The sequence below is a fragment of the Saccharothrix ecbatanensis genome (assembly GCF_014205015.1).
Lineage (GTDB): Bacteria > Actinomycetota > Actinomycetes > Mycobacteriales > Pseudonocardiaceae > Actinosynnema > Actinosynnema ecbatanense.
Window position 1 is genome coordinate 7,564,780 of the sequence record NZ_JACHMO010000001.1, and the last position, 115,343, is coordinate 7,680,122.

A 115,343-nucleotide genomic window follows, 5' to 3' on the forward strand; every position below is an offset into this window, starting at 1 on the left:
TGCTCGCGCGGCTTGTCGACGACGCCGCACTGTTCCCGCCGGGCAGCGCGGCAATGCCCGACGCGATCCGCGGCCACCTCGACGCACGCGCCGGGGAATGGGCCGGTGCGGTGGGGTTGTTCCTGTGCCCCGCGTCCCGACTTGCCGAGCTCATCACCGAGTTGATCAAGGTCAAACCGGTGAAGCCGATCGCCCTGTCACTGGTCATCGACACGGGCCTGGGCGGTGTGCCCAAGGCCGTGTCGATCGTCGAATCCCGCAGCGAGTTGCTGGCGCTGCGGATGGTCGAGATGCCCGCCCCGTCCGACGTGGACGAGGTGTGGCTGGAACGCGTCTCCGAGTTCGTGCCCGAGGACGTCATCAGGGTGGTCGAGCCGAGGCGGGGCGGCGCCGAGTGGCTGGACGGCGTCCGTCGCGTCATCGAGCACGGCAGCTGGCCCAAACTGAGGTGCGGAGGAGTCAGCAAGGAGAACTTCCCCAGCGTGGACGAGGTCGCCGACTTCCTGGCGGTGGTGAGCGGCGGCGGCGTGGCCTTCAAGGCGACGGCCGGGCTGCACCACGCCGTCCGGCGCACGGACGGCCAGACCGGTTTCACCCACCACGGGTTCCTCAACCTGTTGGTCGCCACCGCGCGCTCGCTGTCCGGCGGTGACGTGCGTGAGGCGTTGTCCAGCACGGACGCGGTCGCGTTGGGCGAAGAGGCCAACGCGTTGTCCGACCAGGCCGCGCACGCCGTCCGCGGTGTGTTCGCCTCCTACGGGTCGTGCTCGCTGGACGAGCCGATCGCCGACCTGGAGGAGCTGGGTCTGCTGTGAGCTGGATCGACGACCCTGAGTTCACCGCCGACGCGCCGTTCGGGCCGCAAACGCTGCCGTACGGCGTGCTGCCCGGCGGTGTCGCGGTGCGGGTGGGCGACCAAGCCCTGTTGCTGCGCGGACTGGCCCTGGGTGAGCGCCTGGAGCCCTTGGCGGCCACGGGGACGCTGGACGCCCTGCTGGCGGCCGGACGGCCCGCGTGGAGCGAACTGCGGGCGCGGCTGGTCGAGATCGTCTCGGCCACGTCCGCGCCGCGCGGGGCGGAGCTGGTGGCGTTGGACGGCGCCGTGCTGCCGTTCACCGTGGCCGACTACGTGGACTTCTACTCGTCGCGGCACCACGCGGAGAACGTCGGCCGGATCTTCCGACCCGACGGCGAGGCGCTGCTGCCGAACTGGACGCACCTGCCCATCGGCTACCACGGGCGGGCCGGGACGGTCGTCGTGTCCGGCACGCCGGTCGTCCGGCCGCACGGGCAGCGGCGGTCGTCGTCGGGCCCCGTGTTCGGTCCCACGGGCCGGTTGGACATCGAGGCCGAGGTCGGGTTCGTGTGCGGCGGGCCGGTCGCGTCCCGGCTGACCCCGTCGCAGGCCGCCGACCACGTGTTCGGCGTGGCGCTGGTCAACGACTGGTCCGCGCGGGACATCCAGGCGTGGGAGTACCAGCCGCTCGGGCCGTTCCTGGCGAAGTCGTTCGCCACGTCGGTCTCGGCCTGGATCACGCCGTTGGAGGCGTTCGCGGTGGCCCGCGTGTCGCCGCCCCCGATGGGCCACGACCTGCTGCCGTACCTGGTCGAGGAACGGTCCTGGGGTCTGGACATCGACCTGGAGGTCGAGTGGAACGGCACGGTCGTGTCCCGGCCGCCGTTCCGCGAGATGTCGTGGACGTTCGCGCAACAACTCGCGCACCTGTCGGTGAACGGGGCTACGGTTCGGCCGGGCGACCTGATCGCGTCGGGCACCGTGTCCGGTCCCGCCCGCGACCAGCGCGGCTCCTTCCTGGAGCTGAGCTGGGGCGGGCAGGAGCGGGTGGCGCTCGGCGACGGCGAGCGGACGTTCCTGGAGGACGGCGACACGGTGCGGATCACCGCGACGGCTCCGGGTGAGGGCGGTTCGGTCGTCGGGCTGGCCGAGGTGGTCGGCACGATCGCGCCCGCTCGGGAGAGGTAGAGCGCGTGGTCAGACCTGATCCCCGCGGCCGGCTGCCGGCGCCGGCTTCCAAGGAGAGCTCGCTGACCCTGGAGCGGGGCTTGGCGCTGCTCCAGGCGGTGGCGGACGCCGAGTCGGAGGCGCCGTCGATCAGCGAGTTGGCGGCGGCCATCGGCGCTTCGCGGGCCGCCGTGTACCGGCTGCTGGTGCCGTTGCAGTCGCGTGGGCTGGTGCGGCGCGAGGGGTCGAAGGTGCGGCTCGGGCTCGGGGTGCTGCGGCTGGCGGCGAACGTGCTGCCGCAGCTGCGGATGGGCGCGCAGCCCGCGTTGCGGACGTTGGCGGAGACGGTGGGCGCGACCTCGCACCTGACCGTGGCCGACGGGACCGAGGCGCAGGCGGTGGCGGTGGTCGAGCCGTCGTGGACGGCGTACCACGTGGCGTACCGGGTCGGGTCGCGCCATCCCGTGCACCGGGGTGCGGCGGGCAAGGCCATCGGGCTGCCGCCGGAGGGGCGGCAGTGGGTGCAGTCGACGGGCGAGTTGCAGCCGGGGGCGTACGGGGTCGCGGCGCCGGTGCGCGGGGTGCCCGGGTTGCGGGCCAGCGTGGGCGTGGTGGCCCTGGAGAAGCTGGAGGGTGACGTCGTCGGGCCGCACGTGGTGCGGGCGGCTCAGGAGGTCGCTGACGCGTTGCGTTGACGCACGGGCCGTTGGATGGCTCGAAACGCCTCGCTCGGGTGATCAAGCGCGGCGAATGCACGGGCCTGCGCCGGACCGGTGGTCAAGGGGTGCCGAGCACCCGGAGCAGGCTGGTGCGGAGGGCTTTCGTGGCGTCCTCGTAGGACATGCCGCCGGCCTCGACCTCTTCGCTCGCCGCGTGGCCGAGCTTCACCGTGACGGCGACCAGCCAGCCGGCCGACAGGCCCGCGTCGAACTCGCCCGTCCCCTGCCCCCGCCGGATCACCCGACCCACCCGGTCGGCGACGGGGGCGTGGCGCTCGTGGTCGGTTTCCGGGCTCACCGGCAACGAAGCGATCGCGCGCAGCAGCACCGGGTAGCGCCAGACGGTCCGCAGCCCGGCTTCGACCAGCCGCAGCAACGCGTCCGCGGCGGGACCGGTGTCGAGGTCGGCGGCGTCCATCGCCTCGATGGCCTCCTCGGTGACGTGGTCGACCACGGCCGCCAGCAGCCGCTCCCGTGACGGGAAGTGCGCGTACACCGTCTGCCGCGTCACGCCCGCCGCCGTGGCGATGGCCTCGACGCCCGCGTCGGGGTTGGCGTTGAGCAGCCGGACCGCCGCGTCCAGGATCGCGGCCCGGCTGCGTTGGGCGTCGGCTCGGCGGTTGCGTGCCGGAGAGGGAGGCATCCCTTACACCTTGTCAAAGTTGAGATTTGGTGTCATCTTACATCGTGTAAGAGATGCGAGGGGGAGCCGTGAACCAGACCGTCACCACCGACCCGAAGCAGTTCATCGCCGACTTCTTCAGCTCCTTCACGGACGACATCGTGAACAGCGAAGAGGACGCCGAACTCGTGGTGGACCGCTACCACACCCGCGACGTGATCCAGTTCGCCGACGGCAACCCGATCGACCGGGACAAGCTCGTCGCGCACGTCCGCCCGGTGCGCAAGAAGAAGCCCGCCACACGCGTGGAGGTGCACGACGCGCTGGCCGACGGTGACCGGATCGCCGCCCGGTACACCCTGCACGTGATCAGCGGGGGCAAGACCCTCGCCATCGACGTGCAGTTCTTCGGCCGGTTCACCCCGGACGGACGGATGCGCGAAGGGCACATGCTCACCCGCAGCCGGGACTAGCTCGCCCGCAGCCGGGACTAGGCCACGACCGCCTGCCACAGCGCGAACACGGCGAACGCGGCGAAGACGCAGCCGCTGACCCGCTGGATCAGGTGCGTGGGGATGCGGGTGGCGAGCTTGCGGCCCACCAGGACCGCGATGGCGGCGACGGTGGTCAGGGCCAGGAACGCGCCCAGACCCACGAACACCGGGCTCGCGTACCGGGCCGACAGGGCGGCCGTGGCCAGCTGGGACGCGTCGCCCCACTCGGCGGCGAAAAGGACGCCGAACGACGTCAGCGCGGCCCGCCAGAACGTGACCTGACCGGGTCCGGTGGACGCGCCGTCGACCTCGTCGGAGTCCTTGGCGAAGCCTTCCTTCAACAGCAGGAACGCGCCGACGCCGAACAGGACCGCCACGATGCCCGCGACCACGCGATCGGGCAGCAGGGTGAGCACGCCGCCGAACGTGGCGGCCACCACGCACTGGATCGCGAACGCCGCCGTGACGCCCGCGAACACCGGCCAGGCCCGGTACCGGGTGGTCAACACGAGGGTGGCCACCATGGTCTTGTCCGGCAGCTCGGCAAGGAAGACGATGGCGAAGGCCGTCGCCAATGCGATGAGTTCAGGTGCCACGGGAACCTCCGACGTCCGAAATGGAACCCGGACGGAGGCAGCACGACCCCGACCGGGCGTGGTGCGCTGCCCGGCCGGAGGTCTCGTTCGCCCGCTCGTGAAAGCGGGTGAGGGACCGGATCCGCGGTGAAGCGGATCAGTATGTCGATCCTCTCGCCCCGGTCGTGGTGACCCGGGGGAACTACTCCCCTCTGGCGCCTTCATCCTACCCCGTGCACCCGTTTGCGCTGGACGTGACGGTGCGCACGGGCGGGGCGGCACGGTGGGCGATCCGGGACCTTGGTCCTGGTCCAAGGGGGACCCTCGTACCTGAGGCAGGACCCCGCGGCGGACCTACGTTCGATCCGTGGACGTCCTAGACCTGGCGCGGTGGCAGTTCGGCATCACCACCGTCTACCACTTCCTGATGGTGCCGCTGACCATCGGGCTCTCCCTGCTCGTGGCCGGGATGCAGACGGCGTGGGTGCGCACGGGCGACCGCAAGTACCTGGCGATGACGAAGTTCTGGGGCAAGCTGCTGCTGATCAACTTCGCCATGGGCGTGGTCACCGGCATCGTCCAGGAGTTCCAGTTCGGCATGACGTGGAGCGCCTACTCGCGCTTCGTCGGCGACGTGTTCGGCGCGCCCCTGGCCATGGAGGGCCTGGTCGCGTTCTTCGTCGAGTCGACCTTCCTCGGCCTGTGGATCTTCGGCTGGGACCGGCTGCCGAAGAAGGCCCACCTGGCCTGCGTGTGGGCGTTCTCGCTGGCCACGATGGCGTCGGCGTACTTCATCCTGGCCGCGAACTCGTGGATGCAGCACCCCGTCGGCGTCGAACTGGTGGACGGGCGGGCGCGGCTCACGTCGATCTGGGAGGTGCTGGGCAACAACACCGTGCTGGCCGCGTTCCCGCACACGATCTTCGGCGCGTTCGCGGTCGCCGCGTCGTTCCTGGTGGGCATCGCGGCGTGGCACTTGTGGCGGCACACCGACGAGGGGCCGGTGTGGCGCGCTTCGGTGAAGGTGGGCACGTGGGTGGGCGTGGTGGCGTTCACCGGGCTCGCGATCAGCGGTGACCAGCAGGCGAAGCTGATGTTCGAGCAGCAGCCGATGAAGATGGCGGCGGCCGAGGCGTTGTGCCACACGGAGTCGCCGGCGGCGTTCTCGGTGTTCGCCATCGGCGACGTGACGCGGCCCGACTGCGAGAACGTCAAGAGCATCACGGTGCCGGCGCTGCTGTCGTTCCTGGCGCACAACGACTTCACCACCGAGGTCAAGGGCATCGAGGAGCTGATCCCGCAGTACCAGGAGAAGTACGGCGCGAACTACCCGGTGGACCCGCGGCTGGGGGAGCTGTCGGGGATGCCGATCGACTACGTGCCGAACCTGCCGGTGACGTACTGGGGCTTCCGGCTGATGATCGGGTTCGGGGCGATCGCGGTCGGCGCCGGGCTGGTGATCCAGTGGCTGGTCCGGGGCGGCCGGGTGCCGCGAGGGCGGTGGTTCAAGTGGTTGACGCTGGGGAGCGTCGCCACGCCGTTCTTGGGCAACAGCTTCGGCTGGATCTTCACCGAGATGGGTCGGCAGCCGTTCGTGGTCGTGCCGAACCCGGGTGGGGTGGACGGCGTGTGGATGTTCACCGCACGCGCTGTGTCGTCGTCGACACCGGGGGAGGTGTTGACGTCGCTGGTCGCCTTGACGCTGGTCTACGGGGTGTTGGCCTGCGTCGAGGTGTTCCTGATCCGGCGGTACGTCCGTGCGGGGATCGCGGGCGTACTGCCGGATGACAAGTCCGGTTCCGATGAGGACGCCCGGTCCGAGGCCGACGACGTCCTGTCGTTCGCTTACTGAGAGGGGGAGCCGTGGAGACGTTCTGGTTCTGCGTGATCGCCCTGCTGTGGCTGGGCTACCTGTTCCTGGAGGGCTTCGACTTCGGCGTCGGCATGCTGCTGCCCGTGCTCGGGCGGTCGGACGACGAACGGCGGGTGCTGATCAACACCATCGGGCCGGTGTGGGACGGCAACGAGGTGTGGCTGCTGGTCGCGGTCGGCGCCACGTTCGCCGCGTTCCCCGCCTGGTACGCCGCGCTGCTCAGCTCGGTGTACCTGCCGCTGGTGCTGTTCCTGCTGGCGCTGATCGGGCGCGGGGTGGCGTTCGAGTACCGGGGGAAGGTCGACTCGGCGCGGTGGCGGCGGGTGTGGGACGCGGTGATCGTCGCCGGGTCGTGGACGGCCGCGCTCGGGGTGGGGCTGCTGCTGTCGGCGACGGTGTTCGGGATGCCGCTCGACGCCGCCGGTGACCGGGTCGGCTCGCCGTTCGCGTCGATCCGGTGGGAGACGCTGCTCGGCGCGGTGGCGGTGGCCGGGTACGCGTTCGTGCACGGCGCGGTGTTCCTGTCGCTGAAGACGGAGGGCGAGGTGCGGGAACGGGCGCGGGCGCTGGCGTTGAGGGTCGCGCCGTTCGCGCTGCTGCCGTTGCTGGTGCTGCTGCTGACCGTGCAGCTGCGGTTCGGGTCGACGTGGACGTGGGGCGCGTCGATCGTGGTGGCGCTGGCCGCTTTCGGCGCTTACGGACGGCTGGTGCTGCGGCGCGAGGGGCAGGCGTTCGCGTTGATGGGCGTCACGGTGGCGGCGGCGGTGGCCGCGTTGTTCGGCGCGCTGTACCCGGACGTGCTGCCGTCCACTTTGGACCCGGCGTGGTCGTTGACGGTGGCGGGCGCGGCGTCGAGCCCTTACACGTTGACCGTGATGACGTGGGTGGCCGCGTTCGGCACGCCCGCGGTGCTCGTGTACCAGGGATGGACGTACTGGGTGTTCCGCAAGCGCGTCGGCACCCGGCACATTCCTCGGGTGCACGTGCCGTGAACTTCCCCGGAGCCCCTTCCGCCAAGAAGCCGGGGAATGGCCCGCTCGGCGCGCTGCCCGCGCTTTCGCGCTCGGCGCGCCGGGCGTTGGCCCTGTGTGCGGTGTTGGCGGCGCTGACGGCGGTCGCGTTGGTGTGGCAGGCCGTCGCGTTGGCGTCGGCGCTGGTGACCGGCGGGTCGTTGTGGGTGCTGGCGGGCGCGGTCGTGGTGCGGGCCGGGTTGGCCTGGGTGACCGAGTCGGTGGCGGCACGGGCGGCGGCAGGCGCGAAGGAGGAGTTGCGGGCGGCGGTGCTGGACCGGGCGTTGGGCCTGGGACCGGCGTGGATCGAGGCGCGCGGGCCGGCGTCGTTGGCGGTCGTCGCCACCAGAGGGCTGGACGCCCTGGACGCGTACTTCACCCGCTACCTGCCCGCTCTCGTGACGACGGCCGTGGTGCCGGTGGCGGTGGGTGGGTGGATCTTCGCCACCGATCCGACGTCGGCGGTGCTGATCGCGGTGACGCTGCCGTTGATCCCGGTGTTCGCGATCCTGATCGGCCGGTTCACGTCGACTCGGGTGGCCGCGGCGGCGTCGGCGTTGGAGCGGTTGTCGGAGCGGCTGGCGGAGTTGGTGCGGGCGCTGCCGGTGCTGACGGCGTTCGGGCGGGCGGCGGCTCAGGCGTCGGCGGTGCGCGAGGTCGGCGAGCGGTACCGGCGGGCGACGATGGGGACGTTGCGGGTGGCGTTCCTGTCCGCGTTGGTGCTGGAGATCGTGGCGTCGCTGTCGGTGGCGTTGATCGCGGTGGGGATCGGGCTGCGGCTGGTGTCGGGGGAGATGACGCTGGTCACGGGCCTGATCGTGCTGATCCTGGCGCCGGAGTGCTACTTGCCGCTGCGTGCCGCGGGGGCGGCTCACCACGCGTCGGAGGACGGTGTGGAGGCGGTGCGGCGGGTCGCGGAGATCCCGACCCCTGCCGCTCCCTCCCGTTGTGAGGCTTCGGAGGGGGTGGAGGTCCGGGATCTGCGGGTGCGGCGGCGGGGGCGGTTCGCGCCGGACGGGGTGAGCTTCCGGGTGCGGCCCGGTGAGGTGCACCGGCTGGACGGGCCGAGCGGTGCGGGCAAGTCGACGCTGTTCGGGGTGCTGCTGGGGTTCGTGCCGGCGGACGGCGGGTCGGTCGTGGTGGACCGGTCGGCGATCGCGTGGGCGCCGCAGCGGCCCGCGTTCGCCGGGCGGACGGTGGCCGACGAACTGGAGTTGACCACCGGCCGGGTCGATCACGACGTGCTGGCGTCGGTCGCCGCCGATCACCTGGTGGCACGGCCGATCGCCGAACTGTCGACCGGTGAACGGCAGCGGGTCGCGGTGGCGCGTGCGCTGACGCGGGTCCGTGACGGCGCTTCGGTGCTGCTGCTGGACGAGCCCACGGCGCACCTCGACCCGGCCACGGCCGCCAAGGTCATGGCCGCTGTCCAACAGGCGGCGGACGACGGTGCGGCGGTGGTGCTGGCGACTCATCGGCTGGTCGGTGAGTCGCCGGCGGAGGTGGCGGAAGGGCGTGCGGTCTCGCGGGTCGTCGACCGGCCCCGGTCGCCTCGGTCGCCTCGACCCACTCGTCGGGTGTTGGCGGGGGCGTTGCTGGGCACGGCGGCGTCGTTGAGCGGGGTGGCGTTGACCGCGTTCGCGGCGTACCTGATCGCCAAGGCCGCGACCCAGCCGCCGATCCTGACGTTGTCCGTGCTGGTGGTGGGCGTGCGGACGTTCGCGCTGGCCAAGGGGGTGCTGCGGTACCTGGAGCGGCTGGTGTCGCACGACGCCGCCTTCCGGTACGCCGAGTCGTTGCGGGTGCGGCTTTGGCGAAGCCTGCGGCCGGGGCGGGCGGAGCTGACCAAGCTGGTGGACGACGTCGACACCGTCCGCGACCTGGTCCCGCGCGTCCTCCAGCCGCCGTTGGTGGCGTTGGGGGTGTCGGCCGCCGCGGTGCTGTTGTTCACGATCATCGAACCGGTGGCCGGGTTGGCGCTGGCGGTGGCGCTGGTCGTCGGCGGGACGTTGGCGCCGGTGGTCGCGGTGCTGACCGAACGGCGTGCCACGGCGGTGCTCGCCAGGGGGCGGCGACAGGTGTCGGAGCAGGTGTTGACGCTGCTCACGGCCGCGCCGGACCTGATCGCGTTCGGGGCGGACGGCAAGGTGCGCGCCGAGTTGGCCCGGCAGGACGCCTCGCTCGCGCGGTCGGCCCGGCGGCAGGCGCTCGGTGCGGGTGCGGCGGTGTGCATCGTGCACCTGACGACCGGGTTGGCGTCGGCGGTGTGCATCGGCCTGGCCGGTGGCGTCGACCCGTTGTTGGTGCCGGTACTGGGTTTGGTGCCGCTCGCGTTGGCCGAGGTGCTGAGCGCCCTGCCCACGGCCGCCCAGCACCGGGCCGCGTTGCGCGAGTCGTACGGGCGGATCGTCGACCAGTCGCCGGGGGTGTCGTCCGGGGGTCGGGTCGAGCGGGTGGCGGTCGGCGGCGCGGTCGGGCTCGAAGGGGTGACGGTGCGGTGGCCGGAGAGCGCGGAACCGGTGCTGGAACGGGTGTGCGTCGACCTGCCGGCCGGCGCCAAGGTGGCCGTGGTGGGGCCGTCCGGCGTCGGCAAGTCGAGCTTGTTCGCGCTGCTGCTGGGTTTGCTGGAACCCGAGCGCGGGATGGTGTGGCGGCCGGACCGGGTGGCGTGGTGCCCGCAGGAGCCGATGCTGGTGACCACAACGGTCCGGGAGAACCTCCGACTGGGTGATCCTCGGGCGGACGACGCGCGGTTGCTGTGGGCGTTGGAGGTCGCGGGTTTGCGGATCGGCCTCGACACGGTGATCGGTCCCACGCTGCTGTCCGGTGGGGAGGCTCAGCGGGTCGCGTTGGCGCGGGCGCTGTTGTTCGACGCGGATCTGGTGTTGCTGGACGAGCCGACCGCGCACCTGGACGAGCCGGCCGCCCGCGCGTTGCTGACCCGGTTGGACGACGTGCTGCGGGACAAGACGGTCATCCACATCACCCACCGGCCGGCTGAGGCCGACCGCGCGGACCTGGTGCTGGACGTCGGCGAGGGGCGGATGCGGGCCAGGGCCTACCGTTGACCACCGTGGACCCCGCCCGCGTGCTCGCCGCGTCGACCGAGATCACCTCGGCGGCCCTGGCCGGTGACGACCCGGACGCCGTGCTGCCGATGGTGGTGCGCAGCGCCGTCGAACTCGCCGGCGCGGACCTCGGGTTGGCCATGGTCACGGCGGACGACGGCACGTTGACCGTCGAGGCGTCCTCGGGGGACGACGATCCGGTGGGCGTCGTGCTGTCCAGCCGTTCGTCGGCCGCACGGGCGGCGCGGACCGGTGTGCCGGTGGTCGCGGACGACTTCACCACCGACCCCCGCACGGCTCCGTTCGTGCCCAAGGCGTTGCGGGGCTACGGGCCGTTCGCCGTCGCGCCGTTCGGGACCGCGGAACGCAAGATCGGCGCGCTGGCCGTGTACCGGCGCAAGGGCGCGCGGCCGTTCAGCGCGGACACCGTCGAAGTCCTCGCCGCGTTCGCCGCGCAGGCCGGGCTGGCGGTGGTGCTGGCCGAGGGGTCGACGGCGCGTCAGCGGGTGGCGGTGTACCAGGAGCGGGAGCGGATCGCGCGCGACCTGCACGACGTGATCATCCAGCGGCTCTACGCGACGGGTGTGCAGCTGCACCTGCTCGACCGGCGGCTCAAGCTGGAGGGGCGGGAGGCGAAGCGGCTGGCGGACGCCGTGGACCAGCTCGACCAGACCATGGCGGAGGTCCGGGCGACGGTGCGGGCGTTGCGCAGTGCGGACCCCGGCAAGCCCGGTGACGTCGACCTCAAGGGTTCCGTGCTGGCGGAGGCGCGGACGGCCGGTGAGCTGCTGGGTTTCGAGCCGGAGGTGCGGACCGAGGGCGACGTGGCGGACGTGCCGACCGACCTTGCCGACCACGCCCGTGCGGCGTTGCGGGAGGCGTTGTCGAACGTGGTGCGGCACTCGGGGGCGCGGCACGTGGGCATCGCGTTGCGGCGGACACCCGATCGGCTGGACCTGGAAGTCACCGACGACGGCTGCGGCATCCCGCGCGGGGTCGCCAAGCGAGGGCTGCGGCACCTGGAGGAGCGGGCGTTCGCGGCGGGCGGCGGCTGCGAGATCACCTCGTCACCGCGCACCGGCACGACGATCACCTGGCACGTGCCGCTGAGCCGTTGATCGGTCAGGGCGACGACCTCTGCGACCGGGCCCTTAGAGCTGTGCGACCGTCCACAGGCGACCGGCTTGTCCACAGGCGACCGGCTTGTCCACAGGTGACCGGCTTGTCCACAGGCGCGCCCCACACCGCCGTGATCTGTCGGACCGAGCCGGCAGGATCAAAACAAGGGCTCCCCTTGGCGGGGGGACCTTTGCCCAAGCATGACCGCTCAGCGGAGCGTGCGCGGCTAGCGGGAGCATGACCGCTCAGCGGGGTGCGCGGCCGGCGGGAGCATGACGGCCGACGTCAGCGCGAGCGGCGGGCCAGCCACGCGGCGGCTTGGGTTCGGCGTTCCATGCCCAGTTTCGCGAGCACCGCCGTGACGTAGTTCTTCACCGTCTTCTCGGCCAGGAACAGGCGTTCGGCGATCTGGCGGTTGGTCAGGCCGTCCCCGATCAGGTCCAGCACCCGCCGTTCCTGCTCCGTCAACGCGTCCAGCACGTCCACCTCGACCGGCCGCCGCATGCGGTCGAGCACCCTGGCCGTGGTCTGCGGGTCCAGCAGCGACCGGCCGGCCGCCACCTCGCGGACCGCGGTCACCAGGTCCTGGCCCCGCACCTGCTTGAGCAGGTACCCCGACGCGCCGGCCATGATCGCGCCGACGAGAGCCTCCTCGTCGTCGAACGCGGTCAGCACCAGGCACTTCGGGCCGTCCGGCAGGGCGCGCAGCCCGCGGCACAGCTCGACCCCGCCGCCATCCGGCAGCCGCACGTCCACCACGGCCACGTCGGGACGCGTCGCCGCCGCCCGGACCAGCGCCTCGTCCACACCGCCCGCCTCGGCGACCACCGAGATGTCGTCCTCGTCCTCCAGCAGTTCGCGCAGTCCCCTGCGCACCACCTCATGGTCGTCGACGAGCAACACTCGCACCGGCACGAACCAACCATAGGTCGAATGCCGGTACCCACCGCGCGCGGTCGACAAGACAGTGCAGGAATGCTGATACGCGCGATCGAGGAAGCCGACCGGATCGTCGTCGGCAGGCTGGTGCTCGAACTGTGGGGCGCGCACACCGCGGTCGCCCACGGCGAGGTGTTCTTCCCTGCGAGCCTGCCCGGGTTCCTGGTCGAGCAGCAGGAGCAGGTCGTCGGGCTGCTGACCTACGCCGCCGCCGACGGACGCCTGGAGATCGTCACCATCGACGCCCTGCGAAGAGGCCGGGGCGTCGGCACCTCGCTGGTCGAAGCCGCCGTGCACCGCGCTCGGCAGATCGGCTGCTCGCGGGTCCGGCTGACCACCACCAACGACAACCTCGACGCCCTGCGCTTCTACCAACGGCGCGGCTTCCGGCTCATCGCACTGCGTCCGGACGCGGTGCGGGAGGCACGTCGCCTCAAGCCGGAAATCCCCAGCGTCGGCGACTACGGCATCCCCATGACCGACGAGCTGGACCTGGAACGTTGGGTCGGTCCGCGCTAGTTGTCCACAGGCGCCAGCCAGGCTGTCCACAAGTTGTGCACAACTACCGCTAGCGGCTGGGCAGCGGGCTGAACACCTCGTCCCACGCCGCCGCGACCTGGCGCGCGCACGTGGCCGGCGCGACCCCGCCGACCCCCGTGCCGAGCCCCGGCATGGCGATCGTGCGGATCACGTCACGCAGCGGGCGGCCGTCGTCCAGCCGCCCGCCCAGCCACAGCCGCAGCACGGCCCGTGCGGCCAGGTACGGGTGCACGGTGTCCTCGGGCAGGTGCTCGCCGGGCAGGCGCATGGTCGGCGCGCTGATCAGCCACTCCGGCTCCGGCTCGCCGGTCGGCACGACCAGCGCCTCGCCCACCGGCACCTCACCGCCGTGCAGCCCGAGCACGGCACTACGCACGTTCCCCTCGACCTGGGGGAACGCCCGCGCGTAGACCGCGTCGATGCCTCCGCGCATCCAGCCGGAGGAGTTCGCCGGGCTCACCACGGCCTCGGCGACGATGTCGAGCACCGAGCCCCGGTGCACCTCGACGCCGGTCCGACCCCCGGCCACCGCGAGCCAGGCTCGGGCGAGCGGTTCGTCGACGGCACACAACACCAGACGGGGAACTGCTGCCGGAGCGTTGATCTCACCCTCCGTATCGGCGGACACGGACACCAGCATTCCAGGAGAACCGGTTGCTGCGGAACGGGGGAAGCCACCCGCCAGGCGGGTGATCCTCGCCTCAACGACGATCACCGGACGTGTTCCTCGTATCGTTGCGGCCGTGCTCGCCTACTTCGGACCGCCGGGAACCTTCACCGAGCAGGCCGCACGCGGCTTCGCCACTCCGCAGCAGGAGCTGGTGCCGTTCGACACGGTGCCCGCCGCCCTCACGGCCACCCGCCGCGGTGAGACGCAGTCGGCGTGCGTGCCGGTGGAGAGCTCGGTCGAGGGCGCGGTGCCCGCCACGATGGACGCGCTGACCGAGGGCGAGCCCCTGGTCGCGGTGGCCGAGGCGGTGCTGCCGGTGCGGTTCAGCGTGTTGGTGCGGCACGGCGGCGGTCCGGTGCGCACGGTGGCCAGCCACCCCCACGCGTTGGCGCAGGTCCGGCACTGGCTTGCCGAGCACCTGCCGGGCGCCACCGTGGTCGCCACGACGTCCACGTCCGCCGCAGCGCGCGCTGTGCTGAACGGCGAGTTCGACGCGGCCGTGAGCGCGCCGGTGGCCGTGCGGCACTACCCGCTCGAGGTGCTGGCCGCAGACGTGGCCGACGTGCGGGACGCCAAGACCCGGTTCCTGCTGGTCCGCCGACCGGGCACGCTGCCCGAGCCGACCGGCCACGACCGGACGTCCGTGGTCTGCACGGTGCCCGACCGGGTCGGCGTGCTGTCGGACCTGCTGAGCGAGCTGGCGCTGCGCCGCATCAACCTGACCCGGATCGAGTCGCGGCCCACCAAGGGCCGGCTCGGCGAGTACCGGTTCTACATCGACATGGACGGGCACGTGGCCGAGCCGCGGGTGGGCGACGCGCTGGCCGCGCTGCACCGGCACTGCCCGCAGACCCGGTTCCTCGGCTCGTACCCGAAGGCGGAGCCGGGCGGCCCGGTGGCGGGCAACGAGGAGTTCGTGGCGGCGGTCGAATGGGTGGACAAGGTCCGGAGGGGGCAGGGCGCGTGAGGTTGATCCTGATCAGACACGGCGAGACGGCGGCGAACCTGAAGATGGCGCTGGACTCGCTGCCACCGGGCCCACCGCTGACCGAGGCCGGGGTCGCGCAGGCCGCCGCGTTGGCCGAGGCGTTGGCGGGCGAGCCCTTGGCGGCCGTCTACGCCAGCACGGCGGTGCGCGCGCAGCAGACCGCGGCGCCGGTGGCGGCGGCGCACGGCCTGGAGGTCGAGGTCGTGGAGGGCGTGCAGGAGATCTTCTGCGGCGACCTCGAAGGACGGCACGACCGCGAGGCGTTCGAGATCTTCATCGCCACCATCAAGAAGTGGGCCGAGGGCGACCTGGACGTGCCGCTGCCCGGTGGTGAGAGCGGGCGCCAGACGCTGGACCGCTACCTGGCCGCGGTGGACAAGATCTCCGCGAAGCACGCGGACGGCGACACGGTGGTGCTGGTCAGCCACGGCGCGTCGCTGCGGATGGCCGCGCTGGCACTCGCCGTCAACGTGCGGCCCGCGCTGGCCGAAGCCGGCCTGCTCCCCAACACCGGCCGCGTGGTGCTCGAACGTGAGGCGGACGGCTGGCGCTGCACGTCGTGGACCGGCGTGGACGTCGACGCGGGCTAGCCGACCCGGTGAGCGGCCCGACGGGAAGGTCGGGCCGCGCTGGTCGGCGCGAGCCGGCCGACCCGGTCAGGGCCCGACGGGAACTGGCCGCAGAAGTCGTGGACTACCGCTCCGACAACCGCCGGGCCTGCTCGCCGCCGGCCCCGGCGGTGCGCCGCAGGTAGCGCTCGACCACCGCGAGCTCGTCGGCGTCGAAGCCCGCGCGGCCCGCCCGGCCCTGGTCCGCCTAGCCCCAGCCCAGCTCGTGCAGCTTGGCGTCGTCGATGCCGAAGTGGTGGGCGATCTCGTGGACCACGGTCACCACGATCTCCTCCACCACTTCGTCCTCGTCGTGGCAGATGTCCAGGATCGCCTCGCGGTAGATGTCGATCCGGTCCGGCAGGACGCCGCCGTAGTCGGTGGTCCGGCTGGTCAGCGCGATGCCCTGGTAGAGCCCGAGCAGGCTCGGCTCCTCCGGGTTGCGGTCCTCGACCAGGACGACCACGTTGTTCATCGCCGCCGCGAACTCCGGCGGGATGAGGTCCAGGGCCTCGCCGACCAGTTCCTCGAACCGCTGTCGGGTCATCTCCACCGGCATGCCGTCACCTCGACGTCGTCGTAGCGGTCGTCGTGGTCGACGGCTCGTCGTCGCCCGACTTCGGCGGCTTCGACTCGGACGACGGCGGGGCGGAGGAGCTGGTGTTGGACTCCGAGTGCAGCGGCGCGCCGGTCGCGTCCGCCTGCTGGACGGCCGTCGTCTGCGGCGGGTTCGACGTGGTCAGCGGCGGCGCGTTGGGGTTGCGCACGCTGCCCTCCCACGCGGTCAGGACGTTGTCCGCGGGCTTCGCGCCGATCTTGCAGTTCGCCAGCCGCGAGCCGGCGGCCCAGCTCTCCGGCGCCCTGGTGTCCCAGCTGACGATGAGGCCGCGCGCCTTGAGGTCGGCGGCGCCGGTGTACTCGACGGTGATCCGGCCGCACTCTTCGGCCATGAACTTGTCCTGCTGGTCCTGCGGCGGGAAGTCGCCCGGCGGCATCGTCACCACACCGGTGATCTCGAACGTGTGCGGCTTCGCGCAGTCCACCGGGTCCGCCACCGACCCGGTCTCGGTGATGCCCAGGCACACGCCCGGGTCGTACACGTCCGACTGGTCCTTGGTCCGCGCGGTGCCGTAGGCGGGGAGCAGGCCACCCGCCGGGCCGGCCACCTGGAGGCCGCAGCGCAGCGTGCGCTCGCCCGCGCCCCACAGCCGCTCACCCGGGTTCAGCGGGCCGACGGTGTACTTGCCGAACGGGTCGAACTTGCCGCCCAGGTAGTCCAGCGTCAGCTTCGCGCACTGCTCCAAGCTGATCTGCTGCCACTGCGCGTCGTCCGGGAACGGCGCGTCCGGGCCGTGCGCGGCCGAGATGTCCGCCACGCCGGTCACCTCGAACAGGTGCTGCTGCTCGCAGTCGACCTTCACGACGTCCGTCAGGTCCGTCTTCGCCCAGTTCAGGCAGTCACCCGCCTGCGAGGCGAGGACCGGGTTCACCGGCGTCTCGCTCGTGCTGCCCGCGCCGGTCGCGCCCATCGGCCACGATGTGAAGGTGCTGAGCAGGAGCAGCAGGAACGCACCAGCCGACGCGCCGAGCATGACCATGTGGTCACTACGACGAAACCAACGCGCGCTCGTGGACATCTACACCATGATGCCTGTGTCGACCGCCGGATCGTTCGTGCGGGTGGCGTGTGTTGCTTTTGGGACACTCGTCACCCATTCGGCGGCCGATCTCTGTACCGTCCCCGCCGGGAGTGGCTGATGACTGAGAACGACAACACCGGGAACTCCGCGACGCCCGGGCAGGGTGGGCCGAGCGGACCGAACGGACCGGGTGGACCGGGACAGCAGGGTGGTGGCGCGTCGCCGCCGCCCTACGTGCCGCAGTCGCCGCAGGGCCCACCGCACGGTCAACCGCAAGGCCCACCGCAGGGCCGCGGCCAGATCCGTCGGCAGGAGCCGGGCGCGACCAAGCCCCGGCCGCCGACACTGGCCGAGCAGCGGGCGCGCGCCACGGCGATCGAGCAGCAGCGCGAACAGCAGCTGGCGCTCGAAGCCGAGGAGGCGCGCAAGAAGAAGCTGCGCAAACGCCTGCTCATCGGCGGTGGCGTGGCCGTCGGCGTGGCAGGCGTGGTGGCCATCTGGTACGCCGCGTCCAGCCCGGACGACGTCGAGGCGCAGTGCACGCGTGACGACGTCGTGGTCGAGGACCAGTACTGCGACGAGTCCTACGCGCGCTCGCACGGCGGGACCGTCGGCGGCGGCTTCATCTACATCGGCGGCAGCTCGTACCGCTACCACTACGGCGGCGCCAGCACGCCGGTCGGCCAGAAGGTCAGCGGCGGCAGCTACACCATGCCGAAGGGCGCGAACATCAGCACGAAGTCCGGCACCGTCGTCCAGCGCGGCGGGTTCGGCGTGTCCGGCGGAAGCAAGAGCGGGGGCAGCTGAGTGCGTCGGGAGTCCTCCACGCCCCGGCCGGACTGGCAGCGCACGGTCTCCGAGCAGGGGCTCGTGTTCGGCGCGCCGGCCAAGGCCGCGGACGGCAGCCCTCGCCCGTACTGGGACGAGTCGGCGCACTACGTCTTCGACATGAGCGACGTGCTGTCGCTGGAGGCGGACGTCGAGCTGCTGCACAACATGTGCCTGGAGGCCGTCGACAACGTCGTGCTGACCGAGCGCTACCGGGACTTCGGCATCAACGAGTGGCTGTGGCCCGCCATCGCCGAGTCGTGGAAGCGCCGCGACCCGCACGTCTACGGGCGGTTCGACCTGCGCTACGACGCCCGCGGACCGGCCAAGCTGCTGGAGTACAACGCCGACACGCCCACGTCGCTGCTGGAGGCCTCGGTCGTCCAGTGGAACTGGAAGACCGACGTGTACCCCGACGACGACCAGTGGAACTCGATCCACGAGAAGCTGGTCGAGCGCTGGGCCGAGATCGGCGAGCGGCTGCCGTCCAACGAGCTGCACTTCACCTGGTCCGGCGCGGACCCCTCCGGTGAGGACCACGTCACCGTGGCCTACCTCCAGGAGACCGCGGCCGAGGCGGGCATGAACACCGTCGGACTGGCCATCGAGGAGATCGGCTGGGACCCGCTGCTGAAGCGGTTCGTCGACCTCGAAGAAGCCCCGATTGCCACCGTGGTGAAGCTCTACCCGTGGGAATGGGTGGTGGACGAGCAGTTCGGCCGGTTCGCGGTGGAGAGCCTGCCCGGCACCCTCTGGGTCGAGCCGCTGTGGAAGATGCTGCTGTCCAACAAGGCGCTGCTGGCCGTGCTGTGGGAGATGTACCCCGGCCACCCCAACCTGCTGCCCGCGTTCCTGGACGAACCCGGCCTGCTCACCGAGTACGTGCGCAAGCCGAGGCTCGGCCGTGAAGGCGCGAACATCCAGATCGTGGCCCCCGGCTACGAGACCCAGACCGGCGGGGTCTACGGCAAGGAAGGCTTCGTCTACCAGCTGTTCGACCCGCTGCCCGAGTTCGACGGCTACCGGCCGGCGCTCGGCGCGTGGGTCGTCGGCGACGCCGCGGCGGGTCTCGGCATCCGCGAGACCGTAGGCCTGGTCACCGACGACGGCGCGGCGTTCGTGCCGCACAGGATCGTCGAATGAGCTCCCCAACCCCCGAGAACGCACCGCACCCGTCGTCACCGGCTCCTTCACCGGCGGCACAACCGATCACATTGCACACCATGGAGGGTCAGTGATCTCCCAACTCGCGTTGGACCCCGGCTTCGGCTCCGCGATCGGCAGCGGCGTCGGCGCGATCGCGCTCTACGCCATCGTCGGCCTCGTGCTGATGGTCGTCGGCTTCTACGCCATCGACTGGACCACCCCCGGCAAGCTGAGCGCGCTCGTCCGCAGCGGCGCCCCGAACGCGGTCATCGTGACCTCGGCGGGCCTGGTCAGCATGGCGCTGATCATCGTCGTGGCGATCTGGAGCTCCGCGGGCAAGCTGGACGAGGGTCTGCTGTCGGCCCTGATCTTCGGCTTCGTCGGCATCATCGTCCAGGTCCTCGCGGTCCGGCTGCTGGAGTGGGTGACCAGGCTCGACATCGGCTCGCTGATCGAGTCCGACCGCTTCGCCCCGGCCAGCGCCGTCGTCGCCGCCGCGCACGTCGCGCTCGGCCTCGTGGTCGCCGTCGCCATCTCCTGACCGCGGCTCCGCACCGGGCAGCCGGCGGGCCGGATCACTCCGTCCCGCCGGCGCCACCCGGGCCACGGGTATGGTTGGCCGCCAGGTCGGCTGGAGCTTCCGTGGGCGTTCGCGACGCGGCGCCGCCCCCGGTTTTTGGCGTGCACAACGGAACTGGACTACAGATGGGGGTCGCCGCGATGACCGAGGCCGAGGGCAAGCGCACTCACGCGCTGCTGGAGGACGTCCACCGGATAGTGGCGGACCGGTCGTGCGCGGTGCTGTCGTTCGACGTCTTCGACACCATCCTGTGGCGCAGGGTTCCCCGTCCGGCGGACGTGTTCGGCATCCTCGGCTCCAGACTCAGGGCTGCCGGGCTGGCGCCGTCCTGGATGACCGACGCCACGTTCCGGCGGATGCGGATCGAGGCCGAGGTGACGGCCCGCAAGGACCGCGGCGACCTCGGTCCCGAGGTGTCGCTGTTCGACATCTGGCGTGCCATGCCGTCCGCCACGTTCGACCGCGGCCTGCTGGACAAGCTGGTCGAGGCCGAGGTCGAGGTGGAGCGCGAGTTCACCGTGGTCGACCTGGACATGGCCGAGGTGATCCGCGAGGCGGACCGCAACGACGTGCGGATCGTGCTGGTCTCGGACACGTACTTCACCGAGGAGCAGCTGGCGTACCTGCTCGACCGGCCGGAGCTGGACGGGCTGCGCAAGGCGACCGTGTTCCGCTCGCACCAGCACGGCACGGACAAGACGAACGGTCTCTTCGAGATCGTGTTCAACGAGCTGAACCTCGCCCCCGAGCAGATCGTCCACATCGGGGACAACGAGGTGGCCGACATCGAGGTGCCGGCCGAGCTGGGCGTGCGGGTGGTGCACTACCGCCGCGTCGACCAGCCGCTGGCCGTGGTGCTGGAGCGCGAAGGCGAGCCGGCCGACCCGTTCGGCCCGTACGCGCCGCACCTGGACGAGCAGAACGGCGACTTCGGCATCACCAGCCTGCGCGCCAAGGTGCTCCAGGCGCACGGCGCGGACACCGAGTCCGGCCGCGACACCGCCTGGCGGTTCGGCGCGGCCGTCCTCGGCCCGGTGATGACCGGCTTCGCCGAGTGGGTCGCGTGGCGGGCGCACGAGTCCGGCACGCGCGTGCTGTGGTGCCCGATGCGCGAGGGCGAGCTGCTGTCCACGCTCGTCAACAACGCCGCCCGGGAACGCGGGTGGAACGTCGAGGCGAAGCCGGTCTGGCTGTCCCGCCACGTCACCTCCGTCGCCGCTCTGGACCGCTTCGACGCCGACTCGGTGCACGAGTTCATCCGCCGCAGCTACAAGCTGTCCATCCGCGAGCTGCTGTCCGTGCTGCACCTGCGCGCGGGCGAGGTGCCGAGCCTGGCCAACGAGCTGGACACGGTGGTGGACAACGGCGACATCGCCGAGCGAGTCGGCATCGCGCTGACCGAGTCCCCGCACCTCCAGAACCGGCTCAAGGCCACCGTCACGGCGGCCCGCGAGCGGCTGATCCGGCACCTGCGCGACGTGGGCGCGCTGGACAGCGCCGACCTGACCCTGGTCGACCTCGGCTGGGGCGGCACCATCCAGCGCCAGCTCGCCCAGGTGCTGAAGGTCGCCGACATCGACATCAAGCCGGCCGGCCTCTACCTGGCCACCGACGACCGGTCCTCGCGCGCCTACCTGGCCGGTCTGCGCGCCGAGGGCTACCTGGCCCAGGCGGGCCACCCGATCGACATCGCCGCCACCATCGTGCGCAGCCCCGAGGTGCTGGAGCAGTGCGTCAACGCGCTGTGCGGCTCGCTGGTCGGCTTCGCCGAGGACGGTTCGCCGGTGCTGGGCCGCGTCACCGAGTCGATCACGCAGAACGCCGAGCGGCTGGCGGCCCAAGAGGGCATGTTGGCGTTCCAGAGCATGTGGAACAGCTACGTCCGGGCGTCCGGCGGCACGTGGGCCGACCTGGCCCGCCCGCAGGCGGCGAAGGACCGGCTGGCGAACATCGTGGTGTCCGCGCTGAAGGCGCCCACGCCCGGTGAAGCCGCCGTGTTCGGCAACTGGGCGCACGAGGACAACTTCGGCTCCACCATGGTCACCAAGGTGGTCCCGGACGACCTGGTGGCGGCTCTGCCGTACCTGTCCCCGCTCGACCTGGACGACCTGGGCATGCGCGACTCGTTCTGGCCCGCGCTGCTCGCCTCCTCCGACACCGGCCTGGCCGCCGCGAGCAAGGCGCTGACCGCCGGGCAGCTCGACCGGAGCGTGTTCGAGCCGTCCGGTGAGCCGTTCGAGACGGCCCTGCACTACCGCACCGGCGCCGACGAGTGGGAGAGCGGTGGCAGCCGGCGCGTCCGGATCAACCGCAACGGCCTGTCGTTCGCCCGGCTCGACTTCGAGCACCACGACATCATCGACCTGTCCCTGTCGATCCCCGGCCGGCCCGCGATCGTGCGGGTCGACTGGATCGAGGTCAAGGGCAACGCAGGTCGCCGCCCGCTGGCCGAGCCGCTGCGCTGGGAGACGCCGGAGGACTTCGCCGGCCTCACCTACTCGGGCTGCCGCTGGCTCGGCGGGAACATGGTCGAGTTCGGCGGGCCGGACTCGGTGATGGTGCTGCGGGTCGCCGGACGCGCCGGCGCGCCCATGTCGTCCGGGCAGGTCACGGTCGCGTTCGCGTTGTTGCCGCAGTCGCTGTCGAACCTGTCGGCCCGACCGCCTTCGGCGGCTTCCCGGGTGGCCCGGATCAGCGGCAGACTGCGCGAGGAGTACCGGGCCCGCGGGGCCACGGGTGTGGCAGCGGGCGCCGCACGGGTGGCGATCCGCAGGCTGGGAGGAACTTCGTGAACCAAGGTGTAGACGTCGTCGGCAGCCGGGACGACCCGCACGCCCAGATCAGGGCGGCCCGCACACTGCCGACGATGTTGCACTCCCTGTCGGCGCTGCGCGAGCAGTTCGCGATCGTCTTCGCCAACCGGAAGATCGACACGGTGGTGGAGGTCGGCGTCGAATCCGGCCAGGTCAGCTCCATCTACACCGAGCTGGGCGCGTCGGCCGTGCACTGCGTCGACCCGTTCCCCTCGGACGAGCTGCGCGCCACGTTGGCGAAGAACCCGGCGCTGCACCTGGTCGAGGGGCACTCTCCGGCCGTGCTGGCCGAGCTGCCGATCGCGGACCTGTACGTGCTCGACGGCGACCACAACTACGCGGTGGTGCACGCCGAGGTCACGTGGATCATGGAGAACGCGCCGGACGCCGTCGTCGTGTTCAACGACGTGCTGTGGCCGTGCGCGCGGCGGGACCTGTACTACGAGCCCTCGCCGTTGACCGGTGACGACAAGCACGAGTCGTCGGCCGACGGGCCCACCGTGTGGCACGACGAGCTGACCCCGGCCGGACTGGTCGGGCTCGGGGCGTTCACCTGGGCCGTCAAGGCCGGTGGCGAGCGCAACGGCGTGCTGACGGCGGTCGAGGACGCGGTGACCGAGCACAGCTCCGCCGGGTGGCTGCTCGAAATCGTGCCGGCCGTGTTCGGCATCGGGTTCTTGCTGCGCAAGACGTCGCCGGGCGCGAAGAAGATCATGGACCAGCTGCGTCCGTTCACGTCGTCGAAGCTGATCGCGACGCTGGAGGGCAACCGGATCGCGCTGTACACGCGGGTGCTCCAGATGCAGTTCGAGGCCGTCGCGCACGCCGACGACGCGGACCGGCTGGCCGAGCAGATCACCGCGCAGCGGCACGAGATCGAGCGCCTGCGGGCCGACCTGGACCGCCGGGTGACCGAGGTCGGCGAGCTGAGACGGTCCAACCAGCTGCTGGAGCAGCAGCTGCGCGACCCGCTCTCGGTGGCCCCGCCGGACCTGGGCTCCGCCGTGAACCACCTCGGCCGAGCCGCCGCCGCCCGAATCCGCAAGGCCCGCCGCTAGCCCTCGGCCAGGAGGCCCGGCCCACCACCCGGGCCTCCCACCACCCGCGAGTCGAACACTCAGACCCCGCGTGTCGAACCTTCAGGACCCGTGAGTCCTACGTTCAGAACACGCGTGTCCTACGTTCAGGACCCCCGAATTCAACGCTCAGGACCGGCCGACACCCGCCGGAACCGGCTCATCCGTCACCTGTGCCGGAAACCCGGCCTCAGCCTCCGGCTCGTCCTCAGGCGCCTTCGGCAGCCGCGACGCCGTCCAGTACATGGCCATCAGCACCACCACGGCCACCCCGCCGAGCACGAGCGGCAGCACCGACCCGTACGGCGGCTCCCAGCTGCCCTTCAACGGGTTGAGGATGGTCAGACCCGACTGCCACCGGGTCATCGTGTACGCCAGGCACAGCAGGTGGATCGGCACCAGCAGGAACGCCAGCAGCCGCGTCATCGACCGGAAGTGCTCGGCCGTCAACGCCCGGTGCGCCAGGATGTGCGCGGCCAGCAGCGGGATGCCCACGGCGCCGGGCAGGAAGTACCGGCCCTGGTTGAACCAGCTCGTCTGGTTGATCAGCAGGATCTCCATGCTGATGTACGGGACGAACGTGCCGATGAACAACGCCGTCATCCGCCACCGCTGCGACCGCTTGCCGACCACCAGCGCCCCGAGCACCAGCAGCCCGAGCGCGGAGAACCAGACGACGTAGACCAGCCGCGGCATGAGCGTCTCGGCCCAGCCCATCACGCCGACCATCTGGTTGGCGACGTTCGGCCACACGTCCAGGAAGGCCGCCTTGAGCACGTCCTTCATCTGGTACCCGTAGTCGAGCTTCGCCACCTCCGCCGCGTTGGTGTACAGCGTCCAGGCCGCCGAGGCGATCGTGGCCAGCACCACCACCCCGGTCCAGACGCGCACCACCCGCTGCTTGGCCAGGTACTTCAGCCGCTGCCACGACACCGGCACCAGCATCACGCCGAGGATCACGAACAGCCACATGACGCCGCTGAACCTGGGCGTCACCAGCACGCTCGCCGACACGCCCGCCAACGCCACGGCGGCCCGGTTCACGTCCTCGCGCTTCTCGTGCAGCAGGGCGATCAACGCGACCGCCAACGCGACGCCGGACGTGATCTCGATGCCGTTCGGGTTGATCGCGCCACCCAGGTGCGCGGTCATCGGCGTCACGGCCGCGACCAGGCCCGCCAGGACCGCACGGTGCCTCGTCCAGCGGACCGCCCCCACCACCGCGAACGCCAGCATCGCGGCCATCAGCGCGCCGTTGATCAGGCGCGCGAGCATGATGCCCTTCCACTCCGGCCAGATGCCGATCGGCCAGCCGACCGTCGCGTAGTAGACCGGGTTGTACAGGGCCGCGGTGACGTACCGCCGCATCGTCGAGGAGTCGCCGCCCGGCTCCTCCGCGCAGCTCGCGGGCACCGTGACCTGCATCGGGAAGCAGCTGCGGTTCGCACCGGCCGCGTCGTTGTTCTTGTCCAGGCTCCGGGGCACGGTGTGGCCCCGGTTCTCGGCCACGATCTCGCCGTACATGACTCCCGCGGCACGCAGCGAGTGCTGCTCCTCGTCCGGGGGGCCGTCGAAGGGCGCGGCGAACGCCCAGGCCGCGTGCAACAGGCAAAAGCCGATGAAGGCGACCAGCCAAAGCCGTGCACCCGAACGTCGGTTCGTCACGGCCGCGTATCTTATGCGACTGTGGTGGACCCTCTTGCGCCAGTCCGGTCTCGACCTCGACGGAGCGCAGGACTGAGCCCCCGTTCCCCCTGTGAACGCCCTGTCCCGACCCTACGGCCGAAAGTCGGTTGAACGTTTCGATGGGTTACCACGAGTGGCACGCCAAGCCCGGCACCTACAACGATGTCGTCCGGCACTTCAAGCCGGGCTCCCGCATCCTCGACGTCGGCTGCGGCACGGCCTGGGTCTCCGAGTTCTTCCCCGACTACGTCGGGCTGGACAACTTCGAGTCCACCGTGAGCAAGGCCAAGGAGCAGGGCATCGACGTCCGCCTGGCCGACCTCGAGCAGGAACTACCGCTCGGTGACGCCGAGTTCGACGGGGTGGTGCTGAAGGACGTCCTGGAGCACCTGCTCGACCCGGTCACCCTGGTGCGGGAGGTGCGCCGCGTGCTCAAGCCCGGCGGCCGGGTGTTCGCCTCCTCGCCGGACGCGCAGCGATGGGTGTGGAACGACTACACGCACCGCCGCCCGTGGACCCGCGCGTCGATGCGCCGGCTGTTCGAGGACCAGGGCTTCGACGTCCGGACGGTGTCCTACGAGTCCGTCATGCCCGGCACCGGCATCGTGTCCGGCATGCTGCCCGGCAAGCGCCGTCCCGCGCTGCTCCAGGCAGCCGCGTGGCTGCCCGGCTGGCGACGCAACGTGTACGCGCTGGCGCTGCGGCCGAAGGACTGACCCGATCGCACGCCGGCGAGAACGGCATGGTCCGCTGACCGGTGCCCCCGCCACACGCTGAACGGCGGGGGCAGCGGATCAGCCGACCACGGCCTTCCGGGACTTGGCGACGCGCAGGAGCATCCGGACCGACCCGGACCGCGAGCCGGACTCCACGACCACCAGGGCCACGCCGACCGCGATGCCCGAGGCCGCGATGATCTCCCACGGCGAGTCGTGGAACAGGGCCAGCAGCACCCAGTGCCCGACCGCCACGCCGACCAGGCCGACGATCATCCGCATGCTCTTGCGGGCGATGGCGAACGTCAGGTGCACCCACAGCACCGCCGCGGCCGTCATGACCAGGGCGAGCGCCGGCAGCAACGGCTTGGACGGGGCGTACTCCGGGCCGAACGTCACCGTCAGCACCCACGTCGGCATGAGCCACAGGACCAGCGCCACGGCGAGCCCGGCGGCACCGGTGAGGGCCAGCGTCTTGAGCACCGCCTGCTCGGCCGACTCACCCCGTTCCAACGCGGCGGCGGCCCTCGGCAGGAGCACCATGGCCAAGGCGGCGGGCGCGAACAGCGCCACCTTGCCGAGCAGCACGGCGCTCGCGTACACGGCCCGGTCGGCTTCCGCCAGCATCGCCTGCCCGACCAGCAGGTCCACGTTCGTCAGCGACGAGAACGCGAGCAGCCCGATCATCGTGGCCAGGGTGTTCGTCGAGGCTGGTGGCGTCGTCGGCGTCGGCTTCGCGGCCTTGACCACCGGCGGGAACATCACCGCGAGACCGATGACGGTCGCGAACATCATCGCCCACATGCTGCCCGACATGCCCGCGACCAGCATGCACAGCGGCAGCAGGATGGGCCGCAGCGCGCCCAGCGGCCCCGCCAGCGCGAACGCCACGTAACCGAACCGCTCCAGGCCCTGGGTGGCGCCGGTGAGGACGAGCAGCATGCACGTCATGCCGATCCACAGCGCCGCCAGGACCACCGGCTGCGGCGAGCCGAGGTGCAGCCGATCGGCCAGCACCGGGCTCAAGCCCGCGATCACCGCGGCGATGACCAGGCACGCGATGCCCATCCGGCGGCCCTGCTGACGCAGGTAGGCGGACAGCTCGCCGGGGGTGCCTGAGGTGCGCAGGACCGCCACGTTCCGCGTCACGGACATCTGCACGCCGTTCACCGGCATCCAGGTGATCGTGCCGACCGCGATCAGCGCCGTGATCGCGGCGAAATCCGCCGGCGTCGACACCAGGCGGGCGGCGAGCACGTAGAACAGGTAGTTGCCGCCGTGCCCGGCGAAGCTCGCGATCAGCACCAACAGCCCGGCGCGTTTACCGCTGTCACTCATCGCGGACACGCACCCGCACGCGAGCGCACGTCCGTGCCGGCGTCCGGGTCCGGCGACGGCCAGGCTCGTCGGCGCGTCAGGGACAGCAGGTCGAGAGCATCGCGGGTGGGCACGCCGCTCATCGTAGGGCGGAGGCCTGGACCAGCCTTTCGAGGATCTGCCTGGCCGAGGCGCGCACCGTGTTGGTCTTGCTCACCCGGGCGTACCAGTCGTGGGTCGACTTGCGCAGCGCCTCGCCCTGCTTGACGACGTCCACGATCGCCGCGCCGATGCCCGCGGTCGACTTGGCCACCTGCCCGTTGACGCCCGGCTCGACCAGTTCGACGGCCGCGTTGTCGTCGCCCTCGACCAGGACGACCGGCGTGCCCACCGCGCACGACTCGACCACGACCAGGCCGTAGCCCTCCCGCTGTGACGGGTTGACCAGCACCGCGGCCGTGCGGATGCCCTCGTCCAGCTCCTGCTGGCTGACGAAACCGGGGGTGCGGACGACGTCGCGCAGGCCGAGGCGGTCGATCTCGGCGAGCACGGCGGCGCGGCTGGTGCCCTCGCCGAAGATCGTCGCTTCGAGGTCGGGGATGGACTTGCGGGCCTCCGCGATGGCCGCCGGCAGCGTCTCGACCCGCTTGTCCGCGATGTGCCTGCCGACGTAGACGACCCGCGGCGGCGACGTGACGGTCGGGTTCGGCTCCACGTCCTCCCGCGGGTCGATCAGACCGTGGCTGACGATCGCCCTGCCGCGCAGGCCACCGGCCTCCAGCCGACGGGCGTGCAGCTGCGAGTGGCAGGAGGCGATCGGGCTGAGCTTCGCGGCGACCCACTGGAGCAGGCCGGCGACCCGGCCGATGACCGGGCCCGAGTAGGCGCGCCACTGGTCGGGGCGCCACACCTCCAGCCAGTCGACGTCGACGGCGACCTTCGAGCCGATCAGCGCGGCGCGCACGGCCAGCACGTTCGTGCTCGGCACGGCGGAGACCAGCACGGCGTCGTAGTTGCGGCGGTTCGCGCGCAGGTGCTTCGCCAAGCCGTAGGCGTACCGCAGGGCGGGGCCGATGGTGCGCACGCCGTTCGCGTCGTACAGGTTGCGGTCCTGGCTCACCGCGACGATCTTGATGCCCTCGATCACCGGCTCCTCGTCCCACTGGAGCCGGGTCAGGTACGTGACCTCGTGCCCGGCGGCGACGAATTCCTCGGCGAACTGTCGGTACAGCCGCTCACCACCGCCTTTGGTCCACGGGAACAGGCAGTCGAAGGCAATGGCGATGCGCACTAGCGCTCCTCTGTCTGACACTCGGAGTGGTGGTAATCGTATCGGCCAGCCGTTCGACGGTCAGGCCGGGCAATCACCCGGTTGCGGCACCCTACACAGCCGCTGTAACGCCGGTGAGGCACTGTTACGCGGCTGGGTCGGGCAGTTATCCACAGGCGGATCCCGGCTGCCAGAGACTGTCGGTCCCGGCCGGCAGAATCAAATCAAGGGATCCCCTTGGCGGGGACCTCTGCGGCAGCGTGTCCGGGGTGTGGCCTGAGCGGGATCGGCGCGCGACCTCTGCGACAGCTTATGCGTGCGCCTGTGTGCGACCTGCGCGGCAGGCAGTCCGGGAAAGCTTGTGCGCGACCTCTGCGGCAGGTTGTCCGCGAGCTGGTGGGCGGCCTCTTCGGGAGCTTGTGCGGGAGCTTCAGCGTGACCTGCGCGGCAGCTTGTCCGGGTGCTTGAGCGCGACCTGTCCGGGAGCTTGTGCGGGAGCCTCTGAGGGAGCCTCTGCTGAGCCTCTGGGGGAGCGCGGGGTTGCGGAGGGCATCGGCGCCCCACGTGCGAAGGCGTCGGTCGAGGGGTGTGGCGGGCGGTCGGCGTGGGCGCGTACCACCACGAAAACCGCTGGGTGCGGGGTACTACCCTCTGACCTTGTGATTGACCTCAAGGCACTGCGTGAAAACCCGGAAGCCGTCCGTGCGTCACAACGCGCCCGTGGCGAGGACGAGACCGTGGTCGACGCGCTGCTGTCCGCCGACGAGCGCCGCCGGGCCGCCATCGCCCGCGCCGACACGCTCCGCGGCGAGCAGAAGACGTTCGGCAAGCAGGTCGGCCGGGCCAAGGGCGAGGAGCGCGACGCGCTGCTGGCCAAGGGCAAGGAGCTGGCCGCCGAGGTCAAGGCCGCCGAGGCCGAGCAGTCCGCCGCCGAGGCCGAGATGACCGAGCTGCACCGCGCCGTCCCGAACGTCGTCCACAGCGACGCCCCCGCGGGAGGCGAGGACGACTACGTCGTGCTCAAGCACGTTGGCGAGAAGCGCGAGTTCGACTTCGAGCCGGTAGACCACCTCGACCTGGGCACGAAGCTCGGCGCGATCGACATGGAACGCGGCGCGAAGGTGTCCGGCTCGCGCTTCTACTTCCTCACCGGCGTGGGCGCCCAGCTGGAGCTGGCCCTGCTGAACATGGCCGTCGCCCAGGCCACCGCGGCCGGTTTCAAGCTGATGATCACGCCGACCCTGGTCCGGCCGGAGATCATGGCGGGCACCGGCTTCCTCGGCGCGCACGCGAGCGAGATCTACCGCCTCGAAGCCGACGACCTGTACCTGGTCGGCACGTCGGAGGTGCCGCTCGCGGGCTACCACGCGGACGAGATCCTGGACGGGCCGAAGCGCTACGCGGGCTGGTCGTCGTGCTACCGCCGTGAAGCCGGCTCGTACGGCAAGGACACCCGCGGCATCATCCGGGTGCACCAGTTCAACAAGGTCGAGATGTTCTCCTACGTGAAGCCGGCGGATGCCGAGGCCGAGCACGCCCGCCTGCTCGCCTGGGAAGAGGAGATGCTGGCCAAGATCGAGGTCCCGTACCGGGTCATCGACACGGCCGCGGGCGACCTCGGCACGTCCGCCGCCCGCAAGTTCGACTGCGAGGCGTGGATCCCGAGCCAGCAGGCGTACCGGGAGCTGACGTCCACCTCGAACTGCACCACGTTCCAGGCCCGCCGGCTGAACGTGCGCTACCGCGACGAGAACGGCAAGCCGCAGATCGCCGCCACGCTCAACGGCACCCTGGCCACCACCCGCTGGATCGTGGCCATCCTGGAGAACCACCAGCAGGCTGACGGCTCGGTCGTCGTCCCGCAGGCGCTGCGGCCGTTCCTCGGCATGGACGTGCTCAAGGCCGGCTGATCAAGCCGCAGCTGAATCAGACCCGGCTGATCAGGCCCACCAGACCCGGCTGAATCAGGCCCAGCTGAGCTCGACCTCGCCGGCCACGTGCCGGCCGATCTCCAACGCCGACGTCGCGGCGGGTGAAGGCGCGTTGAGCACGTGCACCTGCCGCGGCGCGGTGTCGATCAGGAAGTCGTCCACGAGCGACCCGTCGGCACGCATCGCCTGGGCCCGCACGCCCGCCGACGCACGCACCAGGTCGTCCTCCCGCACCGCCGGCACCAGCCGGGCCAGGCTCGCCGCGAACCGCCGGCGGGACAGCGACCGCAGCACCTCCTCCGCACCGGTCCGCGCGAACCGCCGGGCCAGCCGCCACGTGCCGGGGAACCGCGCCACGTCGAACACGTCCGTCGCCGAGATGTCACGCCACCGGTAGCCCTCGCGGCGCAGCGCGAGCACCGCGTTCGGCCCCGCGTGCACGCTCCCGTCCAGCATCCGGGTCAGGTGCACGCCCAGGAACGGCAGCTCCGGGTCCGGCACCGGGTAGATCAGCCCTCGAACGAGGTGCCGCCGCTCCCGCCGCAGCTCGAAGTACTCGCCCCGGAACGGCAGGATCGCCGCCGACGGCGTCACGCCAGCCAGCCGCGCGATCCGGTCGCTGTGCAGGCCCGCGCAGTTCACCAGCGCGTCCGCCCGCACCACACCGCTCGGCGTCGCCACCTCCACGCCACCACCGCTGAGCGCACGCCGGATCGCCAACGCGGGCGTGTGCAACCGCAGGTCATGGCCGTTCAGCTCACGCACCATGGCCGCGCAAACGGCCGGGAAGTCGATGATCCCGGTGCTCTCCACCCGCAACGCGGCCACCGCCGCCACCTCGGGCTCGTACTCCCGCGCCTCGTCCACGCCGATCCGCCGCGCCTTCACGCCGTTCGCCGCGGCCCGCTCCGCCAACGCGTCCAGCCTGGGCAGCTCGTCCGGGGAAGTCGCCACGACGAGCTTGCCGCACACGTCCACCGGCACGCCGTGCTCACGCGCGTAGGCGATGATCGAGGCGTTGCCCGCCACCGACATCCGCGCCTTCAGCGACCCCGGCTTGTAGTACAGACCGGCGTGCACCACGTTGCTGTTGTGGCCGCTCTGGTGCGCCGCCCACTGCGGCTCCTTCTCCAGCACCACCACGTCGTGCCCGCGCCGCGCCAACTCCCGCGCGGTCGCCAGCCCGACGATCCCGCCACCGATAACCACGACTCGTCGCACAGCCGCAGACACTAGTGCGGCGTCACGCCGAGTACATCCACTCCAGGGTCTCCGCGAACGGGATCACCGGATCGTCACCGAGGGTGTCGACGAGCCGCTGCCGGCTGCCGACCAGCCGGACCACCTCGTTCGCCCGGACGAACGCCGGGTTCACCTCGACCTCGATCTCGTACCCGGCGATCGACGCCATCATGTCCAGCACCTCGGCCAGCGAGTGCGCGACGCCCGAGCACAGGTTGAGCGTGCTGCCCGCCGGGGCGGCCTCGACCAGCCTGCGGTAGTAGCGGGCCACGTTCCGGACGTCGCCGAAGTCGCGCCAGACCTTCGTGTTGCCCAGCTCGATCTTCCGCTCGCCCCGGCGGAAGTGGTCGACGATCTTCGGGATCAGGAACTTCGGGTCCTGCCCCGCGCCCGTGTAGTTGAACGGCCGGGTGATCGCGATCGGCAGCTTGTCCGCCCACAGCTTCGCCATGTGCTCCATGGCCAGCTTGCTCACCGCGTAGTCGTTCACCGGAGCGGGCGGGACGTCCTCGTGGATGGGTTCGACGGTCGTGTTGCCGTAGATGTTCGCGCTGCTCGCCAGCGCCACGATGCGCGGCTGCCGTTCCGCCTCGCTCACCGCTTCGAGCAGGTTGCGGGTGCCGACCACGTTCGACCGGTACAGGTCGTCCGCGTCGCCGTGCGCGACGAACGCGACGGCCGCGAGGTGCACCACGGCGTCCGGCTGGACCTGCGTGACCACCGACCGCAGGCCGTCGCGGTCGAGCAGGTCGGCCCGGTGGACGACGACACCGGGCACCGGGGCGCCCGAGCCGGCGACGTGCGCCAGGCCGACGACCTCGTGGCCGGCGGCGATCAACTCGGCGGCGACGTGCCGCCCGGTGAAGCCGGAGACGCCGGTGACCAGGACCCGCGTCGGCTCAGAAGGAGAACCCACGCTCGTTCCTCTCGATGTCGGCCTCCACCATCATCCTGGACAGTTCCTCGATGGTGGTCTTCGCTTCCCAGCCGAGCACGTCCTTGGCCTTCGACGCGTCACCGATCAGCAGGTCGACCTCGGCCGGGCGGTAGAACTTGGGGTTGACCCGGACCAGCTCGCGGCCGGTCTCCGCGTCCAGGCCGCGCTCGGACTCGCCGGAGCCCTCCCAGCGCAGCTCGATGCCGGCGGCGGCGAACGACAGCGAGACGAAGTCGCGGACCGTCACGGTGCGGTTGGTGGACAGCACGAACGTGTCCGGCTCGTCGGCCTGGAGCATCCGCCACATGCCGTCCACGTACTCCTTGGCGTAACCCCAGTCGCGCTTGGCGTCGAGGTTGCCGAGCTCCAGCACGTCCAGCTTGCCGAGCTTGATCTTCGCCACCGAGTCGGTGACCTTGCGGGTCACGAACTCCTGGCCGCGCAACGGCGACTCGTGGTTGAACAGGATGCCGCTGGAGCCGAACAGGTTGTACGACTCGCGGTAGTTCACCGTCGTCCAGTGCGCGAACAGCTTCGCCACGCCGTACGGGCTGCGCGGGTAGAAGGACGTCGACTCGGTCTGCGGCACCGCCTGCACCTTGCCGAACATCTCGGACGTCGACGCCTGGTAGAACCGCGCGTCCGGGCGGACCGTGCGCATCGCCTCCAGCAGGTTCAGCGCGCCGATGCCGGTGATCTGCGCGGTCGTCGTCGGCTGGTCGAAGGAGACGCTGACGAAGCTCTGCGCGGCCAGGTTGTAGATCTCGTCGGCGCCGGTGGTGTCCAGCAGCCGGATGCTGTTGCCCAGGTCGGTGAGGTCGTACTCGACCAGGTGCAGGTTCGGGTGCTGTTCGATGCCGAGCTCGGCGATCCGCCAGAAGTTGATGGAGCTCGTGCGCCGGTACGCGCCGTAGACCTGGTAGTCCTTCTCCAGCAGCAGCTGGGCGAGATAGGCGCCGTCCTGACCGGAAATGCCGGTGACGAGTGCGGTCCGCATGACGGTGGTTGGCTCCTTGCTCTCGAATGCATCAGGCGACGCACAAATGTTGTCCGAACATCGCGTTCGCGGGAGTCTAGTGCGGGCCTGCCAAGGCCTGCGGTCAGGCGTGGGCTGCCACCTCGACCTGGCGCGTCATCTCGTCCGGGCCGTCGTTCGGGCCATCGACCGGTAGACCTCGGCGGTCGCGTCCGCGGTGCGCTGCCAGGTGAACGTCTCGGCGCGCTTGCGCCCGGCGGCGGCCATCGCGGCCTGCGCGTCGGGATCACCCACGACCTTGCGGACGGCGGTCGCGATCGCGGCCGGGTCGCGCGGGTCGAAGTAGGCCATGTCGTCGCCGCCGACCTCGTGCAGCACCGGGATGTCCGAGCCGATCACCGGGCAGCCGCGCGCCATCGCTTCGAGCACCGGCAGCCCGAAACCCTCGAACAGGGTCGGGAACGCGTACGCGCTCGCACCGTCGTAGAGGGCGGCCAGCTCGTCGGCGCTCACCCACTCGCGCAGCTCGACGTCGCCGCCCAGCCCGAGGCGTTCCACCACCGGGCGCAGCGGGTCGTCGCCGTGGCTGCCGGTGATGACGAGCTTCGGGCGTTCAGCGGCCGGGATGAGCGCCCACGCCTCGAGCAGCCCGTCGAAGTTCTTGTGCCGCATGCGGTTGCCACCCGCCAGCACGTACGGCCGCCCGGCCCGTTCACCGGAGCGCGCCAGCACGTCGACCGGCTTGACCCCGAGGTGGATGACGTCGATGTCGGCCATCGGACGGCCGAGCAGCTCGTGCACGTCGTCCGCGGAGGCCTGGCTGTCGGTGATGATCCGGTCGGCCGCGCGCACGGTCGCCTTGGTCAACGCCTGCACGCCGCGCGCCAGCCGGCCCTGCACCCACTCGGGGTGCCGGGTGCCCAGGATGTCGTGCACCGTCACCACGGTCGGCAGCAGTCGGACGGCAGGCCCGAAGTTCGACGGGCAGTGCAGGAGGTCCGCGCCGAGGGAACGGGCCCGCGGCCCGACGGCGAGCGCCACCGCCGCCGCCCACGCCGCGCGGTTCTCCCCGGACACCGGCAGCGGCACGATCTCGCCGGGGAACCACTCCGGCGGCTGCTCGGCCAGCTCGCGGTTGCCGATGCCGACGAACCTGAAGTCGTCGTGCGCGGCGGCGAGGACGGGGAACAGCCCGCGTGCGTAACTCTCGGTGCCGCCCTTGCGCCCCGTGTAAAAGACCAGGTCGACCGCGATGCGAAGAGGCACGGCGTTCATCGTAGGCCGGCGGCCGGACGCGTCTCCCACGGGCGTTATCGGGTGTCGCCGGCGACCAACTCGGGCAGCACGTCGGTCACCACCTGCTCCAGCACCGCCTCACTGCCCGCGTACACGCCGTCCGCGCGCGGCCAGTGCGTGATCAGATCCGTGAAGCCGAGCGACCGCGCCTTGCCCGCCACGTCCCGGAAGTGCTCCACGCTGGTCAGCGAGTACACCGGGCACGAGTCGGCGTTCAGGTGGAAGTCGATCGACTCCTTGGCCCGGCCGATCCCGGCCAGCACCTCCCGGAACGTCTCCGTCATCCGGGCCACGCCCCGCCACCACTCGGCCTCGTCGTCGGTCTCCGGCCCGGTGGTGACCCAGCCCGTGCCGTACCGCGCGGCGACCGCCATCGACTTCGGCCCGTTCGCCGCCACCACGAACGGCAGCCGTGGCCGCTGCACGCAGCCCGGGGCGCTCCGGGCGTTCCGGATCTCGTAGTACTCGCCGCTGAACGTGGTGCGCTCCTGGGCCAACAGCATGTCCAGCGAGCCGACGAACTCCTCGAACCGCCGTTGCCGGCTGCGCGGGCCCTGCCTGATGTCCAGCGCCGTGTCGCCCATCACCTCCGTGTCGTACCCCACACCTCCGGCGCCGACGCCGAGCGTGAACCGGCCGTCGGTGAGGTCGTCCAGGGCCAGCAGGTCTCGCGCGAACGGCACCGGGTGGCGGAAGTTCGGGGAGGCGACGAGCGTGCCGAGCCGGATCTTCCTGGTCACCGACGCCGCTGCTGCCAGCGTCGGAACGGCTCCGAACCACGGTCCGTCGACCAGCGAACGCCACCCCATGTGGTCGTAGGTCCACGCGTAGTGGAAGCCGTACTCCTCGGCGGCCTTCCACTTGTGTTCGGCCATCCACCAGCGGTGTTCGGGCAGGATCACAATGCCAGTGCGCACCCGGCGACGTTATCCGACGGGGCACCATGGGGGAGTGCAGAGACCTTCCCTTGTGGCATCCGACGTCGACGGCACCCTGCTCACCACCCTGGGTCGGGTCAGCCCGCGCACGGCGGACACGGTTCGCCGGGTGTTGGCGGCGGACGTGCCGTTCGTGCTGGCCACCGGCCGTCCGCCCCGCTGGGTGCCGGAAGTCGCCGACGCGGCCGGCCTCACCGGGTACGCGGTGTGCTCCAACGGGGCGGTGGTCTACGACATCGGCGCGGACCGCGTGCTGTCGGCCGAGCTGCTGACCCCCGTGCAGCTCAACGACCTGGCCTCGGTGCTCGACGAGGTGCTGCCGGGCTGCTCGATGGCCTCCGAGAGCGTGGCGGAGACGGCCCGTGACGGCGGTCCGATGAACTCCGACTTCGTCGCCGACGAGCTCTACAACCACCCGTGGGACGAGGGCGCCCAGCCGCTGCCGGGCCACAAGCGGGCACACGTGCTCGGGCGGCCGGCAGTGAAACTGCTGGTCAGGCACGCGCACATGGCGTCGGCCGACATGGCGGCGGCGGTCGGGCCGCTGATCGACGGCCAGGTGGCGATGACGTACTCGACCAACGCGGGCCTGCTGGAGTTCGCCGCGCCCGGTGTGACCAAGGCGACCGGCCTGGCCACCGTCGCGGAACGCCTCGGCGTGCCCGCGAGCGGTGTGCTCGCGTTCGGGGACATGCCCAACGACGTGCCGATGCTGCGGTGGGCCGGTCACGGGGTGGCCATGGGGAACGCGCACGCGGACGCGCTCGAGGCGGCCGACGAGGTGACCGCGGCCAACTCGGAGGACGGGGTGGCGTTGGTCCTGGAGCGCTGGTTCTAGGCTGCCCGTGACCCGCTTGCCTTGTTGAGAGGAACGCTCTCGTGCGCGCACTAGTGACCGGCGGCGCCGGTTTCATCGGCTCCACCCTGGTCGACCGGCTGCTGAGGGACGGGCACGAGGTGCACGTCGTGGACGACCTGAGCCGCGGCAAGCGCAACGCGCCGGTCGACCCGGCCACCGCGGACCGGCACACGTTCTCGCAGGTGGACATCACGTCGCCGGAGCTGGCCGACGTGGTCGCCGGTTTCGGGCCCGAGGTGGTGTTCCACCTGGCCGCGCAGATCGACGTGCGGGTGTCCGTGGCCGAGCCGCTGCTCGACGCCACCAAGAACGTGCTGGGCACGGTGAACCTCGCCGAGGCCGCCCGCAAGGCCGGGGTGCGGAAGATCCTGTTCGCGTCGTCCGGCGGGTCGATCTACGGGACGCCCGAGGTGCTGCCGGTGACGGAGACGGTGCCGATCAACCCCAAGTCGCCGTACGCCGCGTCGAAGGTGTCCGGCGAGGTGTACCTGAACACGTACCGGCAGCTGTACGGGCTGGAGTGCACGCACTTGGCGCTGGCGAACGTGTACGGGCCGCGGCAGGACCCGCACGGCGAGGCGGGCGTGGTGGCCATTTTCGCGTCGGCGCTGCTGGCGGGGCGTCCGACGAAGGTGTTCGGCGACGGTGGCAACACGCGTGACTACGTGTTCGTGGAGGACGTCGTGGCAGCGTTCGTGGCCGCGTCCGGTGAGGCGGGCGGTGGCCGCCGGTACAACATCGGCACCGCGCACCAGGTCTCGGACCGCGAACTGCACACCCTCGTCGCCCAGGCCGCCGGCGTGCCGGACGAGCCGGAATTCGCCCCGGCCCGGCTGGGTGACCTGCGTGCGTCGGCGATCGACCCGTCCCTGGCGCAGGCCGAGCTGGGCTGGAAGCCGGAGGTGGACATCGCCACCGGCGTCCGCCTGACCGTCGACTACTTCCGGTCGCTCCAGGCCTGACCCCACGTCGTCTCGGCGCTGCCGGCCAGGCCTCGAGCCACCCGCAGCCCTGCCGAACCGCTCCTTGAATCAGGGGTCCCCCGCCCAGGGGACCCCTGATTTTGATACTTCCAGAAGGGACCGACAGTCCGCTGCGGTCGGAGGGCCGCCTGTGGACAACTGCGGCGGCTGTGGACAACCGGGTCGTCGGTCACCGACGGGCCACTGGAGCGGGCGGTCGAGCGGGGCGGTTGGTCACCGAAGTCGGCGGTCACGGACGCAGGCGGTCGCCGGAGCGGGTGATCACTGGCGTGGGTGGTCGAGTGGTAGCCGTCGAGCACTGCGGTCGGGCGGCAGCCGCTGTGGCCTGCGGTTGACCGGTAGCCGCCGAAGTCTGCGGTTGGCCGGTCGGACACTCAAGGGCGGCCGATCGACCCTCCCCGCGGTGGCCGACCCGCAGTGGCCGAACCCGCAGTGACCCAATACCGGCAGTGGCCGGGAAGGTCAGGCGCTGCGGGCCTGGTCCTTCGCGTCGGCGTCCGCAGTGGCGTCCACGGTGGCCTCCGCGTTGGCCGCCACGTTGCCATCCACATTGCCGTCCACGGCCGCGACAGCGTCGTCGTGCTTCGGCGGCTCGGCGTTGCGCAGCGCGATCGCCCGCGCGAGCCGCGCGTACCGCAGCTCCAACTCCTTGAACCGCAGGTACGTGTTGATCGTGGCGAACCCGAACGCCACCACGAGCGCGTACACCACCAGGTCGGTACCACGCCCGACGCCGACGAACTCGGCCAGCATCGACACGTCCGCCGGCCGCAGCACGGCCACCGCCGCCAGCACCATGAAGAGGGCGAAACCGATCTTCACCCCGGCCGCCGTCTTGGTGGTGCCGTGGTGGCGCAGGAAGAACACCAGCAGGACGATGACCCCGCCGATGAGCAGGAACTGGATCAGCATGTCAGCGCTTGGACCCCGTCTTGAGAGCCGTGTCGAACAGGATGTTCACGCCGTTGATGAGCGACTGGCCCTTGGCCATCGAGTACTCCGTGTACAGGATCTCGACCTGTTCCTCGGTGACCCGCCAACCCCGGTGCGAGATCATGTCGACGATCTGCGACGCGTGGCCCATGCCGTTCAGCGTGATGTGGAGCTCCTCGGCCACCTTCTTGTTGAACACCCGGAGCCCGTTGTGCGCGTCCGACAGCTTCAACTTCCGCAGCCGAGGGCTGATGGCGACCACGGTCTTCAGCACCACGCGCTTGATCAGCGGGATGTGCGAGTCGTCGCCCTTGAACCGGGTGCCGACGATGATGTCGACCGGCTCGGCGCGCAGCCGCTCCAACATCCGCAGCACGTCCGCGACCTGGTGCTGGCCGTCGGCGTCGAACGTGACGAAATACTCCGCGCCGGGCTGCGACCGGGCGTACTCGACGCCGGTCTGGATGGCCGCGCCCTGACCCAGGTTGACCGGGTGCTGCACCAGGTGCGCCCCGGACCCGCGGATCGCGTCGGCCGAGCCGTCCCGGCTACCGTCGTCGACGCACACGATGTTCGGGAACGTCTCCAGCGCGTTGCGCACGACGTCGGCGATCACCTGTGCCTCGTTGTAGACGGGCACGACCAGCCACACGTCAGACTGGTCCGCCACAGCGGCCTCCTCGCCGAACTTGCCGAAGAAAATGGGGGTGTCTGCCGGACAAGGCTAGCGTGCCTGCCGGTCCGGGTCGTGGCCGACCAGCATCGCGGCGAACGCGGCGATGCTGCGGTCCCACGAGAAGCGTTCCCGGGTCACCTCGCCGAGCTTGTCCGCCCGCGCCTCGCGTTCGGGATCGGTGACCGCCGCTTCGAGGGCAGCGGCGAGCGCGTCCGGGTCACGGGCGGGCACGAGGCTGCCGGTGACGCCGTCGTCGATGATCTCCGCGGTGCCGCCGACGTCGGTCGCCACGATCGCACGGCCGATGGCCGCCGCCTCCAGCACCGTCGTGGGCAGGCCTTCCGTCCAACTGGGGTTCACGAACACCGTGCACGCGGCGATCTCGCGCAACGCCGTGTCGTGGTCCACCGCGCCCAGGAACTCGACGTGGTCGGCCAGCCCCAGCTTGGTCGCCTGCGCCCGCAGGTCGGAGGCCGCCGGCCCGTCGCCGCACAAACGCAGCCGCAGCGGCACACCGCGCCGGCGCAGGTCCGCCGTGGCGGTGAGCAGGTCGCCCACGCCCTTGCCGTTGATCAGCCGGCCGACGTAGCAGGCCACCGGCTCGCCCACGGGCGTCGACGCCACCACGTCGGACGGCAGTTCGATCCCCCGGTAAAGCACCCGCGCCTCACGTCCGGCCAGGTCGCGGACGAACCGCGCGGCCGACCGGGACACCGCCACCACGTCGTCCGCCCAGCGCAGCACCGGCTGGCTGGTGATGCGGTCCACGACGTCGGCGACGAACCGGATGAACCGGTTGCCGCTCTGCACCGGGCTCGACCCGTGCTCCACGTGCACCCGGCGCAGCCGCGCCCGCTTGGCGAACAGCGACGCCCACAGGTGCGGCCAGTAGAACCGGGTGTGCGTCATCAGCACCGTGTCCGGGCCGCACAGCGCGCGCAGCTTCCGGGTGAAACCGGGGTACGGCACGGGGTAGTGCGAGACCACCTCGCGGCCGGGCCACCGCACCACGGTCCACCGCTCGCCCAGTCGTTGCACACCCGCCGGCGCGCCGACCGCCGACGTGAACACGGTGATCCGCAGGTTCGGATCGGCTTCCAGCAAACGCCGGTGCAGTTCGTGCGCGTACGCCTCGACCCCGCCCTTGTGCGGCGGGTAGTAGACGGGCATGTCGACCAGGTGCACGGCCACGAATCTAGGCCCTGGCCCGCTGTCCCAGCAGGCCACCCCAGGCGAGCGCGGCGGCGGTGAGCCAGGCCACGGCCATCCCCAGGGCTACCCCGATCACTCCGAGCCAAACACCGAGCAGCGCCACGAGAGCGACTTCTGTGACGAATTGCACGGTGCGCACCCGCGGTCCGAGCCACGCCCGGCCGCTCGCCTTGCCCGCGACCAACGCGGTCTGAGCGGTGGCCAGGAGGAACGCGTAGGCCAGCAGCACGAGCACGATCGGCCGCAGGCCGTCCCACGGCGTGCCCAGTGCGGCCGTGATCAGGTCGTCCGGCGCGATCAGGGTCAGGCCCGCGAACACCAGGCTGACCACCGCCGCCAACCCGGACACCAGCATGGGCGCCCGCACCACCTCGCGCGCCGACCGACCGGCCAGGTGCGCCAGCAGCGCGTTGCTGATGCCGATGAACAGCACGGTCAGCGCGGTCACCGGAACCAGCGCCTTGCGCAGCAGGCCGAGCCCGTCGAGGCCGACGACCCACGCCGTCACGCCGAACGTGGCCCACGTGCCCGCGGTCAGGTAGACGGCGTCGATCAGGAACCCGGGCAGCAGCGACCGCCGGTCACGCAGCCAGCCGCGCACCGCGCCGAACCCGAACGGCCCGCCGGTCAGCCACGCGCAGGCCGCCGCCACCGGCACCGCGCTCAACGCCCACACCAAGTAGACGGACGACGCGTCCAGCTCACCCACCAGCAGGGTCACCCCGACCGCGCCGAGGAACAGCACCAGCCAGGCCCCGTCCAACGCCAGCGCCCGCAACGGCCGCTGCCGCGCGTACGACACGTACCGGCCGTGGTCCAGCACCGCGGTGAACGGCGAGGCCAACGCCTGGATCAGCAGCAACGTGCGCGCAGGCCCGTCCAGCATCAGCCCGACCACCAGGCACACCAGGCCGATCGCCACGCCCAGCAGCAACGACGTCGCCGCCGCGCCGCGCACACCGCGCGCGTCGCCGTTCGCCACCGCCTTCGACACCAGCAAGGGCTCCGCAGCGATCGCCCGGCCCAGGTACCACTGGCCGATCTGCACGATCGCGACCAGTGAGAACACCCCGAACTCGGCGTCCGTCGACACCGGCGCCGCGACCAGCTGCACGGCGAAGGTGATGGCGCTGAAAACCAGCTGGTCGATGGTGACCGCGGACTGCCGCACGGCCGTGCCGGCCAATGCGCGCAGACCGTCGAGCCGTGATCCGTTCGCCGCCGACACGGGTGTCCTCTGCTAAGGGGAGCGTGAGCGGGCCTTACTGTACGGCGTCGGCCGATCCCTCCCGCAGCAGGAGAACCCCATGCCATCGCCGGTGTCCGTGGTGATCCCGTGCGCGCCCAAGGCGGACTTCCTCGCCGAGACCCTGCGCTCGGTCGCCGAGCAGACCCACCAGGACTGGGAGGTCGTGCTGGTCCTCGACGGCGAGTGCGAGCAGAACCGGGCCGCCGCCCGCACCCTCCCCGACGACCGCGTGCAGGTGCACCTGACGCCCGAGCCGCGCAGCGGACCCGCCGTTGGCCGCAACATCGGGCTGGACGCGGCGAAGCACGACCTGGTCGCGTTCCTCGACGCGGACGACCTCTGCATGCCGAACCGCCTGGAGCGCCAGGTCGCCGTGCTGGAACAGCGGCCCGGTCTCGGCCTGGTCGGCTCGTGGGCGAACAAGATCGACCCGTCCGGGCAGCTCGTCGGCGAGATGCACTCCGCGATCGGCCCCGAGGTCGCGCGCACGATGTTGCTGTTCAACTGCCTGATCACGTCGACCGTGGTGGTGCGCAAGGAGTTGGCGGCCGAGGTGGGCGGGTTCGACCCGCGCTGCGTGCGGCTGGAGGACTACGACCTGTGGCTGCGGATCATGGCCCGCGCCGACGGCGACGTGGTGCCCGAGGACCTGGTCGGCTACCGGGTGCACCCCGACCAGTACAGCCGGGGCGCGTTGATGGGGCCGCAGACGAAGTTGCTGCGCCGCAGCAAGCAGGCGCTGGCCAAGCGCATCGGCGTCAGCGGGCTGGGCGTGGCGGCCCGGCACGCGGCGTGGCTGGGCGTGCAGGTCGTGAACCGGCGCTGGTGACACCGACGCTCGTGACGCCGTGCTGGTGACACCGGCGCTGGTGACACCCACGCCCATGACACCCAAGGGGTCGGGCGCCGGAGGCGCGGGCCACGAGTAGTCTCGCCGTCGCTGCGGCAGGAGAACCGCTCTCTCGAAGCCAAGTGACGGGTTGCTATCGCGATGACTGCTGCTCTGCTGGTGCTGGTGCTGCTCTGGGTCCCGGGCCTGCTCGCCGGCGCGGCGATCCGGCTGCGCGGCTGGACCCTCGCCGCCGCCGCGCCCGCGCTCACCTACGGCCTGGTCTCGATCGGCGGGCTGCTGCTCGGCAAGCTCGGCTTCTCGTGGACGCTCGTCACGTTCGGCGCCTGGACGCTGCTCGCCTCGGCACTGTTGCTGCTGGTCACGACCCTGGTCCAGCGCCGGTGGCCCGCGCACGTCGAGGACGACCACAAGGTCTCCCGCAACGGCCACCTGGTCGTCGGGGCCGGCCTGGCCATCGGCCTCGCGGTCGGCGCGGTCACGTTCATGCGCGGCATCGGCACGATGAACCGGCTGGCCCAGGACTGGGACGCGCCGCACCACGGCAACCTGGTCCGCTGGTTCGCCGAGCACCAGGCGTCCCTCGTGTCGTCCGCCGGCGTCATCTCCAACCAGCCCGAGAACACCTCTTACTTCTACCCGGCCACGTACCACCAGTTGCTCTCGCTGCTGCTGGACAAGGTGGGCATCACGCTGCCGGAAGTCCTCAACGCCGGCGCGCTGAGCACGGTGCTGATCTGGCCGGTCGGCATCGCCGCGATGGGCCTGGCGTGGAAGCTGCCCGCCCGGGTGGTGGCGTTCGCCGCCGCCGTGTCCACCTGGTTCTCGCCGTTCCCGTACGACTCGCTGTGGCGCGGTCCGCTGTGGCCGTACGTCGCGGGCATCGCCCTGCTGCCCGCCATCCTCGCGCTGGTCGCCTACCTGGTCCGGCCGCGCGGCGTCACCGGTCCGCTGGCGTTCGCGCTGGCCGTCGCGGCGGTCGTCGGGCTGCAACCGAGCCTCGCGTTCATCGTCGCCGGCCTGGTCGGCATCGTGTTCCTGGCGTGCGTGTTCCGCCTGGAGCCGATCGACTGGAAGCGGGCGTGGCCGACGTTGGTCGGGACGGTCGTGCTGGGCGGGCTGGCCGCCGTGCCGCTCATGCTGCCGTCGATGGGCGCGGCGACCGGCGTGGCCGCCATGGTGTGGCCGTCTGAGGCGACGCCCGCCGGCGCGTTCGGGCAGATGCTGACGTTCTCCGGCGTGGCCGCCTTCCCGCAGTGGTGGATCGGCCTGCCCGCCCTGCTCGGCATGGTCGTGATGGTCAAGCGCGGGCAGATGCTGTGGATGGTCGGCGTCTGGCTGGCGTTCGGCGGCCTGTACGCGGCGACGGTGTCGCTGGAGGGCCGGGTGGTCCAGAAGCTGACCGGCGTCTTCTACAACGACCACTGGCGGCTGGCCGTGCTGCTGCCGCTGCCCGGCGCGATCGGGTTCGGCGTGGCCGTGGTCGCCGTCGGCACGTGGCTGGTCAACCGGTACCGCGACCGCCTGCCCGCCCTGGCCGGCAAGCCGTGGGCGTCGGTGGCCGTCAGCGTGGCGTTCTTCCTCCTGGTCACGCTGCTCAGCGGCGCGTACGTGGACCGCAACAGCGCGCGCCTCGCGCAGGCCTACAACGACGGGCCGGTGGTCAGCGAGGCCGAGCAGGCCGCGTACCGGTGGCTCGGCGAACGCGTGAAGCCCGGCGAGCGGGTGCTGAACGACGTGTTCGACGGCAGCGCCTGGCTGTACGCGGTGGCTGAGGTCGAGCCGGTCGAGTGGACGTTCTACGGCACCCCCGAGGGCACGCCGAACAACTACCTCGTGCGGAACCTCAACAAGATCAACACCGACCCCGAGGTGCGCGCGGACCTGAACGAGCTGAAGGTCCGCTACGTGATCATCGGCAAGGGGTACGTGCGGCTGGAGAAGTCGCTCACGCCGGGTCTGGCGAACCTCGACGCGATCCGCGGTTTCCGCCAGGTGTTCAAGAACGAAGGGGCCACGATCTATGAGATCGAAGGCCAGGAACACGTCGCGGAGAGTGCCGGAGCGGCCGGGAATCGGTGAGCCTATCCACCCGGTCGGGTCTTGTATGCACCCACAGGGTGTGGACGGTCACAGGTCGTCACTACCGTACCCTCAAGTGCTGTGAGCTTCGCTGGATTTGACCTGATCGTCGTCGGTTCCGGGTTCTTCGGTCTGACGGTCGCCGAACGCACCGCCTCCCAGCTCGGCAAGCGCGTGCTGGTCCTGGAACGGCGCGAGCACATCGGCGGCAACGCCTACTCCGAGCCGGAACCCGAGACGGGGATCGAGGTCCACCGCTACGGCGCGCACCTGTTCCACACGTCCAACAAGCGGGTGTGGGACTACGTCAACCAGTTCACCGACTTCACCGGCTACCAGCACCGCGTGTACGCGATGCACGCCGGCCAGGCCTACCAGTTCCCCATGGGCCTCGGCCTGATCTCGCAGTTCGTCGGCCGGTACCTCAGCCCCGAGGAAGCCAGGGCGTGGGTCGCCGAGCAGGCCGCCGAGATCGACTCCAAGGACGCGCAGAACCTGGAGGAGAAGGCGATCTCGCTGATCGGCCGCCCGCTGTACGAGGCGTTCGTCCGCGACTACACCGCCAAGCAGTGGCAGACCGACCCGAAGGAGCTGCCCGCGGCGGTCATCAGCCGCCTGCCGGTGCGCTACACCTTCGACAACCGGTACTTCAACGACACCTACGAGGGCCTGCCCGTCGACGGGTACACCGCGTGGCTGGAGAAGATGGCCGACCACCCGAACATCGAGATCCGCCTCGACACCGACTTCTTCGACGTCCGCGACGAGATCCCGGCGGGCACCCCGATCGTCTACACCGGACCGGTGGACCGCTACTTCGACTACAGCGAGGGCTGGCTCGGCTGGCGCACGCTGGACTTCGAGCGGGAAGTCCTGCCCGTGGGCGACTTCCAGGGCACCCCGGTGATGAACTACAACGACGCGGACGTGCCCTACACCCGCATCCACGAGTTCCGGCACTTCCACCCGGAGCGCGAGTACCCGTCGGACAAGACGGTCATCGTGCGCGAGTACTCCCGCGCGGCCGAGAAGGACGACGAGCCGTACTACCCGATCAACACCGCCGACGACCGGGCCAAGCTGGAGCGGTACCGCGAGCTGGCACGGCGGGAAGCGGCCGAGCACAACGTCCTCTTCGGCGGGCGCCTCGGCACCTACAAGTACCTGGACATGCACATGGCGATCGGTTCCGCGCTGAGCGTCTTCGACAACAAGATCGCCCCGCACCTGACCGCAGGTCAGGCGCTGGACGGTTCGCTGGAGGACTGAGTCGGAATGTCGGGCAACTCCCAGCTCGTCGAGCACGAGGCGCCGCAGGAACTGCTGACCCAGCGCGGCCTGTTCGCCGGGCCGTCGCCGATCGTGTCGGCGGACCTCTACGCGGAGGTCTCCCACGGCATCGCGGACCGCGAACGCGATCGCGTCGTCGTGCACCCGCACACGACCGTCACGATGAACACCTACTTCGGGCGCTTCCCCGCCACCTATTGGCAGCGGTGGTGCGTGAGCCCGGAGGTGGAGCTGAGCCTGGAGCTGACCGGCTCGGGCCAGGTGTCGATCGTCGCGTCGGACTCCGACGGCGAGACCCGCATGATCGCGGCGGAATCCGTCGACGGCGCGAAGTCGCGGGTCGTGCGCCTGTCCGCGAAGATCGACAAGTTCGCCGACGGCGGCGGCCTGTGGTTCGACGTGGTCACCGGTGAAGAGCGGCTGGTCGTCGAACGCGTCCGCTGGACCGTGGCGCCGCCGAAGCGCGTCCGGCCCACCGCCGTGGTCATCTGCACGTTCAACCGGGTCGAGGACTGCCTCAACACGCTGGACGGCCTTGCCTCCGACGCGGAGCCGCTGAGCCTGGTCGACACGATCTACGTGGTGGACCAGGGCAGCGACCCGGTCGAGTCGCGGCCCCGGTTCGCCGAGATCTCGGATCGGCTCGGCGCGAAGCTGCGCTACATCCGGCAGCCCAACCTCGGCGGCGCGGGCGGCTTCACCCGCGGCCTGTACGAGGTGACCGAACTCGGCGCGGCCGAGCACGCCAACGTCCTGTTCATGGACGACGACGTGCTGTGCGAGCCGGAGATCGTGATCCGGATGACCGCGTTCGCGAACCGCACCGCGCAGCCGGTCATCGTCGGCGGCCAGATGCTGTACCTGTTGCACCCCAACCACCTGCACGTGGGCGCGGAGTACGCGAACCTCGACACGCTCGCGCCCGGCCAGATCGTCCGCGGCGCCCTGCACGACGTCGACCTCACCGCGTACGACGAGGAGACCGGCAAGAAGAACATGCAGGAACGCCGGGTCGACGCGGGCTACAACGGCTGGTGGTCCTGCCTCATCCCGTCGGAGATCGTGAAGGCCGTCGGCTACCCGCTGCCGATGTTCTTCCAGTGGGACGACATCGAGTACGGCTACCGCGCGCGGGCCAACGGCTTCGCCACGGTGACCCTGCCCGGCGCCGGCGTCTGGCACGCCGACTTCCACTGGAAGGACTGGGACGACTGGCACCGGTACTTCAACCTGCGCAACGCCCTCATCACGTCGGCGCTGCACAGCCGGTTCGACCCCAGGCGCATCTGCCGGGCCATGGCCGCGCAGCTCGCCACCTACCTGGTCGGCATGCAGTACGGCCTGGCGGCGACCCAGCTGAAGGCCATCGAGGACTTCCTCAAGGGTCCCTCGGTGCTGCGTGACGGCGGTGTCGAGGCGGCGTCGGAGATCCGCAAGCTGCGCGCCGAGTTCCCCGAGACGATCAAGCACCCGGCGTCCGAGGTGCCCGGCATCTCGTCCGGCGACCTGCCGATGATCCCGTCGCCGGGCGTGCCCCGCAAGCACATCGCGGTGCTGGCCAAGCGGCTCGTCGGCCAGTACCTCGGCAAGTCCACGCACGACGTGGGCGCGATCCCCGCGGGTGACGCGGCCTGGTGGCACGTGTCGACGTTCAACACCGCCGTGGTGACCGACGCGTCCCAGGAGGGCGTGCGGGTGCGCCGCCGCGACCGCGAGCTGGCGATCCGGCTCGGCAAGCAGGGCGCCAAGCTGATCAGGGAGCTGTACCAGCGTGCTCCCGAGATGCGGCACACCTACCGCGAGGCGATGGACGACCTGACCAGCCGGGACAACTGGAAGCGGTTGTACGACCTGTGATCCCGCAGCGGGGCGTGGCCGAACCCCGGTCCGCCCCGCTTCTCACCGGAGGGACCCCTCGTGGACGCAGTGCACCGGATCATCCTGCCGAGAGACGACGACCCGCTCGACGTCCGGCCGATGTACCTGGAAGAGCCGGAGAACGTGCACTGCCAGGTCGGTTCCCGCCGGTGGCTGACCGTGCCCGAGCACGCCAAGGTGTCGTTCGGGACGTACTTCAACGCGTTCCCGGCCAGCTACTGGAAGCGCTGGACGGTCGTCGACGAGGTCGTGCTCCGGATGCGGGTCCGCGGCTCCGGCCGGGTCGACGTGTACCGCTCCAAGCCGAGCGGCGACATCGTGCACCTGGAGGGCTCGTTCGTCCGGGACGCGGTGGACTGGACGGCGCTGGAGTTCCCGGTCTCGCTGAAGCCGTTCGAGGACGGCGGGCTGATCTGGTTCGACGCGTTCACGCACGAGGCCGTGCTGGAGATCGACGACGCCGAGTGGGTGGTGCGCGAGCCGCTGCCCGCGAAGACCGTCGCGGTGAGCATGGCCAGCATGCGCCCGCACGACGCGGTCGAGGCGTTGCGCGCGCTGGGCAGCGACCCGGCCGTGCTGGACGTGCTGAGCAAGGTGTTCATCGCCGACCAGAGCACCGCGAAGATCCGTTCCGTGCCGGGTTTCGCGGAGGCGGCGGCCGGTCTCGGTGACCGGCTGGAGGTCATCGAGCAGGACAACCTGGGCGGCTCCGGCGGGTTCACCCGGGGCATGTTCGAGGCGGTCGAGAACACCGACGCCGACCAGATCATGCTGATGGACGACGACATCCGGTTGGAGCCGGAGGCGGTGCTGCGGTCCAACGCGTTCGCGCGCGCCGCCGCGTCACCGGTCATCGTCGGCAGCCACATGCTGAACCTCCAGGCCAGGACCAGGCTGCACAGCTCCGCGGAGATCGTGGACCTGGGCACGTGCTTCTGGCGGGCCGCGCCCGGCGCGGTCAACGACCACGATTTCAGCGTGTCGCCGCTGCGCGAGACGCCCGCCCTGCACCCGCGCGTCGACGCCACGTACAACGGCTGGTGGATGTGCCTGGTCCCGCGCGAGGTCGTGCAGCGGATCGGCTACCCGCTGCCGCTGTTCATCAAGTGGGACGACGCCGAGTACTCGCTGCGTGCGCTGGAGCACGGCTACCCGACGGTGTCGCTGCCGGGTTCGGCGGTGTGGCACATGCCGTGGACGGACAAGAACGACTCGACCGACTGGCAGGCGTACTTCCACACCCGCAACCGGCTCGTCCTGGCGGCGCTGCACAGCCCGTACGACGTGCGGTCGGGGATCGTCAAGCACGGGTTGAAGCTGTCGCTGCGGCACCTGCTGTCGATGGAGTACTCGACGGTGGCGTTGCAGCAGAAGGCCATCGAGGACTTCCTGGACGGGCCGGCGGGGCTGTTCGACTCGCTGCGGACGGCGTTGCCGATGGTGCGCGCCCTGCGGTCCGAGTACAGCGATGCCCAGCGGCTGGAATCGGCCCGCGAGTTCCCGCCGCCGACGTTCGACATGGTGCGCGCCGAGTCGCTGCTCCAGCCGTCGAAGAGCAAGGCGACCATCGCGGTGCGGGCGGCGAAGTCCGTGCTGCACAACCTCCGCCCCCCGCAGCCGTCCGCCGGCGTCCGGCCCCAGCTCAACGTGCCGGCGCTGAACGCCCGGTGGTTCCTGCTGGGCAACCTGGACAGCGCGACCGTCTCCACCGCCGACGGCACCGGCGTCGCGTTCTACAAGCGCGACCCGGAGCAGTTCCGCACGCTGATGGCCCGCGCGGTCCGCAACTACCGCAGGCTCGGCCGGGAGTGGCCGCGGCTGCGCCGGCTCTACCGGGACGCCCTGCCCGAACTCACGTCGGCCGAGCAGTGGCGCAAGGTCTTCGAGAACCAGAACCGCTGACCGCCGAAGGGGTGGCGTCCCGCGCCACCCCTTTACCCGGTGAACGCCGGAGGCTCATACTCCAGTCGGACCACCACGCGCTCGTGGTGTCGCGGGCGCGACTGCTCCTGCTCCGGAAGGAGCCGGCATGCGATCCTCGCGGTTCCCGGCCCTGGTGTGGGTCGTCCTCGCGGTCAACGCGCTGTTCCTGATCTGGGTCATCGCCGGTGGCGCGCCCCTGGCCGGCTTCCTCTGGGTCGCCGCGGACGTCGTGCTCGGCGTCCTCTGGCTGGTCGCCAGGCGCCGGACCCGTGAGTGCCCGTCCTGTGGCCGTGCGGTCAAGCACGACGAGACGGTGTGCACGGGTTGTGGGTACAACCTCGCGCTGGCCTCCGCGCACGACACCCGTGCGCACCACTACCCGACGAATCCGGGGATCAAGCCGTAATTCCGGCTCACTCGAAGTGCGCGGCCACCACGTGGCTGAAGTTCACCACGAATTCCTTGCCGTCGGCGGTCTCGATGGACTGGGTGTGGCCGTTGCGCACCACCTGGATCAACCGCGGGCCGAGATCGGCGACGGTCTCCGCGGACACCTTGATCGAAATGGGGTTGGGGTTCGCGGCCAGGTGCAGCACGAGGGCCGTCTTACGCGCTTCAGAAGTCATACCGCCATGCCACCAGCACGGGCGTGACCAGGCAAGAGAGGTTCGCCGTCAGCGATTCCGCGTCAAGCTGAACATCACCCGGACGAGCCGGTCACTTGCGGAAGAAGCGCTCCCGCCGGCCGAGCCGGACCAGCCTCAACCACTCCAGGAACGCCTTCGGGTCGCGCCGCACCCCGATGAAGTACAGCCCGAACCGGAACGCCTCCAGCAGGCCGAGCTTCCGCATTCCCGGCTGCGACAGCAGGTAACCCCGGTTGCGGTACGTGTAATACCGCTTGACGGCGTTCTCCGGGTCCTGCGCGTGGAACCGCCCGCCGAGCATCGGCTTGAACTCGTCCGACCCGTCGGGGTGCAGGTAGGCGACCTTCAACGACGTGCCGAACGGCAACCCGGTCCGCACCAGCCGACGGTGGATCTCCACCTCGTCGCCGCGGAAGAACAGCCGGTAGTCCGGCACGCCGACGACGTCGACCGTGGACGCCTTGAACAGCGCGCCGTTGAACAGCGACGCGATGCCCGGCAGGAAGTCGGTGCCCAGCTCGGACGTGTTCCGCTTCCAGGTCAGTCCGCGCCGCAGCGGGAACGCCAGCTTCTCCGGCCGGTCGATGTTCGCCACCACCGGCGAGATGGCGGCCAGCCCACGCCGGTTCGCCTCGTCCAGCAGCACGGCCAGCACGGTCTCGTCCGCCGGACGCCCGTCGTCGTCGGCCAGCCACAGCCAGTCCGCGCCCATCGACAGGGCGTGCAGCATCCCCAGCGCGAACCCGCCCGCGCCGCCGAGGTTGCGGTGCGAGGCGAGGTAGGTGGTCGGGATCGGGCACTGCGCGACCAGGTCGTCCACCGGCTGGTCGGGCCCGTTGTCCACGACGACCAGGTGGTCGAGCGCTCTGGTCTGCGACGCGAGGACCTTCAAGGAGTCGGTCAGCAGCTCCCGCCGATGTCGGGTCACCACCACCCCGACGACGGAGCCCTTCGGCAGTGCGCTCACCACGCTCACCTATTCGCCACCGTTTCCGCTCAGCACCCGCGGTTGACCGATCCGCTCCAACGTCGCCTCGCTCAGGTGCTCGTACGGGTCACGCCCCTTGTAGGAGGTGACCACGTCGCGCAGCGACCCGTGCATCTTGACCTGGCCCTCGTCCATCCAGATGGCCGTGCTGCACAGCTCGACCAGGAAGTCGTCCGAGTGCGAGGCGAACACCAGGATGCCGGACCGCCTCACCAGGTCGTTCAGCCGGTCGCGCGCCTTCTCCAGGAACGCCGCGTCGACCGCGCCGATGCCCTCGTCCAGGAGCAGGATCTCCGGGTCGATCGACGTGACCACGCCCAGCGCCAGCCGCACCCGCATGCCCGTGGAGTAGGTGCGCAGCGGCATCGAGAGGTAGTCGCCCAGTTCGGTGAACTCGGCGATGTCGTCGACCCGCTTCTCCATCTCCTTGCGGCTCATGCCGAGGAAGAGGCCGCGGATCATGATGTTCTCGAACCCGGAGATCTCCGGGTCCATGCCGACGCCGAGGTCGAACACCGGCGCGACCTTGCCGACGATGCGCGAACTGCCCCGCGTGGGCTCGTAGATGCCCGCGAGCAGCCGCAGCAGCGTGGACTTGCCCGCGCCGTTGTGCCCGACGAGGCCGACCCGGTCACCGTGCCGCAACGAGATGTTGATGTCGTGCAGCGCTTCGATGATCGGCACCCGGCCCTCGGAGCCGATCTTGCCGCCAACCTTGCCCAGTGCGAGCTTCTTCAGCGATCTCGACTTGGCGTCGAAGATCGGGAAGTCGACCGAGGCGTTCCAAACGTCGATGCCAACCATGTGTTGCGGCCTCACTCAGACCCAGTAGGAGACGCGGGCACGGTAGTTGCGCATGGCGATCAACGCCAGTGCCCAGCCCACGATGGTGAACCCGCCGACGACGACCCAGTGGTGCCATTCCTGCGTGTGCCCGAGCAAGGGCGCGCGGACGATCTCCACGAAGTGGTAGAGGGGGTTCAGTTCGGCGATCAGCACTTTCCAGCTGGCCTCGCCACCGTCGCCGGTGACCTTGTTGAGCACACCGACGTGCCAGACGATCGGCGTCATGAAGAAGATCAGGTTGATGAAGCTGTGGATCACCGGCGGGATGTCCCGGAAGCGGGTGCTGATGATGCCGAACAGCAGCGCCACCCACACCGCGTTGACCACGATCAGCGCGAACGCCGGGATGGCCAGGACCATCGTCCACGAGAGGCCGGGGTGGCTGTTCAGCTCGTCGCCGCCCATGGAGTACGGCTTCGAGAGCGCCGGGTAGTACACCGCGAGCACGATGAAGTAGACGACCAGGTTGTGCCCGAAGAACAGCACCTGGCGCCACACCATGCGCAGCACGTGCACCGTCACCGGCGCGGGAAGGTGCTTGATCAGCCCTTCGTTCGCGATGAACACGTCGGTGCCCTCGGAGACCACGCCGAGGATGAAGTTCCAGATGATGAAGCCGGCCGTGACGTACGGCAGGAACGTGTTCAGCTGCTGCCCGAACAGCTGCGAGTACAGCAGACCGAGCGCGAGCGCCGTGGTGCCCATCGAGATGGTGATCCACAGCGGGCCGATCACCGAGCGGCGGTAGCGCTGCTTGATGTCCTGCCAGCCCAGGTGGGCCCAGAGCTCGCGATGGTGCCAGGCGTCCCGCACATCGGCGAACGCGCGCGCGAAGGTTCGCGAGTTCGGCGCGAGGGGAGCCTCTGGTCGGTCGACCGTACTCGTGGGTTGCACGAGGATTGAGACTACCGGCGACGGGGTGGTGCGGCTGTCGCCGGGCTGTCACGGTGAGGTCACCCCCGCGCGCCCGCCGCCGGTCCTGGCCGTCCGTTCGGTCACCTGGCGGTGACTGCGCGCGCACGTTCAGTAGTCGTCGCTGGTCGGCTGCGTGTTGCACACCCGCCAGGCCGGTTATCCAGTGCATCGGCCGCCGATGGGACCGGCTGTCGATCGCGCCGGTGGACCCGGAGGAGCGGACTCAGAGGTACTGGCCGGTGCCCCGAACGTGCGGCGTCTCCGAACCGTGGTCCCCGCCACCCGTGCCGGCCGGCAGCGCCCGCCCGCGCATCTGCTCCAGCTGCACCCGCGCCGCCATCTGCTGCGCGAACAACGCGGTCTGGATGCCGTGGAACAGGCCCTCCAGCCAGCCGACCAGCTGGGCCTGCGCGATCCGCAGCTCGGCGTCCGAGGGCGTGCTCTCCTCGGTGAACGGCAGCGACAGCCGCTCCAGCTCGTCGCGCAGCTCCGGCGCCAGCCCGTCCTCCAGCTCGTCGATCGACCGCTTGTGGATCTCCTTGAGCCGGTTGCGGCTGGCCTCGTCGAGAGGAGCCGCGCGCACCTCCTCCAGCAACTGCTTGATCATCGTGCCGATGCGCATGACCTTCGCCGGCTGCTCGACCAGGTCCGTCACGTCCTGACCGCCCACGTCGTCACCCGACGGCACCCGCGCGGCGCCCACCGGCGTCCCGTCCGGGCCTACCACCACCACGTGCCGCTCGTTCTCCACCTGATCACCTCGGGCTGCCTCACTCATACCTCCCATCCTGGCCCGATCGGGTGGCGCACGCCGAACCGGGGCAGGGATCGGACCGCGAACCGCCCGCCCCTGCTGTCGCTCGCGCGGGACTCCTCCGTACGGTGTGCGGCATGGCGTTCGACGTCGCCCGGGTCCGTGGGCTCTTCCCCGCGCTCGGCGACGGCTGGGTTCATCTGGACGCTCCTGCGGGAATGCAAGTACCCGAACAGGTGGCCACGGCCGTCTCCACCGCGCTGCGCGCACCCGTCTCCGGGCCGGGTGGCATATTCCCCGCTTCACAACGCGCCGAGGCGATCGTCGACGCGGCCCGTCGGGCGGTGGCGGACCTGGTCGGCGCCGATCCCGCCGGTGTGGTGCTCGGCCCGAGTTCGGCGGTGCTGCTGCAACGGCTGGCCGACGCGTTGTCCGAAGGCTGGTTCCTCGGTGACGAGGTCGTGGTGTCCCGGCTCGACCACCCGGCCAACATCGCGCCGTGGCAACGGGCGGCGCAGCGCACCGGCAGCGTGGTCCGGTGGGCCGAGGTGGACATCGAGACCTGCGAGCTGCCCGCCTGGCAGTACGACGACCTGGTCACGTCCAAGTGCAAGCTGGTCGCCGTGACGGCCGCGTCCGGCTCCGTGGGCACCCGCCCCGATCTGCGCAAGATCGCCGACGCCGCCCGCCGCACGGACGCGCTGGTGGTCGTCGACGCCTCCTCCGCCGCGCCGTTCGTGCCGCTCGACATCACGTCGATGGGCGCCGACGTGGTGGCCGTCTCGGCGAACAACTGGGGTGGCCCGCCGGTCGGCGCGCTCGTGTTCCGCGACCCGTCCCTGCTCGACATGCTGCCGTCGGTGGCGGTCGAGCCCGGCGCGCGCGGCCCGGAGCGGCTGGAACTCGGCCCGCACGCCTACCCGCTGCTGGCCGGTCTGGTCGCTTCGGTGGAGTACCTGGCCGGGATGGACGACGCCGCGGTGGGCCCGCGGCGCGAGCGCGTGCTCACTTCGTTGGGTTCGGTGAAGGCCTATCAGGCCGGACTTCTGGCTAATCTCATCAACGAACTGCGATCGCTCCGTCACGTCATGGTGATCGGGGACGCCATGCGCCGCGTGCCGGCCCTGGCGTTCACGGTGGCCGGCGTGAAGGCGACCGACGGCGTCGAGCACCTGTCCGAACGCGGCGTCTGCGCGTTCGCCGACTCGGGGCAGCACGGCGTCTTCTCGGTGCTGGGAGTGGGCGAGGTCGGCGGCGCCATCCGCGTCGGCCTGGCGCACTACACGAACGCGGTGGAAGTGGACGAGCTCGTGCGGGCGGTCGCCGAGCTCGGCTGAGGGCGCTGAGACTGGGGGTTGGGTGGACGACCTGTTATCCCGGGAGCTGGCCGACCTCGCCGCACTGCACCGCCTGGCTCCCCTGATGTCGGAGTACCTGCCCAACACCGCGCACGAACTGCGGCCCGCCGCGCTCGCGGCCGTGGTGGACGAGGTGCTGCTCGGGTCGCGCACGGTGCTGGTGGAGTGCGGGTGCGGCGCGTCGTCGGTCGTATTGGCGCGGCTGCTGGCGCGGCGCGGGTTCGGCCACCTGCTGTCCGTCGAGCACGACGAGCGGACGGCGGCGTTCGTGGCCAGCCAGCTGCGCCGGGAGGGCCTTGGCCACGTGGCGCGCGTCGTCCACGCACCCCTGGCGCCGCACCCCGCCGCCCTCGGCAACGCCCACTGGTACCACCCGCAGCTCGTGCACGACGAGGTGTCGGCGTTCGTCGAGCGGTACGGGCTGGTCGACGCGCTGCTGGTCGACGGACCCCTGCTGGGCGACGCCCGCTACCCGGCGCTGCCCGTCCTGCGCGGCGTGCTCGCGCCCGGCGCGGCGGTGCTGGTGGACGACGCCGAACGGCCCGATGAGCAGACCGTGCTGGTGCGGTGGGCCGAAGAGTTCGCGCTGCGTTTCCGCACCACTCCCCGAACCTCCCTGGCCACCGCGAACGCGTTGGACTGACGCGTGCTGCCGCCCTGCTGGACGCCCAGCGCGAGGCCACCGAGGACCTGCCCTACGACTTGCTCGGCGTGCGCAAGCCCAAGCTGGTCCACGTCTACGTCCGCCAGGCGGTGCGTGCTCGTGCGGACCGAGGAGGATCAGGCCTTGGCCGCCGCCCGCAAGCTGGCCGGCTACGGGCAGCGGACGGCCGCGATCGGGTCGCTGCGCGCGGCGCTCGCGTCCTCGCCACCGCACCGCAACCGGCTGCGGGCGTTGCCGGGGTGGGTGGTGTTGATCAGTCCCGACGCCGACGCGCAGGAACTGCTCACGCACCTCAGACCGTGAGCACGAGCTTGCCGAACACGCCGCTGCCCTCCAGCGCGCGGTGGGCGTCGGCGGCCCGTTCGATCGGCATCACGTCGTGCACGACGGGCTTGACCCGGCCGGACGCGATCATCGGCCACACGTGCTCGCGCACCTCGGCCACCACGCGCCCCTTGCCGCTGGGCCCGTCCACGGGCCGGAACCGCAGGCCGGTCGCGCTCACGCTCGCCCGCTTCGCCAGCAGCTTGCCGATGTTCAGCTCGGCCTTCACCCCGCCCTGCATGCCGATGATCACCAGCCGGCCGTCCGGCGCGAGCACGTCCACGTTGCGGTCCAGGTACGCGGCGCCCATGTTGTCCAGCACCACGTCCGCCCGGCCGACCTCGGCCACGAAGTCCTGCTCGCGGTAGTTCACCAGCACGTCCGCGCCCAGTTCGGCGCACCGCGCGAGCCGTTCCGCCGAACCCGCCGTGACGGCGACCCGCGCGCCCAGCGCCTTGGCGACCTGGATGGCGTGCGTGCCGATCCCGCCCGCGCCACCGTGGACGAGGAACGTCTCACCGCTCGTCAGCCCCGCCAGCATCACCACGTTCGACCAGACCGTGCACGCGACCTCGGGCAGCGACGCGGCCGTCACCAGGTCCACGCCCTCGGGCAGCGGCAGGAGTTGGGCGGCCGGGACGACGACCCGTTCCGCGTACCCGCCGCCGGCGAGCAGCGCGCACACCTCGTCCCCGACCCGCCAGTCCGTGACGCCGTCACCGAGCACCGCGACCGTGCCCGAGCACTCCAGGCCCAGCACGTCCGACGTGCCCTTCGGCGGCGGGTAGTGGCCTTGGCGTTGCAGCAGGTCGGCCCGGTTCACCGCGGTCGCGGCCACGTCGAGCAGCACCTCGCCGGGGCCCGGTTCGGGATCCCGAACCTCCGTCCACGCCAACACGTCGGGCCCGCCGGGTTCACGAATGGTGATCGCGCGCATGGGTCGACGGTAATCCGGTCGCCCCGCGAACGCGTGCCCGCCACCATCGACGGGCATGGACCCCTGGCCGTTCCGACACTTGGTGCTCCGAACCCCGCGCCTCGAACTGCGACCCGACGACGACGAGGGCCTGGCCGAACTGGTGGACGTGGCGCTGGACGGCATCCACCCGCCCGACCGGATGCCGTTCGGCGTGGACTGGACCGACGCGCCGCGCGACAGGCTCGGCATCAACACGGTCCAGCACTACTGGGGCGTTCGTGCGTCCCTGACGCCGGATCGGTGGACGTTGAACTTCCTGGTGCGGCTGGACGGTCGGGTGATCGGCACGCAAGGGCTCGGCGCCGAGGAGTTCCCGATCCTCCGCGAGGTGACCAGCGGATCGTGGCTCGGGCTGCGGCACCAGGGGCGGGGGATCGGCACCGAGATGCGGGCGGCGGTGCTGCTGTTCGCGTTCGACCACCTCGGCGCGGTGTCGGCGCGGTCCAGCGCGTTCGACGACAACCACGCGTCGCACGCGGTGAGCCGCAAACTCGGCTACCGGCCGGACGGCACGTTCACGCAGGTCCGCCGGGGTGAACCGGCGCGGCAGACGCGGCTGCTGCTGACCCCGGCGACGTTCGTCCGGCCCGACTGGGCGCTGGCTGTGAGTGGAATCACACCGTGCCTGGCGCTGCTCGCCGGCGAAAGACCCTCCGACTGAAGGATTGCGTTTACCGCCGCGACTTGTGAAGGTGCGGAATCCGAGTGAAGGGGAAACTCGATCATGTCAGGTAGAACAGGGGTCCGACGCGCGACGATCCTCGCGGCGTCCGCATCCCTCGCGCTGGCCGTCGTTCCGGCCGCCAACGTCGCCTCCGCGGCGCCGCTGGACGGGCCGAAGCTGGCCCAGAACCTCACCAAGAAGGTCACGCTGGAAGGTGTCAACCGCCACCTGATCGCGTTCCAGCGCATCGCCGACCGCAACGACGGGAACCGTGCCGCCGGCACGTCCGGCTACGACGCCAGCGTCGAGTACGTCGCCGGCAAGCTGCGGGCCGCCGGGTTCGACGTGTCGACGCCGACGTTCATGTACCCGGTGCAGATCACCGACGCCGCGACCGCGAAGGTCGGCGCCACGACGTACGAGAACATCCCGCTGGAGTTCTCGCCGCAGACGCCGGTCGGCGGCGTCACCGGTCCGCTGCGCGTCGTCCCCGAGGACGGGACGCCGGGCTGCGAGGCGGAGGACTTCGCCGGGCAGGACTTCACCGGCTCGGTCGCCCTGATCCGCCGCGGGGCGTGCACGTTCGACATCAAGCACCGCAACGCGGCTGCCGCCGGCGCCATCGCGGTGATCATCGCGAACAACACCGAGGGTCCGCTGTCGGGCGTCACGCTGGGTGCGCCCGGCGTCGTCCCGACCGGTGGCGTCACCCGGGCCGACGGCACCGCGCTGGCCCAGCTCGGCGGCCAGCCGGCGACCGTGGACCTGCGGTACCACACGGAAGAGCGGCCGTCGCGCAACGTGATCGCGCAGACCAGGACCGGTCGCACGGACAACGTCGTGATGGCGGGCGCCCACCTCGACAGCGTCGAGAACGGCGCGGGCATCAACGACAACGGCACCGGCTCGGCCGGTCTGCTGGAGAGCGCGTTGCAGCTCGGTGCGGCGCCGAAGGTGAACAACGCGGTGCGGTTCGCCTGGTGGGGCGCCGAGGAGCTGGGGCTCGTCGGTTCGGAGAAGTACGTGCAGGGGCTGACGTTCGAGCAGCAGCTCGACATCGCGCTGTACCTGAACTTCGACATGATCGGCTCGCCGAACGCGGCGTACTTCGTCTACGACGGCGACAACTCCGACGGTGACGGCGCGGGTGCGGGTCCGTACGGCTCGGCGCAGATCGAGCAGGCGTTCGTCGACTACCTGACGACGCAGAAGGGCGTGCAGACCGAGGGCACCGACTTCTCCGGCCGTTCGGACTACGGCGAGTTCATCCTCAACGGAATCCCCGCCGGCGGCCTGTTCACCGGCGCCGAGGGCGTCAAGACCGAAGCCCAGGCCACCAAGTGGGGCGGCACCGCCGGCACCGCCTACGACCCGAACTACCACGGCCCGGGTGACAACCTCGGCAACATCGACCGCACCGCCCTCGACCGGAACTCCGACGCTCTGGCGTGGGTGACGGCGTCGTACGCGATCAGCACGGAGAGCGTGAACGGCGTCCCGTCGCGTACCCAGCGTGCCGAGGCGCGTGCCGCTTCGAAGCGTTCCCTGCACGTCGAGCAACACGACCACTCGCACGCCGACGTGGCGTAAGCACCTGTTTTGTTCGCAACCGGGGCCGGTCTCCCAACAAGGAGACCGGCCCCGGCCTGCTGTGGCGGCCAGGATCGGCTTGCCCGGCCACCTGTCACGGAGTCGTGTGAGCTGCCGGTTGCGGGGGCGGTCGTCACCACTGGCGGCGGACGGCGGCCTTGGTGCCGGTCACGAGGCTCGCCGGCGGCACGTCGTTGGCCACGATCGCTCCTGCGGCGATCACGGCGTCACGTCCGATGGTGACGCCGGGCAGGATCGTGGCGCCGGCGCCGATCCACACGTTCTCCGCCACGTCGATGGGCCCGCCGCTCAGCCACCCCCGCCGCTCCACCGGATCGACCGGGTGGCCCATGGTGATGAACGTGACCTTCGGCGCGATCATCACGCGCTCGCCGAGCCGGATACCGGCGTAGTCCAGGAACGTGCAGTTCTGGTTGATGAAAACCCGTTCCGCGATGTCCAGGTTGAGGCCGTGGTCCGTGTAGAAGGGCGGGTAGATCGTGACCCTCTTCGGCAGTGGCCGGCCGAGGATCAGCTCGAACAACTCCGCCTTGCCCGCTTCGTTCTCGAAGGGGAGGACGTTGAGGCGGGACGTGAGCTCGGTGGCCCGCAGAACCCTCTCGGACATGGCCTTGAACTCGGCGCTCTGGATGCGCATGAGGCGGTCGTCTGGCATGACCCGCACCTTCTCATGAACGCCTTGCCGCACCGTTGCTTCCCTTTGGCTCCGGTACGACCCCGTTGCCACACCAGTAGTGGAAGCGGCGGGCTGAGCACAAGGGAGACAAGCGGAAGCGCGCCAGACCCTAGAGCCACGACCCAGTAAGACCGCCGCAGGCGGCGACCGGATGCTCGGTCGCCGCCTGCGGCTCGTTCAGCCCTCTTCTTCGGTGTCCTTCGGTGCGCTGGTCAGCCACACCAGGTGCGTCCGCACGCCACGCGAGCCGGCGGAGATTTCGAAGAGTTGCCGTGCACGCTCCGGGCTCTGCGAGACCAGGTGGAAGTCACCTTCGACCGAGTTGACATCGGCATGGTCGGGATAGGCCAACCCGTAGGCCGCGACTCGGCCGTCTTCCTGCTCGCCGTACTCCTCCACGATGGCGAACAGTCGCGGAGCCTGCTCCTTGGCAATCAGGTGCAGGAGGTTGGTGAACTCCTCTTTGGTCCACAGCGGGCGTGTCACCGTGTCAGGGCTGCGCTCGTCCAGCTCGTTCACGCGCACTTCCTCTCGACGCTGTAGATCAGGTCGGCCAGTGCGTCACCGGGCATCAGGCGGTTGCCCGCCTGTTCGGGAGTGACCAGCCAGATCACCGGCATGGTGTCCAGAGCGCTTGGTGGCAGGGGCAGGGGCATCCCGGCCTCCATGACGTGTGCCTCACGGCTCAGCAGCACCGACGGCATGGGCGGCCGGACCAGGAAGTAGGCGATCGGCATGTCGGGGAAGGCCAATACCGGCGTCGGGAAGGCAGCGAACCAGGGGTTGTCGGCCAGCGTCATCGTCAACGACTCGGCCACCGCGAAGGCACCGACCTCAGTGCCGGTCACAGTGAAGATGTTCGGTGCGTGCAGGCCTGGCGTCGACCACCACTCCTGCACCAACGCGGCGTCGGTCGTCGCTTCCCCGATCGGCCGCAGGCACGGACTGGTGACCAACTGTTCGTCCACCGGATCGGCGAAGTGACCGTCACACCAGACGGCGCCAGGTACGACCGGCCACCCCAGCGCTGCGTAGCCCAGTGCTGTGGTCAGTTGTTCGGTCGGTGTTGTCGTGGTCGACATGGGGTGCCCTTCTCGTTGCGCTGGAACAGCAGGTCGGGGCAGGGAGACGCTGACCGGTCCCAACCTCGAATAAATCTTCAAATTGCATCGGTGCGAGGGCGATCAGCGCGCCAGCGCTCGCCCCAAGATGGTGGCGCGCAGCTTCACGGTGTATGGCATCGGCGGCATAATTTGTTCAGCACCCAGAGCGCTGCGGCTGGAATGTGCGCATGGTCGTTGACTCCTCGCTGTATGACCGTTGCGTGGAGGCAACCAGCGCCAGAAGTCGGGCGCGGTTGCTGCCCTGGAAGGAAGACAACGCTGGTCAGCGATCTTCGCTTGGTGATCTCCGGCGTTGGTGCCTGAGACAAGGGTGGGCGTTAGACCGTTTGGGCGGAGTCGCCCGGAAAGGGGGCCATATGGCGAGGAGTGGCCAGAAACAGGGGCCACAATGGTGGCTTCCCGCCTACTCGCCCGTCAGGATGATCCTATGCACGAGCCGATGAGCATCGGGGAGCTGCTGCGCCGGCTCCGCGCTGACGCTGGGCGCTCGCAGAGCGAGCAAGCCGATGCGCTGTCCGAACGTGCCGGTCGTGCGGTCACTCGCAATGAAGTGTCGCGCTGGGAGACTGAAAAGCGGATGCTGACGCCGTACTGGCAGCAGCATCATGCCGACAGCTTCGGTATTCCCGTGGCCATTGTGAAGCGAGCGGTTGCAACTGCCAAGGCCAAGCGTCGGCTTGAGCGGCAGGTCGCATCGCCAGAAGGGGGAAGTGTGGAGCGACGTGAGTTTATTGGCGCAATAGCAGGGCTGGCCGTCTCTCTACCTGGTATCGGCCTCGATCTGCCCTCTCTGGACGGTCCTGGTCGTGGCGCTGTAGACCCGCAGGTCATCGATCACTTCATCAGGTTGCGGGATGCACTGGTGTCCGCCGACAGCTTGCTCGGGCCGGGAAATCTGGTGCGGTCAGCGCGCGAGCAGGTCGGCAATATTGCCAAGCTATACGAGCGGATTGAATCCAGCTCGCGGGGACGACTGTTCGAGGTCGGCGCTCTGTTCGCGGAGTTCAGCGGTTGGCTTGCTGATGACCTCGGGAACTTCGAGGCTGGCAGGGCATGGTCGAGCAAGGCGCTGGAGTGGTCGCACTCGTCAGGTAACCCGGACATCGCAGCCTTCATCCTGATGCGCATGAGCCAGCAAGCCCAGTTCCTTGGCGAGCGCGCACCGGCCGTCACGCTGGCGCAGGCTTCGGTGCGCTACGACGGGCAGGTAGTCAGCTCACATGTTCGGGCAGCCATCCACCAACAGGCCGCCCACGCCAGTGCGCTCGACGGTCAAGAGCGCGCGGCTCTCGACTACATGGACCGGGCCCAAGCTTTGGCGGATGCAGCCCAACCGACTGACGACCCTTACATGCTGGGTAGCTACTGCACATCGAGCTACGTGGCTGTGCAGCGAGCGGCGATGTTCAGCACGCTGGGCAACGACCGGCGAGCGTTGGACGAGTACGACCACGTCATGCAGCAGTGGCCTCGGTCGTTCCACCGCGAGCGCGGCTTGCACCTAGCGCGCCGCACCATGGCCGCGGCACGAGCTGGTCTTCCGGAAGCTGCGCTGGAGAGCGGCACCGAGGCCCTGAAGATCGCCCGCGAGACCCAGTCACACCGGACGGTTCGAGAGTTGACGACCAGCACCAGGCTTATGCTCCGATGGCAGGCGCTCCCAGGCGTCGTTGAGTTCATCCGTGCGGTGACAAGCGAAGGGGACTCGGGTGGCAGCGCTCAGCGTTGACGAGCTGGTAGGCCGGGACGAGTGGGACCAAGTCATCGAGACGCAGCGGCGCCCCTTTCTGGTCTACAAGTTCGCCGCCACCCTCGACGGCCGGATCGCCGCCGAGGACGGCACCAGCCAGTGGATCACCAGCGCCGAGAGCCGGGCCGAAGTCCACTTGCTGCGCGCGGGCTGTGATGCCACGGTCGTCGGTTCCGGCACCCAGCAGGCAGACAACCCCAACCTCGCCGTGCGCGGCAACGACGATCCGCGGCTCGACCTGTCGATCGTGAACAACCCGGAGCGGCAGCCGCTGCGAGTGGTGATCGACAGCAACGCCAAGACACCGCGCGACGCCAACGTCTGCAACGATGCCGCACCAACGCTCATCGTGGTGGCCGAAGACGTCGACGCTTCACACCTCGACGGCGTGGTCGAAGTGCTACGAGTCAAGCGAGCTGGCCGCGGGCTCGACCTTCACGCTGTCTTGGCCGGCCTCCTAGAGCGTGGTGTGCGAGCCGTCTTCCTTGAGGGTGGGCCAACCTTGGCCGGCAGCTTCATCGCTCAGGGCTTGGTGGACCGAGTGGTGAACTACGTGGCACCTGCGCTGCTGGGGTCAGGCAAGAGCGGCTTGGAGGATGCGGGCATCCGCAGCATGTCCGGCATCCTGCGCTTGGAGTTGGTCGACGTGGCTCGGTCGGGGAGCGACGTGCGGTTGGTGTCGCGACCGGTGCGGTAGGTCAGTCGCTCCTACGCATTCTCAACGACGAATCTCGCTGACACCCGTTGCTACACAGAGGGGGTGTAACCATCCGGCGAAGGACGAAAGCGGAGGGATCTGAACCCCCCGGACGGTTGCCCGTCTCCCGCTTTCAAGGCTGCATCCGGCTGTCCAGGCTTGTTCGGGCTAGTCCCCAGTTGTCGGTGTTGCCTGGTCAGGAGTGCTGTCCCGTCCCAACCCGTCCCGGACCGTTGCTACACCCGTAGCTACACCTCGTCCTAGTGGCTGGCCTTATGGCTGTCCCGTCCCGCTGGTCCTAGGTGGGGCGGCTTTGGCATGTCCGGTGGCCGTCGGCGCGGAGCGGAGCGGGAGCCCGGCGTGCCGGGATGGACGGGGAGCCGGTGCCAACGCGACAGGCCCCGTGCGCCGCCGACGGCGGCGCGCCTTGATCCCGTAGAGCCAAGTTCGGCAGCAAAGTGTGTTCAGGTGACGTCCGAACCTAGCGATACTGATCAGCGTGTTGAGTCAAGCGCAGTCTGCCGCTCAGTTGCCAGCTGTGATTGCAGCTGCCGGTGCGGTGGTGGTGGCACTGGTCACGGCCAGCGCTGCCTTCTTCGCGTCGAAACGGGATCGCAGACGCCAACTATACGGTGAGGCCTATAAAGCCGCGTTGGCCTGGAAAGAGATGCTCTACCGAGTTAGGCGACGTCAAGCAGACAAAACATCGGATTTGATGGAAAGGTCCCACGATCTTCAAGAGGAGATCTACTACTACACAGGCTGGATCGGTAGTGAATCGAAAATCCTACAAAAATCATATGTAAGGTTTGTGCAGAAGATAAAGGAGGAGACAAGGGCGTCGCTCAAAGCTGCCTGGGAGTCTGATCCGCCAAGTTCTGTTCAATGGAAAAGCCTGGAAGCGGAGACGCATCCAGACATCGATTCAGCTGCAGAAGAGTTCCTGCGAGATGTTCGCGGTCATCTGTCGATGTGGCAAGTGCCGCGAATTCTCCTGCTGTGGCGAAATCGGTCCCGACGTAGGCGAGTTTGAACACTAATGTGCCTGTGCAACTTGACGGGAGATGTTTGATGGCAGAAGAAGCTAGGAAGACGCATGTAACCAGGAATTCAGTTGCTGAGAAGGTGAGGCTTGCGTTGTGGGCGCGCACCGCTGGACGTTGCACAATCTGTAATATCAGATTGCTTGGTGACGGAAAGACGTACTTTCACTCCGTAATGTCTGCTGAGCTGGCTCACAATGTTGGTGCTACCGATGGGGAAACGTCTCCACGTAGCGAATCTGCTACCCCTGAACTTGACAGGGAAAGCGAGGAGAACTTGTTGTTGGTTTGCCACGATTGCCATCGTGTCATCGACGACAAAGACCACATCAAGTTTTTTCCTGAGGAAAAGTTGCGTGACTTGAAAAAAACGCACGAGCGACGAATTGAAATGGCAACCGCTAGCGGAGGGTTGACGCGAACCGCAGTTGTCCGAGTAGGTGCAAATATTCGCGGAAACTACTCGATAGCTTCCCGGAAAGAAGTTGCAGAGACGCTCTTTGCGCTCAACTATCTAGGCCTAGTGGAAAGCCAGTGGAGCGGTGACTTCACGTGCCAGATCCAGGGTCATGTCGGCGGTAAGGGATATTGGGACTCTGCCGAACAGCGAATCGACGACACCCTAGGACGGGTTAGACAAGCCGTAGAACAAGGCGATGTCGAGCACATCTCCGTGTTTCCGTTTGCCCCGATCCCGTTGCTTGTCTATCTCGGCTCCGAGCTGGACGATAAGACCACGACGAAGATCTTTCAAAAACATCGTGGGCCGGACGCTGGCTGGTCGTGGAACGCCACTAGCTCCCCGGTGGATTTCCAGAGCGAGGTTCTTTTCGAGGACAGGGAGGCCAAGGAGGTCGTTCTTGTATGTGAGTTGAGTAGCCCGGTTGAGCCGGGCAATATCCCCTCTGAAATTTCGCGACTCCCTCGTCACGTATTGCGGCCGGTAGGTGAAACGCCGTCGCCAGTACTTATGGCGAGCGAGCAAACTTTCAACAACTTCGCCATACGGTGGAGAACCCTCTTGGCGGAGACGGAGAAGAAGCATCCCTTGGCTGAGCGGTGGCACCTTATATCTTCTGCGCCGCTCTCTGCTGCCGTCGAGATTGGCCGTTCTTTCATGCGAAATTCTCAGCCGCCGGTTGCAGTCTATGAGCGTATGGACACAGGCTATGAACTTGCTCTTGAAGTCAATCGCCGGGGAGCGCGCAAATAAGATTAGCTGAATGGTATGAAGTTATGTATAGGTCCAGTCGGCGAATGCGGAAGAGAAATTAGATGCGTTCCCGAGATGGGTTTATCTGCTTCGATGTGGCTACCGAGCAGACTCGTGAGTGATGCTGCTAGCGCGGCCATATCGGCCGCAGAACCGTGAAAGGTCGGTAGAGAGCAGCCGCGTGTGGGGATGAGTTCGTCCTGCTCCTGCACATCCGACCAGAAAGTGTGAAAAGGTTCAAGTCGACCTTCTTTCAACACGACTCTTCCCGTTTGTCGGTCGACCTCGTTCGCGCCGGCCGGTACTCCTGGTGCACTGATGCTGATGATACCAAGAGTTCCGGTCTTGACATCTGTGGCGACTTGCGCCACTAGAGGTCTACCTTCGACTGATGCCAGCCGGTCTAGTATTTGTCCAATCATCTGAGAGATCGTTGCATCGATCACCACGTCAACCTCGCTGAAATCGTTTATACCTAGTGGAACGTTGCCGCTGTGGGCCTCAACGTCAATGTCGTCACGAATTGATTTGATCCGCTCTTGAAGCGCCTGCGTTTTTCCACGTCCAACGTCCAACTCCTCGAAGTTCTGGCGAACAAGAAGTCCGCCTGTGATTACGCCAGGATCGCACAGAACCATTCGTCTTACTCCGGCCCGCGCGACAAACTCTGCAATCCAGGACCCAAGTCCACCGCAGCCCCAGACATGAACATTCTTTCCGTAAAACGCGTTAATTGGTCTTGTTGAATCGCGACGTATTGTAACACTGGCTCTTTCGTCGGACACAAGGCACCACTCCACGGGCGTGCTAGGTTCGAAAGTTTCTACCGTGACGCCGATTAGGTTGGTGTCACGTTCTCGAACTTGTTTCCGCAACATATCTGCTATGTCTGCACCAAGTATTCCAGCTAGAAGGTGTGGTGGGCCGCCTGCTGGATGAGGGACCGTAAGAACAAATAGTTGCGGGCTCCCGTCCTGCATCTTGCTCGCCACCGCGGCTAGCGCAGTGAGAAAAGCAGGTGTCTGCGGGTTAGTCCTAACTGATTTTCCGAGCCATGATTGCTCAAGGGGATCATTCAGGCGAGCAAGAACTTCTATAAAGGTGTCGCCAATGCCCAGAGGGAGTGGTGTTGAAAGCGCCAGTACGGGCACCTGTATTTGCTCGTATTCTGTGCGTTTGAACTGAAGATCCCAGCGACGACCGGATCGGAACGTGCAGAAGCCGGATTGGACGAAATTTCGCGGCGGATAGGCGTCTCGCACGACGATCATCGGCAGGCTGCTGGAACCGTAATTCAGGCTTCCTCCGACTGCGTGATACAGGGACGATTCAGGGTTGAATTTGTTCGCTGAAGCGTCTCTCAGCCAGTCGTGAAGCCGATCTACGGCTTGGCCGATCCCGAGGTTTGGATTCCATTCCCGAGCGACGTCCAGATAGATGCAAAGTATGCGGCCATTCATCACATGCGGGAATCCGACAAAGCGATTGTGTTCCACTTCGACAAACGGAGGCGAAGGGAATCTTCCGATCCATAGTATGAAGTCCTCTTCCGCGTTTAAGAGCAGCCCGCCGGCCTCGTGCGGAAGATGTCCTGTTTTGAGTCGCACTGGAACGCGCAGATATCCGGACTCGTGCAAGTTCGGACGCTGTCGGAGGGTGAACTCGCCATGAAAGGAGAAGGCGATTCTAAGAAGTTCTTCCTCGGCAGCGCGCTGCCAAGTCGTCCGTTTGTTTCTGCTCAACCTGCACGACCTGAACGACTCGATGACCAGGTTCCGTCATCGGAGTCGGCGCCGACCGCACCAGCAGCACCATATTTGCTGCTACTCGATGAAGTGGCTGGCGCTTGGAACTTGTCGCCGAACAGGCTTTGCCACTTCGCCACGCTCGTTTCGGCGTCCGTTTCGTTGTACGCGTCCTTGATTTCGGCAGCGTGGACATGGATACGGTCACGAAAATACCCGTAGGTCTCCGGGCTCCATCGATGATCGAATGTAGCGCCGGACCTTGAAGGGTCTTGAATGGAAGGCTTATACGGTTGATTTTGCAGCCACTCATCGAGATCTGAGACGATCTGCAGGAGCGCCGTGGGAAGATCTGAATAGTAGCCAGGGGTGACTATTTTTCGCCATTCTTCGACGCGTTCGCCCAGCAGTGTGGTGATTAGGATCGATTTCGTGCCGGTGAATGAGTTCTTGTGGTCCCTTAGGAATTTCAGAAGCCGAATGACCTTGCGGAGATTTCCGCCTGTGATCTTGTCCTTCTCCTGCATCCAGGTGGTGAATCCGCTTGGGTTCGTGGGCTCCCAGCGTTTGTTGTCCCGGTCGATGATATGTTGAGTTCCGTCTGACTTGATCACGTACGGGACAATGTCAACGTGCATGGCGTTGTTTGCGTACTGGACGTAGATGCAACGGCACTTTCGGCCGTGCTTCATGTTCTTGTAGTCCGAGTGGTTATGAAGGACGTTGTACACCGCATCGCCGTATCGTCGAAGATCACTCTGCCACTCGGGTTCCTCCTTCATTTGGAGCATGAAGTCTCCATCGAAGGCCTTACCGTTCTGGGGACTGATGATAGTCCTCTGGGGCCATGACCCTTGCGGGATCTTCTTGATGATCCGCGGTCCAAGTACAGGATCTGCCTTCAGGGCGTTATAGATCGACTCAACCCTACTCTCAAGCACATCAAGTCTAAACTGACTGAGGTTCACGACATTCTTCAGAAAGTTGTCGAAGTAGCTCGTGTGCTTCATGGATGGTCTCCCGTAGCGTCGAGTTATTCCATGTGATCGCTGGAGGTGACTGTCCGTGTTACATGCTTTGGTCAGGATGTCGTCAGCGAGCACGCCGAGTCTAGCTAGTGAAGAACCTTCAGGTAGGTACGACGCGTGCCTGCGAACTAATGCGCATAGCTAACGAAAAATGGTCTGTACCATATGTAGTCTGTCCACTACTTGGCCAATCTGGTCAAATCAGCGTATTTCCGCTGGATAAGCCTTAGTGGGCACAAGATCAGCTCCAGCGATTGCCAGTTGTCTGGACTCGCCGGCCTTGTTGGCGTACCCGACGGCAACCATGCCAGCTGCACGTACTGCAACCATGTCTGACTCAGAGTCACCGACGAAAGTGCACCTGTCGGCGGGAGTCGCGACCAGATCAAGGGTCGTCATCACTAGATGAGCGTCAGGCTTGAGCAAGGCGGGGTCACTCGACGAGCGGCCCACGACCGCCGTGACGTGATCCATCAAACGGTGTTGGTAGAGGTAGGTTTCGACGGCTGCGGCAGGTGACGATGATGATCTACGCGCCCGTCTCCCTTGAGGACAAGCGGGGAGGCTTTGAAGCGGCTCACGGACGAGCTGGGCTGAGATCGTTGCTACACCAGAGGGGGTGTGACCAGCCTCAACGGCCGGTCACTCCCCCTCTGAACTGCGGAAGCGGAGGGATTTGAACCCCCGGACGGTTGCCCGTCTCCCGCTTTCAAGGCGGGTGCATTCGGCCGCTCTGCCACGCTTCCCGGTGTGCCGGAGCAGGTTACCGGTCCAGTTGGCGCAGGTGTGTGATGACCCGGGTGAACACCGTGGCCAGCACCTCCTGCTCCTCCCGCGACAACAAGTCGATCATGTGCTCGCGCACCCCCTCGACGTGAGTCGGCGCCGACGCCTCCAGCAGCGCCATCCCCTTGTCCGTCAACTCCGCGAACACCCCGCGCCCGTCCTCCGGGCACTCCAGCCGCCGCAGCAGCCCTTCCCGCTCCATCCGCGCCACCTGGTGCGACACCCGGCTCTTGGACGACGCCACCTCGTCCGCCAACTGCGACATCCGCATCCGCCGCCCCCGGCGCTCGGACAGCCGCACGAGCACCTCGTAATCAGGCAACGACACCCCGTGCCCGTCCTGTAGTTCCCGGTGCAGCCGGTCGGCGAGCATCGACGCCCCGACCACGTAGTTGCGCCAGGCGCGCATCTCCTCATCGTCCAGCCACCGCGGCTCCTGCTCAGTCACCCCCCAAGGCTATGCCGCACATCTCCGTTAACTGACGATCCACGAGCATGTCTGGTGCCGGTCAGCTCCGGAAGGCAAACTCCTGCGCCGTACAGCGCCCTCCTACCGGGGCGCCGCAGGGAGGAACCACCCCATGACCTCGTTCAGACGCACCGCGCAGCGCTCCGCCGCGCTCGCGGTCACCGCGGCGGCGGCGCTGGCGGTCACGCTCGTGCAGAACCCCGCGCAAGCCGACAACGACAAGCCGGCCCGCACGGTCGACGTCCGACTGATCGGCATCAACGACCTCCACGGCAACATCGAGCCCCCGAGCGGCTCCTCGGGCCGCGTCACGCTGGCCGACGGCACCCAGGTCGAAGCGGGTGGCGCCGTCTACAACGCCACCCACATCAAGGACCTCCAGTCCCAGGTGCGCAACTCCGTGATCGTCGGCCAGGGCGACCTCATCGGCGCCTCGCCGATCGTCTCCGCCCTGTTCCACGACGAGCCGACGATCGAGGTGCTGAACCAGGTCGGCATGGACACCACGGCGGCCGGCAACCACGAGTTCGACGAGGGCTACCAAGAGCTGCTCCGCATGCAGTACGGCGGCTGCCACCCGGTCGACGGCTGCCAGTTCCGCGACACCTACGAGGGCGCGGAGTTCCCGATCCTCGGCGCCAACGTCACCCTGGCGAAGAACGACCGCCCCGCGCTGCCGCCGTTCTGGGTGGAGTTCCGCGACGGCGTCCCGATCGGCTTCATCGGCATGCCGCTGAAGGACGTGCCGATCCTGGTCGACCCGAACGGCATCAAGGAGCTCGAGTTCGGCGACGAGATCACCGCCGCGAACCGGTACGCGGACCTGCTGAACCGGCTCGGCGTGAAGTCGATCGTGCTGCTGATCCACCAGGGCGACAACACCGCGGGCGGCGGGCCGGACGAGTGCCGCACGGTCGCCGGCGGTCCCGGCCGCAAGATCGCCGAGCAGGTCAGCCCGAAGATCGACGCGGTGTTCTCCGGCCACAGCCACCAGCACTACAACTGCACGGTCACCGACCCGGCGGGCAACCCGCGCCCGTTCATCGAGGGCCTGGCGTTCGGCCGTGAGCTGTCCGTGGTCGACCTCAAGATCGACAAGCGCACCCGCGAGGTCATCCGGACCGCGACGGTCGCCCGCAACCACGTGGTGACCCGGAACGTCACCCCGGACCCGCAGATCCAGGCGATCATCGACCTGGCCAAGTCGAAGTCCGGCCCGATCGCGAACCGCCCGGTCGGCACCATCGCGCAGGACATCCTGCGGGCGCAGAACGCGGCCGGCGAGTCCCCGCTCGGCAACCTGATCGCCGACTCGCAGCTCGCCACCACCACCGACAACGGCGCGGTCCTCGCGCTGATGAACCCCGGCGGTGTGCGCTCCGACCTCACCTACGCCTCCTCGCCCGCGGGTGAGGGCGACGGTGTGGTGACGTACGGCGAGGCGTTCACCGTGCAGCCGTTCGGCAACATCCTCCAGACGGTGACGCTGACCGGCACGCAGATCAAGGCGGCGCTGGAGCAGCAGTGGCAGATCGTCAACGGCGCGCAGCGGCAGATCATCCTCCAGCCGTCGAAGGGCCTGACCTACACGTGGTCGGCGTCCGCGCCCATCGGCTCGAAGGTGTCGGCGATCGCGCTGAACGGGGTGCCGTTGGACCCGGCCGCGAACTACCGGGTCACGATCAACAGCTTCCTCCAGGGCGGCGGTGACGGGTTCAGCACGTTCACCGGCGGCACCGACATCACCGGTGGCGGCATCGACCTGGACGGGTTCAGCGCCTACCTGACGGCGAACCCGAACACCGCCCCGCCGGCGCTCGACCGCATCACCACGACGCCGTGAGCACCGCGCGGTGGGCGGGCGTCGAGGCGTCCGCCCACTGCGCGCGGTGACCGTCCGAATCGACCTGGTTAATTGCGTTTCACCAGTTCAGGGGACGTGTCCTCCGGTTGTGCATCGGGCCGATCAAGCGCATGCTCGACGTAGGACCTGCCACCGGCGGAACCCGAGCTGAACCCGCCGGCGGCACGCCCGGAAGGGGTAGGTGGTGCGGTGCAGGTAAGTCCTCGCGATGACGATTCGCGTTCGGACCGCGACCCCGCGGGCGGAGCGGTCATGAGACCGGCCCGGTCGCGAACGTGAGCGGTTGGACGAGGTTTTCGAGCGCACGGCGCCACCGGCGCCATCGCCGCGCTTGACGATGTTGACCCCGGAAGTCTGAGGGCGCCGTCTCCACCGTCGGCGCCGACCGCGGTCCACGCCGACCTCGCCACGAATGGTTTCGTCATCTCCACATGGAAATAACCCCCGGGTGCGGTGCCCCGACGTCGGGTCCCGCATCCGGGGCTTATCTTTGTCCGGTTTCTGTGTGGGCCCTGAGGTTGGAGGACGCGCGGTGCAGTTCAACGAGAACGCCGAACTCGACACGTCACAGGTCACCGACCAACGGGGTGTCGGCGGTCGGGTCGCCATGGGTGGTGGTGGGCTCGGCATCGTCGGCCTCATCCTCTACTTCGTGTTGTCGCAGATCGGCGGCGGTGCGCAGCTGCCGTCCGGCTCAGGGTTCGGCGACGTCGGCCAGGACCGGCAGGTGGGCTCCGAGTCCATCGAGGCGAAGTGCCGGACCGGCGCGGACGCGAACCGCGAGGCCGACTGCCGCGCGGTGGCGTTCATCAACTCGATCCAGGCCTACTGGACCGACCAGTTCGCCCGATCGGGCCGCACCTACCAGCCCGCGCAGACGAACTTCTTCTCCGGCGGCGTGCAGACCAGGTGCGGCAACGCGTCGTCCGCGGTGGGGCCGTTCTACTGCCCGGCGGACGCGCAGGTGTACATCGACCTCGGGTTCTTCCGGGAGATGCAGCAGAAGTTCGGCGCCACCGGCGGGCCGTTCGTGGAGGCGTACATCCTGGCGCACGAGTACGGGCACCACATCCAGAACCAGCTGGGCACGTCCGACCGGGTGAGCTCGCGGTCCGGGCCCAAGTCCGACTCGGTGCGGCTGGAGTTGCAGGCGGACTGCTACGCGGGCGCCTGGGCCAACCACGCGCAGACCGTGCCGACGGCGTCCGGGCAGCCCTTGATCACCGGCGTGACGCAGGACGACGTGAACGCGGCGCTGGACGCGGCGGCCCGGATCGGCGACGACTTCATCCAGGGCGAACTCGGCGGCGGTCGGATCGACACGACCCAGTTCACCCACGGCAGCTCGGCGCAGCGGCAGAAGTGGTATACGACCGGCCTCGAGACCGGCGACCCGGCGCGCTGCAACACGTTCGACACCAACGACCTGGGCTGAACACCGCTAGACGCCACTGACGCCCCTCACCGGCACATCGAGGCCGGTGAGGGGCGTCAGTGCTGTTCGGTCAGCACCTTCGAACACCTCGCCAGCAAGGCCCGGAGGGTCTCCCGCTCCGCCGCGCTGAACTCGTCCGCCAGCCGTCGTTCCACCGCGGACGCCCGCGCGTCGGCCACCTCGAACGCCGCGCGCCCCGCCTCGGTCAGCCGCGTCTCCAGCACGTTCCGGTGCACCTCGTGCGGCACTCGGGCGATCAGGTCGGCCGCTTCCAGGTTGCGCAGGATCGTGGTCATCGTCTGCGGCGTCACCCGGCAGCGGCGCGCGAGTTCGGCGGCCGACACACCGGGGTGCTCGTCCAGCACCAGCAGCGCCGCGTACTGCGGCACCGTCAGCCCCGCCGGCCGCACGGCCTGCTGCTTCACCAGCATCAACTCGTGCTCGACGCGCTTGATGTCGCCACCAAGGCGCTCCTCGACCGGCATGCCCATGGTCAGATCGTAAACTCGTTGACGACTATCAGAACTCTGATATAGCTTCGTGCACGTACTGAACGACGTGAACGGAGCACCATGCGTGTCCTGATGATTTTCGTGTTGCTGATCCTCACCGCCGCCCCGGCGTCGGCCCACACCCCACCGGAGACGATCACCGGCAGATCCACCGCGCTGCACCCCGAGGGCATCACCTGGGACCCGCTGCGGCGCACCTTCCTGCTCACCTCGATCCGCCACGGCACCGTGGAGGTCGTCCGACCGGGCGGCGCCACCAAGACCCTGATCAGCGATCCCCGGATGGTGTCCACGTTCGGCGTCCACGTGATCCGCGACCGCGTCTACGTCGCGTACGGCGACATGGGCGTGGGCAGCCGGTCCACCGCGGACACCACCTACAAGGCCTCCGGGCTCGGCGTCTTCGACCTCGCCACCGGACGTCCGCTGCACGTGGTCGACCTCGCGATCGGCCCCGGCCGGCACTCCGCGAACGACGTCGCGGTCGACCACGCCGGCAACGCGTACGTCACCGACCCGGCCACCGACGCGCTCTACCGGGTCGACCGCCGCGGCCACGCCACCGTGCTCGCCCGTGACCCCCGGCTCGGCAGCACCACCATCGGTCTGAACGGGATCGTCTGGCACCCCAACGGTTTCGTGCTCGCGGTCCGCTACGACACGGGCGCGCTGTTCAAGGTCACCCGTGGCGGACGGGTCTCCGAGATCACCCTCGACCGCCCGCTGGTCGGCGGCGACGGCATGGACCTGCGCCCGGACGGCTCGCTCGCCGTCGTCACCAATTCCCTTGGCGCACCAGGGGAAGCGGCCGTCAGCGTGCTGCGCTCGAACGACGACTGGCGCACCGCCCGCACCACCCACCGCGCCGCGCCGTGGGCCGACGACGAACCGACCACCATCGCCCGCTCACCGCACGGCAGCTACGTCGTGGACGGCAACCTCGGCCCGCTGGTCACCGGCGCGGGCATGTCCGATGTGTACACAGTGCGACGGTTCTCCGAGACCTCTGCGCACTGAGCTGCGGATCCCGCGTGCGACGGGGCGCGGTGTCGTGGGAACCACACCGCGCTCCGCCTGACGCAGTGTTAGCGTCGCTAACCAACTGCGAGAACCGGGGAGAGTGGCCGTGACGACGCTGGAGGCGATCGTCGTCGTCCTGGCCGGTGTGTTCGCCGGTGGGATCAACACGGTGGTCGGCTCCGGCACGCTGGTGACGTTCCCGGTGCTGCTGGCCGTCGGCTACCCGCCGGTGGTGGCGAACGTGTCCAACAGCCTCGGCCTGGTGCCGGGCTCGCTCAGCGGCGCGTGGGGCTACCGGCGTGAGCTGACCGGCCAGGCGAGCCGGGTGAAGCGGCTGCTGCCCGCGTCGGTGCTCGGCGCGGTGGTCGGGGCGATCCTGCTCGTGGTGCTGCCGGAGGACGCGTTCTCGGCGATCGTCCCCGTGCTGATCGCCATCGCGCTGGTGCTGGTGATCGCCCAGCCGTGGCTCAACCGCAAGCTCGCCGAACGGGAACGGCAGGAGCACGGCGGGCTCGCGCTGTGGGTCGGGGTGTTCCTCGCGGGCATCTACGGCGGCTACTTCGGCGCGGCGCAGGGCGTGCTGGTGATGGGGCTCATGGGCGTGCTGATGAGCGAGCACATCCAGCGGATGAACGCCCTGAAGAACGTGCTGACGGCGTTCGTGAACCTGGTCGCGGGCGTGCTGTTCATCTTCATCGCGGACGTGGCGTGGCTCGCAGTGCTGCTGCTGGCGGTCGGCTCGGTCGTCGGCGGTCAGCTGGGCGCGAAGGTCGGCCGCCGACTCCCACCCGCCGTGTTGCGCGCGGTGATCGTGCTGGTGGGAGTCGTGGCCATCACGCAGATGCTGACCCGGTGAACGCCTGGCCGGTGTGGCTCGGCAGGCTCAGCCGGCTCAGCCGGTGAACGAGGTCGCGGCGGCGAGGAACGCGTCGTTCTCCTCCGGATCGCCGATCGTCACGCGCGCGCCGTCACCGACGAACGCCCGCACGATCACCTTGTGCTCCAGGCAGTGCTCGTTGAACGCCGCAGTCCGCTCGCCCAGCGGCAGCCACACGAAGTTCGCCTGCGACTCCGGCACCTCGAAACCGGCGGCCAGCAGCGCGTCGCGCACCCGCGTCCGCTCGGCCACGATCGCCCGGCACCGCGCCATCAGCTCGTCCTCGGCGTCCAAGGACGCCAGCGCGGCCACCTGGGCCAGCGCGTTCACGCCGAACGGCACGTAGACCTTGCGCAGCGTCTCGGCCACGGCGGGCGACGCCACCGCGTACCCGACGCGCAGCCCGGCCAGCCCGTACGCCTTGGAGAACGTGCGCAGCACGGCCACGTTGTCCCGGCCCGCCGCCCACTGCGCCTTCGCCAGCTCGACGCCGTCCGGCACCTCCGGGTCGGCCACGAACTCCTTGTACGCCTCGTCGATCACCACGAGCACGTCCGACGGCACCCGGTCGATGAACCGCTCGATCTCCGCCGTCCGCAACGCCGTCCCGGTCGGGTTGTTCGGGTTGCACACGAACACCAGCCGGGTCCGCGGCGTGATCGCGGCGGCCATCGCGTCCAGGTCGTGCTCGTGACCCGCGGTCAGCGGCACCCTGGTCTGCCGCGCGCCGACCACGGCGGTGACGATCGGGTACGCCTCGAACGAGCGCCACGCGAACAGCACCTCGTCCTCGGCGGTGCAGGTCGACTGGACCAGCTGCTGGCACAGCGTCACCGAGCCGCAGCCGACGGCCAGCTGCTCGACGGGCACGCCCAGCTTGTCGCCCAGCCGCGCCACGAGCTCGGTGGCGGCGGTGTCCGGGTAGCGGTTCACCGCGGTCGCCGCTTCCGCGATCGCGCGCACCACGCTGGGCAGCGGTCCGGCCGACACCTCGTTGCTGGCCAGCTTGATCGCGCCGGGGATGGTTTTGCCGGGCACGTAAGCGGGCAGAGCTACCAGATCGGCGCGGGTTCGCACGGTCATCCAAGGACTCCCTTCGGGGTTCTGAGCTGGACGTTAGCCCGTGAAAGACCCGGATGGGGCATACCTGCCGTACCGATGCTCACGTTGACTGCCGTTTACCCCTACGTGGAAGGGTTGCCCCATGACTGCTACCCGCACCGAGACGCTCTCCCTCACCGACGGCCGTGAGCTGCGGCTGACGGTCGCCGAGCCGGAGAACGCCGTCCGCGGCGGCCTGGTCGTGCTCCACGAGGCACGCGGCGTGACCGACACCGTTCGCGGCCTGGTCAGCTCGCTCGCCGCCGAGGGGTGGCTGGCGGTGGCGCCGCACCTCTACGACGAGGTGTCCGGAGCCGAGGCGCCGGCCATGGTGAGCGCGCTGTCCGGTGAGGCCGTGCTGGAGGACACCGACGTCGCGTTCGTGTGGCTCGGGCAACAGGGCGTCAGCCAGGACCGGATGGGCGTCATGGGCTTCGACCTCGGCGGATCGGTCGCGATGGTGGTCGCGGGAAGCCGAACCATCGGCGCCGCGGTCACGGTCGGTGGCGGCGGCATCCTGGAGCCGCTGGCCGAAGGGCTGCCGTCGCTGGTGGAGGTGGCGGAGGAGCTGACGTGCCCGTGGCTCGGGCTGTACGGGGACGACGACGCCGAGATCCCGTTCAGCGACGTGGAGAAGCTGCGTGAAGCGGCGGCGGCTGCCCCGGTGGCGACCGACGTGGTCCGGTTCGCCGACACCAGCCACCGGTTCGACACGACGCCGGGCGCCAGCGCCGAGGCGTGGCAGCGCGCGTTGAACTGGTTCGACTCCCACCTTCGCTAGGCGACTCGTTCGCCGGGCAACCCGCCAAGCGACCAGTCAAGCGACCAGTCAAGCAACTGGTCGGCGGCTTGGAACCGAACGTGGTTACCGGTACATCTAAGGAAGGCGTCCGGAAGCGTGATTCGGTCGACGTCGGCTAACGCGCGGTGGGCCTGCGGCGAAGCGCAGTGCAGGGGGTAGTGATGAGCGACGGGAACACGGTCTCATTCACGGCGGGTGCACCCACGGTGCAGATACCGCCGGGCTTCACGCCGTCCGCGGTGGGGCAGCCGGCTTTCTCGGCCCAGGCGCCGGTGGCCGATCCGCCGGTGGCCGACGTGCCGGTAGTCGACGTGCCGGTGGCCGACGCGCCGGTAGTCGACGTGCCGGTAGGTGATGTGTCAGCAGGCGGCGCGCCTTTCGCCGGAGTGCCGGTGGCCGACGCGCCTTATGCCGGGGTGCCGGTAGGTGACGCGCCGTTCGCCGGGGTGCCGGTCGCCAACGTGCCGGCAGGTGACCTGCCGTTCGCCGGTGTGCCGGTTGGCGCCACGCCGATGGCCGATCCGAGCCCCACGGTCACCATCCCGGCCGGGTTCACCGCCCAGCCGATGACCAGCCAGCCGATGGCCGGCCAGCCGGTGGCAGCCGAACCAGTGGTTGTGGCACCAGTGGCTGCCGCACCGCCTGCCGCTGCGCCGCCTGCCGCCGCACCGCCTGCCGCCGCACCGGCTGCCGCGGAGCCGGTCGCCGCCGTGCCGGTCGTTGCCGCACCGGCGGCTGCCGAGCCGGACGTGGCGTCACCCATCCGGGACAGCTTCGCGACGGCCGCGAAGACCGACCTGGCCAAGGCGACCACGGCGCTGGACGCGGTGGACAAGCAGTCCGTCCGGCTCGACCTGGACAAGCAGGGCGTCGCGGACCTGCTCAAGCTGGTCTCCCAGGCCCGGAGCCTGGTCGACAACGTGCACGGCCGGGCGGTCAACAACCTCGACGTCGAGCTGAAGTTCGGCAACAACTGGGTGAGCGACGCGATCAGCCGCCGGCTGCGCGAGGTCGCGGTGGGCAACGAGGAATCCGCGGTCAAGGTGATCGGCGACTTCATGAAGGTGCTCTTCGAGGTCGAGGAGACCATCCGCGAAGCGGCGCGGAACCTGGAGCTCGCCGACGACGAAGCGGCGGACGCGTTCGGGGCGGCTGGGGAGGCCAAGGGCTGATGGGCGACAACAAGCACGGCAACCAGGGCGGTCAAGGCAGCCAAGGTGGCCAGGGTCACGGCGGCAACGGCGGCCAGGGCAACGGTGGCCAGGGTCACGGCCACCAAGGCGGCGGTCAAGGTCACGGCCACGGTGGTGGTCAGGGCGGCGGTCAGGGCCACGAGAAGCACACCGACCTCGGCCAGAAGGTCGACTGGATGACCTACAGCCACCAGCAGCTGTGGGAGATGGTCAACACCGGCGTCGACCTCAAGGCCGCGGGCAGCGCCCAGACCGACTGGGCGACCGTCGGCAAGGCGCTCGGCGAGGTGCAGGAGCTGCTGGCCAAGGCGATCAGCCGGTCCACCCAGGCGTGGGAGGGCGAGTCGGCCCAACGCGCCCGCGAGGCGCTGGAGTCGGTCGAGAAGTGGGCGCTGCACACCAGCGAGCACGCCGACAACGTGGCCAAGTGCATCGCCACCGAGATCGACCACGTCCAGACCGCACGCGAGATGATGCCGCCGCCCGCACCCGCGCCGCCGGTCGTCACGCCCGTCGCCGACGTGCCGTCGACGCCGACCCCGATCGCCACGCCCAGGTCGCCGCTGATCGCGCGCCGGACGGAGGACTTCGGCTACCGGACGCTGTCCCCGATCGCCGAGGAGAGCCTGATCGCGAGCACGCGGCTGCCGCGGACGACGCCCGGCGCGTTCACCGGCATCGACACCGTCGCCGCGCCCGCGGTCGACTCGGTGCTGGCCGCCGACGCGACGCACCGCCAGGCCGCCGAGGTCATGGCGATGTTCCAGCTGAACTCGTACGAGGTCGACCGGACCGTGCCGTCGTTCAGCCCGCCGACCAACCCGGTCGCGCCGACCCCTCCGCCGCAGCCGCCCGTGCTGCCGACGACCCCGACCGTGCCCGACGGCAGCGGTGGCGGCGCCGGCAACCCGGTCGTGGCGAACCCCGGCGGCCAGAACCCCGGCCAGCGTCCCGGCGGCACGTCCCCGCAGTCGGGTCGCCCCGGCTCCGGCGGCGGTCGCAGCGGCTTCACCGGTTTCGGCGGCGGCGGTCGCGGAGCCGTGTCCATGCCCACGCCCGTCGGCTCGGCCGGTGGTGGTGGTGCTTCCGGTCCGCTGGCTGGTCCAGGCTCGGCCACGGGTGCCCTCGGCGACCGCGGCGGCTCGGCCAACCCGGGCAGCGTGACCAGCTCGTTCCAGGCGCCGAAGTCGGTGACGCCGCAGGCGGGCATGATCGGCGCCGCGCCGATGGCCGCCCCGCCTCCCGTCGCCGGCAGCGGCAGCGAAGACCGGGACCGCAGCCGTCCCAACTACCTGGAGGACGACGACAACGTCTTCGGCGTCGACCGCAAGGCCGCACCCCCGGTGATCGGCCTGTGACCGAGCGCGTCTTCCGGCTCTCCGAAGTGGAGTTCTTCCTGCTGTGGCAGGCCGTCCACCGCGACGCCCACCCGGTGCCGCTCGGCACCAGGCACTTCGGTCACACCCAGCAGGAACGGGCCAGGCTGGTCGAGACCGCGTCCCGCGACCTGGCGGCACGCGGTCTCGGCACGGTCGAGCGGCCGGACGAGGAGCTGTACGGGCTGCTGCGCGGCCTGGCCGAGTTCGAGATCGGCCTGGAGGTGTTCTTCACGCTGCGCGGTGAACAGGCACGCGGCCTGGCCACCGCCGCCTGGCACGGCGCGTTCGCGGGCCGGCTCGGCGGCCAGGTGCAGGTCACCGGCTTCCGGCCGACCGCGCTGGCCGCCACCACGGTCAACACCCTGCCGCCCGCGCGACCCGGCGGCGGCCGTTCGGTGAACGTGCGCTGGGACGACTACCTGGCGGCGGGGAAGGCGGGGGAGAACGAGGGCAGCGAGGGCTTCCTCGACGTGCTGCGCGGCGTCGGCCTGCGCGAGCCGGAGGCCAACACCCTGATGCGTGCCGTGACGACCCGCAGCGGCGGCGGCCAGGTCGGCGTGATCGCCCGCAACCGGGCGGGGTACCTGCACCCGACTGGCACCGTGGTGTCGTGGCTGGACACCGCCGAGGGCCGCTACCTGGTCCGGCGGGACGACGGGTGGCTCGTGATGGCGCCCGCGGACGCGCAGCGGTTGATCTCTGCGGTCGAGGGACTGGTGGCAGCCGCCGGTCGGAACTGATCCGGTGTGTGGATGACTGCTGTGGTTCCGGGCCGTCCGATCGGCTAGGAACTCAGGTATGACCGAGATGCGTGCCGGCGCCGCCGCCGGCGAGGCGGAAGTCCTGTGGCGTCCGGACCCCGATCGGGTCCAGGACAGCCGGATGACCGCGTTCCGCTCCTGGCTGGCCACCGCCAAGGGGCTGGACTTCCCCGACTACGAGTCGCTGTGGGACTGGTCCACGTCCGACCTGGAGGCGTTCTGGGGGGCGATCGCGGAGTTCTTCGAGGTGGTGTTCCACAGCCCGCCCACGCGCGTGCTGGAGGCTCCGGTGATGCCGGGGGCGTCCTGGTTCCCGGGTGCCACGCTGAACTACGCCGAGCACGCTCTGAGGGGCGCGGACGGTGACTTGGCGGTGGTCTTCCACCGTGAGGACGGCTTGTCGTCGCAGTTGACGTACGGCTCGTTGCGTAGCCGTGTGGCCGCGGTGCGCGCCGGGTTCGTGGAGATCGGCGTGCGCCCGGGCGACCGGGTGGTGGCGCTGGTGCCGAACTCGCCGGAGGCGCTGATCGCGTTCCTGGCGGCGGCGTCGCTCGGCGCGACCTGGTCGTCGTGCTCGCCGGACTTCGGCGCGCGGGCGATCGCGGACCGGTTCACCCAGATCTCGCCGACGGTGCTGGTGACGGTGGACGGGTACCGGTACAACGGGCGGGCGTTCGACGTGCGGCCGACGGTGGAGAAGCTGCGGTCGGAGATCCCGTCCCTGCGCGCCACCGTGATGATCGACTACGTCGGCGGCACCCCGCTTCCCGGCGTGGTCACGTGGGACTCCCTGCTGGCGGCGCACGACGGCGCCGAGTTGGCGTTCGAGCCCGTGCCGTTCGACCACCCGTTGTGGGTCCTGTACTCGTCCGGGACCACGGGGCTGCCCAAGGGGATCGTTCAGGGGCACGGCGGCATCGTCGTGGAACACCTGAAGATGCTGGCGCTGCACAGTGATCTCGGTCCGGGGGACAGGTTCTTCTGGTTCACCACCACCGGCTGGATGATGTGGAACTTCCTCGTCTCCGGGCTGCTGGTCGGGTCGACGATCGTGCTGTACGACGGCAGTCCGGCCCACCCCGACCTGAACGTCCTCTGGCACCTCGCGGAACAGCACCGCGTGACGTACTTCGGCACGTCCGCGCCGTACATCCAGTCGTGCCTGAAGGAAGACCTCCACCCGGCGTCCCGCTACGACCTCACCGCGCTGCGCGTCGTCGGCTCCACAGGTGCGCCCCTGACCCCCGAAGGCTTCCGCTGGATCGCGTCGGCCGTCGGGTCTGACGTCCAGATCGCCTCGGTGTCCGGCGGAACAGACCTCTGCACCGCTTTCGTGGCGGCGGCTCCCGATCTGCCGGTCTGGCTGGGCGAACTCTCCTGCCGGGCGCTGGGGGCGGCGGTCGAGTCCTACGACGAGTCCGGCAAGCCCGCGATCGAGGAGGTGGGCGAGCTGGTGATCACCAAGCCCATGCCGTCGATGCCGGTGTTCTTCTGGGGTGACGAGGACGGCTCGAAACTCCACGACGCGTACTTCGCCACGTTCGAGGGCGTCTGGCGGCACGGAGACTGGATCCGCATCACCCGAAGGGGTTCGGCGATCATCTACGGCCGCAGCGATTCCACCCTGAACCGGGGTGGGGTCCGGATGGGCACGAGCGAGTTCTACCGAGTGGTCGAAGGATTGCCCGGCGTGGCCGACTCACTGGTGATCGACACGTCCGGCGCGGGCCAGACCGACGGCGAACTCCTGTGCTTCCTGGTGTTGGAGCCGGACGTGACGCTGGACACCCTGGAGCCGAGGTTGCGAGCGGAACTACGAACCAACCTGTCCCCGCGGCACGTGCCGGACAGGTTCGTGGCCGTGGAGGAGATCCCGAGGACCCTCAACGGCAAGAAGTGCGAGGTGCCCGTGAAGAAGATCCTCGCCGGCACCCCGCCGGAGCGCGCGGTCAGCCTCGACGCCCTCCGGAACCCGGCCGCCCTGCGCCCATTCCTCGATCTGGCGCGAGACCTACCTCACCCCACCACCCCCTGACCACCCCTCCCAGCCTTGCCGCATGCGTCCTGACCAGGGCGGATGCGGCAAGGAGGGGGGCGTTTTGCCAGTGCGGCGGGGTCATGTGTAATCTATGCGTCGTAGCCGAGGGCTCCGGGAGGCTTCGCCTAGTCTGGTCTATGGCGCCGCACTGCTAATGCGGTTTGGGTTTATCGCCCATCCCGGGTTCAAATCCCGGAGCCTCCGCAACACCCGTCTTCGGCCGGGTGACAACTGAATACGATGCGCTCGTAGCTCAACGGATAGAGCATCTGACTACGGATCAGAAGGTTGCAGGTTCGAATCCTGCCGAGCGCACCACCTCAAACCCGCTCTCACCAGCGGGTTTGTTCTTTTTCCGCTGCTTAGTTCTTGACCGTTTCGCGGTGAGACGGCCGTTGTGTGCCCGATGTGTGCCCATCGGTTCCGGTCCGACGAGCCACTAGACCGGCGATCGCCTCTGCGGCATTCCGAGCGACTTCGGGAAGCACCGTCGAATAGGTGTCACTCGTCACGGTGATCGAGCTGTGGCCCAGCATCTCCTGAACCGTCTTCATCTCGACGCCAGCCGCCAGGGCGAGCGTCGCCGCTCCGTGGCGGAGGTCGTGCAGCCGGATCGGCGGGAGACCAGCCTGGGCGGTCAACCCGGCGAACCGGTCGGTGACCCACGACGGACGAAGCTGCTCGCCGTTCCGCTGCGTGAACACCCGCCCGGACTCCACCCACGCCGGACCTGCGGTGAGGCGTTCCGAGGCGCGTTGCGCGCGGTGCGCTCTCATCACCTTCACCGTGGCAGCGTCGAGGACAACGGTCCGCTTTCCAGCCTCCGTCTTCGGGTCGCTCTCCTCGACCTCGTAATCCACCTCGGTGAGCTGCTTCGCCACCTGGAGGGTGCCCGCGTCCAAGTCCTCGTCTTCGGTCCGCAGCCCACACACCTCCCCTCGGCGCAGCCCTCGGAAGGTGAGCACGTGCCACATCGCGTAGAGCCGGTGGTACTTGGCGTGGTCGAGGAACTGGTTCGTCTGCTCCGGAGTCCAGACCATCACGGGCGACGGTCGCACTCCCGTTGCCTGCCACTGCTCGACGCGCTCGGCGGTCCACACCAGCGGCTTGGGCCGCTTGGAAGGGATCTTGAAGTGCGCGGCGGCGTTGAAGGTGATCAACTGCTGCGCGGTGGCGTCGTTCAGCGCCGCGCGCAGGGTCGCCCTGATCCGCTGACGGCTCGACGGCCCGACCATCCGCCGGTATGGCGGCAGGCTCGCCAACTGCTCGCGCAGCTTGCGCTTCTCGCTGCGGATGCTCGTCCGCTTGATCTGCACCTCCAGTTCCTTGCGGTCGAGGTTGTTCGCCCGGATGACTTCGTTCTGGTCCTCGATCGCCTGGAACATCCTGGCGACGTGGGCGACTTGCAGGCGGTCGATCCGGACGTCGCCGATGTTGGGCTTGATGTAGAGGCGGACGTGGCTTTCGTAGCTGACGGTCGTGGCGCGGCGGTGCTGCTCCGACGCCATCCACTGATCGAGCCATTCGCCGATCGTGATCCGGTTGACCAGGTTCTGCCCGGTACGCAGCCGACGCTTGGTCTCGTCGTAGTCCGGGATCGGCTCCTTGTTGGCCGCGACATGCACCAGCAGTGCGGCGATGGCTTCGCGACCCTCCTCGTCGTCTTTGTCCGGGATCGCCAGGAGTGCGCGCACCTTGTCGAGGTCGGCCTGTGCCGCTTCGACCGTGGCGTAGCCCATGCGGCGGAAGACACGGCGTTCGTCGTCTGCGGTTGGGGGGAGTCCTGGCGGGCGGCGAGGGTGCCGTGGCCCTTCTTCCGGGCGTTCGGGCACGCCTTGTCGTATTGCTTGCCGGTCTCGGGATTTCGGCAGGCACAGCGTCGGGTGATGCTTCCCGCTTTCACCGGTTGGTGTCCTTCCTGTCGAGTTGGTCAAGTTCGAAGTTGGTCGGTGGGGTGAGACCGGCCCTGCGCATCGCGCGGCGGACGTTGATCAGGTCGCGTTCGATGACCTGGGCGCGGTAGAGGTCTTCGGCGTCGGCTTCGATCTCGCGTGCCTTGCGGGTCTCGGGTGACTGGGCGAGTTCGGCGAAGCGGTGGGCGTGCGCGTGCGGGTCAACCTGGCGAACGCCCGGTGGATCGACCTGGCGACGTTGGAACACCTCTCCCGACTGACCTGGGGGGCGGCACGTGTGCAGGTGGTCGGTGGAGTAGGTGGCGCAATAGCCGAGGTCGTGCGGTACGTGGACAGCACGCATGAGCGCTTTGCCCTCGCCGAGGTCGAGCACGTGCGTCTCATGGAGCAGTGGGGCCATGGTGGTGCCGCGTGACGCTGGCCTACGGCACCGATCCGCCGGGCACCGAGACGCCGCCGGGTAGGCACATCAGGCTCACCCCGGCCTCCGGTATCCGGATGCGCGCGGTGCGCTGGATCTGGCAGGACAGGGTTCCCGCGGGCTCCCTGTCGTTGGTGCCCGGTCGCGAGGGCATCGGCAAGAGCCAGCTCGCCTGCTGGCTGGCAGCACAGGTCACCAACGGCACGCTGCCGGGTGCTCTGCACGGCGAGCCGCGACCGGTCATCTACGCCGCAACCGAGGACTCCTGGGCGCACACTGTGGCGCCCAGGCTCGCCGCTGCCGGTGCCGACCTCGACACGGTCTACCGCGCCGAGGTGGACGTGGACGGCATCGTCACGGGGCTGACGCTGCCTCGGGACTGCGAGGCGCTGGGCGAGGAGATCGAGGCGCGCGGCGTCGGCCTCCTGATCCTCGACCCGCTGCTGTCCGCCATCGGTGCGGGGATCGACACCCATCGGGACCGGGAGCTGCGCCAGGCCCTCGAACCACTGGCGCGCATGGCCGACCGCACCGGGTGCGCGGTGGTCGGGCTGGCCCACTTCAACAAGTCGGCGAGCCCGGATCCGCTGCACCTGATCACCGGAAGCCGGGCGTTCTCCGCTGTGGCACGCGCCGTGTTGGCGGTCGCGCGGGACAAGGAGAGCGACGACGGCGCGTGTGTGATCAGTCAGGCCAAGAACAACCTTGGCCGGTTGAACCTGCCGTCGCTGGGCTACCGCATCGAGTCCGCCGCGATCGAGACGGACGATGGACCGGCCGAGGTCGGGCGGCTGGTGATGATGGGCGAGACCGAGCGGAACGTGCGGGACATCCTCGCCGAGACCGGCGCTGATCCCGAGGCACGCTCGGAGCGCGACGAGGCCGCCGGGTGGCTGCGCGACTACCTGATCCAGCACGGCGGCAGCGGCAAGGCAGCCGAGATCATCAAGGCCGCACGCGCGGACGGCATCGCCGAGGCCACCTTGAAACGTGCCCGCAAGCGCGCCGGAATCGCCACCACCCGGCAGGGCTTCGGACAGGGGTCGGTCTGGTCGCTCGACTTGTGACCCGTCATCCGGATCACCATTCGGCCCGTTCAGATCACGTCACGGGTGCTGATCCGAATGAGCCGAATGGTGATCCGAACGAGCACGGTCTCGACCGGTCGGCAGCCTCCCCGCGCGCACGCGAGCAGTCCTGACCAGGGGTGGGGGATGCCCCCCGGACTGCCGTCCGCCCGACCGGTACGTCATAGCAGCTCGCGCTGTGTACGAAACTCGGGTGTTCTGGGTCAACGGGGGAGTGGGTCCGTGCACTGTGCTCGGGTCTACCCTCGCTTGCTTGCGAGGCAGCGGCCACTTCATAACTATTCTTTTGAACGGTTGGCGACTCGACGGCGGGCGATTTCGAATACCCACGCCTCGGTTGACGCCTTCTTGCGGAGGCCGAAATGTGTAGTGGTGGCACTTTCCATTACGGTATGGAACTCTTCCATCAGTTCGTCCAGTGATGCTGCCGAGAAATCTTCTGGCTTCCAACCGTAGTGGTCAGTCGGTTCAGTTCGTACTACTGACCAGTGACTTGCGCTATTTTGTGCCGCAGAGGGGATTCTGTGCTTCAAGCCTATTTTGCTAGAAGTTCCGGATCAACGTCGGACCATTTCTCGTGTCCGTCACGCCGGCCAGCGTAATCTACCCATGACCAGAAAGCCTCGGCGTCGGCAACGTCCGGAGCTTCCTTGTGGTGTTTGGCGCACAGTAGAGCGAAATTGCGCACGTCATTAGATCCGCCTAGCGACTTCGGTACAACACGAGCCCGCTCTACGGGCGATTTCCAGCAGATGATGCATATCGGGCTCATGCCAAGGTGGTCAGCAATGGCTTGCACTGATGGTCTGCTGGAGCGAGCATCTGGAACGTGGTCGCGAGCGCGCACGTCCAAAGCCTGATGATCGTACTCGTGTTCGGAGTTTGGGTCGATGAAGTACAACTCAAAGGCGTCGTGATCGAATGCCCCGTTGGGGTTTCGATGCCCTTGGATGTCGAGAACTAGGATTCTCGGCTTGCTTGGCTCACTTCGTGCAGCCTCTTGTATCAAGGAGAATATTCTTTGTGCGGCCCTCTTGAGGTTTCCTCGACGCGCATGTCGTGGTAGATCAAGATTGCTTTTTGGCTATACCGTGGACGACGGCTTTTGCGCTTCTTGTTGGGTACGGGCGTTAGCTTAGGCTACTGCGCTTGGGAAGGTGGTGCTCGCTCCGGCGATTCTGTCTAGTGGCAGCGTGGTCAGGCGGTGGCTGAATCCTGTCAGCGCGTTTCCGATCCGGTTGACGGACGGTTGCTACGGCTGTGGTGCGAGTTGATTGGCCAGCCGTTGGAGGGCGGCGCGGCCCTCGGCGCTGATCTCGGTGAGATCGGCGTCATCGGCTGCTCGGATCGTCCGTTGCACCTGGTGGGGCAGCCTGTGCGCCTCAGCGGCGACCAGTGCCGTTCGGAACGCCTCCGTCGCGCCGTCGAGATGCCGGGCAGCCAGCAGCACTTGCCCGGCGGTCACCCTCTCGATGATGTGCCACTGCGGCGCGACAGGTGGCCCGCTGACGTCGGTCTGCAAGGCGCGCACGGCCTCGGCGGCGCGGCCGGTCGAGATCCGGCCGCGTAGCTCGATCTCCCGGAACGTGAACCGGTTGAACAGCATCCCGCGCCCCGCTTCTGTGTCGAGCAGGTCGCGGTAACCGGTGATCGCCTGGTCGAAGAGGTCCGCGTTGCCCTGTTCGCCCGCCGCACGCGCGAGCAGGGCGAACGCCGCGCCCTGGCCTTCCCGATCACCGGATACGGCTACGGCTCGGCTCAGACGCGCGATCGCCGCGCCGACGTGGTCGGCCTTGCGCAGTTCGTTGCCGTGCATCCGGAGCGCGTGCGCGAGGAACACGGGATCGCCCAGCCGCTCGGCGACGACGAGCGCCTTGCCGGTCCAGCGCGCCGCAGCGGCCAACCGCTCCTCGGGCAGGACGGTGCCCAGCGAGACGCCCAGCGCCGCCCGGCCTTGCCCGAGCAGGATCATCGTGTCGCGCTCGGCGCGGCCCTCGGCGGCGCGTGCCTCCAACCTGGCGACGAGCGGCCACAGCTCGTTGACCGCGTCGACCGCGCGCCCGGACTGGCGGGCGATCTCGGCGAGTCGGATGGTCGAGTCACCGAACTGGATCATCGCGGCGAAGTCGGCATCGTCGTTGTCCGTCACGCCGAGCACGTGCATCGGCAAGCCGAGCACGCGGGCGATGTGGCGTCGGGTGGTGACGTCGCTGATGGTGCGCCGACCGGTCTCGATCATCGACACGTAGGTCTTGTCGTAGCCGAGCAGCGCGGCGAGCCGTTCCTGCTTGAGGCCGTTCACCCGTCGGTAGACGCGAAGGATCGTCGCCAGGTCGCGAGTCCTCAGCGCCGCTGCCGCTTCGGGAGCCGACCACAGCCACACTGCCGGTGTCAGCGGGCGAACCGTCATGATCGGCGGCGCGTGACGTGCGCTCGCGTGGCACGTCGGACAGACAGGCTCGACCGCGAGCCTGCTCAACTCGGCTCCGCACGACTCACAGCGTCCGCCCGTCATGAGCGGCTACCGGATCAGTTCCCGGTCGGTCTCGCGCAGACGCGCGAACCAACTCGCGATCGAACGCTTGTACCCGTCCGGCATGTTCAGCCCGCGCACCTCGGACTCGGTGAACAGCCCGATCTCCTTGTGCTCGTGGGAGAGAACGGGTTCGGCGTCGCCGTCCGGGTAGCAGCCGTAGGTCACGATGAACACGTTCTTCTCCGCCACGTTGATGTAGTACATCCACGTGTCGAGGATCGGCCCGGTGGTCACCTGCCACTGCGTTTCCTCGGCGATCTCGCGGGCCACGCATTCCTCGGGCGTCTCGCCGGGTTCGATCCGGCCGCCGGGTAGCTCCCACTCGTCGCGTTCGTTCTTCAGCAGCAACACCCTGTCGTCACGCACCACCACGCCTTTGATCGAGACGGGGTAGACGGGCTGGCTCATCGGCGTTGACCTCCGGAAGGCGTGCGCGATCTGCTCATCGGCAACGTAGCACCCGGTCATCGGACACCAGGCGACGCTGTGTTGACAGCTTGTCACTGGACGTGCCGGGTCGGATCGCGCTCCCATGATCTCGCGGAACAAGCGTTTCGGGAGGTAGGGACGATGGACAACCGCGTTGATGGCGGTTGGATCACTGCCGACGACGAGTCGGCAGTGGTGGGCGCGCTGAGTTGTCGCGGCCTGGTGTTGGTGGAAGGGCTCGCCGACTCGGCGGACCTGCTGCGTCTCGCTCGCTCCGTCGCCACGGTCGTCCCGCATCGGGACAGCGCGTCGGACGGCGTCACGACGCTGGTGGACCTCGGTTCCGACCAGAACGGCGCGTTCGCCGGGTTCAGCTCGTGCGCGCTCGCGCCGCACACGGATCGCTCCGGTGTCGCCAACCCGCCCGCCTTGCTGGTCCTGGGTTGTTCGCAGCCCGCGACGAGCGGCGGTCAGTGCGTGCTGATCGACGGGCAAGCCGTGTACGACACGCTCGCCGAGACCGCACCTGACGCGCTGACGGCGCTGTGCGCACGCCGATCCGTGCTGTTCGGCGGTGCGTCCGGCCACCTCGGCGCGGTCTTCACCGAGTACGACGGCGGACGCGTCACCATCAGGCTGCGCCAGGACGACCTCGTGCAGTTCTCGCCCGAGGTGAGCCGGTGGTTGCCGACGCTGCGAGCGGTGATCGACCAGCACGTGACCGAGCTGGACCTGAGCGCCGGACAGGGCTACGTCCTCGACAACCACCGATGGCTGCACGGTCGGCGAGCGTTCACCGGGCACCGCGTGGTGCACCGCGTCAACGCCAACCCGCTGCCTCACCTCGGCATCCGGACCGGCATCCCCACCAGCGCGCGGAGCAGTGCCGTATGAGCGACGAGGCGGCGGTGCGCGCGTTCCCCGCCTTGGCGGGCTTGGTCGCCATCCGTGACACGGGATGGCAGTTCGTGCACCAAAGCGTTGTTGACGGCGTTCCCGCCCAGGTGGATGGGTTCCGGCTGTACCCGGACGGCTGGCACGACGCCATCCGGGTATGCAGCAGTACCGACGCGATGGCGCTGCGTGCGGATGGCGACGAACCGCCCGGCATCGTGTGGGAGCGCGCCGGTTCGTTGTCCGACGTGGTCGAGGGCCTGTTGAGCCTGCCTGCGCCGACCCAGCGGCACGCGCCCCGCCTGGTGGTCGCGTCGGCTCCCGTGCTGTGGGTGCCATGACTCGACCGGACCTCGGCGACCGCCCCGCAGCGCACCCGGCGTGACCAGATGTGCGTCTGCGGCTGGCAACTGATCGCCGTGACGTTGGCGTTGGTCGTGCTGGTCATCGGCTATGGCGAGATCGAGGGCCGCCGCCGAGCCCGCGCCAATGACGCCCGTTCCGCGACAAGACCACCTGACCGCTTCGGCAGCACCGGGCGGAATCTCTCCCACGCCCGGCCGTCCGGCTGCCGAGGCACCCGACGCGGTGGGAGGGCCGTCCGTCCCGACCCGGACAGCCCTCCCGCCGCGTCCTCGGACACCACCCACCAGAAGGGCTAGCAACTCCCGATGATCCCCACGGACCTGCCCGTTCACGTCGAGCAAGACAAGACCGCTCGCGCGAAGGTGCTCGACGCCTGCGGTCTGACGTGCACGTTCTGCCACAACGAGGGCACACCCGTTGCGGTGGACAACCGCCGTCGTTCTGTCGGCGACTTCACGATCGCCGGTCCCAGCGGGCGCATATCGATCTACGCCGCCACCAACGGCGCGAAGTTCCTCCCTGCCCCGATGCCTGCGAACGAGCAGTTCGGGCACGCGCTGGTCGCGTTATGCGACGCGCTGCGCCTGACCGAGGTCCACCTGACCGGCGGTGAACCCACCTTGCACCCCACCATCGCGCGGCTGACGAAGATCGCCACCGGGGCGGGCTTGCGGGTCGGGATGACGTCCAACGGAGAGCACGGCGCGGAGGTGCTTCCCGACTGCGCCGCCGCTGGACTCGACCGGGTGAACTTCTCGATCTTCGGCACGACGGCCGACGAACTCGCTGAGACTCAGCACGCCCGCTACCGCAACCCCGAACGTGCGCAGCGCAAGATCGACGCCCTGAAACGCTCGATCGCCGTCTGTGAGGCGCACGGGGTCAAGGCCAGCGCGAACATCGTGGTGCTCGACTACAGCCACGCGCCACGCGTGCACCGCCTGCTCGATGAGTACTCCCCGCACCTGTCGGTCCGACTGCTCAACTCGCTGGACCACGGCCCGGCCTCCGTCGAGGCCATCGAGCGCATCCTGGCGGAACGCGGAGCGGTCGCCGAGGCGCACTACATCACCGCAGGCGTCTCCGGGGCGCGTACCGCCTACCGACTCCCAGACGGGCGTCGGGTGTACTTCAAGCAGATTCGGCGCGTCCGGCTGCCCGAGACATGCGCCGGATGCCGGTTCAACAACGACACCGACTGTCAAGAGGGCTTCTACGGCGTGCGGCTCTACTACGACCGCAACGGCCGATACCAAGTCGGTGTCTGCATTCAACGAATGGACCTGTCCATGACCCTTGACGACTTCCTCACCGGGCCAGTGCTGCCAGAAGTGCTGGCCCTGCGTGAGGTCGAGTACGACCGACTCACCCGCCGCCACGCGGCATAGCGTCGGACCAGCACCGATCAACCAGGAAGGACGGCCGCGAGTGCCGATCGAGCACGAAGCGAAGATCCTCGACGTCGATCCCGCCGAGATGGAACAGCTCATCCTCGACAAGGGCGGGCAGAAGGTCGGCGAGCGGTTCATGCGCCGCTACGTCTATGACATCACGCCCGGCGACCAGTCGAAGTGGATCAGGCTGCGCGACACCGGGGACGAGGTGACGCTGACCGTCAAGCAGATCACCAGCGACGCCATCGACGGCACCCACGAGACCGAAGTGACCGTGAGCGACTTCGACGCGACCAACGCCCTGCTCGGCGTGCTCGGGTTCACCGCGAAGTCGTACCAGGAGACCAAGCGCACGAGCTTCGTCCTCGACGGCGCACAGGTCGAGATCGACACGTGGCCGCGCATCCCGCCCTACGTCGAGATCGAGGCCGGGACGAAAGAGGAGGTCGTCCGGGTGGCCGCGCTGCTCGGCTACGCCGAGGAGGAGCTGACAGGGGAGAACACCATCAAGGTCTACGCCCTCTACGGCATCGACCTGAACACGATCCCTGAACTGCGCTTTTAGGCATTATCAGGTGTGTTCGAAGTGTGCCCCGACGCAGAAGGTTGCAGGTTCGAATCCTGCCGAGCGCACCAGCTCAGAGGCCCTGTGGAGAACTTTCCACAGGGCCTCTGTCGTCACGTCAGGGATCATCAGGGCATGCGCTCGGATGACTGGCACATGACCGAAGACGTCGACCACTTTCTCGGCCGAGCCGGAGACTTCCTGCGCTCACGTCCAACCCTGCACACCATGCCGTTGACCGTGACCGACAAACTGCGAACCGGCGGTGTGGGCGAATACGAACCCACCGTATTCGGCTGGCTGGAGCAAGGGGACGCGGTCGGCGGGATCTTCTACCGTCGTCCGAACCATCGACTGAGCCTTGCCCTCCTCTCCCCAGGCGAGGCCGTACCCCTAGCCGCCCACTTGGCCGACCTCGGCCAACCCCTCTCCGGCGTCACCGCGGACCACGACACCGCGACAGCTTTCGCGGAGGCGTGGCAGCGGCACACGGGCACGGCGTCGGTACACAGCTTGCGGGTCCGTCTTTATCGCCTCGGCACGCTCACTTCACCGGAGCCGGTCCCGGACGGTCAGGGTCGCGTCGCGGGGCCGCAGGATCGCGAACAGGTCATCCGCTGGTGCGGTGAGTTCATCGCCGACGTCGGGGAGCCACCCGCCGACTCCTGGGCCGACTCACGCTTCGCTGACAAGCAATTCACGTTCTGGGAGACCACTGACGGCACGCCCGTCTCCATGGCGGGCTGGACGACGATGGTTGCCGGCATGGTCCGGCTCGACCCCGTCTACACCCCTGCCCACCTCCGGGGACGTGGTTATGCGGGCGCGGTGACGGTCGAGGTGAGCCGAGCCGCGCTGGCCGCGGGGGCGACGGATGTGGTGCTGTTCGCGGATCCGGCCAACGTGACCAGCAATGCCCTCTACCAGCGCATCGGGTACGTCCCGGTCACCGACTTCGCCGGCTACGACTTCTCCGACGACGTACCGGAAGCCGGCTAGAACGCACGACCGACACACGATGCAGCCCCAGGCTCGATGTCAAAGATGCTTGACATCAGGTCAAGTTGAGGTGACACTAGCGATGTCAGGTTCTCTTTACATGGGGGTGGCTCAGTGTCGTACGAGGAGAAGGGGACTTGGGTGTACCTGGTGGTCAGCGCGCTGACCTTCCTCGGGTACGTCGGGGTCGTCCTGAGTCGGGCCGGTGGTGAAGTCCGGATCGCCGAGGTGTCGTACGTGGCACCTCTGTTGTGGTCCATCGGGATCTCCGTCGGTCTGGCCATCGTCGGTCGGATCGCGTTTGAAATGGCACGGCCCAGCGAGAGCCACAAGGCCGACGTGCGCGACCGGGACATCAACCGGTTCGGGGAGCACGTGGCGGGCGGCGTGCTCGGCGTCGGCATGGTGCTGCCGTTCGGGCTCGCACTGGCCGAGGCCCCGCACTTCTGGATCGCCAACGCGATCTACGCCGTCTTCGCGTCGTGGGCCGTGTTCGGCGCCGCGGTCAAGTTGGTCGCCTACCGGCGGGGTTTCTAGATGGGCAAGCCGACCAGGATCACCAACTCGATCCGCGCCCTCCGCTTCGCGCACGGCGAGATGACGCAGGCCGAACTGGCCAAGCGCATCGACGTCACGCGCCAGACCATCATCGCCATCGAACAGGGTCGCTACTCGCCCTCACTGGAAATGGCGTTCCAGATCGCCCGGGTCTTCAAGGTCCCGCTCGGCGACGTGTTCCAGTACCCGGAGGACGACTCATGAGAGCGATCACCCAGGACGCGTACGGCGTCCCCGACGAAGTGCTGCGGCTCGGCGAGATAGGGAAGCCGACGGTCGGGGACGGCGAGGTCCTCGTGCACGTCCGGGCCGCCGCCGTCACCGGGACCGACTGGCACCTGGTGCGCGGCCTGCCCTACGCGGCACGGGTGGCCGTCGGGGTGCGGCGGCCGACGAACCGGGTGCCGGGGTTGGAGGTGGCCGGCACGGTCCAGGCCGTCGGCAAGGCGGTGACGACAGTCGAGGTCGGTGACGAGGTGTTCGGGTGGTGTGCCGGGGCGTTCTGCGAGTACGTCTCCGTGCCAGAGGGCCAGGTGACGGCCAAGCCCGCCAACCTCACGCCCGAACAGGCGGCAGCGGTGCCGATCGCCGGGTTCACGGCACTCCAGGCGGTCCGGGACAAGGGACGGATCGGCGCCCACGACAAAGTGCTGATCACCGGCGCTTCGGGGTGCGTCGGCACGTACGCGGTCCAGCTGGCGAAGCACTACGGCGCCGAGGTGACGGCGGTGTGCAGCGCGGCGAAGGCGGCGATGGTCCGGGACCTCGGCGCGGACCACGTGCTCGACTACGCCGCCGGTCCGCTGACCGCGACAGGCTTCGACGTCGTCCTCGACATCTACGGCAACTCCCCGCTGCGCACCCTCAAGCGCCTCCTCAAGCCCGGCGGCACGGTCGTGTTCGTCGGTGGCACGGGCGGCCCGTGGTTCATGGGCACCGACCGGTGGATCCGCGCGATGGTCGTCGCCCCGTTCCTCGGCATCAAGGCGCGGCCACTCGTCCACAAGGACCGCCTTGACGACCTGGTGCTGCTCCGCGAGCTCATCGAAGCCGGCAAGGTCACCCCCGTGCTGGACCGGACCTACCCGCTGGCCGAGGCCGCCGCCGCGATCGAGGACATCCGCCACGGCCGCGTGCGCGGTCAGGCCGTCGTCACCCCGTAGTCCACGCCGAGGGCGCCGGCGGAGGCACGACCGGCGGGCGGTCGTCGCACGTGATCGTGTTCGGCAGCAGCCACGGCGCGAGCCAGCCGTCGTTGCCGCCGAGATCGCCCACCGCGAACTCCGACCCCGCCGGGGTGAAGTGGAACGAACCGCAGTTGTTCACCGGCACCGCGCCGACGTTGCGCGCGTCCACGTTCTCGAACGTCGCCGACCCGGCCGACCGCGCGCTCACCACCGACGTCCCGGTCCCGTCCACCCGAACGTCCTTGAAGCGCACGCCGCTGATCGAGTGGAGATCCTTCACCGACCACTCGCTGACGAACATGATCGCGTTGTACGTGTTGTCCAGGAAGTGGTTCCCCACCACCTGCACGTCCGCGTCGATGTCCCGCTCCAACGCGTAGAACCAGATCGCGCCGAGCCCGATCCGCCAGTTCAACTCGAACGTCCCGGCCCGCACAGTCGTGTTGTCCGTGACCAGAACCCGCCCGACGAACGGCTGCGCCCCGAACCGCGACCCGAGCTGGATACCGCTGCCCTCCCGCACCGGGTCCGCCACGAGGTTGCCCACGACCGCGTTGTCCGCGCCGCCGTACAGCGCGATCCCGTTGGCCAGCACGGGCGACTGCACGGTGTTCCGCTCGAACCGGTTGCCCGCGTTCTGCTGGTGCTCGGACCACATGGCCAGCCCGTCGTCACCCGTGTTGCGGATGAAGTTGTTGCGCACCAAAGAGCCCGTGACGCCCGTGTGGAAGTTCAGCGCGTCGGCGATCTGGTCGACCACGATGTTGTCGGTCACCCGCACGTTCGACATCGGCCCGTCGAACCACAGCCCGACCTTGGTGTGGTGGACGTAGAGCCCGTCGATGCTGGAATCGCTCATGGCGCCGCCGATCCCGTTGACCTGATCGGTGTCGATGCGCTCCCGCACGTCCCCTTCCAGCGCGAACCCGCGAAGGTGGACGTTGCGACTGCCGCCCTCCGTCGCCGGCCGACCGTAGAAGCCGACCCCGGTGTGCGTGGAACCGTCCGGCGCGGGCGTCGGGAGCGCGACCGAGCGGCCCTTGATCACGGTGTGCCAGCTGCCCGCGCCTTCGATGGTCACGTCGTCCACCACGATGTGCCGGTTGACCTGGAACGTCCCCGGCGGCACGTACACCGGGAGCCGGTGCCGCTTGGCGAACGCGATGGCGCGGTCGAACGCGGCGGCCGAGTCACGTCGGCCCGTCGGGTCCGCGCCGAACCGCAGCACGTTGGCCGCGACCGGGTTGACGTGCGGCGCTCCGACCAGTTCGGAGTCGAGCAGGTCGATCACGGTCCACTCGGCGTTCGTGCCGGCGGGAGCGGTGAGCCGGACACGGTCGCCCGCTCGGTGCGTGCGACCGAGCATGAGGCGCTGCTCGTCGTAGAAGTGGCTGGGGCGGAACGGCTTCTGGATGACCGGCACGGGCGTGGTCTGGGACGGCACGCACGCGCACTCGGTGATCCACCAGTCCGGGTGCAGCAGGTCGGCGTTCGGGTCGTTGGTGAACGGGTACTGGTTGTACAGCCACGCGTACTGCGAGGTGAGCGTCATGGTCTTGCGGTGCTTGCCGTTCACCGTCACGTCGAGCGGCGCGGTGATCCCGCCGCCGGTCGGGGCGTCCGGGATGCTGTAGCGGACGGTGATCGCGTTGGCGGCCTTCGGCAGGGTGAACTCGACGTGCTCGCCGGGCGCGAGCCGGACCGCCTTCCGCCCGGACGCCTCGGACGGCAGCGTGTAGGCGGTGCGGTCGGGGCCGATGACCGTGCCGGTGGTGGGCACGTTCTCCGCTTCCTGCTCGAGGAACGCGACGTCCGCGCCCCGGCCCGCGACCAGCCCCGGGTCCAGCGCGGCCCGCGTCACGACCGGTGCCGGCGTGGCGTGGCCGTAGCCGGTGACAACGCCCATGCCGACCGTGACCGCCGCGCAGACCGCGATCCACCGTCCGACCCACCGTCCGACCCCGCTGGAGCTCCACGACATCGCCGACTCGTTTCTCTCGCGCTGGCAAGGCGTCGTGACCCTAGGTGGGCTGTGCGCCGCATCACAAGAGTTTGGCGGTGAATTACGTGAATCTGTCAACGAGTTGCGTAATCAAGGTAGGGACTTGCGCAGGCTTACCGCAAAGACGAGCCCAACTCCGCCAACACCCCGTCGGTGAAGGGCGGCCACGCCGTCACGGCCCACCTGGCGAACGGCCGATCGGTCAACACGACGCACGCAGCGCCCGCGTCCGGATCGACCCACAAGAACGTGCCGCTCTGCCCGAAATGCCCGAACGTCCGCGGTGAACTGGTCGCCCCCGTCCAGTGCGGCGACTTGGCCGCCCGGACCTCGAACCCCAGCCCCCAGTCATTGTTGTTCTGCAACCCGTACCCCGGCAGCACCCCGCGCAGCCCCGGGTACGCCACCGACGTCGCCTCCGCCACCAGCTCGGCCGACACCAGCTTCGGCGCCTGCACCTCGGCCGCGAACCGGACCAGGTCCGACACGGTCGACCACGCGCCCGCCCCGGCGTGGCCGTCCAACTTGGACGAACTCATGCCCAGCGGCCCGAACACCGCCTCCGCCAGGTACTCCGCGAACGGGATCTCGGTCGCCGTCTCCACGAAGTCCGCCAGCACCTGGAACCCGGTGTTGGAGTAGAGCCGCCTGGTGCCCGGTGCGGCCATCACATCGGCCGAGTCGAACGCCAACCCGGACGTGTGCGCGATCAGGTGCCGCACCGTCGACCCCTCGGGCCCGGCCGGCTGGTCCCACTCGACCGCGCCCTCCTCCACCGCCACCAGCACGGCGTAAGAGGTCAGCAGCTTCGTCACCGATGCCAGCGGGAACCGGCGTTCGACCGGCCCGTGCGTGCCCAACACCTCGCCCCGCGCGTCGACCACGGCCGTCGCCACGGTCTCGACCGGCCACGATGACACCGCCTGCAAGCTCTCCATGCCGCAGACTCTGCCATGTGTCACCACGTGAGCTGGTCGTGCTGGGCACCTCTAGCCAGGTGCCCACCCGCACCCGGAACCACAACGGCTACCTGCTGCGCTGGGACGCCGAAGGTTTCCTGTTCGACCCCGGCGACGGCACCCAGCGGCAGATGGTGCGTGCGGGCGTCGCGGCGCACGACGTCACCAGGCTGTTCGTCACGCACTTCCACGGCGACCACTGCCTCGGCGTCCCCGGCGTCGTGCAGCGCATGTCCCTCGACCGCGTCCCGCACACCGTGCACGCGCACTTCCCGGCCGAGGGGGCGGAGTACTTCGGGCGGCTTCGGCACGCCACCTCGTTCCACGACGTGGCCGACATCCGCGAGCACCCCGTCACCGAGCCCGGCGTGATCGCGGAGGGCGTGTTCGGCCGGCTCGAAGCCCGGCGACTTGACCACACGCTGCCCGCGTACGGCTACCGCCTGGTCGAACCCGACGGCCGCACGATGGTCCCCGAACTGCTGGCGGCGCGCGGCATCCACGGCCCGGCGATCCGTGAGCTGCGACCGCCGCTGTTGGACGAGGTGAGCGTGCCGCGGCGGGGCCAGCGGTTCGCGTTCGTGATGGACACCCGGCTGTGTGACGGGGTGTTCGAGCTGGCCGACGGCGCCGACATGCTGGTCATCGAGTCGACATATCTGCACGTCGACGAACCGCTCGCGGTGGAGTACGGCCACCTCACCGCGCGTCAGGCGGCGACGGTCGCGGCCGAGTGCGGTGTGCGCAAGCTCGTCCTCACCCACTTCTCGCAGCGCTACACCGATCCGCGCCTGTTCCACGACGAGGCCGCCGCGGTGTTCGACGGCGAGATCGTGGTGGCCGCCGACCTGGACCGCGTGCCACTACCCCGCCGGCGTTCGTGAACCACCGGAATTGTCGGACCCCATCGGTAGAGTTAATGCAAGGGTTCCCCTTGAAGGGGACCTGCGCGGAGCTAACGGTGCTAGCGGAGCTGTTCGGATCCGGTCGAGAGGTTCCGGGTCTCGGCGGCCCACTGGTCGCGGACCAGGGAGTCGAGGTCCGACGACTCCGGTCGCCAGCCCAACGCCCGCAACCGCGTCGTGTCCGCACGCTGTTCGCGCACCTCACCGGGGTGCGCCGGCCGCCGCACGACCGGCACCGGTCGGCCGGTCACCCGCTCCACCGCCGCCAGCACCTCGGCCACGCTCGCCGGCGTCGCACCGACGTTGAGCGCCGCATACCCCTCCCCACACCGCTCCACCGCCGTCACGAACGCCCGCGCCACGTCCCGCACGTGCACGAAGTCCCGCACCGCCGACCCGTCGCCGAACACCTCCATCGACGCCGCCCGCCCGGCCGCCACCCCGCACGCCTTGGTGATCACGCGCGTGTCGTCGCGGTCCCCACCACCGGCGACGTTGAACAACCGCAGCGCCACCGCGCCCACCCGCCCCGTCGCGGCGGCCCACGCCAGCACGTCCTCGGCGGCGGCTTTCGAGGCCGCATAAGGGTTGGCCGGCGCACGTGGGCAGTCCTCGCCGATCACCGGCACCCCGGCCGTCCCGTACACGCCGGCAGTGGACGCCAGCACGAACCGCGGCGGCGGCGACCGGAGCAAGTTCGGCGGCCGGAGCAAGTTCGGCGACCGGAGCAGGTTCAGCGACCGGAGCAGGTTCACCGTGCCGCCCACGTTCACGTCGTAGTACCGCACCGGGTCCTCGAACGACTCACGCACGCGGGCGACGGCCGCCAGGTGCACGACCGCGTCGACATCGCCGAAGTCCCCGACCCCGTCACGCGACCGGACATCACCCGTAAAGGGGATGGAGGTGTGACCGGCGGCCTTCAGCTCGGCCATGACCACTCGTCCGATGTAACCGGTGGCTCCGGTGACCAGCACGCGCATGGCGACATCCCAACACGGGGCCACCCGATCGACGGTCATCAACTGGGTGCAAATTGCCCCTAAAGGTGTGGACCGCTGGGGCCGATACAACCCAAGTGAGTTACCCCCATCCAGCCATGCACACGAGCATCGAGGGCGTTCTCGCTGAGTACGCCGTGCGCGAGGCCAAGAGGCAGCGGTTCCTGGAGACCGCGGCGGCCATCGTGGCCGCCGCGCCGCCGTCGGTCGACGACACGCTCTTCGGCCTCACGCTGCCGTTCCCCAAGGCCAAGGGGCCGCGTGCTTTCCTGAGCCGGGTTGACCAGGTACTTCGAGACGCCGCTCGATGATCTCGCGCGGCCGTCCCTGAACCCATCGGCAAACTTCATCCGGAAGTTGCCCGACCGTGCTAGGCCGATCCCATCGCCTGCCTCTACAGTGCGTGACACCCGGCGCTCGCCGGCTGTCTCGTCTGCTTCTCATAAAGCGAGTTCTCGGCGATGGATCATGTCCTCTCCGCGCTTCAAGCGCGCCTTGGCACCCTGTTCGGCGACCGGCTGGTCGTGCTCGCGGGCGGCACCCGGCTGAGTAATCGCGCCGGTGAGCTGCACCAGCTCGGCGCCCGCCACACACTCGTGCTGTCGACGGACGACCACGCGCCGTTGCACGATTCGGAAGTGGCCCGCTGGGTGCCGCTCGGCATCGCCGGCGGGTTCGTCGCGGTCGAGCAGAACCGGCTCACCCGGCTGCTGACATCGCCCAACCGCAAGGTGCGCGAGGTCCTGGAGGACTTCGACCCGCGCGGCGAGGCCGTGGTGATCAGCACCCCGTACGTGCACACCCCGGAGTTCGCGGGCCGGCCGGTGCTCAACGCCCGCCGCCCGGAGTGGGTCGAGCTGGAGAACAAGACCACCATCGACGGGCTGTGGGACGAGCTGTCCGCCCCGCGCGCGCCGGCCATCGTGCTCGACCTCGACTTCGAGGGCCTGTGGGCGGCGACCACGCGGCTCGACCGCGGCGCGGGCGTCGTCTGGTCCGGTGACGGCCCGGCGATCAACGGCGGCGCGAACTTCGTCCGCCGGGTGCGCGACCGGCAAGAGGCGCTGGACGCGTTCGAGGTGCTCGCGCCCAAGTGCGATTTCGTCCGGGTGATGCCGTTCCTGGAGGGCATCCCGGTGAGCGTGCACGGGATCGTGTTCCCGGACGGCACGGCGGTGCTGCGGCCGATCGAGATGGTCGTGCCGCGCCGCGCCGGTCAGGCCCGGTTCCTGTACGCGGGCTGCGCGTCGTACTACGACCCGCCCACGTGGATCCGCGAGGAGATGCGGAACCTGGCCCGCCGGGTCGGCGAACGGCTGCGCGAGACGGTCGACTACCGCGGCACGTTCACCCTCGACGGGATCGCCACCGCCGACGGCTTCCTACCCACCGAGATCAACACCCGGTACGGCGGCGCGATGGTGTGCTTCGAGGACGCCCTCCCGCAGCTGCCCTTGGCTCTGGTCCAGGTCGCCCTGGTCGCCGGGCACGACCTCGGCGTGTCGTCCATCGAGTTCGAGGAGCTGCTGGTCTCGGCGGCCGACGACTACCGGCACGGCTCGGTCGGCGCGAACGTGCGCGCGGTTCAGCCGAACGAGATCGTGGAACGTCCGATCGTGTTCACCGAATGGTCGTGCCGGTTCGCGCACCCCGAGGAGACGCCGCACGGGTCGCTGCGGCTGCGCCCGTCACCGCTCGGCGCGCGGCTCGAGCTGGACTTCTACGCCGACCAGCTGCCGTTCGGCCGCCCGGTGGTGGCGCTGACCGTGGCCGCGTTCGCCCTCGCCGACCAGGAGTGGGGCACCGCGCTGGGTCCGCTGGAGCCGGCCGTGCCCGTCGCCGACGAGCAGGCCGCCGCCGCGGCCGCGGAGCCCACCGCCGTCACCGCGTGATCGTCACGCCTTCCTGGTCGTCGCCGTACGCGGCCAGGAAGGCGTACCGGTAGCCCATGATCTGCAACGTCACCTCGGGCGGCTGGTTGGGCGGGTACGCCTTGTCCCGGTAGGCGCGCAGCAGTTCCGGGTGGCACTGAGCGGTGGCGCGCAGCAGCGCGGGCGTGACCTCGTCGTCGTCCACGAGGTGCAGCAGCACCCGTGCGGCCAACGCCAGCAGCCGAGGCGAGCGGTCCGCGGACGCGAGGGCGTCCGCGACGTCCACCACGTGCCGCGGCACGACCTCGGGCACCGCGATGGCCAACGCCATCGAGCACGCCACCTTCGCGCCCGCCAACGCCTCGAAGACCTTGTGCGCGCCCTTGGCGACCTCGTACCTGGTCTGCGTGATCCAGTCCGGTGGACGGCGCGGCAGTTCGCGCCCGAGCGCGTTCCACCGGCGCCGGGTGCGCTTGCCGCCGTCGGTGAAACCCGCGCCGGCCAGCGCCATCGCGGCCAACATGAAAATCACCCGATCGCGGCTGTCCGCGGGCACCCGGTAGCTCGCGCCCATCTCGATCAGGAACGGCACCGCCCACACGCTCGCCTCGGACACGGTGTCGTCCACCAGCAACCGGTCGGCCAGCGCCTGACAGGCGACCTCACGGGTCACGCGCTCGCCGTGCACGACCCTGCGCATCAGGTCGTCCACGCCGGCCCCGTGGGCCAGCACCGACCAGGGCATGTCCTCCAGTCCACGCAACGGGTCCGGCCGTTGCCACGCAGGTGGGAGATCCATGGCGGGCAACGTACGCGATTCCGGCCGTCGGTACCGGTGGGATCACTCGCCGGTGGGTCGCGTGACCGCCGTACGATCACGCGGTGCCCGGACCCCCCTTCACAGTCGTCGACCTGTTCTCCGGCGCCGGTGGCATGAGCATGGGCTTCCAGGCGCACCGGGACTTCACCATCGTGGGCGCGGCCGACGCGCAGATCGGCAAGCCGTCGTCCCGGCTGGGGTCGTTGCGCTGCAACGGGATCTACCGGGACAACATCGGCGTCGACCCGTTGCAGGTGGACCTGGGCCGGCTGGACCCGGCCGTGCTGCGGCAGGTGTGGGGTCTCCAGCGGGGCGAGCTGGACGTGCTCGTGGCGTGCCCGCCGTGCTCGGGCTTCACCCGGATCGCCCCCGCCAACCACCTCCGTGACGACCCGCGCAACTCCTTGGTGGGGCGGGTGGCGGCGTACGTGGCCGAGTTCCGGCCGCGGGTGCTGGTGCTGGAGAACGCGCGCGAGCTGGTCAAGGGCAAGCAGCGGCACCACCTCGAGGGGTTGGCCGAGCAGCTGCTGGAGATCGGGTACGAAGTGGACGCGAGCACGCACATGCTGTCGCGCTTCGGCCTGCCCCAGTTGCGTGAGCGGGCGATGGTGGTGGCGGTCGACGACGGCGTGCCGCTGCGCACGTTGGAGGACCTGTGGCAGGGCTGGGAGGTCCGGCCGGGCGCGGTGACGGTGCGGCGGGCGATCGGCAAGCTGCCGCGGGTGGCCGCGGGCGAGGCGCACGCGGACGACGAGATGCACGTGTCGCCGTCGTTCCGGCGTGATCGTTCGCTGGACCGGATGCGGGCCATCCCGGCCGACGGCGGGTCGTGGGGCGACCTGGTGGGGTCGGCGTCGGAGCTGCTGCTGAACCCGGCCCAGCGCAAGATCATCGAAGAGGGCAAGTGGGGGTCCCACCCGGACGTCTACGGCCGGATGTGGTGGGACGAGCCGGCGCGCACGATCAAGCGGGAGTGCGGGCACGTCGGCAACGGGCGTTACGCGCACCCCGAGCAGCACCGGTTGTGCACGGTGCGGGAGATGGCGTTGCTCCAGGGGTTCCCGCGCCGGTTCCGGTTCGACGTGTCGGTGATCGGCAACGCCTACCGGCACCTGGGCGATGCGGTGCCGCCGTTGATCTCGTACCAACTCGCCTCGCTGGTGAAGTGGATGCTGACCGGTCAGCCGCCGACCGCGCGTGACCTGTGCCTGCCGGGGACGTCGTTGCGGGTGGGCGACATCAGGCCGGTCACGCCGTCCGCGCTGGTCGCCTAGATCACCGTTTGGCAACGGTGTGGCGTCGAAAAGGGACTTGAGCTTATTACGTGTCTTTTGTGGACGTAGCCGCTGAAGTGCGGAAATCGAGTTGTCCACAGGTATGTGAAGTTCCGTTTCGTCCTAAGTCGAAACGGGTGCGGGCGGCGCTTCGCGGTCGGAATGGTCCGCTTTTCGACGTCCACAGTGGACGGTCGAGGGTAATCGCCGCTGCTCGCAGGTGGTGATACGGAAAGTACGACCCACTCACGATCCGGGGTCGCCCGATCGGATAGTGTTCCGCCGATTCTGTCGAATCGATGTCGGAACCCCACGCGGAGGCGTTCCATCGTCCGGCAGTCCGCCGCCTTGAACTACACCAAACGGGCTACCTCGCGAGCCTCAAGGAGACACATGGCAACCCGGTTGACTCCGAAGCGCATCGGGGCTGCGATTCTCGGCGCCTCGATCATCCTGCTGACTTCGGCGCTGCCCGCCGCCGCCGACGCCGTCGTGGTGAAGCCGCACCCCGGTGCGGACGTCAAGGGCATGGGGATCTTCCTCGAAGGCAAAGACAAAGAGATTCACACCGAGTTGATCGGTCTGAAGATCATCGAGAACGGCAAGGACCAGACCGCCACGGCGTACTGCGTCGAACTGCCGACGGCGCTCGAGGACAACACGCCGCTCGAAGAGGTGCCGTGGGACGAGCACCCGAACGCGGACACCGACTTCAAGGCGAACGCCAAGTTCGTCAACTGGATCCTGCACCACAGCTACCCCACCCTCGATGTCGAGGCCGCTCAGGACGCCTTCGAGCTGCCGACCATCAAGGAGAGCTCGCTGATCGCCGGCACCCAGGCCGCGATCTGGCACTACAGCGACGGCGCGAACCTCAACAAGGACAACCCCACCGTCGAGGGTGACGACGTGGACGCCGACGTGCTCGCCGTCTACAAGCACCTGACCGGTGAGAAGAACGTCGGCCTCGAGCAGGAGCCCGCGCCGACCCTGGACATCAAGCAGGAGCTGCTGGAAGGCACGGCCGGCGGCGCGCTGATCGGCCCGTTCGAGGTCGTCACGACCTCCGACAAGGGTCTGATCCTCACCGCCGAGGTGCCCGAGGGCGTCGCCTTCACCGACAAGGACGGCAACCCGCTCCAGGTCGCCGAGGCCGGTCAGCTGAGCGCGCAGGCCGCGACCCACGTCAGCGAGGTGTTCGTCAAGGTCGACGCGGGCACCGAGCCGGGCGAGGTCGAGTTCACCGTCTCGGCCACCGCCAAGCTGCACCACGGCCGGTTGTTCGTGGCGCAGGACAAGAACAAGGTGACGCAGTCGCTGGTGATCGCGAAGCCGGCCGACGTCGACGTCAAGGACAAGGCGAAGGTCAAGTGGGTCGAGGGTGTCGTCACGACCACCACGACCACGGTGCCGACGACCACCACGACCGAGACCACGACGACCACGACCGAGGCGCCGACGACGACCACCACCACTGAGGCTCCGGCCGCCGGTGGCGGTGACGACGACCTGGCCAACACCGGTGCGTCGATCTTCGTGCCGCTGCTGATCGGTCTCGGCCTGCTGGGCGCGGGCGCCGGGGCGCTGCTGATCCTGCGTCGCAAGCGCGCTGCCTGATAGAACTGCTGGACGGTGAACGGCCTCTCGGGACTCCCGGGGGGCCGTTCACCCTTGTGGGGGGTGTCGTTGTGGTCCGATCGCGAACGCCGCAGGTACGGTTTGCCGCTGGGGACGCGAGGTCGATTCGGGTAGCCTGCGTCAGGAGTGCGAAGGAGCACCAGTGAACTTCGACGAGATCAAGAACAAGGCGTCCGAGTTGCTCGAGCAGAACCACGAGAAGGTCGACGCGGGCGTCGACCAGGCCGCCGAGTTCATCGCGGGCAAGTTCGGCCACGAGGACCAGGTCAAATCGGTGGCCGAGAAGGCCAAGGACATCCTTCCGGGTGGAGAGTGAACTCGTTCAACACGGCTGAGCGGGTCAACCCCTCCGGGGAGACCCGTTCGCCCGCCGCGCAGATGGTGACCTGGCAGGGTTACGACGTCCCCAGGCTGGAGCAGGTGCGCTTCCTGCTCTCGGAGCGCAAGCTCCGCGCCTCGGGCCGTTTGGTGACCGCCGGTCCGGCCGAGCAGTTCAGCGGGTCGTTCGAGGTGTCGGTGGGTGAGACCGGTGCGGTCACCCGCCTGCTGCTGCGGACGTCCACGGTGTCGGAGGAGCGGCAGATCTCGGTCAGCCGTTCGTCGGAGGGCATCTGGCTGGTCGACGCCGGTCAGGGCGCCGAGCGCGCGGACTTCGACGGCGCGGTGGACGTGGACGTGCAGTTCGCCGTCCTGTTCAACGCCATCCCGATCCGCCGGCTCAACCTCCAGCAGGAGGAAGGCGACCACGAGATCCCGGTCGTCTACGTGACCCTGCCCGACCTGTCGGTGCAACTGGTCCGCCAGCGCTACCGCACGGTGTCCCTCGGCGAGGACCGCGCGGTGGTCTCCTTCACCCACGGCGAGTTCGAACAGGACATCACCGTCGACCGCACGGGCCTGGTCGTCGACTACCCCCGCATCGCCTACCGCATCTGATCCCCGGCGCCTGGGACATCTGATCATCACATCGGGCGAGCAATCGCTTGCGCGTCGCGAGAGCGCGCAACGATCGTTGGGTGAGCGCACACGTCTTCGTCGATGAGTCACATCGATCCAGCTACTTGGTGGTGGCTGCGTACATCCCGATCCGGCAGCTTGTGCCGATCCGTGCGGTCATGCGCGGCTTGTGCCTGTCAGGCGAGCGGCGGGTGCATTTCCAGGCCGAGAGCGACAATCGACGGCGGAAGATAGTGGCTCGGCTGGTGGAACACCCGCTTCGAGTTCGTGTCTACACCGGACGCGGCCCGAAGGATGCGACGCGCGCCGTGTTGCTCCGTGAACTCGTCGCGGAAGTGCTGGACGCGGGCGCCCAGAGGCTTGTGATCGAGTCACGCGGCCTCGCCCGCGATCGCGACGACCGCCGCGAGATCGTCGGAACGCTCCAGCGACTTCGCGCGCCCATCGATGCACTCGCATACGAGCACTTCCAACCCCACGAGGACCCGGCGCTGTGGATTCCCGACGCCGTGGCGTGGTGCTTCGGTGCGGGAGGAGACTGGCGTCGTCGGGTCGAACCGCTGGTCGAGAAGGTGATCGACTGCGGTGATCTCCACCGCACAAGCACCCGGACAGCGCGAAACCCGGGCGCCCGTCGTCCGGCGGGATCCTGCCCGGGTTCACTTCCTCGACCTAGCGGCCTCGGCTGAGTGCGAGCCTAGCAAGTCATGCCCGGCCGCGCTGTCGCTCGATCAGGCGATCCCGGCGATCCCGGCGACCTCAGACCCGAACGGCGATCGCCATCCCCTGACCGACCCCCACGCACGCCGCCGCCACGCCGAGACCGCCCCCACGGGCCCGCAAGTGCCGGCACAGGTCGATCACCACCCGGGGCAGGGAAGCGCCCAGCGGGTGGCCGTACGCGATCGCCCCACCGTGCACGTTGACCTTCTCCCGGTCCACCTCGGGCAGGTGGTGCAGCACGGACAGCGCCATCGCGGCGAACGCCTCGTTGATCTCCCACAGCGACACGTCCGCCGCGTCGATCTTCAACCTCGCCAGCAGCTTCCGGATCGCGGACACCGGGGCCAGCGTGAACCGCTGCGGCTCCTCGGCCGTCACGGCCGATCCGAGGAATTCACCCAACGGTGTGATGCCCAACGAGGACGCCATCTCCTCCGTCCCCATCAGCACCGCCGCCGCGCCGTCGTTCAACGGCGACGAGTTGCCCGCCGTCACCGGCCCGCTCTCCGAGAACGCCGACTTCAGCTTCCCCAACCGCTCCACCGACGTCTCCGGCCGCACGGACTCGTCCCGCCGCACCGGCGAGTCGTTCGACAGCTGCACCGGGAACGCGAACCCGTCGTGCACCCCCGCGTCCCACGCCGCCGACGCCCGCCGGTGCGACCGCAGTGCGAACACGTCCATCTGCTCCCGCGTGATCCCCAACGCCACCGCGACGTCCTCCGCCGCACGCCCCAGCGGCACCGTCCACTCGGCCTTCATCCGCGGGTTCACCAACCGCCAGCCCAGCGCCGTCGACACCGACTCCAACCGGTCGGCGAACGGCTTGTCCGGCCGCGGCACGACGAAGGGCGCGCGGGTCATCCCCTCGACACCACCGGCGACCAGCAGCGAAGCGTCCCCCAACGCCAACGCCCGCGCGGCCTGCACGATCGCCTCGCCACCCGAAGCGCACAGCCGGTTGATCGCCACCCCCGGCACCGACGTCGGCAGCCCGGCCAGCAGCGCCGCCATCCGCCCGATGTTCCGGTTCTCCTCGCCGGCCCCGTTCGTGTTCCCCAGCAGCACGTCGTCGATCAGCGCCGGGTCGATCGACGGGTGCCGCCGCAGCAGCTCCACGATCGGCAACGCGGCCAGGTCGTCCACCCGCACGCCGGACAACCCGCCGCGGTAACGGCCGAACGGGGTGCGGGCGGCGTCGAGGATGAGGGGGCGCGACATGCGTCCCATCTTGTCACCGGCCGACGAAGAACGGGATGTAAGCCGAGGTGGAACGGGTCTCACCGGACGTGCCGAACATCCGCACCTCGATCATGTGCGGCCCGAGCGACAGGTCCGAAGTGGTCAGCGCGAACCGGTACCGCCCCGCGATCCCCGGCCCACCGGACGCGGTCGGCACCATGGCCAGCCGCTCGTCGTCCACCCGCACGCTGAACCCGGCCAGCCCCGCCAACGCCTCACCCGGACGCCCCTCCAGCACGAGGTCGAACACCATCCGCCCGCGCTGCACCGCCGCACCCTCCGGCACCGTCCGCCCGCTCGCGTCGAGCACCGTGCCGCTCGCCCGCGCCAGCTCACGTTCCCGCCCGTTCAGCGGTTCCTTCTCCACCTTCGGCCGTTCACCGGAGAACGAGCCGGTCAACTCCAGGTCCACGTGCGTCGCCTGCACCCGCAGCCCGGTCACCAGCGTCACGGGCAGCTTCCCCGACGACGTGACCCGCAACGCCTCCACGGGCAGGTCCGCCACCATCGGGTACGCCGCCACCGGCCGCCACGGCGCACCAGGCAGCGCGGTCCGCAGCGGCACCGTCACCCCGGCCACCGACACGGCGAACGACGGCGCCTCCGGTGACGCGTCGGTGTGCAGCAGCGCCATCCGCAACTGCCCGCCCGTCACCCCCGGCAACGCCTTCAGCGGCTCGGTCGCCGGGGGTTCGACCGCCACCCCGACCTCGACCTCCGGCGCGGGCACCCACGCCGGAGCGGAAGCCGGAGCCGCGTCGAACGCGATCAGGCTGATCGCCGCACGCTGCCCGGTCGGCCCGGCGACGGACACCAGCGCCGTCGCCTCACGCCACGCCGGCACGGCCGTGCTGGTCGCCACCACGTCACCGTCGAACACGACTTGGGTGCCGTCACGCCGGAACACCAGTTCCCACCGGTGGCTGATCCCCGGCTCCATCGCGGGCAGCGCGCGCAGCACCGAGGTCGGCGTCCCGGCGGGCACGACCACCTGCGCGGACGTCGTCCCGGCACTCGTCGCCACCCGCAGCCGCACCGCGTCCGGCGGCAGCGCGTCACCGCTGACCAGCGACACCGGTCCGGGCACGAGGTCCAATATCAGCTCGCCGTCGCCGCCCGGCGCGTCGGTCTCCACCACGAACCGGCCCAGGTCGTCCGCGTCACGCAGCACGAACGGCGTCCGCGACCGCAACGTCGCCGGAGCCGCCGCGCAGTTGCTGCTCAGCACCAACCGCCGCCCGTCGTCCTCCTGCCCGGGAGTCGCCCGCGCGCAGTTCCCCCGCGACGCCAACCGCCACCGGGTCGGATCGGGCGCGTCGGGCTGGTCGAAGAGGTCCTCCAGCGCGTACTCGCCGGAACGCACCGCTTGCGTCGTGCCGGAGCCCGTCGCGGGTGCGGACCGCTGCCCGAACGCGTCCACGGCGGACACCTCGACCTTGTACCCCCGCTCTTCCTCCAAGCCGTCGATCTGGACCACCGGGCCCGTGATCAGCTTGCTCCGGTCGAGCTGGTCGGTGCCCCACTTGACCTCGTAACCGGGCGCGTCACCGGTCCACCGCAGCTGCAACCGCCGAGGTCCGGACGCCACGGTCAGCCCGCTCGGCTGCTCGGGCGGCGGGCCGGCCGTGGGCACCAGCACGCCTTCGGCCGCGTACGGCTCCAGGGACGTCGGCGGCGGCGCGGACAGGCTCGTCGCGGCGACCGGCTCACCGACACCGGTGGTCCGCAACACCGCGATCACCCCGGCGAACAGCACCAACCCCGCGGCGATGAGGGCGATCCGGCGACGGTCCATGGCGTCAAGCTAGGTGGCGTGGTGATCGGCGTCACCATCTCGTTGCGGACCCGAGACCAACAAGCACTACAAAGGCCGGATCTCGAAGCTCTGTTCCTGCGACCGCACGCCCCACCGCTGCTCCACCGGGAGCACTCGCACCACCAGCTCGTGGCGGCCGGTGGACACGTCGGTCAGGTCCAGCAGGAACTCGTGCCGACCGCCGGCCGACCCGTTCGTGGGCAACATGACGACCTTCTCGCCGTCGAGGTCCATCTCCAGGCCCTTGATCGCGGCGATCTCCTGCGCCTCCGGGTCGGGCAGCTCGACCGTCACGCGGACCTTGCCCCCGCGTGGGAACGTGACGCCGCCCGCGGACTCGTGCAGGACGGACACGGTCGGCGAGGGGACCCTCGGGTCGGGACGTGCGCGGTCGGTGAGGCGGGGCAGCGGGCGGCGGGCGTCCTGCCCGTCGGCGACGACGAGGTGCGATTCGTACACCGTGACGGTGCCGTCGGACCGCAGCCGCACCTTGGGGTTCGGGTCCGGTGACGGCAGCGGGAAATCGGCGTAGACGACGGAGGCGCGGGTCGGGTGAAGCCCCCGGTCCGGCGGCATGAACACGGCCGGCGCGGACCGCGTGCCCAGCTCGACGGTGATCGGCGCGGCCCGTTCGGCGACCACGGACGCGACCACGCGCACCGACGACGCGCCCTCCAGCCGCGAGTTCGGCACGTTGCCGAGGGACGCCGCGCCGTCCTCCTGGATGCCGGGACCGAGCGGCACCACGGAGGACGGGACCGGGCCGCTCGGCGCGCCGCCGACCCCGAACATGTCCAGCCGGGTGTTCTGCGCCAGCCGGAACGCCAGACGCGGCCACGCCTCCGTCCACGGCACCACCACCGGCGCCCGCGCCACCTCGAAGCCGTCGCGGAACGCCGCCACCGCGTCGGGCAGGACGCGCAGTTCCCAGCGGTGCCGGACGCCAGGCGTCGGCGGCGGGAACGTGCCGGACAACGATGGCGGGTTGTCGGTGGACGGGACGTCGCTGACGAGGTCGAAGCGCGCGCCGAACGGCGAGACGCGCAGGACGACCGCGCCCGGCGGGAACGGTTCGGCCAGGGGGCCGAGGTCGTCGAACGGCTCGGGCAGCAGGGCGATCATCAGCTCGCTCTCACCGGGCCGGACGGCCGCCGGGCCATCGGTGCCGAGCACGACCCGGCCAATCGCGCCGTCCGGCTGGGGCATGCCGAACCGCAGCGGCACGTTCGACTGGAGGTCGACGCGGTCGCAGCTGATCTCCAGCCGCTTGCCGTTGAGCGGGCGCAGCCCGAGGCAGTCGGTGTTGCCGCCGTCCAGGACACGCCACCGGCGCGGGTTCAACGCCTCCGGGCCGTCGAACACGTCGACCGGCATCACCAGCCCGTCCATCCACGTGTCGTCGTAGGCGAGGCGGGGCACGGCGTTCGCGGTGGCCGGTTCGGACCGGTTGCCCAGCCCGTCCAGCGCGCGGACCTCGACCTTGACGTCGGCGTTCGCGTCGAGGTCGGTCAGCTCGGTCTCGGTGCCCTGGACCAGGCGGGTCTTGCCGCCCCAGCGCACCTCGAAGCCGCCGTAGCCGAGGCCTTCGGTGGCGGTCCAGCGCACCCGCAGGCTGGTCCGGTCCAGCGCGGTGAGGGTCAGGTCGGAGGGGCGGGCGACCCGCTGCGTGTCCGGGACGTACTCGATGCCTTCGGCCAGGAACCGCTCGAACGCCTTGGGCGCCGGGGGAGCGGATTCGTTGCGCAGCACCACGACCGCGCCGCCGAGGAGGGCTAAGCCGCCGACCAGCGCGATGAGTTTCCTCCGCTCCACCGGAGCACCCTACGGCGTGCGAGCGCGGGCGGTTGTGCCGTTCAGCCCAACGATTCGGCCTCCTCGTGAGCCCAGTCGCCGCAAGGCCGCGTGGGCGTCGGGCGCGGTCAGGTCGATGGTCAGGTCGGTGAGCGGCGGCTGGTTCTGGAGGGCCAGGCGGGCGGTGTGACCGGCTTCGATGGTCTTGGCCAGGCCGCCGGTGGAGGCGAGGGAGCCGCGGGCCGCGCCGAGCCTGCCGAGCGCGTCGTCCACGGCGTCCAGCAGGGCGCTCCGGTTGCCCTCGCACATCGCGCGGACGAGTTCCGGGCGGCTGCCGGCGACGCGCGTTCCGTCGCCGAACGAGCCCGCGGCCAGCGACAGGGCCAGCGGTCCGCCGTCCGCGCCGACGCTGGCCAGCACGGCGGCGAGCAGGTGCGGCAGGTGGGAGATGCGGGCGACGGCGGCGTCGTGCTCGGCGGCGGTGGTGGGTACGACGTGCGCTTTCGCGGCCAGGGCGAGTTCGACGACGTCGGTGAGGACGTCGAGGTCGGCCTCGTCCTCCGCGGTGACGACCCAGGCGGCGTCCTCGAAGAGGGTTCCGCTGCCCGCGGTCCAGCCGGAGGCGGCGGTGCCGGCCATGGGGTGGCCGCCGACGTACCGGGCGTGCGGCGCGACCCGTTCGACCAGGTCGGCGACCGGGCCCTTGACGCTGACCACGTCGGTGAGGCGGACGCCTTCGGGCAGCGCGCGCAGCACTTCTTCCACCGCCGGCATCGGCACGGCGACGACGACCAGCGCGTCCTGCTCGTGCGCGCGTTCGAGGGCTTCGGCGAGGCCGACCACGTCGTAGCCGTCCTGCCGGGCGGCCTCGGCGTCCTTGTCGGACGCTGTCGCGCCCCAGGCCACGCGCCCAGCGGCGGCTGCCGCGCGCAACACCGAACCACCGATCAACCCGAGCCCGACCACGCAGACGCTTCGCACGTCGCCCATCCTGCCGGCGCGGACCGCGGATTCCCTCCACCTGTCCACAGGCCCGGCAGTTGTCCACAGATCGGCGAACGCCCATCGCGCTCCCACCCCGACCTGGGCAAGGTCGAAGCCATGAACACCACCACAGCCCCGACCCGACCCCTCCGCGACTCCCGGACCGGCCCTCCTACCTCAGGGCGTCCAGCGCGAACGCGGTGTAGACGACGACTCCGTGCTCCATCGCGGCTTCGTCGAAGAGCACCCGGCTCGAGTGGTTCGGCTCCGCCTGGGCCAGTTCGACCCCGCGCGGGCAGGCGCCCAGGAAGGCGATCGCGCCCGGCACCCGTTGCAGCACGTAGGAGAAGTCCTCCGCGCCCATCAGCGGGTCGTCCATGTGGGCTGCCCACCGCGCGCCGAGGGCCGCCGTCGTGACGTCGACGACGTGCGGGCCGACGACGTCGTCGTTCACCGTGACGGGGTAGCCGGGCACGATCTCCACCTGCGCCGTGCAGCCGTGCGCGGCGGCGACGTGCTTGGCGACCTGCTGGAGTTCGCGGTGCACCAGCGTCCGGGTGTCCTCGGACAGCGTCCGGATGGTGCCCTCGACCAGGGCGGTCTCCGGGATGATGTTGGTGGTCGTGCCCGCGACGATCCGGGCGATGGTGACCACGGCGGGGTGGTGCACGCTGACCCGCCGGGCGACCATCGTCTGGAGCGCGCCGACCATGGCGGCGGCGGGCGGCACGGGGTCGATCGCGTCGTGCGGCATGCCGCCGTGGCCGCCGCGGCCCTTGACGGTGATGTGGAACGTGTCCGCCGAGGCCATCGTCGGGCCGGACCGGGAGACGACGACGCCGGACTGGAGCGTCGAGGTGATGTGCAGGGCGAACGCCTTCTCCACCGGCGTGCCCGCCGCGTCCAGCACGCCCTCGTCGAGCATGTGCCGCGCGCCGTGCTGACCCTCTTCACCGGGTTGGAACATGAACACGACCTGGCCGGCCAGCGCGTCCCGGCGGGAGGACAGGAGGCGAGCGGAGGAGGCGAGCATCGCGACGTGCGTGTCGTGACCACAGGCGTGCATGGAGCCGTCGATCTCGGAGGCGTAGGCCAGGCCGGTCTCCTCCTGGAGCGGCAGGGCGTCCATGTCGCCGCGCAGCAGGACGGTCGGTCCGGGCTTGCCGCCGCGCAGCACCGCGGTGACCGAGCTGCTGGACGTGCCGGTGGTCACATCGAGGGGCAGGCCGGACAGCGCGTGCTGGATGGCGGCCTGGGTCGCGGGCAGGTCCAAGCCCTGCTCCGGGTGCCGGTGCACTTGCCGTCGCAACGCCACTGTCCTGGGCTGGAGGGCTCGGGCGGCCTCCACCAGCCCGGTGAACCGGGGCTCCAGGGTGGTCATCCGTGCGTTCGGCAGAGTTGTGCTCATCCCACGATAGTGGCATCGCTCGGCCCCCCATGCCCGTGGCCGAGGCCCCCGTGCTACCGGGTACCCGGGCGTGGCCCTACGGTGTGCACATGGCACACGAGGAGCCGGTCAACGGCTTCGCTGTCGCAGTGGTTCGTGAAGACGGACGCTGGCGGTGCAGCAAGATGGACAGCTCAGCCCTGTCCGAGCTCGACGCGGCCATCACGGAACTGCGCCAACTGAGGTCGACCGGCGCCGTCTTCGGGTTGCTGGCGGTGGACGACGAGTTCTTCATCGTCCTGCGCCCGGTGCCCGGCGGGGTGTCGCTGCTCCTGTCCGACGCGGCGGCCGCGCTCGACTACGACATCGCCGCGGACGTGCTCGACCTGCTCCGGGTGGATCCGCCCGACGAGGAGGACGACGAGCTGTGGCCGGAGGGCGACCTCGCGGTGCTCGCCGACCTGGGCATGCCGCAGCACGAGATGCAGGTGGTCGTGGACGAGGTCGACCTGTACCCGGACGAGCAGTTGCAGATGATCGCGCAGCGGTGCGGCTTCGGCGACGAGTTCACCAAGCTGCTGGACAGCATGCAGGCGTGACGGCTCACGTGCCGGACGAGACCCTGGTCGAAGCCGCCCTCGAAGTCGCCGCCCTGGCGCCGAGGACCGGCGACATCCCGATCGGCGCGGTCGTCTACGCACCGGACGGCGCCGAACTGGCCAGGGCCTGCAACGCCCGCGAAGCCCTGGGCGACCCGACCGCGCACGCCGAGGTCCTGGCCCTCCGTGCCGCCGCGGCGGCCTACGGCGACGGCTGGCGGCTCACCGGCTGCACTCTCGCCGTGA

Annotated in this window: 110 protein-coding genes and 3 tRNA genes (2 of these 113 only partly in view); 66 read left to right on the forward strand and 47 right to left on the reverse strand. The window is 69.6% G+C overall.

From position 1 onward, the window contains the following. The 3 genes in view from F4560_RS33065 to F4560_RS33075 are tightly spaced (at most 5 nt apart) and all read left to right on the forward strand, a layout consistent with a single transcriptional unit that may run on beyond the window. Window positions 1-815, forward strand: partial view of a hypothetical protein gene (locus F4560_RS33065; RefSeq protein ID WP_312869623.1) — the 3' portion only. Its footprint begins 52 nt before the window's first position; the window shows 815 of its 867 coding nt (coding positions 53-867); its start codon lies off the left edge, out of view; the stop codon is at window positions 813-815. Continuing rightward, a complete protein-coding gene (locus F4560_RS33070) occupies window positions 812-1,984 on the forward strand; it encodes a fumarylacetoacetate hydrolase family protein (RefSeq protein WP_184926842.1) in 1,173 nt (390 codons plus the stop codon). Before F4560_RS33065 ends, F4560_RS33070 begins: the two co-directional genes overlap by 4 nt. Before the next feature lie 5 nt (window positions 1,985-1,989). Then, window positions 1,990-2,658 carry an IclR family transcriptional regulator gene (locus F4560_RS33075; RefSeq protein WP_184926844.1) on the forward strand — a complete coding sequence of 223 codons (669 nt, stop codon included), beginning with the start codon at window positions 1,990-1,992 and terminating at the stop codon, window positions 2,656-2,658. An 82-nt stretch (window positions 2,659-2,740) separates the two neighbouring features. On the opposite strand, the gene F4560_RS33080 is transcribed toward F4560_RS33075, so the two are convergent. Then, complete coding sequence (locus tag F4560_RS33080; RefSeq protein WP_184926846.1) at window positions 2,741-3,325, reverse strand: TetR/AcrR family transcriptional regulator; 585 nt, start codon at window positions 3,323-3,325, stop codon at window positions 2,741-2,743. 68 nt (window positions 3,326-3,393) lie between these two features. Between F4560_RS33080 and F4560_RS33085 the strand changes: the two genes are divergently transcribed. Further along, a complete protein-coding gene (locus tag F4560_RS33085; RefSeq protein ID WP_312869624.1) occupies window positions 3,394-3,777 on the forward strand; it encodes a nuclear transport factor 2 family protein in 384 nt (127 codons plus the stop codon). A 17-nt stretch (window positions 3,778-3,794) separates the two neighbouring features. On the opposite strand, the gene F4560_RS33090 is transcribed toward F4560_RS33085, so the two are convergent. Further along, window positions 3,795-4,394 carry a TMEM165/GDT1 family protein gene (locus tag F4560_RS33090; RefSeq protein ID WP_184926848.1) on the reverse strand — a complete coding sequence of 200 codons (600 nt, stop codon included), beginning with the start codon at window positions 4,392-4,394 and terminating at the stop codon, window positions 3,795-3,797. Window positions 4,395-4,740: 346 nt separating this feature from the next. Here F4560_RS33090 and F4560_RS33095 point away from each other — a divergent pair, with 346 nt between their 5' ends. Genes F4560_RS33095 through F4560_RS33110 form a run of 4 tightly spaced genes read left to right on the forward strand, consistent with a single transcriptional unit; the run spans window position 4,741 to window position 11,442 of the window. Next, window positions 4,741-6,225, forward strand: a complete 1,485-nt coding sequence (locus F4560_RS33095; protein WP_184926849.1) for a cytochrome ubiquinol oxidase subunit I — start codon at window positions 4,741-4,743, stop codon at window positions 6,223-6,225. Window positions 6,226-6,236: 11 nt separating this feature from the next. Next, a complete protein-coding gene (gene cydB, locus F4560_RS33100) occupies window positions 6,237-7,238 on the forward strand; it encodes a cytochrome d ubiquinol oxidase subunit II (protein WP_184926850.1) in 1,002 nt (333 codons plus the stop codon). Further along, a complete protein-coding gene (gene cydD / locus F4560_RS33105; protein ID WP_312869625.1) occupies window positions 7,235-10,324 on the forward strand; it encodes a thiol reductant ABC exporter subunit CydD in 3,090 nt (1,029 codons plus the stop codon). The genes cydB and cydD overlap by 4 nt, the downstream gene beginning before the upstream one ends. Continuing rightward, window positions 10,321-11,442, forward strand: a complete 1,122-nt coding sequence (locus tag F4560_RS33110; RefSeq protein WP_184926852.1) for a GAF domain-containing sensor histidine kinase — start codon at window positions 10,321-10,323, stop codon at window positions 11,440-11,442. Before cydD ends, F4560_RS33110 begins: the two co-directional genes overlap by 4 nt. 286 nt (window positions 11,443-11,728) lie before the next feature. Here F4560_RS33110 and F4560_RS33115 read toward each other — a convergent pair whose 3' ends face one another. Then, complete coding sequence (locus F4560_RS33115; protein ID WP_184926853.1) at window positions 11,729-12,358, reverse strand: response regulator; 630 nt, start codon at window positions 12,356-12,358, stop codon at window positions 11,729-11,731. Window positions 12,359-12,418: 60 nt separating this feature from the next. On the opposite strand from F4560_RS33115, the gene F4560_RS33120 reads away from it, so the two are divergent. After that, complete coding sequence (locus tag F4560_RS33120) at window positions 12,419-12,901, forward strand: GNAT family N-acetyltransferase (protein ID WP_184926854.1); 483 nt, start codon at window positions 12,419-12,421, stop codon at window positions 12,899-12,901. Window positions 12,902-12,950: 49 nt separating this feature from the next. Here the strand turns inward: F4560_RS33120 and F4560_RS33125 are convergent, their stop codons facing one another. Next, on the reverse strand, window positions 12,951-13,562 hold the full coding sequence (locus tag F4560_RS33125) for a macro domain-containing protein (protein WP_184929541.1): 612 nt from the start codon (window positions 13,560-13,562) through the stop codon (window positions 12,951-12,953). Window positions 13,563-13,665: 103 nt separating this feature from the next. Here F4560_RS33125 and pheA point away from each other — a divergent pair, with 103 nt between their 5' ends. After that, on the forward strand, window positions 13,666-14,559 hold the full coding sequence (pheA, locus tag F4560_RS33130; RefSeq protein WP_184926855.1) for a prephenate dehydratase: 894 nt from the start codon (window positions 13,666-13,668) through the stop codon (window positions 14,557-14,559). Next, a complete protein-coding gene (locus tag F4560_RS33135; protein ID WP_184926857.1) occupies window positions 14,556-15,170 on the forward strand; it encodes a histidine phosphatase family protein in 615 nt (204 codons plus the stop codon). Before pheA ends, F4560_RS33135 begins: the two co-directional genes overlap by 4 nt. 226 nt (window positions 15,171-15,396) lie before the next feature. Here the strand turns inward: F4560_RS33135 and F4560_RS33140 are convergent, their stop codons facing one another. Together F4560_RS33140 and F4560_RS33145 are read right to left on the reverse strand one after the other, a co-directional pair. After that, window positions 15,397-15,747, reverse strand: a complete 351-nt coding sequence (locus tag F4560_RS33140) for a metallopeptidase family protein (protein ID WP_184926859.1) — start codon at window positions 15,745-15,747, stop codon at window positions 15,397-15,399. Between the two features lie 4 nt (window positions 15,748-15,751). Continuing rightward, on the reverse strand, window positions 15,752-16,825 hold the full coding sequence (locus F4560_RS33145) for a septum formation family protein (RefSeq protein ID WP_246477914.1): 1,074 nt from the start codon (window positions 16,823-16,825) through the stop codon (window positions 15,752-15,754). Window positions 16,826-16,945: 120 nt separating this feature from the next. Here F4560_RS33145 and F4560_RS33150 point away from each other — a divergent pair, with 120 nt between their 5' ends. The 5 genes from F4560_RS33150 (at window position 16,946) to F4560_RS33170 (ending at window position 23,253) form a co-directional block, all read left to right on the forward strand. Then, window positions 16,946-17,635: a hypothetical protein gene (locus tag F4560_RS33150; RefSeq protein WP_221483716.1), complete on the forward strand. Its 690-nt coding sequence runs from the start codon at window positions 16,946-16,948 to the stop codon at window positions 17,633-17,635. Continuing rightward, window positions 17,636-18,799, forward strand: a complete 1,164-nt coding sequence (locus tag F4560_RS33155) for a glutathionylspermidine synthase family protein (RefSeq protein WP_184926861.1) — start codon at window positions 17,636-17,638, stop codon at window positions 18,797-18,799. Between the two features lie 91 nt (window positions 18,800-18,890). Beyond that, complete coding sequence (locus F4560_RS33160; RefSeq protein WP_184926863.1) at window positions 18,891-19,343, forward strand: DUF350 domain-containing protein; 453 nt, start codon at window positions 18,891-18,893, stop codon at window positions 19,341-19,343. A 179-nt stretch (window positions 19,344-19,522) separates the two neighbouring features. Then, window positions 19,523-22,174: an HAD family hydrolase gene (locus F4560_RS33165; RefSeq protein ID WP_184926865.1), complete on the forward strand. Its 2,652-nt coding sequence runs from the start codon at window positions 19,523-19,525 to the stop codon at window positions 22,172-22,174. Further along, entirely contained in the window at window positions 22,171-23,253 is a 1,083-nt protein-coding gene (locus tag F4560_RS33170) for a class I SAM-dependent methyltransferase (RefSeq protein WP_312869627.1), read from the forward strand. Before F4560_RS33165 ends, F4560_RS33170 begins: the two co-directional genes overlap by 4 nt. A gap of 147 nt (window positions 23,254-23,400) precedes the next feature. On the opposite strand, the gene F4560_RS33175 is transcribed toward F4560_RS33170, so the two are convergent. Next, window positions 23,401-24,936: a DUF2142 domain-containing protein gene (locus F4560_RS33175; protein WP_184926867.1), complete on the reverse strand. Its 1,536-nt coding sequence runs from the start codon at window positions 24,934-24,936 to the stop codon at window positions 23,401-23,403. A gap of 140 nt (window positions 24,937-25,076) precedes the next feature. Between F4560_RS33175 and F4560_RS33180 the strand changes: the two genes are divergently transcribed. Further along, window positions 25,077-25,673, forward strand: a complete 597-nt coding sequence (locus F4560_RS33180; RefSeq protein ID WP_184926869.1) for a class I SAM-dependent methyltransferase — start codon at window positions 25,077-25,079, stop codon at window positions 25,671-25,673. Between the two features lie 78 nt (window positions 25,674-25,751). Here the strand turns inward: F4560_RS33180 and F4560_RS33185 are convergent, their stop codons facing one another. Beyond that, window positions 25,752-27,011 (reverse strand): MATE family efflux transporter, encoded by a 1,260-nt coding sequence (locus F4560_RS33185; protein WP_184926871.1) that lies wholly within the window; start codon window positions 27,009-27,011, stop codon window positions 25,752-25,754. 118 nt (window positions 27,012-27,129) lie between these two features. Then, window positions 27,130-28,281 (reverse strand): glycosyltransferase family 4 protein, encoded by a 1,152-nt coding sequence (locus F4560_RS33190; protein ID WP_184926872.1) that lies wholly within the window; start codon window positions 28,279-28,281, stop codon window positions 27,130-27,132. A 638-nt stretch (window positions 28,282-28,919) separates the two neighbouring features. Between F4560_RS33190 and serS the strand changes: the two genes are divergently transcribed. Then, window positions 28,920-30,170, forward strand: a complete 1,251-nt coding sequence (gene serS, locus F4560_RS33195; protein WP_184926874.1) for a serine--tRNA ligase — start codon at window positions 28,920-28,922, stop codon at window positions 30,168-30,170. Window positions 30,171-30,224: 54 nt separating this feature from the next. On the opposite strand, the gene lhgD is transcribed toward serS, so the two are convergent. The 5 genes from lhgD to F4560_RS33220 form a co-directional block, all read right to left on the reverse strand. Beyond that, window positions 30,225-31,412, reverse strand: coding sequence for an L-2-hydroxyglutarate dehydrogenase (gene lhgD / locus F4560_RS33200; protein ID WP_184926876.1), 1,188 nt, complete (start codon window positions 31,410-31,412; stop codon window positions 30,225-30,227). Between the two features lie 22 nt (window positions 31,413-31,434). After that, entirely contained in the window at window positions 31,435-32,349 is a 915-nt protein-coding gene (locus tag F4560_RS33205; RefSeq protein WP_184926879.1) for an NAD-dependent epimerase/dehydratase family protein, read from the reverse strand. Further along, a complete protein-coding gene (gene gmd, locus F4560_RS33210) occupies window positions 32,333-33,367 on the reverse strand; it encodes a GDP-mannose 4,6-dehydratase (RefSeq protein WP_184926881.1) in 1,035 nt (344 codons plus the stop codon). The genes F4560_RS33205 and gmd overlap by 17 nt, the downstream gene beginning before the upstream one ends. Window positions 33,368-33,502: 135 nt before the next feature. Beyond that, a complete protein-coding gene (locus F4560_RS33215; protein ID WP_184926883.1) occupies window positions 33,503-34,612 on the reverse strand; it encodes a glycosyltransferase family 4 protein in 1,110 nt (369 codons plus the stop codon). Window positions 34,613-34,656: 44 nt separating this feature from the next. Next, window positions 34,657-35,559: an LLM class flavin-dependent oxidoreductase gene (locus F4560_RS33220; protein WP_184926885.1), complete on the reverse strand. Its 903-nt coding sequence runs from the start codon at window positions 35,557-35,559 to the stop codon at window positions 34,657-34,659. 34 nt (window positions 35,560-35,593) lie between these two features. Between F4560_RS33220 and F4560_RS33225 the strand changes: the two genes are divergently transcribed. Both F4560_RS33225 and F4560_RS33230 read left to right on the forward strand, forming a co-directional pair. Further along, entirely contained in the window at window positions 35,594-36,418 is an 825-nt protein-coding gene (locus F4560_RS33225; RefSeq protein ID WP_184926887.1) for an HAD family hydrolase, read from the forward strand. A 41-nt stretch (window positions 36,419-36,459) separates the two neighbouring features. Beyond that, window positions 36,460-37,401: an NAD-dependent epimerase/dehydratase family protein gene (locus F4560_RS33230; RefSeq protein WP_184926890.1), complete on the forward strand. Its 942-nt coding sequence runs from the start codon at window positions 36,460-36,462 to the stop codon at window positions 37,399-37,401. A gap of 483 nt (window positions 37,402-37,884) precedes the next feature. Here the strand turns inward: F4560_RS33230 and F4560_RS33235 are convergent, their stop codons facing one another. From F4560_RS33235 to F4560_RS33250, 4 genes are read right to left on the reverse strand one after another with little or no spacing between them, the layout of a single operon-like run. After that, window positions 37,885-38,334: a DUF2304 domain-containing protein gene (locus F4560_RS33235; RefSeq protein ID WP_184926892.1), complete on the reverse strand. Its 450-nt coding sequence runs from the start codon at window positions 38,332-38,334 to the stop codon at window positions 37,885-37,887. Window position 38,335: 1 nt separating this feature from the next. After that, entirely contained in the window at window positions 38,336-39,025 is a 690-nt protein-coding gene (gene ppgS, locus F4560_RS33240) for a polyprenyl-phospho-N-acetylgalactosaminyl synthase PpgS (protein ID WP_184926894.1), read from the reverse strand. A 54-nt stretch (window positions 39,026-39,079) separates the two neighbouring features. Continuing rightward, window positions 39,080-40,216 carry a glycosyltransferase family 4 protein gene (locus F4560_RS33245; protein ID WP_184926896.1) on the reverse strand — a complete coding sequence of 379 codons (1,137 nt, stop codon included), beginning with the start codon at window positions 40,214-40,216 and terminating at the stop codon, window positions 39,080-39,082. A 10-nt stretch (window positions 40,217-40,226) separates the two neighbouring features. Beyond that, window positions 40,227-41,471, reverse strand: coding sequence for an MATE family efflux transporter (locus tag F4560_RS33250; protein ID WP_184926898.1), 1,245 nt, complete (start codon window positions 41,469-41,471; stop codon window positions 40,227-40,229). A gap of 37 nt (window positions 41,472-41,508) precedes the next feature. Here F4560_RS33250 and F4560_RS33255 point away from each other — a divergent pair, with 37 nt between their 5' ends. The 6 genes from F4560_RS33255 (at window position 41,509) to F4560_RS33280 (ending at window position 49,921) form a co-directional block, all read left to right on the forward strand. Continuing rightward, window positions 41,509-42,321 (forward strand): glycosyltransferase family 2 protein, encoded by an 813-nt coding sequence (locus F4560_RS33255; protein WP_512700356.1) that lies wholly within the window; start codon window positions 41,509-41,511, stop codon window positions 42,319-42,321. Between the two features lie 162 nt (window positions 42,322-42,483). Next, entirely contained in the window at window positions 42,484-44,424 is a 1,941-nt protein-coding gene (locus tag F4560_RS33260) for a DUF6541 family protein (protein ID WP_184926902.1), read from the forward strand. Between the two features lie 81 nt (window positions 44,425-44,505). Then, window positions 44,506-45,693: a UDP-galactopyranose mutase gene (gene glf / locus F4560_RS33265; RefSeq protein ID WP_184926904.1), complete on the forward strand. Its 1,188-nt coding sequence runs from the start codon at window positions 44,506-44,508 to the stop codon at window positions 45,691-45,693. Window positions 45,694-45,699: 6 nt separating this feature from the next. Then, window positions 45,700-47,571, forward strand: a complete 1,872-nt coding sequence (locus tag F4560_RS33270) for a glycosyltransferase (RefSeq protein WP_184926906.1) — start codon at window positions 45,700-45,702, stop codon at window positions 47,569-47,571. Window positions 47,572-47,631: 60 nt separating this feature from the next. Continuing rightward, entirely contained in the window at window positions 47,632-49,494 is a 1,863-nt protein-coding gene (locus tag F4560_RS33275) for a glycosyltransferase (RefSeq protein WP_312869628.1), read from the forward strand. Between the two features lie 127 nt (window positions 49,495-49,621). After that, on the forward strand, window positions 49,622-49,921 hold the full coding sequence (locus tag F4560_RS33280; protein WP_184926908.1) for a hypothetical protein: 300 nt from the start codon (window positions 49,622-49,624) through the stop codon (window positions 49,919-49,921). Between the two features lie 7 nt (window positions 49,922-49,928). Here the strand turns inward: F4560_RS33280 and F4560_RS33285 are convergent, their stop codons facing one another. The 5 genes from F4560_RS33285 to F4560_RS33305 form a co-directional block, all read right to left on the reverse strand. Continuing rightward, complete coding sequence (locus F4560_RS33285; protein ID WP_184926910.1) at window positions 49,929-50,141, reverse strand: hypothetical protein; 213 nt, start codon at window positions 50,139-50,141, stop codon at window positions 49,929-49,931. A 91-nt stretch (window positions 50,142-50,232) separates the two neighbouring features. Further along, the gene (glfT1, locus tag F4560_RS33290; RefSeq protein WP_184926912.1) at window positions 50,233-51,129 is read right to left on the reverse strand and encodes a galactofuranosyltransferase GlfT1; all 897 of its coding nucleotides are present in this window, start codon (window positions 51,127-51,129) and stop codon (window positions 50,233-50,235) included. 9 nt (window positions 51,130-51,138) lie between these two features. After that, entirely contained in the window at window positions 51,139-51,954 is an 816-nt protein-coding gene (gene wzt / locus F4560_RS33295) for a galactan export ABC transporter ATP-binding subunit Wzt/RfbE (protein WP_184926913.1), read from the reverse strand. A gap of 15 nt (window positions 51,955-51,969) precedes the next feature. Next, window positions 51,970-52,890 carry a galactan export ABC transporter permease subunit Wzm/RfbD gene (gene wzm / locus F4560_RS33300; protein WP_184926916.1) on the reverse strand — a complete coding sequence of 307 codons (921 nt, stop codon included), beginning with the start codon at window positions 52,888-52,890 and terminating at the stop codon, window positions 51,970-51,972. Window positions 52,891-53,134: 244 nt separating this feature from the next. Then, window positions 53,135-53,689, reverse strand: a complete 555-nt coding sequence (locus tag F4560_RS33305) for a bacterial proteasome activator family protein (protein ID WP_184926918.1) — start codon at window positions 53,687-53,689, stop codon at window positions 53,135-53,137. A 113-nt stretch (window positions 53,690-53,802) separates the two neighbouring features. Between F4560_RS33305 and F4560_RS33310 the strand changes: the two genes are divergently transcribed. From F4560_RS33310 to F4560_RS33320, 3 genes are all read left to right on the forward strand, one after another. Then, on the forward strand, window positions 53,803-55,002 hold the full coding sequence (locus F4560_RS33310; RefSeq protein ID WP_184926920.1) for a cysteine desulfurase-like protein: 1,200 nt from the start codon (window positions 53,803-53,805) through the stop codon (window positions 55,000-55,002). Between the two features lie 22 nt (window positions 55,003-55,024). Next, on the forward strand, window positions 55,025-55,666 hold the full coding sequence (locus tag F4560_RS33315) for a class I SAM-dependent methyltransferase (protein WP_184926922.1): 642 nt from the start codon (window positions 55,025-55,027) through the stop codon (window positions 55,664-55,666). Between the two features lie 120 nt (window positions 55,667-55,786). Continuing rightward, entirely contained in the window at window positions 55,787-55,990 is a 204-nt protein-coding gene (locus F4560_RS33320) for a hypothetical protein (RefSeq protein ID WP_184926924.1), read from the forward strand. Here the strand turns inward: F4560_RS33320 and F4560_RS33325 are convergent. Next, window positions 55,980-56,948, reverse strand: coding sequence for an NAD(P)H-quinone oxidoreductase (locus F4560_RS33325; RefSeq protein WP_184926926.1), 969 nt, complete (start codon window positions 56,946-56,948; stop codon window positions 55,980-55,982). The genes F4560_RS33320 and F4560_RS33325 overlap by 11 nt on opposite strands. Window positions 56,949-57,003: 55 nt before the next feature. Here F4560_RS33325 and F4560_RS33330 point away from each other — a divergent pair, with 55 nt between their 5' ends. After that, entirely contained in the window at window positions 57,004-57,651 is a 648-nt protein-coding gene (locus F4560_RS33330; protein WP_184926928.1) for a GNAT family N-acetyltransferase, read from the forward strand. Window positions 57,652-57,714: 63 nt separating this feature from the next. Further along, window positions 57,715-59,244 (forward strand): M28 family metallopeptidase, encoded by a 1,530-nt coding sequence (locus F4560_RS33335; RefSeq protein ID WP_184926930.1) that lies wholly within the window; start codon window positions 57,715-57,717, stop codon window positions 59,242-59,244. 133 nt (window positions 59,245-59,377) lie between these two features. Here F4560_RS33335 and F4560_RS33340 read toward each other — a convergent pair whose 3' ends face one another. From F4560_RS33340 to F4560_RS33350, 3 genes are all read right to left on the reverse strand, one after another. Further along, entirely contained in the window at window positions 59,378-59,920 is a 543-nt protein-coding gene (locus tag F4560_RS33340) for a DapH/DapD/GlmU-related protein (protein WP_184926931.1), read from the reverse strand. Between the two features lie 198 nt (window positions 59,921-60,118). Continuing rightward, on the reverse strand, window positions 60,119-60,460 hold the full coding sequence (locus F4560_RS33345) for a hypothetical protein (protein WP_184926933.1): 342 nt from the start codon (window positions 60,458-60,460) through the stop codon (window positions 60,119-60,121). Then, window positions 60,457-61,023 (reverse strand): bifunctional DNA primase/polymerase, encoded by a 567-nt coding sequence (locus F4560_RS33350; RefSeq protein WP_184926935.1) that lies wholly within the window; start codon window positions 61,021-61,023, stop codon window positions 60,457-60,459. Before F4560_RS33350 ends, F4560_RS33345 begins: the two co-directional genes overlap by 4 nt. 469 nt (window positions 61,024-61,492) lie before the next feature. On the opposite strand from F4560_RS33350, the gene F4560_RS33355 reads away from it, so the two are divergent. The 4 genes from F4560_RS33355 to F4560_RS33370 all read left to right on the forward strand — a co-directional run bounded on the left by F4560_RS33355 (window position 61,493) and on the right by F4560_RS33370 (window position 65,768). Further along, complete coding sequence (locus F4560_RS33355; protein WP_221483718.1) at window positions 61,493-62,794, forward strand: helix-turn-helix domain-containing protein; 1,302 nt, start codon at window positions 61,493-61,495, stop codon at window positions 62,792-62,794. Next, complete coding sequence (locus F4560_RS33360; RefSeq protein WP_184926939.1) at window positions 62,775-63,512, forward strand: RibD family protein; 738 nt, start codon at window positions 62,775-62,777, stop codon at window positions 63,510-63,512. Before F4560_RS33355 ends, F4560_RS33360 begins: the two co-directional genes overlap by 20 nt. A gap of 499 nt (window positions 63,513-64,011) precedes the next feature. Further along, complete coding sequence (locus F4560_RS33365) at window positions 64,012-64,545, forward strand: hypothetical protein (protein WP_184926940.1); 534 nt, start codon at window positions 64,012-64,014, stop codon at window positions 64,543-64,545. A 185-nt stretch (window positions 64,546-64,730) separates the two neighbouring features. Continuing rightward, complete coding sequence (locus F4560_RS33370; RefSeq protein WP_221483719.1) at window positions 64,731-65,768, forward strand: SAVED domain-containing protein; 1,038 nt, start codon at window positions 64,731-64,733, stop codon at window positions 65,766-65,768. Window positions 65,769-65,770: 2 nt separating this feature from the next. Here the strand turns inward: F4560_RS33370 and F4560_RS33375 are convergent, their stop codons facing one another. The 5 genes from F4560_RS33375 to F4560_RS33395 all read right to left on the reverse strand — a co-directional run bounded on the left by F4560_RS33375 (window position 65,771) and on the right by F4560_RS33395 (window position 69,775). Beyond that, window positions 65,771-67,510: a ThiF family adenylyltransferase gene (locus F4560_RS33375; RefSeq protein WP_221483720.1), complete on the reverse strand. Its 1,740-nt coding sequence runs from the start codon at window positions 67,508-67,510 to the stop codon at window positions 65,771-65,773. Then, window positions 67,507-68,523 carry an SMODS domain-containing nucleotidyltransferase gene (locus F4560_RS33380; RefSeq protein WP_184926943.1) on the reverse strand — a complete coding sequence of 339 codons (1,017 nt, stop codon included), beginning with the start codon at window positions 68,521-68,523 and terminating at the stop codon, window positions 67,507-67,509. The genes F4560_RS33375 and F4560_RS33380 overlap by 4 nt, the downstream gene beginning before the upstream one ends. Before the next feature lie 219 nt (window positions 68,524-68,742). Beyond that, window positions 68,743-69,141, reverse strand: a complete 399-nt coding sequence (locus F4560_RS46730) for an HAD family hydrolase (protein WP_184929546.1) — start codon at window positions 69,139-69,141, stop codon at window positions 68,743-68,745. Window positions 69,142-69,202: 61 nt separating this feature from the next. After that, window positions 69,203-69,287, reverse strand: a tRNA-Ser gene (locus F4560_RS33390). Window positions 69,288-69,304: 17 nt separating this feature from the next. Beyond that, a complete protein-coding gene (locus F4560_RS33395) occupies window positions 69,305-69,775 on the reverse strand; it encodes a MarR family winged helix-turn-helix transcriptional regulator (RefSeq protein ID WP_312869629.1) in 471 nt (156 codons plus the stop codon). A 133-nt stretch (window positions 69,776-69,908) separates the two neighbouring features. On the opposite strand from F4560_RS33395, the gene F4560_RS33400 reads away from it, so the two are divergent. Together F4560_RS33400 and ypfJ are read left to right on the forward strand one after the other, a co-directional pair. Further along, the gene (locus F4560_RS33400; RefSeq protein ID WP_184926944.1) at window positions 69,909-71,639 is read left to right on the forward strand and encodes a bifunctional metallophosphatase/5'-nucleotidase; all 1,731 of its coding nucleotides are present in this window, start codon (window positions 69,909-69,911) and stop codon (window positions 71,637-71,639) included. A 553-nt stretch (window positions 71,640-72,192) separates the two neighbouring features. Next, window positions 72,193-73,095: a KPN_02809 family neutral zinc metallopeptidase gene (gene ypfJ / locus F4560_RS33405; RefSeq protein ID WP_184926945.1), complete on the forward strand. Its 903-nt coding sequence runs from the start codon at window positions 72,193-72,195 to the stop codon at window positions 73,093-73,095. 56 nt (window positions 73,096-73,151) lie between these two features. On the opposite strand, the gene F4560_RS33410 is transcribed toward ypfJ, so the two are convergent. Next, window positions 73,152-73,586: a MarR family winged helix-turn-helix transcriptional regulator gene (locus F4560_RS33410; protein ID WP_246477916.1), complete on the reverse strand. Its 435-nt coding sequence runs from the start codon at window positions 73,584-73,586 to the stop codon at window positions 73,152-73,154. 81 nt (window positions 73,587-73,667) lie between these two features. Here F4560_RS33410 and F4560_RS33415 point away from each other — a divergent pair, with 81 nt between their 5' ends. Then, window positions 73,668-74,624 carry an SMP-30/gluconolactonase/LRE family protein gene (locus F4560_RS33415; protein WP_221483722.1) on the forward strand — a complete coding sequence of 319 codons (957 nt, stop codon included), beginning with the start codon at window positions 73,668-73,670 and terminating at the stop codon, window positions 74,622-74,624. A gap of 109 nt (window positions 74,625-74,733) precedes the next feature. After that, window positions 74,734-75,483, forward strand: a complete 750-nt coding sequence (locus F4560_RS33420; RefSeq protein WP_184926946.1) for a sulfite exporter TauE/SafE family protein — start codon at window positions 74,734-74,736, stop codon at window positions 75,481-75,483. Window positions 75,484-75,519: 36 nt separating this feature from the next. Here the strand turns inward: F4560_RS33420 and hisC are convergent, their stop codons facing one another. Beyond that, window positions 75,520-76,587 carry a histidinol-phosphate transaminase gene (gene hisC / locus F4560_RS33425; RefSeq protein ID WP_184926947.1) on the reverse strand — a complete coding sequence of 356 codons (1,068 nt, stop codon included), beginning with the start codon at window positions 76,585-76,587 and terminating at the stop codon, window positions 75,520-75,522. Between the two features lie 121 nt (window positions 76,588-76,708). Here hisC and F4560_RS33430 point away from each other — a divergent pair, with 121 nt between their 5' ends. From F4560_RS33430 to F4560_RS33460, 7 genes are all read left to right on the forward strand, one after another. Next, window positions 76,709-77,386: a dienelactone hydrolase family protein gene (locus F4560_RS33430; RefSeq protein WP_184926948.1), complete on the forward strand. Its 678-nt coding sequence runs from the start codon at window positions 76,709-76,711 to the stop codon at window positions 77,384-77,386. Between the two features lie 227 nt (window positions 77,387-77,613). Beyond that, window positions 77,614-78,579 (forward strand): hypothetical protein, encoded by a 966-nt coding sequence (locus tag F4560_RS33435; RefSeq protein ID WP_184926949.1) that lies wholly within the window; start codon window positions 77,614-77,616, stop codon window positions 78,577-78,579. Continuing rightward, complete coding sequence (locus F4560_RS33440) at window positions 78,579-79,958, forward strand: PPE domain-containing protein (RefSeq protein WP_184926951.1); 1,380 nt, start codon at window positions 78,579-78,581, stop codon at window positions 79,956-79,958. The genes F4560_RS33435 and F4560_RS33440 overlap by 1 nt, the downstream gene beginning before the upstream one ends. After that, the gene (locus tag F4560_RS33445; RefSeq protein WP_184926953.1) at window positions 79,955-80,719 is read left to right on the forward strand and encodes an ESX secretion-associated protein EspG; all 765 of its coding nucleotides are present in this window, start codon (window positions 79,955-79,957) and stop codon (window positions 80,717-80,719) included. Before F4560_RS33440 ends, F4560_RS33445 begins: the two co-directional genes overlap by 4 nt. 58 nt (window positions 80,720-80,777) lie before the next feature. After that, a complete protein-coding gene (locus tag F4560_RS33450; protein ID WP_184926955.1) occupies window positions 80,778-82,775 on the forward strand; it encodes an acetoacetate--CoA ligase in 1,998 nt (665 codons plus the stop codon). 117 nt (window positions 82,776-82,892) lie between these two features. Next, window positions 82,893-82,982 (forward strand) — tRNA-Ser (locus tag F4560_RS33455). Window positions 82,983-83,020: 38 nt separating this feature from the next. Beyond that, window positions 83,021-83,096: transfer RNA gene (locus F4560_RS33460), tRNA-Arg, on the forward strand. A gap of 44 nt (window positions 83,097-83,140) precedes the next feature. On the opposite strand, the gene F4560_RS33465 is transcribed toward F4560_RS33460, so the two are convergent. Together F4560_RS33465 and F4560_RS33470 are read right to left on the reverse strand one after the other, a co-directional pair. Next, window positions 83,141-84,517: a site-specific integrase gene (locus F4560_RS33465; protein ID WP_184926957.1), complete on the reverse strand. Its 1,377-nt coding sequence runs from the start codon at window positions 84,515-84,517 to the stop codon at window positions 83,141-83,143. A 160-nt stretch (window positions 84,518-84,677) separates the two neighbouring features. Then, complete coding sequence (locus F4560_RS33470; protein WP_221483723.1) at window positions 84,678-85,091, reverse strand: hypothetical protein; 414 nt, start codon at window positions 85,089-85,091, stop codon at window positions 84,678-84,680. Between the two features lie 11 nt (window positions 85,092-85,102). On the opposite strand from F4560_RS33470, the gene F4560_RS33475 reads away from it, so the two are divergent. Continuing rightward, a complete protein-coding gene (locus F4560_RS33475) occupies window positions 85,103-86,179 on the forward strand; it encodes an AAA family ATPase (protein ID WP_221483724.1) in 1,077 nt (358 codons plus the stop codon). Window positions 86,180-87,452: 1,273 nt separating this feature from the next. Here F4560_RS33475 and F4560_RS33480 read toward each other — a convergent pair. Both F4560_RS33480 and F4560_RS33485 read right to left on the reverse strand, forming a co-directional pair. Further along, window positions 87,453-88,679 carry a helix-turn-helix transcriptional regulator gene (locus tag F4560_RS33480; protein ID WP_246477917.1) on the reverse strand — a complete coding sequence of 409 codons (1,227 nt, stop codon included), beginning with the start codon at window positions 88,677-88,679 and terminating at the stop codon, window positions 87,453-87,455. A 42-nt stretch (window positions 88,680-88,721) separates the two neighbouring features. Continuing rightward, window positions 88,722-89,144 carry an NUDIX hydrolase gene (locus F4560_RS33485; RefSeq protein WP_184926963.1) on the reverse strand — a complete coding sequence of 141 codons (423 nt, stop codon included), beginning with the start codon at window positions 89,142-89,144 and terminating at the stop codon, window positions 88,722-88,724. 162 nt (window positions 89,145-89,306) lie between these two features. On the opposite strand from F4560_RS33485, the gene F4560_RS33490 reads away from it, so the two are divergent. From F4560_RS33490 to F4560_RS33530, 9 genes are all read left to right on the forward strand, one after another. Next, the gene (locus F4560_RS33490) at window positions 89,307-90,059 is read left to right on the forward strand and encodes a TauD/TfdA family dioxygenase (RefSeq protein ID WP_184926965.1); all 753 of its coding nucleotides are present in this window, start codon (window positions 89,307-89,309) and stop codon (window positions 90,057-90,059) included. After that, complete coding sequence (locus F4560_RS33495) at window positions 90,056-90,400, forward strand: hypothetical protein (protein ID WP_184926967.1); 345 nt, start codon at window positions 90,056-90,058, stop codon at window positions 90,398-90,400. The genes F4560_RS33490 and F4560_RS33495 overlap by 4 nt, the downstream gene beginning before the upstream one ends. Before the next feature lie 48 nt (window positions 90,401-90,448). Next, the gene (locus F4560_RS33500; protein WP_184926969.1) at window positions 90,449-90,721 is read left to right on the forward strand and encodes a hypothetical protein; all 273 of its coding nucleotides are present in this window, start codon (window positions 90,449-90,451) and stop codon (window positions 90,719-90,721) included. A gap of 9 nt (window positions 90,722-90,730) precedes the next feature. Continuing rightward, on the forward strand, window positions 90,731-91,813 hold the full coding sequence (locus tag F4560_RS33505; RefSeq protein ID WP_184926971.1) for a radical SAM protein: 1,083 nt from the start codon (window positions 90,731-90,733) through the stop codon (window positions 91,811-91,813). Window positions 91,814-91,853: 40 nt separating this feature from the next. Beyond that, the gene (locus F4560_RS33510; RefSeq protein ID WP_184926973.1) at window positions 91,854-92,384 is read left to right on the forward strand and encodes a class IV adenylate cyclase; all 531 of its coding nucleotides are present in this window, start codon (window positions 91,854-91,856) and stop codon (window positions 92,382-92,384) included. Between the two features lie 135 nt (window positions 92,385-92,519). Beyond that, window positions 92,520-93,383 carry a GNAT family N-acetyltransferase gene (locus F4560_RS33515; RefSeq protein WP_184926975.1) on the forward strand — a complete coding sequence of 288 codons (864 nt, stop codon included), beginning with the start codon at window positions 92,520-92,522 and terminating at the stop codon, window positions 93,381-93,383. 114 nt (window positions 93,384-93,497) lie between these two features. Then, on the forward strand, window positions 93,498-93,920 hold the full coding sequence (locus tag F4560_RS33520) for a hypothetical protein (protein WP_184926976.1): 423 nt from the start codon (window positions 93,498-93,500) through the stop codon (window positions 93,918-93,920). Then, on the forward strand, window positions 93,921-94,145 hold the full coding sequence (locus F4560_RS33525; RefSeq protein WP_184926978.1) for a helix-turn-helix transcriptional regulator: 225 nt from the start codon (window positions 93,921-93,923) through the stop codon (window positions 94,143-94,145). Then, window positions 94,142-95,104, forward strand: a complete 963-nt coding sequence (locus F4560_RS33530) for an NAD(P)-dependent alcohol dehydrogenase (protein ID WP_184926981.1) — start codon at window positions 94,142-94,144, stop codon at window positions 95,102-95,104. The genes F4560_RS33525 and F4560_RS33530 overlap by 4 nt, the downstream gene beginning before the upstream one ends. On the opposite strand, the gene F4560_RS33535 is transcribed toward F4560_RS33530, so the two are convergent. Next, on the reverse strand, window positions 95,094-97,109 hold the full coding sequence (locus tag F4560_RS33535) for a glycosyl hydrolase family 28-related protein (RefSeq protein ID WP_184926982.1): 2,016 nt from the start codon (window positions 97,107-97,109) through the stop codon (window positions 95,094-95,096). The genes F4560_RS33530 and F4560_RS33535 overlap by 11 nt on opposite strands. A gap of 134 nt (window positions 97,110-97,243) precedes the next feature. Continuing rightward, window positions 97,244-98,068: a serine hydrolase domain-containing protein gene (locus tag F4560_RS33540; RefSeq protein ID WP_184926984.1), complete on the reverse strand. Its 825-nt coding sequence runs from the start codon at window positions 98,066-98,068 to the stop codon at window positions 97,244-97,246. Between the two features lie 17 nt (window positions 98,069-98,085). On the opposite strand from F4560_RS33540, the gene F4560_RS33545 reads away from it, so the two are divergent. Further along, window positions 98,086-98,973, forward strand: coding sequence for a ribonuclease Z (locus F4560_RS33545; protein WP_184926986.1), 888 nt, complete (start codon window positions 98,086-98,088; stop codon window positions 98,971-98,973). Window positions 98,974-99,053: 80 nt separating this feature from the next. On the opposite strand, the gene F4560_RS33550 is transcribed toward F4560_RS33545, so the two are convergent. After that, window positions 99,054-99,977 (reverse strand): NAD-dependent epimerase/dehydratase family protein, encoded by a 924-nt coding sequence (locus tag F4560_RS33550; protein ID WP_184926987.1) that lies wholly within the window; start codon window positions 99,975-99,977, stop codon window positions 99,054-99,056. A gap of 116 nt (window positions 99,978-100,093) precedes the next feature. Here F4560_RS33550 and F4560_RS33555 point away from each other — a divergent pair, with 116 nt between their 5' ends. Further along, window positions 100,094-100,306 carry a hypothetical protein gene (locus F4560_RS33555; protein ID WP_184926988.1) on the forward strand — a complete coding sequence of 71 codons (213 nt, stop codon included), beginning with the start codon at window positions 100,094-100,096 and terminating at the stop codon, window positions 100,304-100,306. Window positions 100,307-100,456: 150 nt separating this feature from the next. After that, the gene (locus F4560_RS33560; protein WP_184926989.1) at window positions 100,457-101,887 is read left to right on the forward strand and encodes an ATP-grasp domain-containing protein; all 1,431 of its coding nucleotides are present in this window, start codon (window positions 100,457-100,459) and stop codon (window positions 101,885-101,887) included. Here the strand turns inward: F4560_RS33560 and F4560_RS33565 are convergent. Continuing rightward, entirely contained in the window at window positions 101,877-102,665 is a 789-nt protein-coding gene (locus tag F4560_RS33565; RefSeq protein ID WP_184926990.1) for a hypothetical protein, read from the reverse strand. The two genes, F4560_RS33560 and F4560_RS33565, sit on opposite strands and share 11 nt — an antisense overlap. Before the next feature lie 83 nt (window positions 102,666-102,748). Between F4560_RS33565 and F4560_RS33570 the strand changes: the two genes are divergently transcribed. From F4560_RS33570 to F4560_RS33590, 5 genes are all read left to right on the forward strand, one after another. Next, window positions 102,749-103,960, forward strand: coding sequence for a DNA cytosine methyltransferase (locus tag F4560_RS33570; protein WP_184926991.1), 1,212 nt, complete (start codon window positions 102,749-102,751; stop codon window positions 103,958-103,960). Between the two features lie 393 nt (window positions 103,961-104,353). Further along, on the forward strand, window positions 104,354-105,577 hold the full coding sequence (locus F4560_RS33575; RefSeq protein ID WP_184926992.1) for a thioester domain-containing protein: 1,224 nt from the start codon (window positions 104,354-104,356) through the stop codon (window positions 105,575-105,577). 163 nt (window positions 105,578-105,740) lie between these two features. Then, window positions 105,741-105,914 (forward strand): antitoxin, encoded by a 174-nt coding sequence (locus F4560_RS33580; RefSeq protein WP_184926993.1) that lies wholly within the window; start codon window positions 105,741-105,743, stop codon window positions 105,912-105,914. Further along, complete coding sequence (locus tag F4560_RS33585) at window positions 105,911-106,534, forward strand: putative glycolipid-binding domain-containing protein (RefSeq protein ID WP_184926994.1); 624 nt, start codon at window positions 105,911-105,913, stop codon at window positions 106,532-106,534. The genes F4560_RS33580 and F4560_RS33585 overlap by 4 nt, the downstream gene beginning before the upstream one ends. Window positions 106,535-106,614: 80 nt before the next feature. Continuing rightward, entirely contained in the window at window positions 106,615-107,244 is a 630-nt protein-coding gene (locus F4560_RS33590; protein ID WP_184926996.1) for a hypothetical protein, read from the forward strand. A 70-nt stretch (window positions 107,245-107,314) separates the two neighbouring features. Here the strand turns inward: F4560_RS33590 and F4560_RS33595 are convergent, their stop codons facing one another. The 5 genes from F4560_RS33595 to F4560_RS33615 form a co-directional block, all read right to left on the reverse strand. Then, on the reverse strand, window positions 107,315-108,499 hold the full coding sequence (locus F4560_RS33595) for a thiolase family protein (protein WP_184926998.1): 1,185 nt from the start codon (window positions 108,497-108,499) through the stop codon (window positions 107,315-107,317). A gap of 13 nt (window positions 108,500-108,512) precedes the next feature. Next, entirely contained in the window at window positions 108,513-110,315 is a 1,803-nt protein-coding gene (locus F4560_RS33600; protein WP_184927000.1) for a hypothetical protein, read from the reverse strand. Window positions 110,316-110,381: 66 nt separating this feature from the next. Further along, window positions 110,382-112,148 (reverse strand): fibronectin type III domain-containing protein, encoded by a 1,767-nt coding sequence (locus F4560_RS33605; protein WP_184927002.1) that lies wholly within the window; start codon window positions 112,146-112,148, stop codon window positions 110,382-110,384. 9 nt (window positions 112,149-112,157) lie between these two features. Beyond that, on the reverse strand, window positions 112,158-113,108 hold the full coding sequence (locus F4560_RS33610; protein ID WP_184927004.1) for a prephenate dehydrogenase: 951 nt from the start codon (window positions 113,106-113,108) through the stop codon (window positions 112,158-112,160). A 175-nt stretch (window positions 113,109-113,283) separates the two neighbouring features. Continuing rightward, complete coding sequence (locus F4560_RS33615) at window positions 113,284-114,519, reverse strand: M20 metallopeptidase family protein (protein WP_184927006.1); 1,236 nt, start codon at window positions 114,517-114,519, stop codon at window positions 113,284-113,286. Window positions 114,520-114,608: 89 nt separating this feature from the next. On the opposite strand from F4560_RS33615, the gene F4560_RS33620 reads away from it, so the two are divergent. Both F4560_RS33620 and F4560_RS33625 read left to right on the forward strand, forming a co-directional pair. Then, a complete protein-coding gene (locus tag F4560_RS33620) occupies window positions 114,609-115,097 on the forward strand; it encodes a tRNA adenosine deaminase-associated protein (protein WP_184927008.1) in 489 nt (162 codons plus the stop codon). Then, window positions 115,094-115,343: the 5' portion of a nucleoside deaminase gene (locus F4560_RS33625; protein WP_376775371.1), read on the forward strand. Its footprint extends 212 nt past the window's final position; 250 of the gene's 462 nt are visible here — the first part of the coding sequence; it begins with the start codon at window positions 115,094-115,096; its stop codon lies off the right edge, out of view. The genes F4560_RS33620 and F4560_RS33625 overlap by 4 nt, the downstream gene beginning before the upstream one ends.

Bases quoted from the DNA above. Each gene is read 5' to 3' on its own strand.
- F4560_RS33430 (WP_184926948.1), top strand. From the start codon at position 76,709: ATGACTGCTACCCGCACCGAGACGCTCTCCCTCACCGACGGCCGTGAG.
- F4560_RS33415 (WP_221483722.1), top strand. From the start codon at position 73,668: ATGCGTGTCCTGATGATTTTCGTGTTGCTGATCCTCACCGCCGCCCCG.
- F4560_RS33180 (WP_184926869.1), top strand. From the start codon at position 25,077: ATGGGTTACCACGAGTGGCACGCCAAGCCCGGCACCTACAACGATGTC.
- F4560_RS33565 (WP_184926990.1), bottom strand. From the start codon at position 102,665: ATGGATCTCCCACCTGCGTGGCAACGGCCGGACCCGTTGCGTGGACTG.
- F4560_RS33380 (WP_184926943.1), bottom strand. From the start codon at position 68,523: ATGAAGCACACGAGCTACTTCGACAACTTTCTGAAGAATGTCGTGAAC.
- F4560_RS33530 (WP_184926981.1), top strand. From the start codon at position 94,142: ATGAGAGCGATCACCCAGGACGCGTACGGCGTCCCCGACGAAGTGCTG.
- F4560_RS33330 (WP_184926928.1), top strand. From the start codon at position 57,004: ATGGACCCCTGGCCGTTCCGACACTTGGTGCTCCGAACCCCGCGCCTC.
- F4560_RS33260 (WP_184926902.1), top strand. From the start codon at position 42,484: ATGACTGCTGCTCTGCTGGTGCTGGTGCTGCTCTGGGTCCCGGGCCTG.
- F4560_RS33560 (WP_184926989.1), top strand. From the start codon at position 100,457: ATGGATCATGTCCTCTCCGCGCTTCAAGCGCGCCTTGGCACCCTGTTC.
- F4560_RS33335 (WP_184926930.1), top strand. From the start codon at position 57,715: ATGTCAGGTAGAACAGGGGTCCGACGCGCGACGATCCTCGCGGCGTCC.
- F4560_RS33450 (WP_184926955.1), top strand. From the start codon at position 80,778: ATGACCGAGATGCGTGCCGGCGCCGCCGCCGGCGAGGCGGAAGTCCTG.
- F4560_RS33615 (WP_184927006.1), bottom strand. From the start codon at position 114,519: ATGAGCACAACTCTGCCGAACGCACGGATGACCACCCTGGAGCCCCGG.
- F4560_RS33515 (WP_184926975.1), top strand. From the start codon at position 92,520: ATGCGCTCGGATGACTGGCACATGACCGAAGACGTCGACCACTTTCTC.
- F4560_RS33120 (WP_184926854.1), top strand. From the start codon at position 12,419: ATGCTGATACGCGCGATCGAGGAAGCCGACCGGATCGTCGTCGGCAGG.
- F4560_RS33310 (WP_184926920.1), top strand. From the start codon at position 53,803: ATGGCGTTCGACGTCGCCCGGGTCCGTGGGCTCTTCCCCGCGCTCGGC.
- F4560_RS33495 (WP_184926967.1), top strand. From the start codon at position 90,056: ATGAGCGACGAGGCGGCGGTGCGCGCGTTCCCCGCCTTGGCGGGCTTG.
- F4560_RS33575 (WP_184926992.1), top strand. From the start codon at position 104,354: ATGGCAACCCGGTTGACTCCGAAGCGCATCGGGGCTGCGATTCTCGGC.
- F4560_RS33410 (WP_246477916.1), bottom strand. From the start codon at position 73,586: ATGGGCATGCCGGTCGAGGAGCGCCTTGGTGGCGACATCAAGCGCGTC.
- F4560_RS33400 (WP_184926944.1), top strand. From the start codon at position 69,909: ATGACCTCGTTCAGACGCACCGCGCAGCGCTCCGCCGCGCTCGCGGTC.
- F4560_RS33505 (WP_184926971.1), top strand. From the start codon at position 90,731: ATGATCCCCACGGACCTGCCCGTTCACGTCGAGCAAGACAAGACCGCT.
- F4560_RS33535 (WP_184926982.1), bottom strand. From the start codon at position 97,109: ATGTCGTGGAGCTCCAGCGGGGTCGGACGGTGGGTCGGACGGTGGATC.
- F4560_RS33280 (WP_184926908.1), top strand. From the start codon at position 49,622: ATGCGATCCTCGCGGTTCCCGGCCCTGGTGTGGGTCGTCCTCGCGGTC.
- F4560_RS33270 (WP_184926906.1), top strand. From the start codon at position 45,700: ATGTCGGGCAACTCCCAGCTCGTCGAGCACGAGGCGCCGCAGGAACTG.
- F4560_RS33285 (WP_184926910.1), bottom strand. From the start codon at position 50,141: ATGACTTCTGAAGCGCGTAAGACGGCCCTCGTGCTGCACCTGGCCGCG.
- F4560_RS33465 (WP_184926957.1), bottom strand. From the start codon at position 84,517: ATGGGCTACGCCACGGTCGAAGCGGCACAGGCCGACCTCGACAAGGTG.
- F4560_RS33555 (WP_184926988.1), top strand. From the start codon at position 100,094: ATGCACACGAGCATCGAGGGCGTTCTCGCTGAGTACGCCGTGCGCGAG.
- F4560_RS33540 (WP_184926984.1), bottom strand. From the start codon at position 98,068: ATGGAGAGCTTGCAGGCGGTGTCATCGTGGCCGGTCGAGACCGTGGCG.
- F4560_RS33325 (WP_184926926.1), bottom strand. From the start codon at position 56,948: ATGCGCGCGATCACCATTCGTGAACCCGGCGGGCCCGACGTGTTGGCG.
- F4560_RS33355 (WP_221483718.1), top strand. From the start codon at position 61,493: ATGCACGAGCCGATGAGCATCGGGGAGCTGCTGCGCCGGCTCCGCGCT.
- F4560_RS33620 (WP_184927008.1), top strand. From the start codon at position 114,609: ATGGCACACGAGGAGCCGGTCAACGGCTTCGCTGTCGCAGTGGTTCGT.
- F4560_RS33600 (WP_184927000.1), bottom strand. From the start codon at position 110,315: ATGGACCGTCGCCGGATCGCCCTCATCGCCGCGGGGTTGGTGCTGTTC.
- F4560_RS33550 (WP_184926987.1), bottom strand. From the start codon at position 99,977: ATGCGCGTGCTGGTCACCGGAGCCACCGGTTACATCGGACGAGTGGTC.
- F4560_RS33150 (WP_221483716.1), top strand. From the start codon at position 16,946: ATGACTGAGAACGACAACACCGGGAACTCCGCGACGCCCGGGCAGGGT.
- F4560_RS33490 (WP_184926965.1), top strand. From the start codon at position 89,307: ATGGACAACCGCGTTGATGGCGGTTGGATCACTGCCGACGACGAGTCG.
- F4560_RS33470 (WP_221483723.1), bottom strand. From the start codon at position 85,091: ATGGCCCCACTGCTCCATGAGACGCACGTGCTCGACCTCGGCGAGGGC.
- F4560_RS33485 (WP_184926963.1), bottom strand. From the start codon at position 89,144: ATGAGCCAGCCCGTCTACCCCGTCTCGATCAAAGGCGTGGTGGTGCGT.
- wzt (WP_184926913.1), bottom strand. From the start codon at position 51,954: ATGGTTGGCATCGACGTTTGGAACGCCTCGGTCGACTTCCCGATCTTC.
- F4560_RS33140 (WP_184926859.1), bottom strand. From the start codon at position 15,747: ATGCCGGTGGAGATGACCCGACAGCGGTTCGAGGAACTGGTCGGCGAG.
- hisC (WP_184926947.1), bottom strand. From the start codon at position 76,587: ATGACCGTGCGAACCCGCGCCGATCTGGTAGCTCTGCCCGCTTACGTG.
- F4560_RS33525 (WP_184926978.1), top strand. From the start codon at position 93,921: ATGGGCAAGCCGACCAGGATCACCAACTCGATCCGCGCCCTCCGCTTC.
- F4560_RS33595 (WP_184926998.1), bottom strand. From the start codon at position 108,499: ATGTCGCGCCCCCTCATCCTCGACGCCGCCCGCACCCCGTTCGGCCGT.
- F4560_RS33185 (WP_184926871.1), bottom strand. From the start codon at position 27,011: ATGAGTGACAGCGGTAAACGCGCCGGGCTGTTGGTGCTGATCGCGAGC.
- F4560_RS33440 (WP_184926951.1), top strand. From the start codon at position 78,579: ATGGGCGACAACAAGCACGGCAACCAGGGCGGTCAAGGCAGCCAAGGT.
- gmd (WP_184926881.1), bottom strand. From the start codon at position 33,367: ATGCGGACCGCACTCGTCACCGGCATTTCCGGTCAGGACGGCGCCTAT.
- F4560_RS33370 (WP_221483719.1), top strand. From the start codon at position 64,731: ATGTCTGCTGAGCTGGCTCACAATGTTGGTGCTACCGATGGGGAAACG.
- F4560_RS33340 (WP_184926931.1), bottom strand. From the start codon at position 59,920: ATGCCAGACGACCGCCTCATGCGCATCCAGAGCGCCGAGTTCAAGGCC.
- F4560_RS33500 (WP_184926969.1), top strand. From the start codon at position 90,449: ATGTGCGTCTGCGGCTGGCAACTGATCGCCGTGACGTTGGCGTTGGTC.
- F4560_RS33165 (WP_184926865.1), top strand. From the start codon at position 19,523: ATGACCGAGGCCGAGGGCAAGCGCACTCACGCGCTGCTGGAGGACGTC.
- F4560_RS33080 (WP_184926846.1), bottom strand. From the start codon at position 3,325: ATGCCTCCCTCTCCGGCACGCAACCGCCGAGCCGACGCCCAACGCAGC.
- F4560_RS33235 (WP_184926892.1), bottom strand. From the start codon at position 38,334: ATGCTGATCCAGTTCCTGCTCATCGGCGGGGTCATCGTCCTGCTGGTG.
- F4560_RS33125 (WP_184929541.1), bottom strand. From the start codon at position 13,562: ATGCTGGTGTCCGTGTCCGCCGATACGGAGGGTGAGATCAACGCTCCG.
- F4560_RS33145 (WP_246477914.1), bottom strand. From the start codon at position 16,825: ATGTCCACGAGCGCGCGTTGGTTTCGTCGTAGTGACCACATGGTCATG.
- F4560_RS33350 (WP_184926935.1), bottom strand. From the start codon at position 61,023: ATGTCGACCACGACAACACCGACCGAACAACTGACCACAGCACTGGGC.
- F4560_RS33305 (WP_184926918.1), bottom strand. From the start codon at position 53,689: ATGAGTGAGGCAGCCCGAGGTGATCAGGTGGAGAACGAGCGGCACGTG.